Origin of the sequence: Neisseria perflava (assembly GCF_019334725.1) — a bacterium.
GTDB lineage: Bacteria > Pseudomonadota > Gammaproteobacteria > Burkholderiales > Neisseriaceae > Neisseria > Neisseria subflava_A.
On the sequence record NZ_CP079818.1, the window covers coordinates 287,623 to 401,205 of the forward strand.

Sequence of the window (113,583 nt, forward strand, 5' to 3'; positions counted from 1 at the left end):
AAAACAGCCGCAGTCAAAATCTTCAACATGGGATTCCTTCTTTCCACAAAAATTATTTCGGATCGCAACGGAAATGGTAAGCGCAAATTTCAAATCCGTTTTTAAAGTAGAGACGATGCGCACCTGCACGGTCATGGTTAACATGGACATTCAGATGGATTTTAGTCGCGCCGGTTTCCGCACCGATTTTGCGCACTTCTTCCAACAAGCGTGAAGCATAACCTTTTTGGCGGCATTGCGGCATGGTTACGAGATCATCAATATGGATATGGTAACCACTGGCCAAGTTATGTGCAGTATGGAAACCGCATACGGCCACGGCATTTTGTTTGCCTTCTTCAAAAATACCCAGCAGGCGGTAGCCGGTTTTGCGCTGATGCTCGTTGATTTGCTCGACGAAACGGTGAATATCGGTCAAAGAAGAACGCAAAATGCTCAATGCCGCAAAAGCGGTTGCGGTTTCTTCCGGCGGAATTTCACGCAATACGCCAACCACAGGCGCGGCAGCTTGAGGCTCAGGCTGAGCATTAGCCGCTTCCGCACCCTCGGCTGCATGTTTTTCTTCAATCGCCTGCGCCAACAAAACGCGCTCGACCGGCACTTCGCCCTGCTGCTTGCTTTCCTGCTCTTTGAGTAAGGCTTTGCAGTCAATCACGCGCAAATCGTTATCCGCTGCAAAATCCATCAAAAAACGGAACATTTGCGGATTGTCTTCTTCCAGTTTTTTATCGACTGCCACACAACGGACATTGTCCACCAAAATCGGGCGCACCCAATTCGAATAGGAAAGGCGGTTGTCTTTGGTGAAGGAAGACAAAATACCGCACAGGCGCTCCGCCCAGTCGCTTGGTCGGAAAATCTTGCCTTTGCTGGTCGTACCATGGATCACAACTTCATAAGGATTACACACTAACATAAGCAGCTTCCTGAAAGTAAATGGCTGAAGGAATATTTCGCCAGTGCCAACATCAGAAAAAGTTCCGATACATAGCAACAGATGATTGAAAAAATATCAGTAAGGTTTTGAAATACGACAATGATGAGACGGCTTGCCAATCCTGACAATCCGTTTCGAATTCTTTGATTATTATACCCGATACGCCTCTTTTTCTTCAAAAATCATTTGAAAAATAACAACAGGCCGTCTGAAACCAAGTATTTCGGTTTCAGACGGCCTGCATATTTTGTATATCAATACAACAATTTCTTGCGGGGCTTTTGTTCGCCACCGGATTTAATTTCCGACAAGTTGAAATTCAGTATGCTCAAATCCAAAATGCTTTCTGAAGTGCATTGATCGCCAAAAGCATTTTCATAAGTGGCCTTCAGTTTCAACACGCCGCCAAATGTCTGGTCCGGCAATTCGGCAGCCAGCGCCAACATGCTTGCAAACACGCCGCCATACAATTCGCCCGATGCCAGCATATCCACACCGCCGGAAAACATCTCCAAGCGCATAACTGCATCGGCAACCAACTTGCTCGGCAAGTGATCCGGCAAAGGCTCTGCCTCAAAGCGTACATTCTTCGCCAAGCCCTTACCGCTATTGCGGACAACCAAAACCAATAAATCCGTTTGACCGTCAGAACGCTGCAACGTCGCATGCAAAACCGGATGAATGCTCTCTTTTTGAATCAGCTGCTCACGGTGCAACATCTTGCTTTTAGCTTTGGATCGCGCAGATACGACGGCCCAAATCAACCAAACCAATGCAACGGCAGAAATGGCTGTGACCAAAAGAGGAAGATTGGCCAAATAGGCTTGCTGATTAAACCAAACTTGTGCGGCTAAAAATCCGGCAAAGAAAATCAAGACGTATAAAATTGGGGCAAACCGGCTTTGTATGGATGAGTGCATAAGTTTTCCTACATTTCGTATCGCGTTATAAAAATAATGCCTTTTGAGCAAATGATGTCATTAACTCAGAAGGCATTATTTTAACGTAATTTTAACGCAATTTGCTTAATATCTTGCTTTTTATGAAACTGATGTATCAAGCAGACAACTCAAACCGCACAGCCGTGTTTTCAGACGGCCTGAGATTTTATCAGGCTTCGGCAACCGAATCACGCGAGAAGGTTTTTTCGCAATAATGGCATTTCAAACGTGTCTGACCATTATGTGAACGGACATAAAAGCGGCTGATGACCGGCTCGCCATGACTGGCACAATTGGTATTCGGGCAGCGGAATACTTCTGAAATTTCGTCCGGCAATGACAAATGCTGTTTGTCGATCACTTTAAACTGATCGATTTTGTTTACTACTGCTTCAGGGGCAAATAAAGCCAAACGGTTGGCCGCATTGGCATCCAACCATACGCCGCTGACTTTGATAATGTCTTTGCTTCCCTGCGTTTTGCTGGGCAAATTAAAGCCGACTGTAACCGCGCTGCCATAATGCAGCAGCTTAAACTGTCTTAAAATGGCCAAGCCTTTACCGGCAGGAATATGATCAATTACCGTACCTTGTTCAATCGCTTCAACGCTGAGTTTTGAGTTTTCCATCTCTCGCTCCTTAAACTTCTTCGTTCAATACCAAAGACAAAATCGCCATCCGTGCATACACGCCATTGGTTGCCTGTTCAAAATAATAGGCATGAGGTGTTTTATCCACGTCCGGATGAATTTCATCTACCCTCGGTAAAGGATGCAAGACGCGCAAATTGGGTTTAGCATTCGCCAACATTTGCGCATCAAGATTGAATTTACCCTGAATTTTGGCAAATTCCTGCTCATCAAAACGTTCGCGCTGAACGCGGGTCATGTACAAAATATCCGCCCATTCGACCGCTTCTTCCAATCCGGGCAAAATTTGATAAGGGCACCCGGCTTCTTCCAGCTCTTCAGTGATATAGTCCGGCATTGCCAAGCTGGGAGGGGAAACAAACGCAAATTCACAACCCCAACGCTTCAGCGCCTGACACAATGAATGTACCGTACGGCCATATTTCAAATCGCCGGCCATCGCAATCTTCAAATTGCTCAAACTGCCCTGTGTTTCATAAATCGTGACCAAATCCAAAAGCGTCTGACTCGGATGTTGGTTGGTACCATCGCCGGCATTAATCACGGGCACGCTCGAAAATTCGGCCGCCACACGGGCCGCACCGTCTTTCGGGTGTCGCTGAATAATCGCATCCGTATAGCTGGAAATAATCCTCGCAGTATCTGCGAGCGTTTCACCCTTTTTCGCGCTGGTATTTGCACCATCGGAAAAACCGATAACTTTCCCACCCAAACGCTGTACCGCCGTTTCAAAAGACAAACGAGTACGGGTGGACGGTTCAAAAAAGCACGAACCAATCAATTTGCCTTCAAGCAAATCTTCACGAGGCTGCTTTTTCAACTTCAAGGCCGTCTGAAGCAGCAATTCGAGCTGCTCTGTCGTCAAATCTGAAATTGAAATAATATGTTGCCGATAAAGCGGATTAGGCATGACCATTCCTTCCCATAAAAAAGCCCGCAACAGGCGGGCGTTTCAAGCAAACCGATTCCATTGTTGCCCAACATCATCCCAGTGGACAATCACAACCATGTTTCTACCACACCCATGAAATCTTCCGCATTATCGCATATTTAACAGACGGCTGCTTCTTTCAAGTTTTCAGATTCTTTCAAGTTTTCAGACGGCCTGATACCTTTGCAAAATAACCCTCGGTACTCCACAGCTGAAACCCAAGCACAGGGATTCGGTATTTTCAGTTATTGCCCCCATTGGTCCAAGTCTTCATTGCCACTGCCCATACAAAGCCGCCCATCAACCCGAACCGGCAAACGGTTCAGCCTCTGGGCGGCATATACGGCACAAACGTCCGTCAGGCTTATTTTTTCACGGCAGGCTGTGCGGCCTTAGGCGCGGCAGAAGAAACCGTCGCCTCCGCCTTTAACTTGTTCAGCACCGCATCACCGATGCCCTTCACGTTTTTCAGCTCCTCCACCGATTTGAACGCACCGTTCTTCTGACGGTATTCCACAATCGATTTCGCCTTAGCCGGACCGATACCCGGCAAAGCCTCCAGTTCGGCAGAAGACGCGGTATTGATATTCACGGCGGCCAAAGAGAATGCTGCACAGACGGCGGCAAATGCACCAAATAAAAATTTCTTCATCAGATTTTTTCCCATAACATATTTGATTGAATCAGTCAGGAAGCCTACCGAATGGTTTTATTCCACTCTGTAAACACTGTCACATACGCGCAGATAGGGCAACAGCTCATACCCACACAAATGCTTACGACATATTAACGCAAATATCGTTTGATTTCAAATATTCTAAACAGTTAACCATAACTTTCAGTACTTTTGTTCAAGAATAACAACAGAGTTGTCATCCTTTAATTTAAACAACAAGCATGCACGAACACTCAATAGGTATCGGAATGGGTATCGGTTCATCAATATCCTTGCACCCATTACCCTACCTCCTATCGTCAAACCGACAGAAACGACAGGTATATAAAAAGCCCCCGACATCAGTCGGGGGCTTTGGAATGGGTGTTTGGCGGTGACCTACTTTCACATGGAAGAACCACACTATCATCGGCGCTGAGTCGTTTCACGGTCCTGTTCGGGATGGGAAGGCGTGGGACCAACTCGCTATGGCCGCCAAACTTAAACTGTTACAAATCGGTAAAGCCTTAATCAATTATTTGGTGATGACTGAATCAGTCAGTAAGCTTTTATCTTTGAAGTTCTTCAAATGATAGAGTCAAGCCTCACGAGCAATTAGTATGGGTTAGCTTCACGCGTTACCGCGCTTCCACACCCCACCTATCAACGTCCTGGTCTCGAACGACTCTTTAGTGTGGTTAAACCACAAGGGAAGTCTCATCTTCAGGCGAGTTTCGCGCTTAGATGCTTTCAGCGCTTATCTCTTCCGAACTTAGCTACCCGGCTATGCAACTGGCGTTACAACCGGTACACCAGAGGTTCGTCCACTCCGGTCCTCTCGTACTAGGAGCAGCCCCCGTCAAACTTCCAACGCCCACTGCAGATAGGGACCAAACTGTCTCACGACGTTTTAAACCCAGCTCACGTACCACTTTAAATGGCGAACAGCCATACCCTTGGGACCGACTACAGCCCCAGGATGTGATGAGCCGACATCGAGGTGCCAAACTCCGCCGTCGATATGAACTCTTGGGCGGAATCAGCCTGTTATCCCCGGAGTACCTTTTATCCGTTGAGCGATGGCCCTTCCATACAGAACCACCGGATCACTATGTCCTGCTTTCGCACCTGCTCGACTTGTCGGTCTCGCAGTTAAGCTACCTTTTGCCATTGCACTATCAGTCCGATTTCCGACCGGACCTAGGTAACCTTCGAACTCCTCCGTTACTCTTTGGGAGGAGACCGCCCCAGTCAAACTGCCTACCATGCACGGTCCCCGACCCGGATTACGGGTCTGGGTTAGAACCTCAAAGACACCAGGGTGGTATTTCAAGGACGGCTCCACAGAGACTGGCGTCTCTGCTTCAAAGCCTCCCACCTATCCTACACAAGTGACTTCAAAGTCCAATGCAAAGCTACAGTAAAGGTTCACGGGGTCTTTCCGTCTAGCAGCGGGTAGATTGCATCTTCACAACCACTTCAACTTCGCTGAGTCTCAGGAGGAGACAGTGTGGCCATCGTTACGCCATTCGTGCGGGTCGGAACTTACCCGACAAGGAATTTCGCTACCTTAGGACCGTTATAGTTACGGCCGCCGTTTACTGGGGCTTCGATCCGATGCTTGCACATCTTCAATTAACCTTCCAGCACCGGGCAGGCGTCACACCCTATACGTCCACTTTCGTGTTAGCAGAGTGCTGTGTTTTTAATAAACAGTCGCAGCCACCTATTCTCTGCGACCCTCCAGGGCTTACGGAGCAAGTCCTTAACCTTAGAGGGCATACCTTCTCCCGAAGTTACGGTATCAATTTGCCGAGTTCCTTCTCCTGAGTTCTCTCAAGCGCCTTAGAATTCTCATCCTGCCCACCTGTGTCGGTTTGCGGTACGGTTCAATTCAAACTGAAGCTTAGTGGCTTTTCCTGGAAGCGTGGTATTGGTTACTTCATGTCCGTAGACACTCGTCATCACTTCTCGGTGTTAAGAAGACCCGGATTTGCCTAAGTCTTCCACCTACCGGCTTAAACAAGCTATTCCAACAGCTTGCTAACCTAACCTTCTCCGTCCCCACATCGCATTTGAATCAAGTACAGGAATATTAACCTGTTTCCCATCGACTACGCATTTCTGCCTCGCCTTAGGGGCCGACTCACCCTACGCCGATGAACGTTGCGTAGGAAACCTTGGGCTTTCGGCGAGCGGGCTTTTCACCCGCTTTATCGCTACTCATGTCAACATTCGCACTTCTGATACCTCCAGTACACTTTACAATGCACCTTCATCGGCCTACAGAACGCTCCCCTACCATGCCAGTAAACTGGCATCCGCAGCTTCGGTTATAGATTTGAGCCCCGTTACATCTTCCGCGCAGGACGACTCGACCAGTGAGCTATTACGCTTTCTTTAAATGATGGCTGCTTCTAAGCCAACATCCTGGCTGTCTGGGCCTTCCCACTTCGTTTACCACTTAATCTATCATTTGGGACCTTAGCTGGCGGTCTGGGTTGTTTCCCTCTTGACAACGGACGTTAGCACCCGCTGTCTGTCTCCCGAGGAACCACTTGATGGTATTCTTAGTTTGCCATGGGTTGGTAAGTTGCAATAACCCCCTAGCCATAACAGTGCTTTACCCCCATCAGTGTCTTGCTCGAGGCACTACCTAAATAGTTTTCGGGGAGAACCAGCTATCTCCGAGTTTGTTTAGCCTTTCACCCCTATCCACAGCTCATCCCCGCATTTTGCAACATGCGTGGGTTCGGTCCTCCAGTACCTGTTACGGCACCTTCAACCTGGCCATGGATAGATCACTCGGTTTCGGGTCTACACCCAGCAACTGTTCGCCCTATTAAGACTCGGTTTCCCTACGCCTCCCCTATTCGGTTAAGCTCGCTACTGAATGTAAGTCGTTGACCCATTATACAAAAGGTACGCAGTCACACCACAAGGGTGCTCCCACTGTTTGTATGCATCAGGTTTCAGGTTCTATTTCACTCCCCTCCCGGGGTTCTTTTCGCCTTTCCCTCACGGTACTGGTTCACTATCGGTCGATGATGAGTATTTAGCCTTGGAGGATGGTCCCCCCATATTCAGACAGGATTTCACGTGTCCCGCCCTACTTTTCGTACGCTTAGTACCACTATTGAGATTTCGAATACGGGACTATCACCCACTATGGTCAAGCTTCCCAGCTTGTTCTTCTATCTCGACAGTTATTACGTACAGGCTCCTCCGCGTTCGCTCGCCACTACTTGCGGAATCTCGGTTGATTTCTTTTCCTCCGGGTACTTAGATGGTTCAGTTCTCCGGGTTCGCTTCGCTTATCCTATGTATTCAGATAAGGATACCTCCTAAGAGGTGGGTTTCCCCATTCGGACATCGCGGGATCATAGCTTTATTGCCAGCTCCCCCACGCTTTTCGCAGGCTTACACGTCCTTCGTCGCCTATCATCGCCAAGGCATCCACCTGATGCACTTATTCACTTGACTCTATCATTTCAAGAACCTCTTTGACTTCGTTTGCCTACCCGTTGACTAGGGAAATAAACTTGAAATTCCTACTTTGATAAAGCTTTCTGCTTTGTTGTGTCTTAATCCTGCCTTTTGTGTTTCAGGATTAAGTCGATACAATCATCACCCAAATACTGTGTTTGTTTCCTTTTCTCTTGCGAGAGATTTTTCATCCTTTGCAAAGAACAAAAAATCAAAACAAACTCATTGTCTTTGTTTGTTGATTTCGGCTTTCCAATTTGTTAAAGATCGATGCGTCGATATTTCACTTCGCAAATCAAAATAAGCTGCTAAGTATAGCAGGCTTCCTTTGATTTGTAAAGTTCTTGGTGGAGGCAAACGGGATCGAACCGATGACCCCCTGCTTGCAAAGCAGGTGCTCTACCAACTGAGCTATGCCCCCGTTCTTGGTGGGTCTGGGAGGACTTGAACCTCCGACCCCACGCTTATCAAGCGTGTGCTCTAACCAGCTGAGCTACAAACCCGGATTCTCTTCTTAAGCGAATCTTGTCTTCACTCAAGCTTTTCTCTTCCGCATCTTTTACAGTTTACCGATAAGTGTGAATGCATCAGACCTCTTCTTTCTCTAGAAAGGAGGTGATCCAGCCGCAGGTTCCCCTACGGCTACCTTGTTACGACTTCACCCCAGTCATGAAGCATACCGTGGTAAGCGGGCTCCTTGCGGTTACCCTACCTACTTCTGGTATCCCCCACTCCCATGGTGTGACGGGCGGTGTGTACAAGACCCGGGAACGTATTCACCGCAGTATGCTGACCTGCGATTACTAGCGATTCCGACTTCATGCACTCGAGTTGCAGAGTGCAATCCGGACTACGATCGGTTTTGTGAGATTGGCTCCACCTCGCGGCTTGGCTACCCTCTGTACCGACCATTGTATGACGTGTGAAGCCCTGGTCATAAGGGCCATGAGGACTTGACGTCATCCCCACCTTCCTCCGGCTTGTCACCGGCAGTCTCATTAGAGTGCCCAACTTAATGATGGCAACTAATGACAAGGGTTGCGCTCGTTGCGGGACTTAACCCAACATCTCACGACACGAGCTGACGACAGCCATGCAGCACCTGTGTTACGGCTCCCGAAGGCACTCCTCCGTCTCTGGAGGATTCCGTACATGTCAAGACCAGGTAAGGTTCTTCGCGTTGCATCGAATTAATCCACATCATCCACCGCTTGTGCGGGTCCCCGTCAATTCCTTTGAGTTTTAATCTTGCGACCGTACTCCCCAGGCGGTCAATTTCACGCGTTAGCTACGCTACTAAGCAATCAAGTTGCCCAACAGCTAATTGACATCGTTTAGGGCGTGGACTACCAGGGTATCTAATCCTGTTTGCTACCCACGCTTTCGAGCATGAACGTCAGTGTTATCCCAGGAGGCTGCCTTCGCCATCGGTATTCCTCCACATCTCTACGCATTTCACTGCTACACGTGGAATTCTACCTCCCTCTGACACACTCTAGTCACCCAGTTCAGAACGCAGTTCCCAGGTTGAGCCCGGGGATTTCACATCCTGCTTAAGTAACCGTCTGCGCTCGCTTTACGCCCAGTAATTCCGATTAACGCTCGCACCCTACGTATTACCGCGGCTGCTGGCACGTAGTTAGCCGGTGCTTATTCTTCAGGTACCGTCATCAGCTGTCGATATTAGCAACAGCCTTTTCTTCCCTGACAAAAGTCCTTTACAACCCGAAGGCCTTCTTCAGACACGCGGCATGGCTGGATCAGGCTTGCGCCCATTGTCCAAAATTCCCCACTGCTGCCTCCCGTAGGAGTCTGGGCCGTGTCTCAGTCCCAGTGTGGCGGATCATCCTCTCAGACCCGCTACTGATCGTCGCCTTGGTAGGCCTTTACCCCACCAACTAGCTAATCAGATATCGGCCGCTCGAATAACGCAAGGCCCGAAGGTCCCCTGCTTTCCTCCTCAGAGAATATGCGGTATTAGCTAATCTTTCGATTAGTTATCCCCCATTACTCGGTACGTTCCGATATATTACTCACCCGTTCGCCACTCGCCACCCAAGAAGCAAGCTTCTCTGTGCTGCCGTCCGACTTGCATGTGTAAAGCATGCCGCCAGCGTTCAATCTGAGCCAGGATCAAACTCTTATGTTCAATCTCTAACTTATAACTTCTGGTCTGCTTCAAAGAAACCGACAGGACAATGTCTAAAACATCATCTTGTCTGTCTTTCAAACAGTGTGAGGCCTAATGCACTCACACTTATCGGTAATCTGTTTTTTAAAGAGCGAATCGAATTATACAGTACATTTAGCAAATGTCAACTAAAATTATCGAAAATTCTAACTAACTGTGTTATACTGTCTGCTTCGTTTTCTTCACCGCGTCAGCAGCGAAGAACAGAACTATACGCCTCCAAACAAAACCAGTCAACACTTTTCGCAAAATTATTTCCAGAAATTTAACCACTGCCCTGTTTTAACAGGGTTTTTATTTTATAAAAAACTCCAACAACCTTTCTACACTCTCCAAATATACAAAAAACACAAACTAAAGGCCGTCTGAAATGCTCTTTCAGACGGCCTTTTTTATGGTTTCTATATCTATATTTTAGTCGGCGAACTGTTTTTTCATTCGTTCGCGTCGCTCTTGCGCTTCTACGGACAATGTCGCGGTCGGACGTGCCAGCAGGCGTTTGAGGCCAATGGGTTCGCCGGTATCGGCACAGAAACCGTAATCACCTTCGTCAATGCTGCGGATAGTCGCTTGCACTTTATTGAGAAGTTTACGCTCGCGATCGCGGGTGCGCAGCTCTAAAGCGTATTCTTCTTCTTGAGTAGCTCGGTCGGCTGGATCGGGAGCGGATTCGTGCTCTTGAAGATGGCCGGTAGTGGTGTTTGCATTTTCAATCAGCTCTTCTTGCATTTTAACCAGTAGTTCGCGGAAGAAGGCCAATTGGTCGCTGTTCATGTAGTCCTCTTCAGGACCATCCCAGTTTAAAATATCTTGTTCTGTCAGCTTTGCCATGGTGTCTGCTTTCGGTTTGTTGTTAATGATTTGGATGCTACGGGTTTGCTTTTATTGGGTTTTCTTGAATTTCCGTTTTGGAAATTGGGCGAATCATATCATGTTTTACCTATTCATTTGTTCCTTATATTTCGATTTGCACTTTTTTGCACTACCTTACACCTAAATGTATTAAAACGCTTTTTAGGACGTTGTATTTTTGGTCGTTAATACCTGCTGCGCTTTCAGACGGCCTATTGAAGCAACCATAGGTTGGTTTGCTGGATAAGCTGGGGAAACCATCGGGCCAGCCACAACCATAATAAAAGTGCCAACAAACTGCCTGAAAAATCGTATCGCCCTACGCGCAAGAAGGAAAACGGTTTGAGCAATGGCTGCAGGATTCGTTCGATGGCATAAGTCAACGGCGAATAGCGGCCCTGTATGCTGGACACCATTCTAATAATCAGACCGATAAGTAATGTATAGGCCGCGGCTTTCAGCATATGGAGTGCGGCAAACCAGAAGTTTGCCAAAATCAGCTTATTACTGATGGACAGCGCCGGCGAGATGAAAATAATGGCGGTACAGGCAAGGTAGTACACCAGAAAACCTGCGGGCAGGCAGTACCAATCGGTTTTCTCGCCGGATGGAAATGCTTTTTGCCAAGGTTTGGTCAGCCAGCCTGTTGCCTGTATGCTGAATTTGAGCAGGGGGTGTTCTGCTGCCAATCCTGCGTATCGGAGCAAAAAGCGCGTGATACACAGGATGGCAATAGCGTCTGCCAATAATAAGAGCAAGTCGCCGCGCATGTTCAGACGGCCTTATATTGTTGCGCCATTTCTTGCGAACGTTTGACGCAGGCTTCTACACCCTGTTCGATGGCTTCGGCAACGTGACGGGCTTTGAAGGTTTCGATGGCTTCGTGTGTCGTGCCGCCTTTGGAAGTTACGTTTTGCTGTAATTGTGCGAATGCTTCGCCGGTTTGTTCGGCCAAAGCCACTGCGCCTTTAAATGTGGCGAGGCTCAGTTCGCGTGCATCTTGTTCGTTGAAACCTTGTGCCAAAGCCGCATTTTGGAGCGCGCCCAACAGATAGAAAACATAGGCGGGGCCGCTGCCGCTGATGCCGGTAATATTGTGGAGTTGCTCTTCCTCGTTCAGCCAAATGGTCGTGCCGACAGAGCGCATGATGCCGTCGGCAGCTGTACGGTCGGCTTCTGAAACGCCTGCATCGGCAAACATACCGGATACGCCCAAGCCGATTTTGGCCGGCGTATTGGGCATGATGCGTACGATACGGCGTGTGCCGCCCAGATAATGGCTGAGGGTATCGATGGACAAACCTGCCGCTACAGACAACACCAGCGCGCCATTCAAACGGATGTTTTGACAGGCTACCTGCATGTCTTGCGGTTTGACGGCGAGAATGAGGACATCGTCCGCACTCAATTCGGGCAGGTTTTCAGAAGTGGCTACGCCCAATTCTTGCACCAGTTGTGCACGTCTTTCGGCGCCGCGTTCGACAATGTGGACACGATAGCCGTCTTGTTTGACCAAACTGCCTGCAATGGCAGTCGCCATATTGCCGCCGCCTAAAAAGTAGATGTTCATAAATTTCCTTAATTTTTTAAATGAGATACATTTGCTGAGGTCGTCTGAAATACCGTTTCCATCATACCGACAAAATTTCAGACGACCTTTTCACCAACGGACGCTTTCGGGCAGTGATGTTCGGTATAAACCCTGTTTTTCCAAACAATCCAATCCTTCTTTTTTAAAAGTTTCCGCTAAAGGGCGTTTATCGCGGGTTTGCCAAGCTAGCCCGCAAGCTTCAAACTTTTTGATTTTCCTACTGAAATAATCATTAGCTGCGGTACGATAAGCATTATCGTCAATAGAATAATTCCCGTCCGCCAAACGCTTCCCGCGGAAATCCTCAATAGAAGGCGGCGGTTCGCCTTTAATTTCCCAAAAATCTATTGCTGCCGGCTTTTTGGGTTTGCACCAGCCCGATAAGGATTCACATTGATACCAGCCCATCAACCGACAACCCGTTAAGGTCAAACCAAGCAAAACGACCGAGATAATCTGTTTCATTGGCTGCCTTCTCCTTTTTGTTTTTGTTCCCGTCTGCCGAAAATCGCGCTGCCGATGCGGACATGGGTTGCGCCGCATTCTACCGCGATTGGCATATCTCCGGACATACCCATAGACAAAACATCTGCTTCGACGCCTGCCGCATTCAACTCGGCCAACAACCGCTGCATGGTATGAAACTGACTGCGCAACTCATCGTCGCTGCTGTCGGCCTTGGCCACACACATCAATCCGCATACTTTAATATTCGGCAACTTGGCCACTTCAAGGGCCAGCGCAATCGCTTCTGCGGGCGCTACGCCGTGTTTCGCCTCTTCCGCGGCAATGTTCACTTCAATACACACCTGCAACGGCGGTATTTCAGACGGCCTTTGCTCACTCAAGCGCCGCGCCGTTTTCAGACGGCCTATCGTATGCACCCAATGTGCGCGTTCGGCCACAAATTTGGTTTTATTAGACTGCACATCGCCGATAACGTGCCAAACAATATCCGGCAAATCGGCCAGCGTTTCCGTTTTTTCAAACCATTCCTGAATATAGTTCTCGCCGAAATCGCGCTGACCGGCCGCATACACTTCGCGGATGTCGTCTGCCGGAAAGGTCTTGCTGACCGCTACCAGCTTTACCGCATCCGCAGGCCTCCCTGAAGCCTCAGCCGCCTGTTCAACCGCCCGGCATACGTCCTGATAGTTTTGTTGCAATACCGACATGGTTTTCTCCTTTAACCCGTTCATCACTCGGCATTTTGAAAATTTTACTTGGTCGAACGGATTTATCTATTTAAAATAAAGCGATTTTATTATTCTAAACCAAAACAAGGCCACATTATGCAGATTACCGACTTACTCGCGTTCGGCGTGAAAAACAAAGCCTCCGACCTCCATTTGAGTTCGGGCATTTCCCCTATGATACGCGTACACGGCGACATCCGCCGCATCAACCTGCCCGAGATGAGCTCGGAAGAAGTCGGTACCATGATTACCTCGGTCATGAACGACCACCAGCGCAAGCTCTATCAACAGGATTTTGAAGTCGATTTCTCATTTGAGCTGCCTAATGTTGCCCGTTTCCGCGTCAACGCCTTTATGACCGAACGCGGCCCGGCCGCCGTATTCCGTACCATTCCGAGCACCGTTCTGACGCTGGAAGAATTGCGTGCGCCGCGCATTTTCCAAAAAATTGCCGAAAATCCGCGCGGTTTGGTCTTGGTAACCGGCCCGACCGGTTCGGGTAAATCCACCACGCTGGCGGCGATGGTCAACTACATCAACGAAACCCAACCGGCCCACATTCTGACCATCGAAGACCCGATTGAGTTCGTCCACCAAAGCAAAAAGGCGCTCATCAACCAGCGCGAGCTGCATCAGCACACCCACAGCTTTACCAACGCCCTGCGTTCCGCACTGCGCGAAGACCCCGACGTGATTTTGATCGGTGAGATGCGCGACCCTGAAACCATCTCCCTCGCCCTGACCGCCGCCGAAACCGGCCACTTGGTTTTCGGCACGCTGCACACGACCGGCGCCGCCAAAACCATCGACCGTATTGTCGACGTATTCCCCGCAGGCGAAAAAGAAATCGTGCGCTCCATGTTGTCCGAATCCTTGCGCGCCATCATTTCCCAAACCCTGCTGAAAACCCGCGACGGCAACGGCCGCGTCGCCGCACACGAAATCCTGATTTCCACACCGGCCGTGCGAAACCTCATCCGCGAGAACAAAATCGCCCAAATCAACGCCGCCCTCCAAACCGGTCAGGCCCACGGTATGCAAACCCTCGATCAAGCCCTGCAAACCCTTGTCCGCCAAGGCACCATCAGCCCCGAGCTGGCACGCAGTAAGGCGCAAAACATCGAAAACCTCTCTGTTTTCTAAACCATACTCAGGCCGTCTGAACCCCATCATCCCGTTTTCAGACGGCCTTTCAGCCTGACCGAATACCCGTTTTAAAGAGAATCATCATGAGCGACCTCGCCCCTCTGCACGACCTGTTAAGCGAAATGGTGCAAGCCTACTCACAAAAAAACCAAGCACCGCACATCCCCACCCCGGCTGAAATCGGTACGCATCTTCATCCCCTGCTCGACCGCATGTGTGAAGAGGCCGAAAAACGCAACGCCTCCGACATTTTCATCAGCGCAGGCTTTCCCCCTGCCATCAAAGTCGGAGGCACCCTCACGCCCATGCCCCACAAAGCACTGAACGGCGCGGACACCGCCGCCATCGCCGAATCCACCATGAACCCCGACCAGCTCGAAGCCTTCAACCGCGACTGGGAAATCAACTATTCCGTCCAATCGCGCAGCAACACGCGCTACCGCGTCAACGCCTACCACGAGCAAGGCCGCGTCGGCATGGTATTGCGCCGCGTCAGCCAAGACATTCCCGAGATGAAGACCCTCGGCTTACCCGAAAAGCTCCAAGAACTTGCACTCGCGCCGCGCGGCCTGCTGATCCTTGCCGGCCCTACCGGTTCGGGCAAATCCACCACCATGGCCTCCATGCTCAACTACCGCAACCAAAAGCTGCCCGGCCATATCGTTACCATCGAAGACCCCATTGAGTTTATCTACAAACCTTGCCGCAGCATCTTCACCCAGCGTGAAATCGGCATCGATACCGACAACTGGAAAATCGCCGTTCAAAGCGCCATGCGTCAAGCACCCGATGTCGTCTGTATCGGCGAAGTCCGCAGTGAAGAAAGCATGGAATACGCCCTCCAACTGGCTCAAACCGGCCATCTGTGCGTTTTCACCATCCATGCCAGCACAGCTTCCCAAACCATCGAGCGCATCATCAACTTCTATCCGGAAGACCGCCGCCAACAGGTTTTGATGGATTTGGCGTTAAACCTCGTCGGCATCATCGGCCAACGCCTCACCATCAAGAAAAACCGCCAACGCACGGCCGTTACCGACCTCCTGCTCAACACTCCGGCCATGCAGGACTTGATTTTCAAAGGCGAATTGCTGGAAATCCGCGACCTGATGGCACGCTCCGGCAGCAACGGCATGCAGACGTTTGACCAAAACCTCTTCAACCTCTACGCACAAGGCCAAATCGAACTCAGCGAAGCCCTGCGCCAAGCGGTTTCCGCCAACGATTTGCGCCTGCGCATCCAAATGCACGATGAGGGCAACAATACCGAACGCCTCTACGACCGCATCAGCGACCTTAACCTGATGACCTAATGGCGTAAGCCAAAAAAAGGCCGTCTGAACGGATGTGGAAACAAAATCAAGTATTTCCCCGTATCCGTTCAGACGGCCTTATCCTATCTCAAGCATTCTGAAACCGACTGAAAATCCTGTTAAAATCCAATCATTCACCTCATAACGAATAATAAACAACATCATCATGAAAACTCCGCCGCTCAAACCTCTGATCATTGCCTCCCTGCCCGTCTTCGCCAGCGTGTTCATCGCCGCTACCCTCGTTTGGCACTTCAACACGCCTAAGCTCGTCATGCCCTTCGTACTCGGCATTATTGCCGGCGGTTTGGTCGACTTGGACAACCGCCTCACAGGCCGTCTGAAAAACATCGTCATCACCGTTGCCCTGTTCACCCTCTCTTCGCTGCTTGCCCAAAGCACCATCGGCACAGGCGTTCCCTTCATCTTGGCCATGACCCTGATGACTTTCGGCTTTACCATCCTCGGCACCGTCGGCCTCAAATACCGCACCTTCGCTTTCGGTGCGCTCGCCGTCGCCACCTACACCACGCTGACCTACACCCCCGAGACCTACTGGCTGACCAACCCCGTCATGATTCTGTTGGGCACTGTTCTATACAGCGTCAACACCCTGATCTTCCAAATCATCCTGCCCCACCGCCCTGTCCAAGAAACCGTCGCCAACGCCTATGATGCACTCAGCAACTACTTCGATGCCAAAGCCGACTTTTTCGATCCAGACGAAGCCGCATGGTTGGGCAACCGCCAAATCGACTTGGCCATGAGCAACACCGGCGTGATTACCGCCTTCAACCAATGCCGCGGCGCACTTTTCTACCGGTTGCGCGGCCAACACCGCCATCCGCGTACCGCCAAAATGCTGCGCTACTACCTCTGCGCGCAAGACATGCACGAACGCATCAGCTCCGCCCACGTCGATTACAGCGAAATGGCCGAGCAGCTCAAAAATACCGACCTCATCTTCCGCATCCGCCGCCTGCTCGAAATGCAAGGCCAGGCGTGCCGCAACGTTGCCGCCTCCCTGCGCAACAACAAACCCTACGCATACAGCAAACGCCTCGGCCGCGCCATGGAAGGCTGCCGCCAATCCCTCAGCCATTTTGCCGAGACCCATGCCGATAATGCCAACCTCCACAATATCCGCCGCCTGCTCGACAACCTCAGCAGCGTCGATTACCAACTGCGGCAACTGCAAAACGATGCGTCCCTTGCCGAAAACGACAACGCCGACACCCGCATCGCCGCCCTTGAAAACACCAAATTCCGCAATATCGGCGAGACCGTCCTCAGCCAGCTCAATTTCGACTCCGGCGTCTTCCGCCATGCCACCCGCCTCTCCATCGTCGTGGCCGCGGCCTGCATCATTGTCGAAATCCTTCATCTCAATCTCGGCTACTGGATTCTGCTGACCGCCCTTTTCGTCTGCCAGCCCAACTACACCGCCACCAAAAGCCGCGTGTACCAACGTATCGCCGGTACGATTCTCGGCGTAATTGTCGGTTCGCTCGTTCCCTACTTCACCCCGTCTGTTGAAACCAAGCTTTGGATTGTCATCGCCAGCACCACCCTGTTCTTCATGACCCGGAGCTACAAATACAGCTTCTCCACCTTCTTTATCACCATCCAAGCCCTGACCAGCCTCTCGCTTGCCGGTTTGGACGTGTACCACGCCATGCCCATCCGCATCATCGACACCATCGTCGGTTCCGTTATCGCATGGGCCGCCGCCACCTACCTCTGGCCCGATTGGCGTTACCTCACCCTCAGCCATACTGCCGCCCAAACCATTACTGCCAACGGCCGCTATCTCGACGCCATCCTCGACCAGCTGCAAAACGGCAGCCGCGACGATTTCGACTACCGCCTCACCCGCCGCCAAGCCCACGAAAGCACCGCTGCCCTCAGCAGCACCCTGTCCGACATGAGCAGCAACCCGAAAAAATACCAAGACCGCCTGCAAGACAGTTTTACCCTGCTCAAAACCAGCTATGCGCTGACCGGCCACATTTCCGCGCTCGGTGCATACCGCGACCAAGTCCGAATCGACGGCAACGACGGCTTTGCGCCCTATGCCAAGCTGACCCACCACATCGCCGAGTTGCTGACCCAAATGCCCCAAACCGACCCCGAAGCTTTTGAAACGGCCATGACCCAAATCCGTCAGGAATTTGCCGAGCTTGAACAAAACACACAAGCGCAGCAAGACCACATCCTCAAACACCAGCTCGACCTGATCATCCGCCAGCTTACCCCGTGCTATCAGGCATTGCACCGACAAGCCGACGTAGAGGCTGTCTGAAAAGAGCCGGACGCTTTCCAGCCTGTTTAGCAACAAGTCTGCCAACCATCGGCGTTGAATCCAGCTAAACACTTCCTCAAATAAAAACCAAAAAACAAAAGGCCGTCTGAAACCTGATTTCCAGATTTCAGACGGCCTTTATTTTTAACAATCGATATTAAAACCGATTATGCGCCGCGTTTTTCCAAAGCAGCAACGGCAGGCAACTCTTTGCCTTCCAAGAACTCAAGGAACGCGCCGCCGCCGGTGGAGATGTAGCTGATTTGATCGGTTACGCCGAATTTGGCAATCGCCGCCAAAGTGTCGCCGCCGCCGGCAATCGAGAACGCATCGCTTTGGGCAATCGCTTCGGCCAATACTTTGGTACCGCCAGCAAATTGGTCAAACTCAAATACGCCGACCGGGCCGTTCCATACGACCGTACCGGCAGCTTTGAGCAAATCGGCCAAAGCAGCGGCAGATTTAGGGCCGATGTCCAAAATCATGTCGTCTTCGGCAACGTCAGCAATGTCTTTCACCACAGCTTCCGCATCGGCGGCAAAGGCTTTAGCGACAACCACATCGGTCGGTAGCGGAACAGAGCCGCCTTTAGCCGCCATTTTCGCCATGATTTTTTTGGATTCTTCCACCAAATCGTGTTCGGCCAAAGATTTGCCGATGGCTTTGCCTTCTGCCAACAGGAAGGTGTTGGCGATGCCGCCGCCGACGATGAGTTGGTCGACTTTGTCGGCCAAAGATTCGAGGATGGTCAGTTTGGTAGATACTTTGCTGCCGGCAACGATGGCAACCATCGGATGAGCCGGTTGTTTCAAGGCTTTGCCCAAAGCGTCGAGTTCGCCCGCCATCAACACGCCGGCGCAGGCAACCGGTGCGGCTTGGGCAACGGCTTCAGTCGAAGCTTGGGCGCGGTGGGCAGTACCGAATGCGTCGTTGACGAACACGTCGCACAAAGAAGCGTAGGCTTTGCCCAGCTCCAAGTCGTTTTTCTTCTCACCTTTGTTGATGCGTACGTTTTGCAGCATCACGACATCACCGGCGTTCAAAGTCGGTTTGTTTTCACGCCAGTCGTTCAATACTTTCACGTCTTTACCCAACAGTTTGCCCAAATGCGCGGCAACAGGCGCCACATCGTCTTCAGGATGGAATTCGCCTTCGGTCGGACGGCCGAGGTGGGTCATCACGATCACAGACGCGCCGTTATCCAAGCAGTATTTGATGGATGCGAGCGAAGCGCGGATACGGGTGTCGTCGCTGATGTTGCCGTCTTTAAACGGTACGTTCATATCGGCACGGATCAGAACGGTTTTGCCTTGAACATTTTGTTCGGTCAGTTTCAAAAATGCCATGATGATTCCTTTGTGATGGTTGGAAACGGGAATGTTTGGGATTATCCGCGAATGAGGGGCGACGGTAAAGATTGGCAACGGCCGCGCTTGATGTGAATCAGCAGATAAGGCTGCAGGCCGTCTGAAACATTCGGCCAATCTTTCAGATTTTCCGCTATACTTTGGCAATTGATTTTCATTTTACGGATTGAACCATGTTACGCCGAATTACTTTAATGCTTGCCTTCGCGCTGCCTGCCGCCTCATGGGCGCAGACGCTTTCCGAAACCCTGCCCAACGGTCTGAAAATCATCGTCAAAGAAGACCACCGCGCGCCTGTGGCCGTTTCGCAGATTTGGTACAAAATCGGCAGCGTGGATGAAAAACCGGGCAAAAGCGGCCTGAGCCACGCTTTGGAACACATGATGTTTAAAGGCACGAAAGACGTTCCCTCCGGCGAATTCAACCGCCGCGTATCCGAGCTGGGAGGACAAAACAATGCCTACACCAACCGCAATGAAACGGTGTATTACGAAAACGTCGCCGCCGCCAACCTGCCCGAGATTCTGAAGCTCGAAGCCGACCGCATGCACAACCTCAACTTCAGCGACAAAGAATTCCTCAACGAGATGAACGTCATCCGTGAAGAACGCCGCCAGCGCACGGAAGACACGGCCGACGGCAAAATGTGGGAGCAAGCCTATCTTGCCGCCTTTACCCAACCGTCCATGCGCGCCTCCGTCATCGGCTACATGAAAGATTTGCACACCCTAAAAGCCGACGACTTGCGCGCGTGGTACAAACAATATTACGCGCCCAACAATGCCGTATTGGTCATTGTCGGCGATGTCGATGCCAAACAAACGCTTCAGACGGCCGCCAAACTCTTTGGCGATATTCCGGCCAAAGCCCAGCCGCCGCGCAACAAGCTCCATACCGAACCCTATTTGCGCAAGCCTGTTACGGTCAAAGCCACTTCTCCGGTTACACACCAGCCGCTGATTGCCATCAACTTCCGTGTGCCGAAACTCCAAAAACTCGATGACACGATGCCTTTCGCCCTCGACATCCTCTCCGATATTTTGGCAGGCAACGCGTCCAGCCGTTTTGATAAAAACCTCGTGCGCGGCAAGCAAACCGCATTGAACGCAGGAACGCATTACGACATCATCAGCCGTGAAATGCCGCTGTTCAGCGTAATGGCCATGCCTGCCGAAGGCGTGAAAACCGATACCCTGATTGCCCAGCTGCGCCAAGAAATCAAAGACATTGCCGACAACGGCGTTTCCGAAGAAGAATTGCAGCGCGTCAAAACCCAAGCAGCGGTCAGCGAAATCTACGCCAAAGACTCCATGTCTTCCCAAGCCTCCATGATGGGCCGCCTCGAAGCGCGCGGTTTCCAATATACCGACGAACAAGAAATCCACCGCCGCCTACAGGCAGTCAGCGCGCAAGAAGTACAGGCCGCCGCCCGGATGTTGACCGACGAGCGCATGAGTACCGTCATCATCGAGCCGCAAAAACCTGCCACCGTGCCAAGCAAAAAAGCTGCCAAACGCCAATAAACATCAGGCCGTCTGAAAGCCCATACCCTTTCAGACGGCCTTAACAGAAAGCCACAACATGAAACCCACCCTGCTCGCCCTTGCCCTCCTCCTGCCCTTAAGCGTCCAAGCCGCCACCGACATCCAACGCTGGCGCAACCGCGACGGCACCCAAATCCTCCTTGTCGAACGCCACGAAAACCCCATCATCGACCTTGAAGTCAGCTTCAAGGGCGCAGGCAGCGTCGCCAATCCGGACGGCAAAAGCCAAGTTGCCGAATTTACCGCCTCCCTCCTGACCGACGGCACCCAAGAGCTGGACGAAGAAGCCTTCAATGCCGAAGCCGACAACATCGGCGCACAAATCAGCAGCGACAGCAATGCCGAAAGCGCATCCGCAGGCTTCCGCAGCCTCAGCAAAGCCGACATCCGCGACAAAGCCGCCAACTTGCTCAACCACTCGCTGACCCGTCCGCGCTTTGACGAAACCGTTTTCCGCCGCCGTCAAATCCAATCCATTACCGGCTTGCAACAACAAGAAACCACCCCCGACTACACCGCCACGCGCGAACTGACCAAGCTCATCTACCCGAACCACCCCTACGGCAGCGGCGCAAACATAACCGTCGACAGCCTCAAACGAGTTAGTCTGGACGACATCCGCGCCTTCCACCGCACCCACTACGGCAAAGACAACGCCATCGTCGCCATCGTCGGCGACCTCAACCGCAAACAGGCAGAGCAACTGGTCGAACGCGTCCTCAAAGACCTGCCGGCCAAAGCCACCGCAACCCACGCCATCCCGCCCGTTCCCAAACAAACCGCCCAACGCCGCGACATCCCCTTTGCCGGCACGCAGGCACAAATCCTGCTCGGCACTTCCCTCTTCAAACGCCACGACCCCGACTATTACGCCCTCATTGCCGGCAACTACATCCTCGGCGGCGGCGGTTTTGACAGCCGCCTCATGAAAGTTTTGCGCGACCAACACGGCTACACCTACGGCGTATACAGCAGCCTCGCCCCGGCGACAGAAGAAGGCACGTTTGCCGTTTCCTACTCCACCCAAAAGAAAAACACCAAAGCCTCACTGGCCGACACCCAAGCCGTCATCGAGCAGTTTATCGCCGAAGGCCCGACCGAAGCCGAGCTGAAACAGGCCAAAGCCAACATCGTCGGCAGCTTCCCCCTGCGCTACGACTCCAACGACAAACTGCTCAACTACCTGAGCCTGATCGGCCTCTACGACCTGCCTAACGACTACTTAGAAGCCTACCCCAAAGCCATCAACAGCCTGACCGTCGAACAAGTCCGCGACGCATGGCAACGCCGCGTTAAATTCAAAGACCTCAACACCGTCGTTGTCGGTGCAGAATAAAACGCTTTAAAACAACAGACCGTCTGAAAGATTTTTCAGACGGCCTGTTTTCATTCTGTCGATTTGCTGATCTTGTCATCAGAGACCACTCTAATCAATAAAATATCGGTCACAATCAGCTGTTGTTGTACATTTATAATAAAAGCAAAGACATCATAAATAGCATTTCTATTACTGAAACCAACAAATAAAAAGGCCGTCTGAAACCTTGAAACAGGTTTCAGACGGCCTTTTTTAACCGGTTTATTGCTTATTCAACCGTTACCGATTTAGCCAAGTTGCGCGGTTTGTCCACGTCTGTGCCACGTGCGAGGGCGGCGTGGTAAGACAGGAGTTGCACAGGGATGGTGTGCACAATCGGCGAGAGTACGCCGACGTGGCGTGGGGCGCGGATGACGTGCACGCCTTCGGTGGCGCTGAAGTTGCTATCGAGGTCGGCGAAAACGAAGAGTTCGCCGCCGCGAGCGCCGACTTCCTGCATATTAGCTTTTACTTTGTCCAACAGGCTGTCGTTCGGGGCAATCACGACAACAGGCATGTTCTCATCCACCAAGGCCAACGGGCCGTGTTTCAACTCACCCGCAGGATACGCTTCGGCGTGGATATAGGTAATCTCTTTCAGCTTCAATGCGCCTTCAAGGGCGATTGGGAAGTGGATGCCGCGGCCGAGGAAGAGTGCGCTGGTTTTCTTGGCAAATTTTTGCGCCCAAGCGGCGATTTGCGGCTCCAGATTGAGAGCGTGCTGAATGCTGCCCGGCAGTTGGCGCAATTCTTCAACGTATTCACGCGCTTGTTCGTCAGAAACCAGGCCGCGCTGTTTGCCCAAGGTAACGGCCAAACCGAACAGGACAACCAGTTGGGTCGTGAACGCTTTGGTAGAGGCGACGCCGATTTCTGCGCCGGCGCGTGTGTACAGTACCAACTCGCTTTCACGCGGCAGGGCGGATTCCATCACGTTACAAATAGACAGGCTGTGTTTGTGTCCCAAGGATTGCGCGTATTTCAGGGCTTCCATGGTATCCAAGGTTTCGCCGGATTGGGAAATGGTGATGACCAGTTGTTTCGGATCGGCAATCACGTCGCGGTAGCGGTATTCGCTGGCGATTTCCACGTCGGTCGGCACTTTGGCGATGGATTCGAGCCAGTATTTGGCGGTCAGCGCGGCATAGTAGGACGTACCGCAGGCAAGGATTTTGATGCTGTGGATGTCGTCGAATACTTCGCGTGCATTCGCGCCGAAGTTTTCAGGTTCAAAACCGCCGTCCAAGAAGACTTCGGCAGTATCGGCGATGGCGCGGGGTTGTTCGTGGATTTCTTTTTGCATGAAGTGGCTGTATGGGCCCAATTCCAAAGAAGCCAAAGACAATTCGGACATTTTAATCGCGCGTTCGGTTTGCGCACCGGTTTTGTCGAGCAGTTTTTCGATGCCGTTTGCGTTCAGCAGGGCGATGTCGCCGTCTTCCAAGTAAGCGATGCGGCGGGTAAAGGCAATCACTGCGGATACGTCGGAAGCGATGAAGGTTTCCTGGTCGCCCAAGGCCACCAACAACGGGCAGCCCATGCGCGCAACAACCATTTCTTCAGGGTTGTCTTGTGCGATAACGGCAATGGCGTATGCGCCGTGGAAACGGGCAGTCGCAGCTTGGACGGCTTCAAACAGTTTGCCGCCGTTTTGCGTGTATTCGTGGTTGACGCTGTGGGCGATGACTTCGGTATCGGTTTGCGATTCGAAGGTATAACCCAAAGCTTGCAGGCGTTCGCGTTCGGCTTCGAAGTTTTCGATGATGCCGTTGTGGACAACCGCGATCATGCCGCCGGAAATATGGGGGTGGGCGTTAGGCTCGGTTACACCGCCGTGGGTTGCCCAACGGGTATGGCCGATGCCGATATGGCCGAACACGCCATTTTCACGTGCTGCATCTTCCATCAGCTGAACACGGCCGACACGGCGGACGCGTTTGATTTTGCCGTCCATGTTGACGGCAATACCCGACGAATCGTAGCCTCGGTATTCAAGGCGTTTGAGACCGTCGGTCAGAAAATCGACTACATTGTGATTGGCGCGAATAGCACCTACGATACCGCACATATAAGTTCCTTAGTATCAAAAGTTTGAAAAAATGACTGCTGCTCCGGCTCCCGAAAGCGGCAGTCGGAAAACGCCGTTTTATTTTCATTGAAACGGCAAATCTAGGTTTCAGACGGCCTGTTGTTTCTCAAGGCCGTCTGAAAACAAATAAAAGATCAACCTTACTTCTTATCGCCTTTTTCCGGACGCACCCAGCCTTCGATGACGGTTTGGCGCGAACGGGCGAGAACGAGTTTGCCGTCTTCGCAGTTACGGGTAATCGCGCTGCCCGCGCCTGTCGTCACTTTATTACCGAGGGTGACAGGGGCAACCAGTACGCAGTTTGAACCGATGCGTACTTCGTCGCCGATGACGGTTTTGTGTTTGTTCACGCCGTCGTAGTTGGCAATAATCGTGCCGGCGCCGAAGTTGGTTTTGCTGCCGATCTCGGCATCACCGATGTAGGTGAGGTGGTTGGCTTTGGTGCCGTTGCCGATGGTGGCGTTTTTGACTTCGACGAAGTTGCCGATGTGTACGTCGTCGGCCAGTTTGGCTTGCGGACGCAGGCGGGCGTATGGGCCGATTTGGTTGTTTTCGCCGACTTCGCAATCTTCAAAATGAGAGAACGGGGCGATTTTGGTGTTGGCACCGATTTTGGCGTTTTTGATCACGCAGTTGGCACCGATTTCGACGTTGTCGCCGAGTTCGACTTCGCCTTCGATGACGACGTTGACGTCAATCACGGCATCTTGTCCGTGTTTCAGACGGCCTCGTAAATCGAAACGTGCCGGATCGCGCAGGGTGACGCCTGCTTTGAGCAATTCTTGCGCCTGTTCGGTTTGGAAGATGCGTTCGAGTTCGGCAAGCTGGAGTTTGTTGTTCACGCCGGCGGCCAGATGGGAGGCGCGCACTTGGACGGGATGAACTTTGATGCCGTCGGCAACGGCTTTGGCGATGAGGTCGGTCAGGTAGTATTCGCCTTGGGCATTGTTGCTGGAAAGGCTGTTCAACCAAGCTTCAAGTTTGGCGTTAGGCAGAACCAAAATGCCGGTGTTGATTTCTTTTACGGCCTTTTGGGCGGCATCGGCGTCTTTTTCTTCGACAATGGCGGTTACGTTGCCGTTGCTGTCGCGGATGATGCGGCCCAAGCCTGTCGGGTCGTTGGGCACGTCGGTCAACAGGCCGACTTCGTTGCCTGCGGCTTCGAGCAGGGTTTCGAGGGTTGCTGCGTCAATCAGGGGGACGTCGCCGTACAACACCAGCGTGCGGCCTTCGGCGGACAGGTGCGGCAGGGCGGTTTTGACGGCGTGGCCGGTACCGAGCTGTTCGGTTTGTTCAACCCAAACGACATCGCGTTTGACGGTGTCCAAGACTTGCTCTTTGCCGTGGCCGATGACGACGCAGATGTTTTGGGGATTCAGGGAGGCGGCGGTGTCAATAACGCGCTCAACCATGGGAAGGCCGCCGATGCGGTGCAGCACTTTGGGCATTTTGGAGTACATGCGCGTGCCTTTGCCGGCGGCGAGGATGACGATATTTAAAGCTGTCTGAGCCATGATACGGTTTCCGTTGTCGTTGTTTGAGGCCGTCTGAAAAGTGTGGCAACAAGTGTTGATTGTTTTTCACTCCGTTTCAGACGGCCTTGGGGATATTGTTATTCGGTTGCTGGCTGTTGGTTGGCAAATTGCGGTTTTTGCCAATGTTGGCCGCGTTCGCCGTGTTCGGCATGATCCGCTTGATTGGATTGGACGGCGCGGCGCTCAGGGCGGAACTGGTTGTAATTCATGTTTTTAGAATAAGTACCGTCCTGATAAACGATAGGCGTGCCGGTAGCATATTTTTGTCGTACGGCGGTACGGCCGGATTCGTTGGTGTAGGTTTCCCAAGAGCAACCGGCCAAAACGGCGGCGGCGGTCAGAATTAAAGCGAGTTTACGCATGATGTTGTCCTTGTTTTTAAATGTCGGCAATACCGTGTATTGTACTTGTTTTTGCAAAACTTCACGGCAGTTTTGTGCAAACTTCAAGCAAACCCTGCATATCTTTCGCTATGCCGTCGGCAAATGGCAGCGGATGGGCTTTTTCGCCGTACCAAATGGTCTTCATGCCCAAGGCTTTGGCTTGGTGCAGATTGTCGGCACTGTCGTCCACCATAATGCACTGTTCGGGTTTGACGCCCAACAGGCGGCAGACGTTGAGATAGGCCTGCGGATTGGGTTTGTAGAGCAGGCCGAAGTCGTCCGTGCCGAACAAGCCGTCAAAATGCGCTTCCAAGCCCAACGCTTCAACCAATGCGCGGACATAAAACGAAGGCCCGTTGGAAAATACGGCTTTTCGCCCTTTCAGACGGCCTAAAACGTCATCAGTTCCATCCATACCCTCCACCTTTGCCAAAATTTGCTTAAGCGGGTGACTTTCACGCAAAAACTCATCGATATCGACTTCGGGATGGTGGATTTGCAAACCGGCAAGCGTCGCGCCGTATCGGTGCCAATAATCTTGGCGCAGGTGGGAGGCGGCTTCTTCGGAAAGTTTCAGACGGCCTGCCATGTATTCGGTCATGGCGCGGTTGATGATGTAGAAAATGCCGGCTTCGGCATTGTGCAAAGTATTGTCGAGGTCAAACAGCCAAACGGGAGAATGATTCATATCGTGCCTTGATATGCAGATTTTGTTATGATATTTCGTATTTTACCCGTACTAAAGGAAAGAGAATGAAACTGAAATTGTCCGCCGTGGCCCTGTTGCTGGCTTCGGCAAACCTGTACGCCCAAACCGAAGTGCGTTTGGCCGTGCACAAATCCTTCAGCCTGCCACAATCCGTCATCGCACAATTTGAAAAAGCCAACGATGCCAAAGTGTCCGTCATCAAGGCAGGCAGTGGCAACGAAATGCTCAACAAGCTGATTTTGAGCAAGGCCAACCCGATTGCCGATGCGGTTTACGGTTTAGACAACGCCAACATCGGCAAAGCCAAAGCCGCCGGCATCCTCGCCGCCAACCAACCCAAATCCGCACCCGTAACCGCTTCCCTGCCCGATGCGCTGGCTGTCGATTACGCCTATGTCGCCATCAACTACGACAAAAAATGGTTTGAACAGAAAAAATTGCCCCTGCCGCAAACCCTGCAAGATTTGACCAAACCGGAATATAAAAACCTTCTGGTAACCCCGTCTCCCGCCACATCCTCGCCCGGCCTCTCCTTCCTCTTGGCCAACATCGGCGGCATGGGTGAAGAAGGTGCGTTCAAATGGTGGGCGCAAATGCGCCAAAACGGCGTGAAAGTTGCCAAAGGCTGGAGCGAAGCCTACTACACCGACTTCACCCAAAACGGCGGCGCCTATCCCCTCGTGGTCAGCTATGCCACCAGCCCGGCGGCCGAAGTCCACTACTCCAAAGGCAAATACAGCACCCCACCCACCGGCAACCTCTTCCTCAAAGGCGGCACATTCCGCCAAGTTGAAGGCGCGGCCGTTTTGAAAGGCGCAAAACAACCCGAACTGGCAGCCAAACTGGTGAGCTGGCTGCAAAGCGGCGACGTGCAAAAAGCCCTGCCTGCCGAAATGTGGGTCTATCCGGCTGCCAAAAACACGCCGCTGCCCAAAATATTCGAGTTCGCCCAAACCCCGAAACACAGCGATTCCCCCAACCGCGCCGACATCAACACCAAACAAAAACAATGGGTGAGCCGTTGGAGCAAAACCGTTTTACGTTAAGCTGAAAAGAATTTAGGAAAGATTAAAGGCCGTCTGAAAAAACAAATCATTAGTTTTTCAGACGGCCTTGTTTTACAATGACCTTTTAAACAACTTCACACGCACACACAATTATGAATTTCGATCTTCAAGTCCTCTCTTCGTTCTCCGGCTGGGAACAACTCGCCCAAACCGGCATGTCTTTCGGTACCAACCTGCTGGCCGCCTTAGCCATCTTCTTTATCGGCCGCTGGGTCGCCACGCGCGTGGTGACACTGATGAAAGCCGCGCTGACACGCGCCAAAGTCGATAAAACACTGGTCAGCTTCCTCGGCAACGTTGCCAACATCGGCCTGCTGATCCTCATCATTATCGCGGCACTGGGCAAACTCGGTATCCCGACCACTTCCGTTACCGCCCTGATCGGTGGCGCAGGCTTGGCCGTGGCTTTGTCTTTGAAAGACCAACTGTCCAACTTCGCCGCCGGCGCGCTGATTATCCTGTTCCGTCCGTTTAAAGTCGGCGACTTTATCCGCGTCAACGGTTTTGAAGGCATCGTCCGCGAAATCAAAATGGTGCAGACCTCTTTGAGTACGCCGGACAACGAAGAAGTCGTCCTGCCTAACAGCGTGGTCATGACCAACAGCATCACCAACCGCTCCTCCCTGCCCCTGTGCCGCGCCCAAGTCGTTGTCGGCGTCGATTACGCCTGCGACTTGAAAGCCGCCAAAGCCGCCGTATTGAGAGCGGCAACCGAGCATCCATTATGTGTTCAAACCGAAGAACGACCTGCCGTCGTATACATTACCAACCTTGGTGACAGCGCCATCGAGATCACCCTTTGGGCGTGGACGCAAGAAGAAAATCTCGGCCCATTCCGATTCGCCCTGAACGAGCAGATCGTCGAAAATCTGCGCGAAGCCAACATCAACATCCCATTCCCACAATGTGATGTCCACCTCATTCAGCCGAAAGACTGATTTCAGCTTTCAGGCCGTCTGAAACTCGGCGGGTCAAACGCCCGCCCCATTCCACCATTTCCATAAGGAGCCGCCATGTCCCATCTGCAAACCATCGCCGAACACCTGACCAGCCGCCGTCAAACCGTTACCTGCGCCGAGTCCTGCACCGGCGGCCTGCTTGCAGGTGCGCTGACCTCCCTCTCCGGCAGCTCGCAATGGTTTCATCAGAGCTTCGTCACATACAGCAACCAAGCCAAACAAGACCGCCTCGGCGTCATGCCCGACACCTTGCTGAAACACGGCGCGGTCAGCCGCGAGACCGTCTATGAAATGGCACGCGGCGCAAAAGCCGTGGCGCAGGCAGATTACGCCTTGAGTATTTCCGGCATCGCCGGCCCTAGCGGCGGCAGCGCGGCCAAACCGGTCGGTACAGTCTGGTTCGGCCTGGCCACACCCGAAGGTTCGTTTGAGCAAACCGCGCTTTTCACAGGCGACCGCGAAGCAGTAAGGGCGCAAGCCGTTGAATACGCATTGGCTTTCTTGGCGGAACATTTGGTTTGATAGAAAAACACAGGCCGTCTGAAATCTGGAAATCAGGTTTCAGACGGCCTTTTTATTTATCTATTCAAACCATCGGCGGATTTATACGCCCAAAAGCTCTTTGCCGAGGAAGCTGCCTTTTTCGACACCAGGCAGGACGAAGAAATAGCCGCCGCCAAACGGGCTGATGTATTCCTCCAGCGGCTCGCCGTTGAGCAGGTTTTGCACGAAGATGAAGCCGTCGGCAAGGTTGGCCTGATAGCAGATGAATATCAAGCCGACATCGAGTTGGCCGTTGGCGGCGAGGCCGCGCGAGTAGTTGAAGGCGCGGCGGTAGAGCAGGTGTTTTTTCATGAACTCAGGATCGCGCGGATTGGCAAGGCGCATATGGCTGTCTTTGGGCGTGATTTTGCCGTCGGGGTCTTTGGCGAAATCGGCGGTGTCGCCCTCTTTTTTACCGTCCATGGGCGCGCCGCTGTATTTGCGCCGGCCGAAAATGTCGGTTTGTTCCTGCATCGGGGTGCGGTCCCAAAACTCGACAAAGTGGCGGATGAGGCGGACGGCCTGATAGCTGCCGTTTTTCGCCCATGCCGGTTCGTCCAAGCTGTTGGCGGCAACGCCTGTCCACAGGACTTGATCGGCGACTTTGGGATCTTCGACTTTGGGATTGCCGGAGCCGTCGCGGAAACCTAAAAGGTTGCGCGCGGCAATGGCGCCGGGTTCGGCTTTAGGGAGCCAACCGTCTATGCTCCAACGGATCACGGCAAACTGGGCGGTATTTTTGATGATGTCACGCAGGGCGGCTTGGCAGGTTTCGGGAGAGAATGCGCAAATTTGCAGGCTAAGGTCGCCGTCGCACCAAGATTTTTGGAGTTTGTCGTTGGGGAAGTCGCGCATTTCCTGCAGGTGTTTCGGCTTTTTGTCTTTGAGGCCGAAGCGGTCGTCAAAGAGGCTGCTGCCGACGCCGACGGTAACCGTCAGTCCGTCGGGACGGAATTGTTTGCCGAGGATGCCGCTGCCCGCAGGCGGGAGTTTGTCGTCGCCGTCTTGGTATTCGCCGCCTTGGGTAAGGAATTCGATGCGGGCGGTCAGGGCGCGGAACAGGTTTTCAAGTTGTTTGGCGTCTTTGGCGGTAACGTCAAAGGCACACATGATGCCGAAGAGCTGGTGTGGTGTGACGATGCCTGCCTGATGCTCGCCGTAACACGGATAGGCCAGCTCGGAATGTTGGTTGTTTTGGGTTTCGGCGGCGGCTTCGCCTTGTTTTTTGCCGGCAAAATAACCGGCAACGCCGATGGCGCCGGCGGCAAGGGCAGTTTTGAAAAGGGTTCGTTTTTCGGGTTGTGCCGGTTGTTTGTTTTGGCTCATGGTCTGCTCCTTGGCAGGGAACGGAAAGATTGCAATCGTGTGAAGTAAGGTCGGTTTTCAAGCATATTTGTGTGGGCGACAATAAGATTCAGACGACCTTTCAATATCCAAAGGCCGTCTGAAAACGCGTTATCTTATTTCAAACCCAAAATACCGCGCAGTTTGGCCAAGTCTTCTGCCAAGGCATTAATCGGCGCCTGCAGGGCTTTGCGGTCTTCTTCGCTCAGTTTGTCATACAGCTCGAAACCGTTCGGGGTTTTGTATTTCGCCAAAATGTCTTCAACCTGTTTGAAGTTGGCATCGGTTTTTTCCAACAACGCTTTGTCTTTGGCTTCGATCAGCGGACGGAACAAATCAACGATTTTTTTGGAGCCTTCCACATTGGCTTGGAAGTCGCTCAAGTCGGTATGGCTGTAACGGTCTTCTTCGCCGCTGATTTTGCTGCCGGCCACTTCTTCAATCAGTTCGGACGCGCCGCCGACCACCTTACCCGGAGGGAATGCCAATGCGTCGATTTCTTTTTGTAGTGCTTCGACATCGGTCATCAGTTTGGCTGCAATTTCCTTCACGCCGGATACGTCTTTTTCTACCCAAAGGGCGTGTTCGATACGGTGGAAGCCGGTAAATCCGGCATCTTTCGCACCGTCTTTGAAGTCGTCTTCACGCGCATCGATGACGGGGTCGAGTTCGCTGAAAAGCTCGGCAATCGGTTCGATACGTTCGTAATGGACGCGGGTGGCGGCAAACAGGGATTTGGCCTTTTCAATGTCGCCGGCTTTAACGGCTTCGGTAAAGGTTTTGGTTTTCGCCACCAGCTCTTTAACCTCGCCTTGAACGTAAGCTTTATAGTCGGCGAGCGGTTGGGACAGTTTTTCCAAATCCGCTTCGTTGGCAGTATCTTTGAAGCCGCTGTCGGTAACAATCAGCTTACCGCGCGGATTGGTCAACAGGCCGCAAGTCATTTCATATTCGCCCGGCAGCAGGGTAACGGTCATTTTGTCGGATAAACCCGGGGCGATGTTTTCACGCTCGTCCACCACCATCACGCCTTTCAGGATTTCCCATTCCAGCTTGCGGCCGCTGTCGTTTTTAATATTGAACACGACTTGGCCGCTGGGGACGGTCAATTCCATTGGTTCACAAGCAGTATCGTTCACGCCGATATTGACCGAACCGTCGGCATTGGCGGCAGCGGATGCGCCTGAAGCGGCAGGCGCGGCTTTTTCGGCTTCAGGCGGCTGACACGCAGTCAAACCCAGAGCCAGCATTACAGACAAAGCAGTCAGATTGAATTTTTTCATTTTACTTCCTTCTTATTTAGTTAATTTAGTTAACGTTTTTGCCGGAGCGCTGCCGCGCAAAAACCAAATCATGACGGGAACCAGATACAGCAGCCAAATCAGGACTTCGCCTTCGGTCGGATGGTCGGTATAGCCGAAGAAACCGCCGAGCAGCACGCCTAAAGGGCTGTCTTCATGCAAATATTTCGAGGTGTCGAAAGCGATGTCCTGCATCGCATTCCATACGCCAGCCTCATGCAGCGCACGAAACGAACCGGCCAACAGACCGGCCGCCACCACAATCAAAAACGCGCCCGTCCAACGGAAAAACTTCGCCAAGTTCAGGCGCATACCGCCCTGATAAATCAGCGTACCGATGACAACCGCCGCCAGCAGCCCCAATACCGCGCCTATCGGCATAGACCACGTCGGGCTTTGCTGGAACACGGCAAGCAGGAAAAACACGCTTTCCAAACCTTCGCGCGCCACGGCCAAAAACGCCATGCCGACCAAGGCCCAGCCCTGGCCGCTGCCGTGGTTCAAGGCCGTCTGAACAGAATCCTGAAGATGCTGTTTCATCGAACGCGCGGCCTTCTTCATCCACAAAATCATGTACGTCAGCATCGCCACGGCCACCAGGCCGATGACGCCGACCACCAATTCCTGTTCTTTTTGCGGAATCTCGCCCGTAACGGAATGAATGCCGTAACCGATACCCAAACACATGGCCGCAGCCAAAAACACGCCCAGCCAAACCTTCGGCATCAGCTCGCTGTGTCCCGACTGTTTTAAAAAACTGGCAACAATGCCGACGATCAGGGCGGCTTCGATGCCCTCGCGCAGCATAATCAAAAAAGCAATCAGCATAAAAAACTCTAAAGTGAAACGTTCATTTGTTAACGCATTTATAACGCTTTACGCTTAATAACGCAAATTATTTTCATTTTTTAATAATCCTATAATTATTAAGATTTTTTAAAATAAAATAACGAACGTAATCAATAAAAACTAAAAGGCCGTCTGAATTTTGTTTTTTCAGACGGCCTTAAAAACATTAACTAATTGTAAAAAAACAATAAAAAAGTTTCATAGTATAAAATTCTCTTTCGGTTATATTTTCAAAATTTATCAAAAATAAAAGGTTGATTTACAGCAAGAATCAAAAGCAACTTATCTCATATAGTTCAAATACTGCTGTCGCAACCAGCAAACCATTACATAACAAATGCATAATAAAGGAACCTCCTATGCCACGTTTGAAACTCCACTAAATCGTTCTGGCCTTGGCCGTTTCTGCCGCGTTGACCGCCTGCGGTGAGAAAACTGCACAAACTACTGAAACTCCTCAAGCTGCTTCTGCCGCGAGCACTGCCGATACTGCCGCAAGCACCGCCGCCGTTTCAGCCCCTCAAAATTCTGCCGATGTTTCTGACGAAGACAAAGCCCTGTTGGAACGCGCGCAAGCTACGTTCAAACCTTTGCCTGACCTAGCCGAAATGCAAAAAGTCCGTCCGTTTACCGAAGAACAAGTCAAACTCGGCCAACAACTTTGGTACGAAAACCGCCTGTCCAAAGGCAACACCGTCAGCTGTAACTCTTGCCACAACTTGGCAACTGCCGGCGTAGACAACATGCCGACCAGCGCGGGCCACAAAAGCCAATTCGGCGGCCGTAACTCCCCAACTGCTCTGAATGCTGCCTTGTTGGGCAGCCAATTCTGGGACGGCCGTGCAGCCGATGTGGAAGAACAAGCCGGCGGCCCATTGCTCAACCCTGTTGAAATGGCCAACGCTACCGAAGCCGATGCCGCCGCAAAAATTGCCGGTATCCCTGAATACCAAGAAAAATTCAAAGCCGCATTCCCTGAAGACGGCGCGGTTTCCTTCAAAAACATCACCACCGCATTGGGCGCGTTTGAACGTACCCTGCTGACCCCGACCCGTTGGGACGACTACCTGAAAGGCAACGTATCTGCCCTGAGCGAACAAGAACGCAAAGGCGTACGCGCATTTATGGACAACGGCTGTATTGCTTGTCACAGCGGCGTTAACTTGGGCGGTGCCATGTTCCAAAAATTCGGTTTGGTGGATGGTCCTTACTGGAAACACATCGACGATCCTAAACACGACAAAGGCCGTGCGGACGTAACCAAAAAAGCCGAAGACGAATTCTTCTTCCGCGTTCCCGGCTTGAGAAATGTTGAGCGCACCTATCCATACTTCCACAACGGCAGCGTTTGGGAATTGGATAAAGCCGTCAACATCATGGCGAAAGCTCAATTGGGTAAAACTCTGGCTCCGGAAGAAACTGAAAACATCGTTGCCTTCTTGAAAGCCCTCTCCGGCAATGTTCCTGAATCTGCCCGAACCATGCCTGAGCTGCCCGTCTCCCACGATGTCAAATCCCAACCTGACAACAAATAAGGGTTAGCATAAAACAAAGGCCGTCTGAAAATCCGTTTCAGACGGCCTTTTGCTGCCGGCCATATGGGCGGCTTTGTTTCACGATTGCGCACAATATGGTAATCTTGAGCCGATTTTCACCATACATCCGAAAGGAACATCATGAGCCCGATTATTGAAGACTTGCAAGAAGGCCACGGCAAAGAAGCCGTCAAAGGCAAAGAAATCACCGTACATTACACCGGCTGGTTGGAAGACGGTACCAAGTTCGACTCCAGCCTCGACCGCCGTCAACCGCTGACCATCACCCTGGGCGTCGGCCAAGTGATTAAAGGTTGGGACGAAGGCTTCGGCGGCATGAAAGAAGGCGGCAAACGCAAGCTGACCATTCCTTCCGAAATGGGCTACGGCGCACACGGTGCCGGCGGCGTGATTCCTCCGCACGCAACCTTGATTTTTGAAGTCGAGCTGCTGAAAGTGTACGAATAAGCATTTGACGCTTCAAAAGACCGAGGCCGTCTGAAACCCGAAGTTTGGTTTTTCAGACGGCCTGTTTTATCAAGATTCGGTATAATGCCCTCTTTTACAAGCAAACCATTTCCCAAGGAACCCTCATGCTTTTACCCGAACAAGTCAAAACCCTGATTGAAGGCGTTACCCCTTGCGAACACGTCGAAGTCGAAGGCGACGGCCATCACTTCTTCGCCGTCATCGTTTCCTCCTCATTTGAAGGCAAAGCCCGCCTCGCCCGCCACCGCCTGATTAAAGACGGCCTCAAGCCGCAACTCGAAAGCAACGAATTGCACGCGCTGTCGATTTCCGTTGCCGCCACGCCGGCCGAATGGGCGGCCAAACAGGCTTAATTCGGAATCAAACAAAAGGCCGTCTGAAAACTTTTCAGACGGCCTTTTTCATACATATTAAACAGCGCAGGCAATCGATACAAACGACAAACCGCATTCGACAACACGCAATCGCTGTGTAAACCTTACCGGCACAACCGCCAAACTAGCCCTGCCGTTTCGGGAAAAACTGCACCACGTTCTCCCCTTGCGGCAACACCAATTTCTTCACGGCATGGCCGTACACGGTTTCAAGCGTGATGTTCAGACGGCCTTCGTTTTCAAAAATCTTATCCACACATTCCTTGGCCGCTTGCGGATTACTGAACTTCAACGCATTCCACAATCCCAAGGTTTCCATGTCCTGCCAAAACGTCCCGGCTTTTTTATAGCTCAACTCAAGCTTGGCCGTGTCGGTTACCGGATCGTAAAAGCCGTTGTCGGCGAGCATATCGCCCAAGTCGTGCATATCAATCAGCGTGGGCGCTTCGCATTCGATGCCTTCATGGTTCAGACGGCCTGTCAGCTCGGTCAGGCTGTCGCGGCCAAAGTGCGTGAAAAACAATAATCCGTCGGTTTTCAAAGCAACGGCCCAGTTTTTCAATACCGGCAAAATATCGTCGGCGCGGCTGAGGCTGAGGTTGGCCCACAGCATATCGGCGGATGCTTCGGGCAGCGGCGCGGTCAGGGCTTGGCAATGTTGCGGAATGGTTTTGCCGGTCAGCTTCTGCCAGAAACCGCCTTTGCGCGCGGCGGCGGCGGTTTTCAAAAAGTCGGCATTCGGATCGTATTCTTCAAACACGGCGTCGGGATAACGCGCGGCCAGCAGGCTGCGGCTGATGTCGGCATCGGCACCAATCAGCATGATGCGTTTGGGTGCATTGCGGACCAGCTGCAGGCGCTCGTCGGTGTCTTGGGCGAGATGGCGGTGAATTTGCCAGCGTTTGTCTTGTTCGGTCATGGTGGGTTGTGTCAGCGGGCTTTGCCCGACAATATTCTGTTTTTATGGTTGATGTTTGTTTCAGACGGCCTTTTCGACAAAATTGCGGTAGGTTTCGGCAAATTCGTCGGCATGGCTTAAAAAGGGCGCGTGTGCGGCTTTGTCGATAAGGACCAGCTCGCTGTTGCTCAAATGGCGGTGTAAATATTCGCCCATGCGCGGCGGCGTAATGGCGTCTTTCTGTCCAAACACCAGCAATGACGGCGTTTGAATAAGCGGCAACAGCGGACGCGCGTCGGCATGGTTGACCGCTTCAAGCGCGGCCTGTAAGGCGGAAGGCGTGCCGCAGCGCGCCAAATCAGGTAACACCCGGTTTAAGATTTCGCCCGAATGCGGCGTGTGCAGCAGTTGCAGTTGTAGAAACTGTTTAATATGTTTGGCATAATCCAGCTGAAATGCGCCGACCATCTTGCCCAAGGCAGGTTGTGCCAAGCCTTCTGGATAATCCGTGTCGGCAGTCAATCGGGCAAAACTTGCCGTCAGGCATAGCGATTGGATTTTGTCGGGATAAAGCGCGGTCAAATACAGGGCAACCAATCCACCCAGCGACCAGCCAAGAATGTGTGCCGGCGTGTCGATTTGTCCGGCAAAGGTTTCGGCAACGGCGGCAATATCAAACGGTTCGGCAAAAGACGCATCGCCGTGTCCGGGCAAATCAAGCGCGCGGACGTCCCAACCGGCAGGCAGGCGCGGTATCAAATCGTCGAATACATGGCGGTTCGCCGCCCAACCGTGTATCAGATAAACTTTTTTGGCGGAGTGTGGCATGAATGTTCTTTCTTGGTGGCGCAATTTGAAACGGCTCAATGCGCGACGTTGCGTATTATGCCACGATTCCGTTTCAGACGGCCTTTGCCGAGGCTGCGCAAACGATTTGACGGAATATTTTATCGACGCGGCACAAAGCTGTCCTTTGTGTTTCCGCCATGTCGAGGGCGGGGCGGTGTGCGGCAGTTGCCAGAAAAAGCCGCCCGCATTTGATAGAATGTGGGCCTCGCTGTATTACGAACCGCCCGTCAGCAGCATGATACGCGAGCTGAAACACTTGGCCGATTTGGGCATGAGCCGTCCGTTGGCGGATTTGATGTGCCAAAACGCACCGGACTGGCTGGCGACGGAACACTTCGATTTCGTCCTGCCCATGCCTTTGAGCAAAGAGCGGCGGCTCAAGCGCGGATTCAACCAAAGCGAGGCGTTGACGGATATTTTGGCAAAACGCTACGGCTGGACGCTGCTGCCGCGCCACGCGGTTTTCAGACGGCATGGCGAGCCGCAAAGTACGCTGAAAAGCAACGAACGTCGGCGAAATATCAAGAATGCATTTAAAATCAAAGCCGAATTGCCGAAGGCGTGTAATATTCTGTTAATTGACGATGTCTTTACCACCGGTTCGACCTTGGACGAATTGGCGAAAACGCTGAAAAAATCAGGCGCAGGTAAGATTTTTTGCTGGAGTTTAGCGCGGCCGCCAATGAAAAAATAGCTTAAACTTTTTGACACCCATGGAACATTTCGGCATTATGCCACTCTATAAGTGATTGATTTATATGTTTACCATAGTTTTGTACCAACCCGAAATCCCGCCCAATACGGGCAATATCATCCGCCTGTGCGCCAATACCGGTGCTGATTTGCACTTGGTCAAGCCGCTTGGTTTCCCTCTGGATTCGTCCAAAATGAAACGCGCGGGCTTGGATTATCACGAGTTTGCCAAACTGACGGTACATGAAAATTTCGATGATTGCCTCAAGGCCCTTGAAGGCCGTCGCATTTTCGCGCTGACCACCAAAGGTTCTACCCGACCCGACGAAGTTTCCTTCCGCGAAGGCGACGTGTTGCTGTTTGGTCCCGAAACGCGCGGCCTGCCTGCCGAAGTTCTCGACAGCCTGCCTGCCGGACAAAAAATCCGCCTGCCGATGATGCCCGACAGCAGGAGCATGAATCTTTCCAATACCGTCGCCGTTATTCTGTTTGAAGCATGGCGACAAAACGGTTTCGCAGGCGGCGTATAACAGGCCGTCTGAAACCGCTGCGTTATCAACTCAAGAACGGAACCCGTTTTGACTTTTACCAAAAAAACCCTCCTTTCCTTAGCCGCCGCCACCATCGGCGTCCTTTCCATCAATGCCGCCGTCGCCGACAGCGTGGTCCGAGTCGAAAAACTGCATCCTTCTGCCAACCGCAGTTACAAAGTTGCCGGCAAACGCTACACGCCGCTGACCAAAGTTTCCTCTTTCAGCCAAACCGGCAAAGCCTCATGGTACGGCAGCCAATTCCACGGCCGTAAAACTTCCAGCGGCGAGCGTTACAATATGAACGCCCTCTCCGCCGCCCACAAAACCCTCCCTATTCCCAGCTACGCACGTGTGACCAATATGCAAACCGGCAAAAGCGTCATCGTCCGTGTCAACGACCGCGGCCCTTTCCACGGCAACCGCGTCATCGATGTTTCCAAAGCCGCCGCCCAACAATTGGGTTTCATCAACCAAGGCACAGCCAACGTCAAAGTTGAACAAATCATCCCCGGCCAAACCGCCGCTCAAACCATTATTACCCCAAACAACAAAGAATTTTTTGTTGATTTGAAATCCTTCGGTACCGAACGCGAAGCGCAAGCCTATTTGAACCAAACCGCACAAAGCCTGCCATCCGACAGCAAAATCACGCTTGAAAAACGCAACTACGAATACGTTGTCAAAATGGGTCCGTTCAGCAGCCAAGAACGTGCCGCCGAAGCAGGCGAACGCGCCCGTCATCTGAACCTGGCATCCGCCATCTGATTTCGTCCGCGTTACCGCTGAAGTTTGATACAATACAAGGCCGTCTGAAACCCGATTGCAAGGTTTCAGACGGCCTTTTTTAATCACAGGGGAACACCATGATCAGCAGGCTCACAGGAAAATTGATTGAGAAAAATCCGCCGCAGGTCGTTATCGACGTCAACGGCGTCGGTTATGAAGCCGACGTTTCCATGCAGACTTTCTACAACCTGCCTTCCGTTGGCGAAACCGTCCATCTTTACACTCAGCTTGTTGTCCGCGAAGACGCACATTTGCTGTTTGGTTTCGCCTCAGCCGAGGAACGCGCCACCTTCCGCCAACTGGTCAAAGTCAGCGGCATCGGTGCCAAAACCGCATTGGGCATTTTGTCGGCCATGAATGCCGACGAGCTAGCGCAAGCCATCGCCGAAGAAGACGTCAAACGTCTCTCCTCCGCGCCCGGCATCGGCAAGAAAACCGCCGAACGCATGGTATTGGAACTGCGTGGCAAACTCGTGTCCCATACCGTTTCAGACGGCCTGTTTGCCCCTGATGCCGTTGCCGACGAAAGCCAAGACATTATCAACACCCTGCTTGCCCTCGGCTACAACGAACGCGAAGCCAAAGCCGCCACCAAAGGCATTCCCAAGGGCACGGAAGTCGGCGAAGGCGTGCGCCTGGCCTTGAAAAACCTGCTCAAATAAGGCCGTCTGAAACATGAAGACATTGGCCCTGAGCATCACCCTCTTTCTAAGCGCATGCGTCTATACCGAGACCCCGTATGGGCGCACCGCCGTCTTGGACCTGCCCGTCCACTCGCAAACCACTGTCAACAAAACCGTGACCATCAACGCCCCGCCCGGGACGACCGTCATCTATCAAGACAGCGAACCCGTCCGCAATTACCCAGCCTATCCCGTTTATCCCCGCCGGGTTTATCGTTATCGATAAACAACGCTGACCGTTTGAAACCATAGGTTCAGACGGCCTGTTGAGAGACTAACCATGAAATACATCCTTCCCCTGCTTTTACTCCTGAGCGCCTGCACACCGGACACCAAGACCACGGATGCCGCATCCGACCCCAAAACACACGGCTTTGCACACCGCCTGACCGAAGGCGAAAAACTACTGACCCAAGCCCTCATCAAACAAGACCTCGCCGCCTACTTCAAACACGAAACCGGCGGCGCATTTGCCGAACAAGCCCCCTTATTCTCGGCCCAGCAACTTGCCGAACAGAAAAACATCCCCAAAAACGATGCCATCGGCGTTTACGGCAAAATCATCAAAACCCAAGGCCGCACCGCCTGGCTGCAAACCGACAAGCAAACCCTCAAACTCGATTTGGCCGAACCGCTGCAAGAAGCTCAAGGCGAAGTTACCCTTGTCTGCCAACACGAAAACACCGCATTCCAAGACTGCCAAACAGAAGAAAACTTCGCCCGACGCTTTACCGAACAAATTTTCTCGGCGGTCGAGTCCGGACGCGTATCCGCCCAAACAGACGCACCGGCCGAAGAAATCATGGCCGGCCGCCTTATCCCGTTTTTAAGTGCCGCCAGCGACTTTACCGGCAACTTCAAAGCCTGCGCCACCACCATGACCGAATACTGCACCAGCCGCCTAGCACGCGAAATGCCTGAATCCGCAGTCCGCAAAAAAGCACAGGAATTGGGTTTGACCGAAATAGCATTTAAAAAGAAAAAATAAATATTTAGGCCGTCTGAACCTTATGGCGGCTGTGTTATAATCCGCACCTCATACAGGTCGGACAGACAGTCGCCGCGTATCGCGTAAGGCATACGGGGAGGAAAGTCCGGGCTCCACAGAGCAGAATGCCGGCTAACGGCCGGGCGCGGTAACGCGACGGAAAGTGGAACAGAAAGCAATACCGCCGATGATTGCCTTCGGGCAAAACAGGTAAGGGTGAAAAGGTGCGGTAAGAGCGCACCGTGCATTTGGTAACAAAGCGCAGCAGGCTAAACCCCATTCGGAGCAAGACCAAACAGAACTCGATGACGCTGCTCGCCGAGCGTTCGGGTAGGTTGCTTGAGCACACCAGCAATGATGTGCCTAGAGGAATGACTGTCCGCGACAGAACCCGGCTTACCGTCCGAGCTGTATGTCCCCATACCGCGGCAGGTTTTAAAAACCTGCCGCATTTTTATAGAAATAAAAAGGCCGTCTGAAACCTCAATCTTGGTTTCAGACGGCCTTTTTAAACCGCTGTTTATGGGCGGTATTCCGGTTTCATGCCGTTGGGCAGGAGCTGCCATACATAGCCGGTGGTTTTCATTTTGCCGGCCACTTCGCCTGCTTCGTCACCATAGCCCCAGAAATAATCCACACGGACCGCGCCTTTAATCGCGCTGCCGGTGTCTTGCGCCATAATTAAGCGGTTGAGGGCTTTTTTGGTGATCGGATGGGCAGTGGCGACAAACAGCGGTGCGCCAAGCGTGATGTAGTGGCGGTCGATGGCACCGGCGTATTCGCCCATCAACGGCGTACCTAATGCGCCCACCGGGCCTGAATCACTGCTGCCGGTCAGCTCGCGGAAAAAGACGTAGCTTGGGTTTTGTCCCAAAACTTCGGCAAGGCGGCCGGGGTTTTGCTTCATATAGGCCTTGATGCCCTGCATGCTGGTCTGACCCAGCGGCAGATAGCCTTTATCCGCCATATAGCGGCCGATGGAAACATACGGATGTTCGTTTTTATCGGAAAATCCGACACGGATGTATTTTCCGGACGGTGTTTTCAGACGGCCTGAACCTTGAATGTGCATAAAGAAAAGTTCGACCGGATCATCTGCATAACCCAAAATCGGCGCTTTGCCGTTAAGCGCGCCGCCGTTGATTTGGCTGCGGGTGTAGTAAGGAACGAAACGGCTGCCTTCAAAACGGCCTTTCAGCGCGGTGCTGCGTGCTGTAATCGGGAATCTGGACAAGTCGGCCGTGTATGTGCCGCTGTTGTCGATGACGCCGCTGTTTGGGCCGGTTTGGCGGATGCGGACGGTGGCTTTGCTGCCCCTCAAGTTTGCAGCCAGCGGAACGGAAACGAAATCGTTCGGAATGCCGTAAATAGGGAAACGGGATTGGCTCGTGGATTTGTCGTCGCCGTGCAGGACCGGTTCGTAATAGCCGGTAATGGTGCCGGCAGGATTGCCGCCGTTATCGACGCGCCATGCAGTGAAATAGCGCTCGAAAAAGTGTTTGGCTTGGAAATGGTGCACCGGTGTTTGCATGGCTTGGATACAAACGTCCTGCCAGCCTTGGCGGTTTTTAAGTTTTTCACAGCCTAAACGGAAAGATTGCAGGCTTTTGGTAAAGTGTTGGAGGTCCCAGTGCGGCAATTCGTTGTAGGAAACTACGGTGTAGTTTGCTCCTCCCCCGCTCACAGTCGTACCGATGGGGTCAGGCGTACCGGTGGGGCGGTCGGGGCCTTTGATAACGCTGGTGTCGGTTTCGGGGAGGTTTTTAATGCTTTTGCTCGGACAGGCGGCAAGAATGGCCGCGGCAATGCTGACGAGCGTGATGCGGTACAAATGTTTTTTCATGGAATCAATAGCGTGTCGAAAGGCCGTCTGAAAGCGATTTTTCAGACGGCCTATGTTGGAAAGTGCTGATTTTACATAAACATAAAATACACTAAGTTATTTTATTGAACATATATCGTACTTTATCTATCCGACTATTTGGACGACGGGGCTGGCAAACAGGTTCACCGGTAGTAACATGGTACCCTTTTAACTCTGTTAAACAAACACTACGTCCATTTGTAAAGAAAGTTAAATCACTACGATATTCTTGAATACACCGAGCAGGGATTTCTCCACTAAGAATGACCTCATTATTTTTCAATTGAGTGTCTACGATGTTCGCACAATATTTAGGAGCATCGTTGTATGCTCGTGAAAGATATTCCTGTGGCGCATAAATTTTAAAACTAAGATATGGCTCTAACAATTCTGTTCCAGCTTTTTTTAAGACTTGTTCCAATACAATAGGAGCAAGCATCCGAAAATCTGCTGGGGTACTAACAGGGCTATAGTATAAGCCATACTTAAAACAGATTTTACAATCCGTCACATTCCAACCATATAATCCTTGTTCGCAACCATAGCGTATCCCTTCCATAACTGCATTTTGAAATGATTGATTTAAGTATCCAAGAGAAACCGAGCTCTCATACTGCATTCCACTTCCCAACGGAAGCGGTGATACAGATAAACCAATGGAAGCCCAGAAAGGATTTGGCGGCACTTCGATGTGAATGGTATATTCTGCATTTTTTAACGGTCTCTCCATATAAATGACTGTAGGCTCTTTTAGTTCTATCTCCACATGATACTTTTCTTGCAACAGTGCACTAATCACTTCCATTTGTACTTTCCCTAAGAAAGAAAGTATGATTTCATGTGTCGCAGAATCCACATAATATCGCAGAAGCGGGTCACTGTCGGAGATTTCTAAAAGTGCATCAAGTAACATTTCCCTTTGTTGAGGTTTGCTCGGTTCAACAGTCGTTTGCAGCAGAGGGAGGGGATTTTCAATTCTCTCTCTCTGTGGCAATAGCTTTGTATCTCCAAGAACACTATTTAACTTCAAAAACTCATTCTGCAAAATAACAATTTCCCCGGAATAAGCCTTATCGATTTTACATAATTCACCATTTATTGAAGTATACATTTCTGTAATTTTTATTTTTTCCTTTTCCGATATTCTAACCGAATCTCGCAAATGCAGTACGCCACTATAAAGACGTATATATGCAAGACGCTGTCTTTTTTCCGAATACTCAATTTTGAAAACTTTTCCGCAAAGTTCAGACTGACCTCGATGTGTTGATGAATAAAATTTATTCGTAATCACTTCTATAAGGTTATCAATCCCTATATTGTTTTTTGCACTTCCGTGATAAACAGGGAACAGGGAACAATTATGAAATCTTATGCTTTCCTCTTGTTCGAGTTCTAATGCTTCCAATAATTTCCCAGACGTATATTTCTCCAAAAGGTAATCATTTCCTTCTATTACCATATCCCATTGTTCAGATTCGGTAAAGTTCATTACACGCATATTAGGATGCAGTTCTACCTTCTGTTTGATTACAATTTCGGCAGAAAGTTTCTCTTTAATATCCTGATAAACCGTTGATAAATCAATTCCATTTTGGTCAATCTTATTGATAAAAAAGATTGTGGGAATCCCCATTTTCCTAAGTGCATGAAATAATATACGAGTTTGTGCTTGTACGCCATCTTTTGCAGAAATCAGTAGAATTGCCCCATCTAAAACTGATAATGAACGATATACTTCTGCTAAGAAATCCATATGTCCTGGCGTGTCTATGATGTTCACCTTCGTATTTTCCCACTGAAAAGAGGTTATTCCTGTCTGAATTGTAATTCCTCTCTGACGTTCTAAAAGCGTATTATCCGTCCTCGTTGTACCTTTGTCCACGCTTCCTAATTCTGTAATCGCTCCACTGTTATATAATAAGCTTTCTGTTAAGGTAGTTTTTCCTGCATCAACATGAGCTAAAACTCCAATATTAATAATTTTCATGTGATTTTCCTCCATTCAAAAACCCAAAAGGGCATAAAAATCCCAGTGATAAATACTTTTATCACTGGGATTTTTATGCATAACCATAGGTATACAAAGCATACAGATATTCTCTGGATACTTTAGAATCACATGATAAAGGTATTCTTAAACTGGGTACAAAAAACTAAGCCCTCCTAAAAAAGGACATCTAATTATTTGTTCCCGCTATCAAATTGACAGTTTATTTAAGAATACCTTGCCGCATATTTATTAACTCCTTTTAAATAGTCACTTAAATAATAGCACGTAAGAGCATATTTGTAAAGGAATCTCCAATTTTTTATCAAAAAAAGCGATTTATCGGCGCGGCGGCAATTTGACGACAACCGTATCGGCCAGCATATCGTAGAGCGTGCGGCGGTCGCGTTTGACGGAAAAGAGCATGATGAAGTTGATGAAAGCTATAAGCAGAGAAACCAAATCTCCACCCGTTTCATTTACTGCCAACATTACTGCAATGACTATAATACCGACAATAAATGACCAAGCCACTTCGCGTATCAAAACCGTACCACCAAAACCTGGATTATTCCCGTCACTTTTTAACACGCGGATGCCCATAATTTTTTTACCTAAAGACTGACCGTCCCGGCTCATGTAATACAGTTGGAAGATACCGAAAACCAAATAAACAGCCAAAGAAATAAAAAATGTTATGGCAAAATATTCAGGGGTATTAGAAAGAGAAGACTCCGAAACTAATTCTTTGCTTTCATCTAAAGTGAAAACTACCATCACAATGAATGGCAACCATATCAAAAAAGTAAACAGATTATTCAACAAATATGCCGCAACCCTCGCCCCCGGCGAAGCAATATGGACATCTACTATTTCTGTTTGGGGCAAATCCGACAAATTGATTTTGCTCATTTAATCTTCCTCTGTACCATTAATGAAATGCAATTTCATTGCCATCTTAACCTATTTTCCTATCATTCTAAAAATTTTCGATAAAAACCTTTACATTTTCCGCAGACGGCGTTAAAACGTTTGTTTTCCCCTTTTTTATAGTGGGTTAACAAAAATCTGAACAAAGCGGCAGGCGATGCCGTTCCGATTTTTGTTAATGCACTATAAACTTATCCGGATTTTCTTTGTAAGGAGTAACACATGAAAGTAGGTTTTGTCGGCTGGCGCGGTATGGTCGGCTCTGTTTTGATGCAGCGTATGAAAGAAGAAAACGACTTCGCCCATATTCCCGAAGCGTTTTTCTTTACCACTTCCAACGTCGGCGGTGCTGCCCCTGATTTCGGTCAGGCGGCCAAAACATTGTTGGATGCCAACGATGTTGCCAAATTGGCAAAAATGGACATCATCGTTACCTGTCAGGGCGGCGATTACACCAAATCCGTGTTCCAACCCCTGCGCGACAGCGGCTGGAACGGATACTGGGTTGACGCGGCTTCTTCCCTGCGCATGAAAGACGACGCGATTATCGTCCTCGACCCGGTCAACCGCAACGTCATCGACAACGGCCTCAAAAACGGCGTGAAAAACTACATCGGCGGCAACTGCACCGTTTCCCTGATGCTGATGGCTTTGGGCGGCCTGTTCCAAAACGATTTGGTCGAATGGGCAACCAGCATGACCTACCAAGCCGCTTCCGGCGCGGGTGCGAAAAACATGCGCGAACTCATCAGCGGCATGGGCGCGATTCACGCCCAAGTGGCAGACGAGCTTGCCGACCCTTCCAGCGCGATCCTCGACATCGACCGCAAAGTGTCCGATTTCCTGCGCAGCGAAGACTATCCGAAAGCCAACTTCGGCGTACCGCTCGCCGGCAGCCTGATTCCGTGGATTGATGTGGACTTGGGCAACGGCCAGTCCAAAGAAGAATGGAAGGGCGGCGTGGAAACCAACAAAATCCTCGGCCGCAGCGACAATCCGACCGTAATCGACGGCTTGTGCGTACGCATCGGCTCTATGCGCTGCCACAGCCAAGCCCTCACCCTGAAACTGAAAAAAGACCTGCCCGTTTCTGAAATCGAAGCCATCTTGGCAGGTGCAAACGATTGGGTGAAAGTTATCCCCAACGAAAAAGAAGCCAGCATCCACGAGCTGACGCCTGCCAAAGTTACCGGCACGCTGTCTGTTCCTGTCGGCCGTATCCGCAAACTGGAGATGGGCGGCGAATACATCAGCGCGTTCACTGTCGGCGACCAACTCTTGTGGGGTGCTGCCGAGCCGTTGCGCCGCGTATTGCGCATTATCTTGGGCAGCCTGTAATTTAGGTTGGCATGAAAAAAGCAACGGTTTGAGCCGTTGCTTTTTTGGATAATAACAAGGCCGTCTGAACCTTTCAGACGGCCTTTTTTCTATTCTTTCTTACCGGCCAAACCGATTTCTTTGGTGGAATCACCAACTTTGATTTGCGCCTTACCGGCAATTTCTTCAGCCTGCGGGCCGAAGAGTTTCAAATCATAACGGCCGTTTTCAATACCGTTCAAACTGGTTTTACCGCTGATGGCGGCTTTGCCATTGTTATTGGCAATGCCTGCGGCAAGCAGGTCGACATTATTGTGGGAAGCCATGCTGCTGATTTTGCCGTAACCTTGTTTTTTATCGAAATCCACGGTGTATTTCAGACGGCCACTGCGGTCGTCGCCATTAAACGCGATGCCCGAATACTGATAGCTGCCTTGTTTGGGCAAATTGCGATACGCTGTTTCATCGCCTTGGACTTCGCCGACGGTGAATGTGTATGTATCGAGGTTTTGCAGCTTGCCTGCGTCATCGGCTTTTTGTTTGGCGTAACGCGCGGCAACAGTGGAATAATTTTGTTTATACACTTGGAAGTCGCCGGTTTCCAAAGTGATGACTTGGCCGTTTACCTTGATTTTTTGGGCGTAGTCGTAAGAGGATACTTTATCGGTTTTCAAAAAGCCGGTATCAAGTTTGCCGCCTTTTTGCAGGGTTTGCGTTTTACCGTTGGCCGTCAGCTCCAACGTACCGTTTTCAGGGACGGATTCGTTCAATTCAACAGACAACACGCCTTTCGGATGCGGATTGAGCGGCTCGGTAACGGCATTCGACAAGCCGCTTGTTGCACCGCCGCAGGCAGCCAACATCAAAGACAGGGAAGCAGTCAAAGCAGAAATGCGGAGGGTTCTCATCATTTTTTCCTTTCCTTTTTTATTTGGTATGATATTTATCATATACCTAAAAAAATGAACAATAAATGATTTTTGTCAAAATTAAGTATTTTGAATATTAATTTTATAAATATTGAAACATTTTTAGAATATCGGATATTCAGTCCATCCCGCCTCCCTTCCGCTATAATCATTTTATTTTACAAACGGACTTCATCATGCCGAAAATCACCCTTATCGCCGCCTACGCCGCCCGCCGCTGTATCGGCATCAAAAACACCATGCCTTGGCATTTGCCCGAGGATTTTGCCTTCTTCAAATCCTACACCACCGGCAAACCCGTCATTATGGGCCGCAAAACATGGGAATCGCTGCCGCGCAAACCGCTGCCCGGCCGTCAAAATATCGTCATCACCCGCCAAGATTATCAGGCCGAAGGTGCGCAAACGGCGGCTTCTTTGGAAGATGCGCTGGCTTTGTGTCAGGGGGTTGAAGAAGTCATCATCATGGGCGGCGCGCAAATTTATGCACAAGCCCTGCCGATTGCCACCGATTTGCGTTTGACCGAAGTCGGTTTGGATGTGGACGGCGATGCGTTTTTTCCTGAGTTTTCCACAAAAACATGGCAAGAAGCCTCTCGGGAAAACCATGTTTCCGCCAAAGGCATCAAATACACGTTTGTGCATTATGTGAAGGCATAATCCGACAACGCAAAGGCCGTCTGAAACCCTGTTTTTCAGGTTTCAGACGGCCTTTTATTTCGTTTGTTTACGGCATTCCGTTTAAGCCGTTTTGTTTTTCAAAGGCAGTTTGATATGCGGTTTGGCCGGCTTAGGCGCTTCTTTCAGTCCAAGTTCGATTTGCTGCTCTTCGCTCAACAAATTGCTCCAGTCGCCTTTTTTATACCAGTCGCGGCCGTCCAACTCGATGGGATGTTGGATACGCTCGCAACCGTTGCCGCATTGCAAATCGTCTTCTTTGCAGTATTTGTCGCAACCCCAGCAGATACGCTCGGGATTTTTCGGGAAAATGGGAAATTTCTTGGCCATGATGTTCTTCTTTTGTTTGTGTGCGGTATGGGCAGAATTATAAGTGATTTGAATGGGACTGGCGGCGGGTTTATCGTGTTTTACGCTGATTTTTTAAGATGTGTTAACCTTTCAGACGGCCTATACTGTAAAAACTATCCCTACTCGGTACAACAAAAGGACTCAATATGAACATATGCCGTCTGAAGCCTGAATTTGTCGAGCCTTTATCCCTCGCGCTGTTTGAGGAATGGCACGATTTTGCGCCGTGGTCGTCTCTGGACAAAATCCGTGCGTATTACGCGCAGTGCCTTAATGAGGATGACTTGCCGCTGGCGTTTGCGGCTGTGGATAAGGAAGGGCGGCTGATGGGCTCGGCGGCATTGAAGCGGTTTGATATGGCCTGTTTTCCCGAATACGAATATTGGCTGGGTGATGTGTTCGTTTTGCCGCAATTTCGCGGTTTGGGCGTGGGCAGGCAGCTGGTTTCGTTTTGTCTGGATAAAGCACGCGAACTGGGTTTGCCGCATCTGTATCTCTATCCAGCCGCTGCTTTTGTTGTTGCTGCGTTCGCTGCTGCTTTGTTCGGCGGATTGGAGTGTGATGTCGTTATCGGCAATCAGGCCGGTTCCTGCTTTACCTGAAACATCCGATCCTGTGATGTTGATATTGGATTGTTCGCCTGCACCTCCGGCAATAAGGGTAGTTTTACCGCCTGCTTGAATTTGGCTGGCTTGGGCTTGATTTACTTGAACTTGGGTGGTTTGTCGGTTTTGCTGTTCGCCGTAGGTTATGGAAATGCTGACTTCTGCTGCTGCAACCGCTGCTTCTAAATACCGCTTGGGCAAGGATATACACGGTTTTTTGTCATGTGCTTAATTCTTCTTGCTTGTTTTTTTCGGTGAGTTGATTTTCTTTTTTTACACAGGCAATAGGCACTTGGCGGTGCATGGGATTAATACCACAACCAAGTGATAGCACCGGGTGCTTCGCTTTCGTTATATGGCTCACTGGGATAGAGCTTGGGTGAGAGAATGTTTAGGGGGGAGTGGGCATAGTTTAGAGTTACGATTAGTTAAAGTAAAAAGGAAAGGTAAGTGGTTTTAAGGCAGCCTGAAACGGAGTTCAGCGAAACCAAAACCGCGTGTGCATGAATGCACATCCTACCATTTCACTTTTTTGGTTGGTTACACAGGCTATGCTGGTTAGTAGTGCCAGTTAATCTACATCTTGATAAAGTTTATCTATAAAACTATCAAAATCAGGTGTGATGGGAACTGTAATCATCTTGGTATTACCTAGTTCATCTTCGTAAAATTCATCATGATACATAAGTACGATGGATGGATTACTTGAATTCTTACGGTAATCAAAACAAATATAATCGCCATTTGCACTTATTCCAAATGCAACAACTTGGTTTCCATAGCCATATTCATTATCAATGCATGAATAGGTATAGATATTTTCATGACAGGAGGCATCTTTTTTATATCCTAAAAATAAAATATTTCTGTCATCTGTATTCTTATTATTATCAATAAAAATAAAACAATCTTCTTCGGGATATAAATAATCATGTTCACTTATCAAATATATATACGATCTAGGGAATGTTACACCTAAATTTTCTGCAAATTTTTCAATGATTGAAGCAGAAACTTTTCCTTCATCTCTCCAGATATTTAATTTTTTCATTATTCATTTCCTTGATTAACGTCCTTTTTTTAATGCATTTTGACCAGTATGTCTAACTGCATCATGTATTTCCAATGGTACTAGCTGCATGTTATTTGGTGCACTTTGTGCATTATGATGCCAAATATATCCATTAATAGTCCGTTTTCCAGCCATAATATCTTCTAACTGTGTGCTAGTAAAATTTGATTTAGGAATTACCCCACGCCGGATGTGCAGGCCGTGTATGAAAAGTTCGGTTGGAAAGAAATCACACAGACTTGGCACAACGGGGAAGCTGTATCCGTCATGAAATTGGATTTATAGCTTGAAAAGAATAAAAGGCCGTCTGAACATTTGGTTTCAGACGGCCTTTGCCTTTGAATTATCCACAACTACCCTATCCGTTTAAACGGTGGCAGACAGGCCAATAATTGCTGGCCGTAGCGTTGCGTTTTGACGCGGTTGTCGAGGATGGTCACGCGACCGTAATCCTGTTCGGTACGGATAAGGCGGCCGACGGCTTGGATCAGTTTGATGCTGGCTTCGGGCACCGTGATTTCGATAAAGGGATTGCCGCCGCGTTGTTCAATCCAACGGTTTTGGGTTTTCTCGATGGGATTATCCGGCATGGCAAACGGCAGCTTGGCAATGATAACTTGCACACAGGCCGTGCCGGGCAGGTCGAGGCCTTCAGCAAAACTGTCGAGGCCGAAAATAATGCTGGCTTTGCCTTCGGCAATGGCTTGATGGTGCCTTTGTAAAAGAACGGCCTTGGGCAACTCACCCTGCACAAGCAGAAGCGGCAAATATTCGTCAGGCAGGCGCAAGGCGACGTCCTGCATTTGTTTGCGCGAGGAAAACAACACCAGCGTGCCGATGGCTTCAACCGGAGAAACCAGCTTCGGCAACCATTCGACAATGGCGGCAGTATGCGCATCAGGGTCTTTCGGGCTGGCGTGCACGGGCGGAATATACAGCTCGCCTTGCGTATCGAAATTAAACGGGCTTTCCAAAGCAAGCGTGGTGGTTTCGGGCAGCCATAATAGGCCGGTTTGCCGCAAAATCAGGTTGAAGCTGCCGAGCGATTGCAGGGTGGCCGAAGTCAATACCGCGCCTGCCGCGCGCCGCCACAGGCTATTGGCAAGGTGGGATGCGCTGCTGATGGGGCTGGCGTTGAAAATATAGTCGTTTTTGTCGTCGGCACGGCGGGTTATCCATTTCGCCAACGGCTCTTCGCCCTCAATGGGAACGGTGGAGAGCAAATCCCAAACCGCGCTGATTTGTTCGATACGGGCGATAAAAAGGCCGAACTCGCTGATCAGGCGGTCGAGGAGCGCGCCGTCCTGCTCTTTTTCGCGGCGCGCGGCAGAAAGCGCATCGTTCAAGCCGACAACGTGTTTGAGCAGGCTGCGCGCAGCAATGGCCGTATTGGAAACTGTGGTCTCCAGGCCTTCGGGGATTTTGCCGTCTTCCCACAGCCAAGTTGGTTCGTTGTGTTTCCGCCTGTCGTTTTCAGACGACCCCAGACTTAAAGACGGCTCTTCCGCCAAATGGAACTGCCATTCGTGCAAGCTGTCGAGCAAGGATGTGGCAGCTTCGTCGGCAAGGTTGGCAAGTTCGGCTTTATCGGTCAGCGCGGCAATTTTGCCGGTCAGCTGCGGCAGTTTTTCCAGCGCCCAAACGGCAATATTCCATGAATGTTCGGCGGCAAAACGGCTGAGGGCTTTTTTGGGCAGGTGGTGCGCTTCGTCTATGCAATAGAAACTGTTTTCGGGCGCAGGCAGAATCACGCCGCCGCCCATGCTGATGTCGGCAAGCAGAAGATCGTGGTTGGCAACGACGACATCGACGGTTTCCAAAACATCGCGTGCCAGGTAAAACGGGCATTCCAAACGGTTAGGACAGGCGGATTTCAGGCAGCCGTGGCGGTCGTTGGTAACTTTGAGCCAAATCGTGTCATCGATTTTTTCCGGCCAAGTGTCGCGGTCGCCATTAAAGCGGCGGGCGGAAAATTCATCGGCAATGTCGCGCAACAGGTTCAATTCTTCCGGCTTGGGTTTGCTGTCCCACAACACTTCCGGTGCTTCAAAACCAAGCAGGTTTTGCTGGGCATTGTTTTGCGTCAGTTGATAGAGTTTGTACGGACAAAGATAACGGCCGCGCCCTTTGGCAAGCGCAAAGGTCAGCTCCAAACCGCTTTTTTCGACAAGAAACGGCAAATCGCGGTCAACCAACTGCTCCTGCAAAGCCACCGTCGCACTGCTGACAATCAACCGTTTGCCGCGCGTCTGCGCCATGATACCGCCGGCCAAAAGGTAGGCCAACGATTTACCCACGCCGGTCGGCCCTTCGATCACGGCAATGCTCTCGCCCTCGCGTTTGGGCGCTTCTTCGCCTTCTTCACGCGTCAACGTCCGCGAAAAAGCGTTGGCAATCGCCGCAATCATTTCCCGCTGCGAAGCGCGCGGACGGAAACCGGGCAGGTTTTTGCCGATGTTTTGGTAATGGTCGCGGATGGCGTTTTTTTCTAAATCGGTGAGCATTGAGGCCGTCTGAATGGGTTTGCAAGAATAGCGTATTTTAGCATTTTTACCTTCATGAAGCCTTCGTAAAGCCTTACTCTATTTTAGGGTTTGGCATTTTTATGGCGATGGACGAACCGCAAAAACATAATCGGTTTTAATCAAGCAAAAGGCCGTCTGAAACTTTAGCCGCACTGATGCAGAAGCACCCACAATTTTTGCTTTTCGGATTTGTTTTTCTCGTAGCGGTTCCATGCTTTTTCGTGAAAATAAAAGACGACGGTATTGACGATGGGTTCGACCAAAGCGACCGCGCTGGAAACACCGATACTGCCGGTCAAAATATAGGCGACACTAAATGCGACGCTGAAATGCAAAATAGCAAATGTAATGGTTTTAATCATGCTGTTTTCCTGATACATTGATGTTTTAATCGCTACATAATAATTATTATCAACTAACGCGTAAATTTTAAATCCTTTATCCTGATTTAGATTTTATAAATTGATATTTTATTTTTGATAGGAATTTTATGAACCAGCTCCATATTGTCGTCCTCGACCGCGATACCCTCGTCAACCGCCCGTTTGATTTTGATTTTCCACATACATTGAGCAGCTACGGCACAACCGAAGCGCACGAAACCTTAGAGCGTATCCGCGGCGCGGACATTGTGATTACCAACAAAGTCGTGATTTCCGCCCAAGCATTTGCCGAAAATCCACAACTCAAGCTGGTTGCCGTTACCGCAACAGGCGTCAATAATGTGGACGTTGAGGCTGCCAAACAAAACGGCACGGCAGTGTGCAATATCCGCGCTTACGGCAATGAATCCGTGGCGGAACACGCGTTTATGATGATGATTACCCTGATGCGCAACCTGCCTGCCTATCAGCGCGATGTTGCGGCAGGCTTATGGGAAAACTCGCCGTTTTTCTGCCACCTCGGCGCACCGATGCGCGATTTGAACGGTAAAACGCTGGCTATTTTCGGTCGCGGCAATATCGGTAAAACACTGGCAACTTATGCTCAGGCTTTCAAAATGAATGTCGTGTTCGCCGAACATAAAAATGCCCAAAGCGTCCGCGACGGCTATGTTTCCTTTGACGAAGCCATCCGTTCTGCCGATGTCGTATCGCTTAATTGCCCGCTCACGCCACAAACGGCCAATATGATAGGCGAAGCCGAATTGCAGCAAATGAAACCCGGCGCCATCCTCATCAACTGCGGTCGCGGCGGCTTGGTCGATGAAGCCGCTTTGGTTGCGGCGTTGAAATACGGCCAAATCGGCGGAGCAGGTTTTGACGTATTGACACAAGAGCCGCCGCGCGACGGCAACCCTCTGCTGAAAGCCCGACTGCCCAACCTCATCGTTACGCCACACATTGCATGGGCAAGCCAAGAAGCCGCCAACCGTCTGTTTGACATCCTTTTGGACAACATCAACCGCTTCGTGGCCGGAAATCCGCAAAATCTGGTTTAATCTATGGAAAACCTGTTGATAAGGTTGTGAACAATTTTAAAGACCGTCTGAAATATTCAGACAGCCTTTATTAATCTTTATTTATTTCATAAAGTTGTCTATAAAATGTTTTAAATCGTTTCATTCTTCATTGTGGATAACCCTATAAAAAGGCCGTCTGAAATACTCAGACGGCCTTTTGTTTGCTCAGGCAAATTAAATATCGTATGTGGTTGAAGCGGTATCGCCGCCCTTGCCTGTCCAGTTGGTATGGAAGAACTCGCCGCGCGGTTTATCGGTACGCTCGTAGGTGTGCGCGCCAAAGTAGTCGCGTTGCGCTTGCAGCAGGTTGGCCGGCAGACGCTCGGAAGTGTAGCCGTCAAGGAAGGTAATGGCGGAAGCCATGCAAGGCATCGGAATGCCACATTCGATCGCTTTGGCCACCACTTTACGCCATGCAGGCAGACAGGTTTCCAATACGCCTTTGAAATAAGGATCGGAACCCAAGAACACCAAATCGGGATTGGCTTCGTATGCGTCGCGGATGTTGCCCAAGAAGGCGCTGCGGATGATGCAGCCTTCGCGCCACAAGAGGGCGGTGTTGCCGTAATTCAATGCCCAATCGTTGTTTTCGCTGGCTTCGCGGATGAGCATGAAGCCTTGTGCATAGGAAATAATTTTGGATGCCAACAGGGCTTGGCGCAACGCATCCACCCATGCGGCTTTGTCGCCTTCAATCGGGGTAATGGTTTTGCCAAACAGGCTGTTTGCTTGGACGCGTTGGTCTTTGAACGCAGAAACGCAACGTGCAAACACGGCTTCGGAAATCAGTGTCAGCGGAATACCCAAATCGAGGGCGTTGATGCCGGTCCATTTGCCCGTGCCTTTTTGACCGGCGGTATCGAGGATTTTTTCAACCAAAGGTTCGCCGTTTTCATCTTTGTAGCCCAAAATCGCGGCGGTGATTTCAATCAGGTAGGAATCCAGCTCGGTTTTATTCCACTCGTTGAAGATTTGGTGCATTTCGTCATAAGACAGACCCAAACCGTCTTTCATGAATTGGTAGGCTTCGCAAATCAACTGCATATCGCCGTATTCGATGCCGTTGTGCACCATTTTGACGAAATGGCCCGCGCCGTCGCGGCCGACCCAGTCGCAGCAGGGTTCGCCTTGCGGGGTTTTGGCGGAGATGGCTTGGAAAATGGGTTTGACGGCAGGCCATGCGGCTTCGTCGCCGCCAGGCATGATGGACGGGCCGTGACGCGCGCCTTCTTCGCCACCGGAAACGCCCGCGCCGATAAAGCGGATGCCTTTTGCCGCCAGCTCGTGTGTGCGGCGGGTGGAATCGGGATAGTTGGCGTTGCCGCCGTCAATAATAATGTCGCCTTCGTCCAAAAGCGGAACAAGTTGTTCGATAAAATCGTCAACAACAGAACCAGCGCGCACCATCATCATGATTTTGCGAGGTTTTTCTAATTTATTAACCAGATCTTGCAGTGAATATGCGCCGATAATATTGGTATTTTTGGCTGCGCCGTTTAAAAAATCATCTACTTTGCTGGTCGTACGGTTGTATGCGACAACTTTAAAGCCGTTGTCGTTCATGTTGAGAATCAGGTTTTGCCCCATTACGGCAAGGCCGATTACGCCAATGTCGCCTTTCATTTCGTGAAACTCCGTTATTGATTAATTTTATCAAGCGTAACTCTAGCTGATTTACACGTTTTTAACAATCCTTAACTTTTTAATTTTTTGAAAAGATGCCTTTACGTTTCAGACGGCCTTTGCCTTTGGGAAAACAAACTATAAATAAGATTTTAAATAATAAATAGAAGATGATATTGAGTGTTGCCACAGCTTGTTGATAACTTTGATTAAAACAATTTTTCAAATACTTAGCTGATATTTCTTGATGGGGATAAAGTATGGTCGGCCTTGTTTGCATATGTGGATAAAATTTTTCTGCCGCTTTATTCTGTGGATAATTTTTCGTCTGTGCACAATCTTAGCTTGTTTTATACTTCTCCAATCGGAACTGATTGAGTAGGGAAATAGTCAAATGGTTTTTTATTTCTGAATATTTTCATATTTCCTCTTGTTCAAGTTGGGAAAAGGCCGTCTGAAAATATTTAAATTTATGGATTGAATATGAAATTTTCCTTTAGTATTAAGTTGTTATCTATTTTGGTCTTGGCTGCTTGTGCGCAACAGCCGGTTCAAAAGCCTCAAGTTGCCCTGCCCTCCGTATCTGTGGATAACCATGCGCCGGAACAAGGAACGGGGCTGACCGAGCAGAAATTGATCCGCGCCAAGCATTATATGGCAGCGTCTGCCAATCCGTTGGCAACCGAGGCGGGATACGAGGTTTTGAAACGCGGCGGCAGCGCGATAGATGCGATGATCGCCATGCAGACGACCTTGGGCCTGACCGAGCCGCAGTCTTCCGGTTTGGGCGGCGGTGCGTTTCTGGTGTATTGGGACAATAAGGCGAAAAAGCTGACGACGTTTGATGCCCGCGAAACGGCGCCGAAAGCGGCAACGCCGGAACTTTTTTTGGATGAAAACGGTAAGCCGATGGGTTTTATGAATGCAGTGGTCGGCGGCCGTTCGGTCGGCGTGCCGGGGATTCCGAAGCTGCTGGAAGATGTCCACAAGCGTTACGGCAAATTGCCGTGGGCAAGCCTGTTTGACAAACCGATTGCTTTGGCGGAACAAGGCTTTACCGTTTCACCGCGAATGGCGAAATCCATTGAGCAGAATCTGGAGCCTTTGAAACGTTATCCGCAAACTGCTGCGTATTTCCTGCCCGACGGCAAGCCTTTGGTAGCGGGAACGGTGTTGAAAAACCCTGAATTTGCCCGCTCCGTGCGCCTGTTGGCGGAAAAAGGCAGCGCGCCGTTTTATCAGGGAATGCAGGCGCAGAATATTGTCCGTGCCGTTACCGGCGCTGTGGATAACCCCGGCAAAATCAGTATGGCGGATTTGAAAAACTACCGCGTTATCGAGCGCGAACCGGTTTGCGCGCCGTATCGTGAATACGAAGTCTGCGGCATGGGCGCGCCAAGTTCGGGCGCGATTGCTTTGGGCGAGATTTTGGGCGTCTTGCAAAATCAGGATATGAAGGCGTTGGGCGCGGAAAATATCCACAGTTGGCGCTGGATAGGCGATGCGTCGCGGATTGCTTTTGCCGACCGTGATTATTACGTCGGCGATCCCAAGTTCGTGAACGTCCCAACCCGCGCCCTGATTTCTCAGGCTTATTTGAAACCGCGCGCCGAAGAAATCCGCAAAGCTGACAAGGCATTGGAAAATATTCAGGCAGGCAAGTTCGGCAAGGCATACGCACAGGGGATGGCGGTCGAGCTGCCGTCCACCAGTCATTTGGTGGTTGTGGATAAAGACGGAAACGTCGTGTCGATGACGACTTCAATCGAAAACGCATTCGGTTCGGGACTAATGGCAAACGGCTATCTGCTCAACAATGAATTGACCGATTTTGCTTTCAACCCTGTCGGCGCGGACGATAAAACGGTGGCCAACAGCGTGGCAGGCGGCAAACGGCCGCGTTCTTCGATGGCGCCGACCATTGTGATGAAAGGCGGCAAGCCTTATCTGGCGGTCGGTTCGCCCGGCGGCAGCCGCATTATCGGTTTCGTCGCCAAAACGCTGGTGGCGCATATCGACTGGGGTATGGACATTCAGACGGCAATTTTACTGCCGAATATGCTCAATCGCGGCAGCCAGTATGAAATTGAGGATAAAACAGCGGCTGCGGATAAAGCGGCTGCGTTGGAAAAATTGGGCTACAAAGTCCAAATCCGCGATTTGAATTCCGGCGTACAAGGCATTGTGATCGGCAAAGACGGTTTGCTCGGTGGCGCCGACCCACGCCGTGAAGGCAAGGTCATGGGCGATTGATTTTGTCGGTTTGACATGTAAAGGCCGTCTGAAACCTAGTTGTTCAGACGGCCTTTTTAGTTTGGGAAAATATATGGATAAGATGTGTATAAGAATAATGTTAAATTTTAATATCTTTATTTTTCAATAAGATAAAATGGATGAATATGTGGATAATTACTTGTGGAAAAAGACATGATTGAGGCCGTCTGAAAGGTTCAGACGGCCTTTTCATTGGACTGCTTTATCTATTTTCTATCAGGCTGCCGGCAGCTCGTGAAAAGCGGTGGGCAAGTCTTCGTCATTGGCAAACTCAACCCATTCGTAAGCGCTTTCATCTGCCAAAACGGCACGCAACAGTGCATTATTGATGGCATGACCTGATTTGTAACCTTCAAACGCGCCGATAATCGGATGGCCAACAATGTACAAATCGCCAATCGCATCAAGGATTTTGTGGCGGACAAATTCATCGGGATAGCGCAAACCTTCCGGATTCAAAACATCCATATCGTCAATCACGATGGCATTGTTCAAATTGCCGCCCAGTCCGAGATTGTGGGCGCGCATCATTTCCACTTCGTGCATAAAGCCGAAGGTACGGGCGCGGGCAATCTCATTGATATAGGATTTTCCTGCAAAATCAATCTCGAAAGTAGGTGCGCTGCGGTTGAACACGGGGTGGTCAAATTCGATGGTTAAAGTAACTTTAAAGCCGTCATAAGGCGTAAAGCGCACCCATTTTCCGGTTTCTTTGATTTCAACAGGTTTAAGGATTTTTAAAAAACGTTTTTGGGCTTTTTGATCGACAACGCCTGCATCTTGTAAAAGGTAAATAAACGGCAGGCTGGAGCCGTCCATAATCGGAATTTCAGGCGCGTTCAATTCAATCAAGGCATTGTCGATGCCGTAGGCAGACAAAGCTGACATAATGTGTTCAATCGTACCGATGCGTACGCCTTTATCGGTAACGATGGTTGAAGAGAGGCGGGTATCGTTGATCAAATAAGGGTTCAATTTAATTATTTCGCCCATTTCCCCACTTAAATCGGTACGGCGGAACGAAATACCGCTGTTTTCTTCAGCAGGATGCAAAGTCAGAGCGACTCTTTCGCCCGAATGCAGGCCGACGCCGGTAACGCTTACTGATTTGGCTAAAGTTCGTTGCAGCATAATTGCTTCCTTTAAAAAAGTCTGATAGGCAAATGATACGTTAAAAAGGAAAAAACAAGCCATCATTTTTAATAGTATTTGCCAATATGGATGTTTTGCGAGAGAAACTTCTAGATTTAAATTATCCACAATAGCATGTGAAATTGAAGTGGGTAATTTGGTTTTTATCCACAGATAAATAGGGAAACTAAGATTTTATCCTCTTTTATTCCGGCATTCAGTTGGGGTTGGCCTCAAAGATAAAAAGTAACTATCAAATTGGTTTTAAAGAAAGTTATTCCGTTATCCACAGATGGTTTGGTTCTTCATCAAAATCATCATTTTAAAAATTAAAATATTATGATTTGAAAAAAACACTGAATTATCAACACAAAAATGGCAAAATACGGAGGAAATAGAACTAAGTTTATGATTTCCATAAACTTATGAAACTTTTAAGATTGGAAAATGGTTTTTATGAAATAAAATATCAAAATTCAGGACTGATTCGATTTACCTGATATTTTCCTAATATTTTCCTACAAATAAGAATTTCATGTTTTCTTTATTTAAATCAAATAACTTAAAAGTAATTATCTGTAATTCTAGAAAGTAATTTTATTTCAGGATACAATGGCCTTACTGAAAAATTTTTCCCATTCCATCTAATAGGAGTAGCAAAATGAGTATTAAAGTAGCGATTAATGGTTTTGGCCGCATCGGTCGTCTGGCATTGCGTCAAATTGAAAAAGCCCAAGGTATCGAAGTCGTTGCTGTTAACGACCTGACTCCTGCCGACATGCTGTTGCACCTCTTAAAATACGACAGTACCCAAGGCCGCTTTGAAGGCTCTGCCGAATTGAAAGACGACGCTATTGTTGTGAACGGTAAAGAAATCAAAGTATTTGCCAATCCTAATCCTGAAGAATTGCCTTGGGGCGAGCTGGGTGTGGACGTTGTCCTCGAATGTACCGGTTTCTTTACCAGCAAAACCAAAGCTGAAGCCCATATCCGTGCCGGTGCGCGCAAAGTTGTAATTTCTGCACCTGGCGGCAATGATGTGAAAACCGTTGTATACGGCGTAAACCAAGATATTTTGGACGGCAGCGAAACTGTTATTTCAGCCGCTTCTTGTACGACTAACTGTCTGGCCCCTATGGCTGCGGTATTGCAAAAAGAATTCGGTATTGTTGAAGGCCTGATGACCACCATCCACGCTTATACCGGCGACCAAAACACCCTTGACGCGCCACACCGTAAAGGCGACTTCCGCCGCGCCCGTGCCGCTGCATTGAATATCGTACCGAACAGCACCGGTGCCGCTAAAGCCATCGGCTTGGTTATCCCTGAATTGAATGGCAAACTTGATGGTTCTGCCCAACGTGTTCCTGTTGCTACCGGCTCTTTGACCGAATTGGTTTCTGTTCTCGAACGCCCTGTTACCAAAGAAGAAATCAATGCAGCTATGAAAGCTGCTGCCAACGATGCTTTAGGCTATACTGAAGATCAAATCGTTTCTTCCGACGTTATCGGTATTGAATACGGCTCGCTTTTCGATGCGACTCAAACCCGCGTGATGACAGTTGGTGATAAACAATTGGTGAAAACCGTTGCTTGGTACGACAATGAAATGTCTTACACTTGCCAATTGGTTCGCACCTTGGAATTTTTTGCCAGCAAAATCTAAAAAATAACGGGCTGAATCAATCAGTCTGTAGATAATTAAAAGGCCGTCTGAACATTTCAGACGGTCTTTTGTTTGTAGATAAATTCAATTTGCAATCAGACTGTGGATAGTTTAATCACTGTGGCACATTTGTTTTCTATCCTAAATTGTACTTCATAATCCGCAATATTCATCACATAAACCCGTTCGGGAATATCTTGATAGGCAGGGCGAGGATCTTGGGCGATGCTTTGCTCAATGAGCTGTTTTTCTTCTGTGGATAAATGTTCCGCAAGCGTACTTTCTGCCCAGACTACGTTCAATTCTTCAGGTTTGCCGCTGACAAAGCCTGATGATGCGTCAGGTTTGGATTCGACAAACGGGATGTAGGGTTTGATATCCACTACCGGAGTACCGTCCAACAGGTCTGCACCACTGCAATAGATGCGGATAGGTTTGCCTGTTTCGATGCGTTCGAGTTTCAGCAGGGATAAACCGAGATGATTGGGGCGATGCGGGCTGCGCGTGGCAAATACGCCCATTTTTTGTTTGCCTCCAAGCCGTGGCGGACGCACCATTTGCGCCCAACCTTCATCCAATACGCCGTGGAAAATAAAACTTATCCACACATAGTCGAAATCTTCCAAGCCCTGAACGCTGTCTGCGGTAAATTCAGGAGTGAGTTCAATGCAAATTTCTGCCGCAGGAACCAAACCGGGTTGGCGGGCAATGCCGAATTTTTGTTTGTAGGGGGAATGAACGGTTGCAATAGGCGTAATAGAATAGGACATAATTTATGGATAAATATTCTGTGCAAACTGTCATCATATCACAGATGTTTTCCCACATTTTGCGGTAGTAATTTGTTATAATACAAAGCATTTATTCCAAATGTCCGTACATGGGCAATAAATGCTCAATTTTAATAATATAAAATAAAATCAATAGGTTAAATTAATCCATGATTGTTTCTATCGATGTAGATGCACAAAAAACGTTTACGCCTTTGTGTCCGAAAGAATTGCCTGTTGCCGAAGGTCATCTGATTGCGGATGAACTCAATGCCCAAGCCGCATTGGCGGATTTACGCGTGATGACGAAAGATGCGCATCATGTCGCGGCAAAATGGCTTGTGGATAATCCTGTTGATATGTTAAAACCGACGGGTTTACCCGATGCGGATTTGACTTGGGTGTCACATGCGATGGTTGGAACATATGGCTATGAGTTGTTGGATGGCCTGCCTTCAGCCAAGGAATACGATTATTGCGTTTGGAAAGGCGTCGATCCTGAGTTACATCCTTACGGCGCATGTTTTCACGATATTGAAGAAAAGCTCAGTACAGGTTTGATCGAATGGTTGCGCTGTCAAAATGCAGATACAGTCATTGTCGGCGGTTTGGCAACGGATTATTGTGTGAAAACGACGGTTTTACAATTGCTTAAAGGCGGGGCTTGGAAAGTCATCGTCAATCAGGCGGCTTGCCGTGGCATTGCTCCGGAAACCATCGAAACGGCATGGCAGGAAATGCATTCTGCCGGGGCTATTATTTTAGAAAACGCCGAAGAAATAAGAAAATACATTAATAATCAATAAATTATATTTTTAAATTCTGTTGTTTCACGTGAAACATTTTCCAAAATATGAAGATTTTACTTGTCCGCTTGTCCAGTATGGGCGATTTAATTCATACGTTGCCCGCAGTTGAAGATTTGGCGCGACAATGTCCTGAGGTAGAGCTCCATTGGCTGTGTGAGGCAGGGTTTGCAGATATTGCCCGCTTACATCCTTTTGTCAAAAAGGTTCATGTAATGAAATGGCGGCAGTGGCGCAAACACCTTTTTCAGGCTGAAACGTGGCGTGAAATAGGCCGTCTGAAAACGGATTTACAGGCTGAATCTTTTGATTTTGTTTTAGATAGTCAAGGACTGATTAAAAGCGCATGCTTTGCCAAAATGGCGAAATCCCCTATTTACGGTTTAGATAAACACAGCACGCGTGAAAGTTTGGCTGCCTTTGCATACAGTAAAACATTTGCCGTGCCGAAAGGCAAAAATGCGGTCTGGCGAAACCGTGAATTATTCGCCCAAGTATTTGGTTATACAATGCCTGAAACGCAGGTATTTGGTTTGTCGGTTCCTGAATCAGGCCGTCTGAAAAATTTGCAATCCCCTTATTACGTTGCTTTGCATGCAACCAGTCGAGACAGTAAATTATGGCCGGTAGAACACTGGCGTGCATTATTGAAAAAGTTGAATGAAGAACAACAATGCAATGTATATTTGCCGTGGGGAAATGAAACCGAAAAAATGCGTGCCGAACAGATTGCAAGCGATTTACCGTCTGCTTCGGTTTGCGACAAAATGAATTTATTACAGGCTGCATTTTTATTGAAAAACGCAGAGGGTATTATTGGCGTAGATACCGGACTACTGCATCTTGCCAATGCACTGGAAAAGCCTGTTGTAGGAATTTATACAGATACAGATCCGGCCAAGACCGGCGTTCAAGTTTCGGCTTATGCAAAAAATTTAGGCGGTATTGCTCAAATTCCCAATGTTGACGAGGTTTATCAAACCTTGATGGATTGTGTTGCAGCATATGGTAAATAATTGCAGGGGAGTTGGATTTATTTTCTGAGTAAATGCTTTAGAAATGATATAATTCCGCTCTATTTACCAAGATTTATACAAATTTGGTTTTATCATGTTGGTGAAAACCGAATTGGATTTTATATAAAGAATGTATCAAAAGCAGTATGCTAGATTTGATGGACATTCTTTTTAGGAGAATTGAATGAAAGCACTGGTCGCAGTAAAGCGCGTAGTGGACTATAACGTCAAAGTTCGTGTGAAAGCCGATGGTTCCGATGTGGATATCGGTAATGTCAAAATGTCGATGAACCCGTTTGATGAAATCGCGGTAGAAGAAGCTGTCCGTTTGAAAGAAGCCGGAAAAGTAAGCGAGATTGTTGCTGTTTCTCTTGGCGAGAAAAAATGCGAAGAGACGTTGCGTACTGCTTTGGCGATGGGTGCCGACCGTGCGGTTCATGTTGAGACTGATGCGAAGTTGGAGCCTTTGGCCGTTGCAAAATTGCTGAAAGCTGTTGCGGATAAAGAAAATCCGCAAATTTTATTGCTGGGCAAACAGGCAATTGACGATGACGCCAACCAAGTTGCCCAAATGCTGGCTGCGTTGTTGAATGCGGCTCAAGGTACTTTTGCATCAAAAGTGCAAATTGAAGGCGAAGAAGCATTGGTAACCCGTGAAATTGACGGCGGCGAAGAGACTGTTGCATTGAAGCTGCCTGCGGTCATTAGTGCAGATTTGCGTTTGAACGAACCACGCTTTGTCAAACTTCCTAATATCATGGCGGCAAAGAAAAAACCTTTGGAAAAATTAAGTCCTGCCGATTTGGCTGTGGATATTTCTCCGCGTTTGAATACCGTGAAATTTGCCGAACCTAAAGCACGTCAAGCTGGTGTGAAAGTGGCTGATGTTGCCGAGTTGGTTGAAAAGCTGAAAAACGAAGCCAAAGTGATCTAAGGAGTATGAAATGAGCGTATTGATTATTGCAGAACATAATAACCAACATTTGAATCCTGCCACTTTGCATGCGGTAACGGCTGCCGCCAAATTGGGTAATGTAGATTTATTGGTTGCCGGCAGCAATGCTGCTGCGGTGGTTGAAGAGGCAAAACAGGTTGCAGGCGTGGCGAAAGTTTTGGTAGCCGATGCGCCCTATTACGCTGAAGGCTTGGCAGAAGAATTATCGCCTTTGGTTGTTAAATTGGCTGCGGATTACCGCTATGTGGCTGCGACTGCAACTGCGTTTGGTAAAAATCTTCTGCCCCGGGTCGCTGCCCTGTTGGATGTGCCACAAGTTTCGGACTTAACTGAAGTTGTGGATAACTCGACATTTGTCCGTCCGATTTATGCCGGTAATGCATTTGAAACCGTTCAATCCAATTCTGAAAAACTGGTGCTGACTTTCCGTGCAACCGCATTTGATGCTGCCGGACAAGGCGGTAATGCAGAAGTGGTCAATGTTGAGGCAACGCCTGCTCAAAACCTGAGCCGTTTCGTAAACCGTCAACTTTCCCAGTCTGACCGCCCTGAATTGACTCAGGCAAAAGTGATTGTTTCCGGTGGCCGTGCGTTGGGCAGCGCTGAAAAATTCAATGAAGTATTGACTCCTTTGGCTGATGTTTTGGGTGCGGCGATTGGTGCATCCCGTGCAGCAGTGGATGCCGAGTATGCGCCAAACGATGCCCAAGTCGGACAAACCGGTAAAGTGGTTGCGCCGCAACTGTACTTTGCTATCGGTATTTCCGGTGCTATCCAACACGTTGCCGGTATGCAGGACAGTAAAGTAATTGTTGCCATCAACAAAGATGCTGACGCTCCGATTTTCAATGTGGCAGATTACGGCTTGGTTGGTGATTTGTTTGAAGTTGTGCCTCAACTAACTGAAGCACTGAAAAACTAATGTTTCACGTGAAACGTTCAGACGGCCTTTTACAACAAAGGCCGTCTGAAAATATTTTGGCATGATTACGACCTATAAAACCATTACCACACCGACACAGGCTGAATTTAAAGATAAAGGCAGCCGCTTCATTGCATACGCCTATCCGATTCGCACTTTGGCCGATGTGAAGAAGTATTTAGACCCATTAAAGGAAGAACATCACAAGGCACGACATTGGTGCTATGCCTATCGATTGGGTGTGGATGGAATGCAGTTTCGCGCAAACGATGATGGAGAACCGTCCGGAAGCGCAGGCCGCCCTATTCTGGGACAGATTGATTCTGTCGGCGTAACGGATGTGTTGGTTGTGGTTGTGCGTTATTTTGGCGGTACGCTATTGGGCGTTCCCGGTTTGATTCATGCTTATAAGGAATCAACGACTCAGGCATTGGCGATAGCTGAAGTTGTTGAAAAGAATGTCGAAAAGACAGTTTGGTTGAAATGTGAATATCCTGTTTTGAATGAGGCTATACGGATTGCCAAACAATATCAGGTCGATATTGTGGAACAGGATTTGCAGCTGGATTGTAAGTTGACAGTGAAAATAGCGTTGGCCGATTATGAAGCTTGTATTGCTGCTTGGAAAAATACGCGCCAAATTGAAATAGATACTGAAAAGCCGTTTGAATAAAAGGTCGTCTGAACATATTTGAGAAATCAAAAGTTTCAGACGGCCTTTGAAGTTTTAGCCTTGGTATCTGTCTAAAGCATTTACACTTGAGCGCAGGTGTTCCCAAGCCAGTTGATGAAATTCCCCTAGTGCGTTCCATAGGGCATCTTCGCTCATAATGCTGTATTCGCCCTGTGTTCGCAAATCAACATCTGCCCCTTCTTCAATGGCTTGATGGCATGCTTGGTATTCGTTGGTATAGAAGTCATCCATGTCTTGCATGAGGCTTGCAGCATGTTTCCAACGGGCGATATCTGCTTCCAGTTGCGGCAGTAATTCGCACCATTCGCGGTATTTGCTTTGAATTTCGTCAATACGTTTTTGCATGATTTTCCTTTCGTTGTTTGAAATTAGAGTATGGTTGTCTTGGTGCAATATTATTCTTAATTTGAAACAGCTATGCAAGATGGAACAATATTCCATCGATTGAATTTTATTTACAACATCTATTCTTCAAGGAGATGGTATGAAATTGCTCGTTATTGGTAATGGTGGACGTGAACACGCACTGGCTTGGAAATTGGCGCAGTCGGCTAAAGTAGAAATTGTCTTTGTTGCACCTGGTAATGCCGGAACGGCAATTGAGCCTAAACTGCAGAATGTGGCGTTGACGGCACATCAAGATTTGATTGATTTTTGCCGTAATGAAAATATTGCCTTTACCGTAGTCGGCCCTGAAGCGCCTTTGGCTGCGGGTGTGGTGAATGACTTCCGTGCTGCCGGATTGAAGATTTTTGGCCCGACTCAATACGCGGCCCAGCTGGAGAGCTCAAAGGATTTTGCTAAAGCGTTTATGGCAAAATATAACATTCCAACCGCGCAATACCAAACCTTTGAAAATGCCGATGCGGCACATGATTACGTCAATCAAAAAGGTGCGCCAATTGTTATTAAGGCGGATGGTTTGGCTGCCGGTAAAGGCGTGATTGTCGCCATGACTTTGGATGAAGCCCATGCCGCTATTGACGATATGTTGTTGGGCAACAAAATGGGCAATGCAGGCGCGCGTGTCGTGATTGAAGATTTCCTGCAAGGCGAGGAAGCAAGCTTTATCGTTATGGTGGACGGCAATCATGTTTTGCCGATGGCAACCAGTCAAGACCATAAACGCCTGTTGGATGACGACAAAGGCCCTAATACCGGCGGTATGGGCGCATACAGCCCTGCTCCGGTGGTAACGCCTGATGTGTACGAGCGCGCGATGAATGAAATTATTTTGCCGACCGTGGCAGGTATGAAAGCAGAAGGTCATGAGTTTACCGGCTTTTTATACGCGGGCTTGATGATTGATAAAACCGGTGCGCCTTATACCATTGAATTCAACTGCCGTTTCGGCGACCCTGAAACCCAGCCGATTATGAGCCGTTTGGATAGCGATTTGGTGGACTTGGTTGAAGCGGCAATCGACGGCAAACTGGATAGTGTTGCTGCCAAATGGAATCCGCAAACTGCAGTAGGCGTGGTGTTGGCCGCACAAAATTATCCTGACTCCCCGAAAAAAGGCGATGTGATCTTCGGCTTGGATAAGGCCAATCAAATCGGTAAAGTTTTCCATGCCGGTACTGCAACGAATGAAAAAGGAGAAGTTGTAACCAACGGCGGCCGTGTATTGTGTGTAGTCGGTTTGGGCGATGATGTTGCCCAAGCTAAAAGCAAGGCTTATGAGGCATTGGAAACAATCCGTTTTGACGGTATGCAATACCGTAAAGACATTGCCGATAAAGCCATCAACCGTTAATAATGAATAGAAATAGGCCGTCTGAACACAGATTGTCCGACAATCTCAGTTTCAGACGGCCTTGGTATGATGATGATGTTTCCCAGAATTTTATCGGCTGCAGCCCAATGCAGGCTGCAGGCGCATCTTAAAAAAGGCGGTTTGGTCGCCTATCCTACCGAGTCTTGCTATGGCTTGGGCTGTGTCCCTACTTTGCCTAAAGCACTCAATCAACTGATTCATCTGAAAAAACGACCGCAACACAAAGGCATGATTGTCATTGGCCATAGCTTGGAACAGTTGCAACCTTTGCTGCAAAGGCCGTCTGAAAATATCCAAACTATGCTGCATGAAGCATGGCCTGCTCCGAAAACTTTTTTATTGCCGGTCGGCAAAAAAGTATTGCCATCATTGCGTGGAAAAGGACGCAGTAAATTGGCTGTCAGAGTTCCTGCGCATGTAGGTGCAAGGCGTTTGTGTCAGGTTTTGGAAATGCCTTTAGTCTCTACTTCATGCAATCGTGCAGGAAAACGGGCATGCAAAACGGAAAGGGAAGTCAGAAGACAGTTTGGCAGGAAAGTCTGGGTTGTAGGCGGATTGATAGGTAAGCAGAAAACGCCTAGCCAGATTATTGACGGAGAAACAGGAGCAAGGCTGCGTTAAAGAAGGGCTGTATCATCAAAGGAAAGGTATTTATTTGGAGAAGCAAATTTTTTCCAAAAGATTGGAATACCTTTGTGAAAAGGATTTAGCGCAGATCCAGTTTGATGCATAGCAGTCTGTAAATACAGATCGATTGAGCAGATAGTAAGTCAGTAAATAGAGTAGAAAGCAGTATTTTGTGAAATGCTCTTACAAAGAATGAAGCAAATTTTGAGCGTAGATGAATCGCTGTAATAAATTATTTTTGAATAAACAAATTTTGTGGATAAATTTGAAGATAAATTTCCATCAAAACATAAAAAGGCCGTCTGAAACTTGATATTCAAAGCATTCAGACGGCCTTTTAAATATTTAAACTGTGGATAACTTTGTGAATAAGTGTGGATTAAAGCTTATGTCCGCACACAGTTTCGTATTGTTTTTCAGTAATCGTGCCACTCATGACACTCATTGGACGGATGCTGGTCGGCGTATAGCTTTGGTTGGAAATGACCTGGCCGTATTCGTCCATCAATTGCAGTGCTGCCAGACGATAGGTTTTGTTTGAGCAATGAATTTCCCAGCTGCCGATGGCCGTTTTATAGGCCGGCGTATTGACGAAACGTTCCTCTTTCAGTTTGGAAACGGTTTTTTTATCGCGGAAAGTAACCAGTGCGCCATTTCTTTTAATGCTACTTCTATCAATGGCCACTTTGATATTGCCTTCAGAGATGGTGCCGATATTGGTCCAGCTGCCGCCGCCGCTCGATGTGGTTGTTGTTTCACAGGCACTCAACATCAAAGCCGCAAATACGGTTGCAGCTAGGGAAAAACGGTTGATATTCATAAAACCTCATTATTTACAGAAAGTCAGCCGATATTATCCGTGAAGATGGCATATATCGTAAATCGATTTTGCAAAGTTGAACCTCTGAAAAGAATTTTATGAAAAATACGCCTAAAAGGCCGTCTGAAATCTGTCTTTCAGACGGCCTTGAAGTGTAAAATCATGTATAATTGCAAACAATTTGGTTTTCATCCCATAGGAAGATCCGACATGATTAACCCTATCGCTGCACTTTCCCCATTAGATGGCCGCTACGCCAAATCCGTTGAAGCATTGCGTCCGATTTTCTCCGAATACGGCCTGATGCGTGCGCGTGTCAAAGTTGAATTAAACTGGCTCAAAGCCCTTGCCGCCGAGCCTAAGATTGTAGAAGTTCCTGCTTTCAGCGATTTTACGCTTGCTGAAATCGACAAAGTGATCGAAAACTTCTCGCTTGAAGATGCCGCCGCCGTCAAAGCCATTGAGGCGACCACCAATCACGACGTCAAAGCCATTGAATATTGGCTTAAAGAACGCTTCTCCGGCGTGCCTGAAGTGGCTGCTGCCAGCGAATTCATCCACTTTGCCTGCACCAGCGAAGACATCAACAACCTGTCCCACGCTTTAATGCTTCAAGAAGCGCGCGAGGCTGTTTTTCTGCCGAAACTGGCCGAAATCATCGAAAAACTGACTAGCATGGCGCATGAGTTGGCTGCTGTCCCTATGATGAGCCGCACGCATGGCCAGCCTGCTACACCAAGCACACTGGGTAAAGAAATCGCCAATGTTGTGTACCGCCTGCAACGTCAGTTTAAAAACCTGCAAGCGCAAGAGTTCCTCGGCAAGATCAATGGTGCAGTCGGCAACTACAATGCCCATATGGTCGCTTATCCCGATGTGGATTGGGAAACCCATTGCCGCAACTTCGTTGAAATCAGCCTCGGCCTGACCTTCAACCCCTACACCATTCAAATCGAGCCGCACGACTATATGGCGGAATTCTTCCAAGCCATCAGTCGTGTCAACACGATTCTGATCGACTTCAACCGCGATGTTTGGGGCTACATTTCTTTGGGTTACTTCAAACAAAAAGTCAAAGCAGGCGAAGTCGGTTCTTCCACTATGCCGCATAAAGTTAATCCGATCGACTTTGAAAATTCCGAAGGCAACCTCGGTATGGGCAATGCCGTATTGGGCTTTTTGTCCGAAAAACTGCCGATTTCCCGTTGGCAGCGCGACCTGACCGACAGCACCGTATTGCGCAATATGGGCGTAGGCGTGGGCTATACCGTATTGGGCTTTGCCGCCCATCTGCGCGGTCTGAACAAGCTTGAACCGAATCCTGCTGCCCTTGCTGCCGATTTGGACGCTACTTGGGAGCTGCTGGCCGAGCCGATTCAAACTGTAATGCGTCGTTACGGCGTGGCCAATCCTTACGAGAAGCTGAAAGACCTGACGCGCGGTAAAGACGGCATTACGCCTGAAGTGTTGAAACTCTTTATCGAATCGTTGGAAATTCCGGTAGAAGCCAAAGCCAAATTGCTTGAGCTGACCCCTGCGTTGTATGTGGGCAAAGCCGAAGAGTTGGCAAAACGAATTTAAAAGGTTTTTGCAGGGCGCACTTTCTTAGTTATTGAGATTTCTTGATAGATAAGAAACCACCCTCTACATCCGACAAATTAAAGAGGCCGTCTGAAATCTTTTTCAGACGGCCTTTTTCGATTCAATCCGTTATTTCACTTTGTCTTTCAATGCGCCGTAGCCGGCTGCGTCCATTTGTTCCAGCGGGATGAATTTCAAACTTGCGCCGTTGATGCAATAGCGCAGGCCGCCTTTGTCTTTTGGCCCGTCGGCGAAGACGTGTCCCAAGTGCGAGTCGGCGGCATGGCTGCGCACTTCGGTGCGGCGCATGTTGTAGCTGAAATCGTCGTGTTCGGTAATGGCGGCGGCGTTAATCGGGTGGGTGAAGCTCGGCCAGCCGCAGCCGGAATCGAATTTGTCGGCAGAGCTGAACAGGGGTTCGCCGCTGACGATGTCCACATAAATACCGGGTTTGAACAAGTGGTCGTATTCGTGGCTGAAGGCGTATTCGGTCGCGCTGTTTTGGGTAACTTGATATTGCTCTTCAGTCAGGAGGCGTTTGAGTTCGGCAGCGCTGGGTTTTTTATACGTTGCCGCGTCAAAGCCTTTGCCTTGCGGGGCAGCTTTGGTTTTGTTCGGCAGCGGTTCGTCGGCTTTGCGGATGTCGATGTGGCAGTAGCCGTTGGGGTTTTTAATCAGGTAGTCCTGATGGTATTCCTCGGCGTTGTAGAAGTTTTGCAGCGGCTCGTTTTCGACGACGAGGGGCTGTTGGTATTTTTGCTGCTCACGTTTGAGGGCGGCGGCAATGACGGCTTTTTCGGCAGGGTCGGTGTAGTACACGCCGCTGCGGTATTGCGTGCCGGTGTCGTTGCCTTGTTTGTTGAGGCTGGTCGGGTCAACAACGCGGAAGAAATATTGCAGGATGTCGTCTAGGCTGAGTTTGTCGGCATCGTAGGTAACTTTGACGGTTTCGGCATGGCCTGTATCGCGGTAGGAAACGTCTTCGTAGCTTGGGTTTTCCGTTTTGCCGTTGGCGTAGCCGGATACTGCGTCAACCACGCCGTCTATGCGTTGGAAATAGGCTTCCAAGCCCCAGAAGCAGCCGCCGGCGAGGTAGATGGTGCGCGTATTCATGATTGCTGAATCCTTTTTCTGTGTGTCGGGTTTGTAGAACGAGTTTTTCAGACGGCCTATATCGGCATTGGGATCGCGGATTAAAGCCAATGCCTGCGCTTCATTAATGCTGCCTTTGACGATGCGCTGCACGTCGCCGTCTTTGCCGATTAATGCCCACGAAGGGTAAACGCCGATATTCAGGCTTTGGGCGATGGTGCCGCCGTTGTCGGTAACGACGGGCAGCTTAGGATAGTTCAGACCGGCATACCATTTTTGAAAGTCGCCGTCTTTTTTCTCGTGCAAAAAGCCCGGAGAGGCGACGGTAATCAGGTTGGCAGAACCGAATTTTGCATCTTGCGCCCATTTTTCGGTTTGTCCCAATTCGGACAAACACAAAGGGCACCAACTTGCCCAAAATTTAATCAGGGTGGGTTTGTCTTTTTTCAGAAAAACACTGGCAGGGCGGTTGTCAGGGGTTTTCAACGAGGACAATGCCTGCGGTATGGTTGCGGCTTCGGTATCCATCATTTTGGATGAGCAGGCGCCAAGCGCAAGCAGGCAGCCGAACTTGGTGCAAAGTGAAAATAATGTGCGGGGATTCATTGCTATGTTTCCTGTATGGATGGTTTGTCTGATTAGACGTTGGAAATGCCAAAACCTGACAACCTTGATTTTCAGACGACCTTGCCACGTAAAATACGCTACAATACTCCCTATTTCAAGTTTCTAAAATTAAAAGGAAAATTTAATGTTCAGCTTCTTCCGTCGCAAGAAAAAACAGGAAACTCCGGCTCCTGAGGAGGCTCAAGTTCAGGAAACTGCAGCAAAAGTAGAATCTGAAGTTGCTCAAGTAGTTGAAAATATTAAAGAAGATGCCGAATCTTTAGCAGAAAGCGTCAAAGGGCATGTTGAATCAGTTGTCGAATTGGCTGTTGAAACCGTTAGCGAAACCGTCGAGCAGGTTCGAGAAGCTTTAACCGAAACGCCGTCTGAAACAGTTGAGAAAGTAGAAGAACACGTTGAAGCGGCAAAAGAAGCGGCCGTTGAAACCGTCAGCGAGGCTGTTGATCAGGTAAAGGAAACTGTTGCCGAGATGCCGTCTGAAGTGGCCGAGGTTGCTGAAGAAGTAGCGGAACAGGCTGAAGCGGTAAAAGAAGCGGCCGTTGAAACCGTCAACGAGGCTGTTGAGCAGGTAAAGGAAACTGTTGCCGAAATGCCGTCTGAAGTGGCCGAGGCTGCTGAGGAAGCAGTAGAACAGGCCGAAGCGGTAAAAGAAGAAGCTGTTGAGGCAGTTAGCGAAGCTGTTGAGCAAGTTCAAGAAGCCGTTGCGGAAACACCGGTTGAAGCTCCTGCTCCGGCAGAAGAACACAAGCTCAGTTGGGCTGCGCGTTTGAAACAAGGCTTGACCAAATCACGCGACAAAATGGCAAAATCGTTGGCCGGCGTGTTCGGCGGCGGACAGATCGACGAGGATCTGTACGAAGAGCTGGAAACCGTGCTGATTACCAGCGATATGGGCATGGAAGCCACCGAATACTTGATGAAAGACGTGCGCGACCGTGTCAGCCTCAAAGGCCTCAAAGACGGCAACGAATTGCGCGGCGCGCTGAAGGATGCGTTGTACGACTTGATTAAGCCTCTGGAGAAACCTTTGGTCTTGCCGGAAACCAAGGAGCCTTTCGTGATTATGCTTGCCGGTATCAACGGCGCAGGCAAAACCACTTCTATCGGCAAACTGGCTAAATATTTCCAAGCCCAGGGAAAATCTGTATTGCTGGCGGCAGGCGATACTTTCCGTGCCGCCGCGCGTGAGCAGCTTCAGGCTTGGGGTGAGCGCAATAATGTGACCGTGATTTCGCAAACTACGGGCGATTCCGCTGCCGTTTGCTTCGATGCCGTCCAAGCCGCGAAAGCGCGTGGGATCGATATCGTGCTGGCCGATACTGCCGGCCGCCTGCCGACGCAGCTTCATTTGATGGAAGAAATCAAAAAAGTGAAACGCGTGTTGCAAAAAGCCATGCCTGATGCGCCACATGAAATCATCGTCGTGCTTGATGCCAACATCGGTCAAAACGCTGTCAACCAAGTGAAAGCCTTTGATGAAGCACTGGGTCTGACCGGCCTGATCGTGACCAAGCTAGACGGTACGGCCAAAGGCGGTATCCTTGCCGCGCTTGCCTCTGACCGCCCTGTTCCTGTCCGCTACATCGGCGTAGGCGAAGGCATCGACGATTTGCGTCCGTTTAATGCCAAAGCGTTCGTAGATGCCCTATTGGATTAACAAGGCAGGCTGAGGCTTTGTGAACGCTGTTTGCAGGGTGTTTCATGCACTTTGAAGGCTCTGTATTAGGTATGGGATACCTAAGCCAAACAGGCTGTTAAAAAGGCCGTCTGAAACCTAAAATCAGGTTTCAGACGGCCTTTATTTATTTGCAGGTTTAGTTTTTCCGTGCGGTAACAAACTCTGCCAGTTGGCGCAGGCGCAGGGCTTTGTCGCTGAATGGCTCGATCAGGGCAACGGCTTCTGCAATCAGCGTTTCTGCGTAAGTACGCGCGGCCTGCAGGCCCATCAGTTTGACGTAGGTCGGTTTGTCGTTGTCCGAGTCTTTGCCGGCGGTTTTGCCCAAGGTGGCGGTATCGGCTTCGCAGTCCAATACATCGTCGATCACTTGGAAAGCCAGGCCCAATTTGGCGGCGTAGTGGTCTAAGGTTTGGATTTGCGCCGGTGTTAAGTCTGGGCAGGAAAGTGCGCCTAAGGCCACGGCCGCGCGGATGAGTGCGCCGGTTTTGAGGCTGTGCATCTGTTCCAATTCGGCCTGATTCATGGCCTTGCCGACATTGGCAAGGTCGATGGCTTGTCCGCCCGCCATGCCGAGGCTGCCGGATGCCTGGGCCAGTGTGGACAACATGGCAAGCTGGCGTTCGGCAGGCAGGCCTGTCGGACGGCTCAACACATCAAAGGCTTGGGTTTGCAGCGCATCGCCGACCAAAAGGGCGGTTGCTTCATCGTATTGCACATGGCAGGTCGGTTTGCCGCGGCGCAGGCTGTCGTTGTCCATCGCCGGCATATCGTCGTGAACCAGCGAATAGACGTGCACCATTTCGATGGCCGCCATCGCCTGCTCGACGGCGTTTTGGTTTGCTTCGCCCAATTCGGACGCGGCAAGCACCAAGAGCGGGCGCAGCCGTTTGCCGCCGCCGAGGGTAACGTAACGCATGGCTTCATGCAGCGTGTGCGGCACTTGGCTTTCAGACGGCAAGAAATGTGCCAGCAGCAATTCGGTTTGCGCTTGGGCTTTTTGCTGCCATGTTTTGAGTTCATTCGCCGGGTTCAAGGTTCAACTCCTTCAGTTCGCCGGCATCCAAAACTTGCAGTTTCTGCTCGACTTCCGCTAATTTGGTTTGGCAGTATCTGACCAATTCGTTGCCTTCCTGATAGGCGGCCAAAGCGTCTTCCAGCGGCATTTCGCTGCTTTGCATGGCCTGAGTCAGGGTTTCGAGGCGGGATAAGGCTTCTTCAAAGGATTGGGGGGCGTTTTTTTTCATGGTTTGAAATGATGGGCAGAAAAGGGGAATTGTAGCATTTTTAGATGATGAAGGCCGTCTGAACAGGGATGAAAACGAAATCAAAGATTTCTGTTTCTTTGTTCAGACGGCCTTTTTTTCAAACGAAATAACGTTATCAGCCGGGTAAAACGGCTTTTTGATAGTTGAGCGCGATAAACTGCTTCTCGGCATCCAGTTCGGTGATTTTGAACAATGCCTGCGATTTTGGCAGTGCGTCAAACGGAATACCGGTCGCGCGCGTTACCAGCGGCAGGCCTTCAATGCGGACGAGGTCTTCTTTGAGGATGGTGGCCGTCAGCTCGCTCGTGCCTTGCTGTTGCAGGTATACGAGGCTCCAGTAGGCTTCCATTTGGCGTTGGAAGTCGGCGTAGGCTGTATAGGCGGCATCAAAGTCGCGCAGTGCGGCGAAAAGCTCGGCATCGCTGTTTTGATACAGTGGCTCGGCAGTATCGTCGATCAGGCTGATCAGCTGCTTTTGGTTGATGTAGTCGGCGGCGCGGCGCAGCGGCGAGGTAAACCAGCCGTAATGTTGCACGCCCATGCCGATGTGCGGCTCGGATTTGGTGCTCATGCGTACTTTGCCTGCCGGTTGGACACGGAAAAGGCCGGGCAGCTCGTTTTCGTCCAGCATTTGCGCCCAAGTGCTGTTGGCAAGAATCATCATCTCGCTGACCAGCGTATCGATGGGCGAACCGCGTTCGCGGCGGACGACGGATACGTTGCCTTCCTCATCCAATTCGATGCTGTAATCGTATTGCGGCGCACGGTCGGGCTCGTATTTGCCACGCGCTTTTTGCAGGGCGATGGCGAATTGATAGAACCAAATCAGGTCTTGATGGTGGGCGAACATCATTTCGCCCGTTTCGTCCAAGCCAGTTTTGGCGTTGAAATGCGGCTCGATGGTTTGAATGCGCAGGTTTTCAGCGATGTTGACCGCTTCGATTTTGCAGGTTGGCGCGCCGACGTTGAACTCGCTGTCCACATCGAAATAAATGCTGATGGAAGGGCGGTATGCGCCTGCATCAAGGCTGAACGCGGCAATCCAGTTTTCGGGCAACATAGTGATTTTGCCGCCGGGGAAATAGACCGTGCTCAAGCGTTCCATGATGTTTTTTTCCATTTTGTCGCCTTGTTTAATGGCAAGCGACGGCGCGGCGATGTGGATACCGACGCGTTTCATGCCATTGCCCAAGTCGGTCAGGCTCAAGGCATCGTCCACTTCGGTAGTCGATTCGTCGTCAATGGAAAAGGCGGTAACGTCAGCCTTGGGCAAGTCGGGCATTTCAGGAAGCGGAAGGTCGGGGAAGCCTGTTCCTTTGGGGAAATATTTGATTTCAAACCCATCTTGCAGGTATTGGGGAATGGACGTAATGCCGCCCGTTTTTTTCGCCAGTTCGTAGGCGGAGATTTTCAGCTCGTCGGCGGCTTTGGTAAAGGCTTTGTAGGTCAGCGATTGCTTGTCGGGCGCATGTAAGATGGTTTTCAAATCCGCCGCGATTTCAGACGGCATCTCGCCGCGTTTCAAGGCTTCCGCCCAAGCGTCGATTTGCGCGTCTTGCTGTTTTTTACGTTCGATGGCGGCAAGCGCTTGTTTTAAGGTTTCTTCCGGTGCGGCTTTGAACACGCCTTTGGCTTTTTTGTAGAAATACATCGGCGCGGCGTAAAGCGCAATCAAAGTCGCCGCCAGCTCGGTTTTGGTCGGCGCATGGCCGTAATATTCTTCGGCGATGGCTTCGGCGGTAAATTCCTCTTCACCGCATACTTCCCACAATAAATCGGTGTCGATGTCCGCCGCCTGTGCCTGCGCGTTCTCCAAAAATGCCGCCATATCGCCGTCAAACTCGGCAAAGACATTGTTTGCCTTCACTTTGGTGCGTTTGCCGTGTTGGGTATCGACTTGGTAGGTGGCGTCGTTTTTTTGGACGATGGAGGCAACTTTGAATTGGCCGGACTCTTCGTAAAAGATATTCATTTTTTTAGGATTTTATGATTTGTAGGAAACGCGTGATTTTAGCAGATTTGCACGAGAAAGGCCGTCTGAAAAACATACTTTCAGACGGCCTGTTCAAACGGCGGATGATTAATACTGGTATGCTGCCAGTTTGCGTTTGATTTCAGGCAGCGCGGCGCGAGCGGCCTGTTCGCCCAATTGGATGGCGCGTTGTTTTTGGTCGAAGCCACCAACCGAACCCAGCTCCAAAACCTGCGGTTTGATGACCACATTGGCTTGTCCCAATTCTTGGTGCAACGCAGTTTGACTCATTACGTTGAAGGTTTGGTCAAGATAGGAGAACATGCCTTGGCTGACGTTTTTGGCCGGACGGGCGGAAATATCGACGGCAATGATGAAGTTTGCGCCCATTTTTTTCGCCGCGCTGACCGGTACGGGCTGCGACAGGCCGCCGTCTACATATTTGCGGTTGCCGATAACGACTGGTTGGAACACGTTCGGAATCGACGCAGAAGCGCGGACGGCCTGTCCGGCATTGCCGACGTTGAACACCACCGGTTTGCCGCTTTCAAAATCGGTCGCAACGGCGGCAAATTTGATGGGGAACTGCTGCATCGGACGGTTGCCGACTTTGCGGTTGATGTAGTTTTGCAGTTTTTCGCCTTTGATGAAGCCGCTGGTGGACAAGGTCAAATCCACCAAATCGGTTTTACCCAAAATTTCTGCTTCCAATTCGAGGCGGTCGGGCGACATTCCCGAAGCGTACATACTGCCGACAATCGAGCCTGCGGATGTACCAGTAACGATTTTTACCGGAATATTGTTTTCTTTCAAAACCTTAATAATCCCGATATGGGCAAAGCCTTTGGACGCGCCGCCGCCCAAAGCCAGCGCAACCGTGGCTTTCGGTTTGGGTGCAGTATGCGAAACCGTATTTTGACCCTGCGTAGAAGGTTTGGATTGCGGCGAGTTGCCGCTCGGACAGGCGGCCAATACCAAGACGGACGAAGCGGCTAAAAACGTTTTGAATGTGGAAAAAAGTTTATTCATGTTCAGACAGCCTTTAATATGTCGAAAGGGTTATTTTACTCTGAAATTAAGTCGAAAGGCCGTCTGAAATCAGGATTCAGACGGCCTTTTAAATCCGGCTTAAGCCAATTCGAGCTGTTTTTCCAAGCTTTCGACCAGCTGGTCGTCCAAATTCAAAGCTTGGGACAAACGGCTCAGGAACACGATTTCCTTGCGCGACAAGTCCGCGCAGACCAATCGGGCCGCCAGATAAATTTCGGCTGCCAAAGCCTCGTCATTGCCGACCGAAGCGGCAATTTGCTCGATGGAGGCCGGTTGCGCATATTCCGCCTGCAGCCATGCCGCCGTTTCCGCATCGCTGCCGCTTTCACGCTCAATCGCCGCGCGTTCCGCATCGTCAATCAGGCCGTCTGAAGCCGCCGCCGCAATCATTGTTTGTAAAATTACACGGCTGTGGTTTTCACCAATCAGGCCGGCAGGTTGGAACGCACTTTGCGGCAATTCGTCCTGCTGCTGGTTTTGTTTCCAGTTTTGATAGCCTTTATAAGCCAGAAAACCCAAAGCGGCGACCGAGCCGGCCTTGACCAGCTTTTTTGCGTTTTTCTTTTTCAACAGCATCGATGCCAAAGCACCCGTCAACGCGCCGCCGCCGAAAGAATTGAGCGGGCTGTCCGCCACCGCTTTGCCGCCTTTTTGAGTCGCACCCAAAACCTGATTGAGCAACTGACTGAAATCCATAAAAAAATCTCCTGAAAACCAATACATTGCAAATATAGGGCAGAAACACCCAAAAACCAAGCCAAAGAAAGTTAAAAGGTGCAAACAAGTTTTCAGACGGCCATAGCTGACTTTCGGTACAATCACACCATTCCAAACAATAAACCCCATCATGACCGATACCGCCCAAATCATTACCAGCTATGGCCGCCGCTATATTGTCCGCACCCCTGACGGCCAAACATATGACGCCACCACCCGCAAAAAACGCGTCGATTTCGCCTGCGGCGACCAAGTCCGTATCAGCCCCATCAACGGCGAACAAGTCGTGATTGAAGACTACCTCCCGCGCGAAAGCCTGCTCTACCGCCAAGACGCGTGGAAAACCAAACTGATTGCCGCCAACGTTACCCAACTGCTCATCGTAACCGCCGCCAGCCCCTCACCCAGCGAAGCCCTGTTGCAACGTGCCCTCCTCGCAGCCGAAGCGGCCGGCATTAACACCGTCATCGTCCTCAACAAAGCCGACCTCCCCGAAACCGCCCAATGGCGCGAGAAACTCAAATTCTACGAAACCCTCGGCTACTCCGTGGTCGAAACCAACGCATTGGAAAACGCCGACATCCTACGTCCCATTTTAGAAGGGCAAACCAACATCCTGCTCGGACAAAGCGGCATGGGCAAGTCCACCCTGACCAACGCCCTACTCGGCAACCAAGCCGCCCGAACCGGCGACATTTCCACCGCGCTCGACTCCGGTAAACACACCACCACCCACGCCCAACTATACGATTTAAACGCAGAAACCCGACTCATCGATTCCCCCGGCCTGCAAGAATTCGGCCTGCACCATCTCCAAGCCGCCGATTTATTACAATACTTCCCCGACCTGCGCCACCTTATCGGCCAATGCCGTTTCCACAACTGTACCCACCGCGCCGAACCAGGCTGCGCCGTCAAAGCCGCTGCCGAATCAGGCGAAGCCAAACCCGAGCGCATCGAATTTCTGCAACGCGTTACCGATGAATTGTTGAGATAAAGATTGAATGGAAATAAGCGTTTGGATAAATAAAAAGGCCGTCTGAAAATTTCAGACGGCCTTTTGTTGAAGCATAACCAAATTTACCTTTCAACCGGTATCGCTACCTTAGCGGGAAAGAGAAGGTGCTTTTCGCGGCGGATTGATCATGAGAAGAATGGCTTCTTCAATTTTTTTGTCCTCCCGATCATGGAGCTCTACCGGAAACTTCAGACGCAACACTGCAACAATAGCGCCAACCGATAAGCCTGCATCATTAAGCAACTCAATTTCTTTAAGTACAGGTGCGGAAAGGTTTAACATGGTTTCTCCTTAAGATTTGATACTAGCCCACTTTATCCCCGGGCTGTGCGCCTGCGTCAACGTCGAGGAGCTTCAGTTTGCCCTCTGCGGTGGCGGCGGAGAGGATCATGCCTTCGGATACGCCGAATTTTGCCATTTTGCGCGGGGCGAAATTGGCGACGGCGATGACCATGCGGCCGTTCAATTCGGCAGGATTTGGGTAAGACGCGGCGATGCCGGAGAAGATGATGCGTTTTTCAAAACCGAAATCGAGGTCGAATTTTAAGAGTTTGGTGCTGCCTTCGACGGCTTCGCAGTTCAATACTTTGGCGACGCGCATGTCGATTTTCATAAAGTCGTCGAAGCTGGCCTGTTCGGCGACTTTTTCGTATTTGCTCTCTTCGGCGGCAGGCGCGGGGGTCGTCTGAATGCTTTGTTTGTTGGCTTCGATTAAATCGTCCACTTGTTTTTGCTCCACTCGTTGCATTAAATGTTCGTATTTGTTGATGGCGTGTTCGCCTAGGGTTTCGCGCGTGTTCGCCCAGGTAATCACGTCCAGATTGAGGAAACGCGCGGCGTTGGCGGCGGTTTGCGGCAACACGGGAGCGAGGTAGGCGGTCAGCATGGTGAAGGCGTTGATGAGTTCGCTGCATACTTCGTGCAGGCGTTCGTCTTGACCTTCCTGTTTGGCGAGTTCCCACGGCTTGTTGGCATCGACGTATTCGTTCACGGCGTCTGCCAATGCCATGATGTCGCGCAGGGCGCGGGCGTATTCGCGGTTTTCGTATTGCTCGGCGATGGTGTCGCTTTCGGCGGCGAGTTTTGCCAGCAATGCGCTGCCTGAAACGTCTTTCAGACGACCTTCAAAGCGTTTGGCGATGAAACCTGATGCGCGGGCGGCGATGTTGACGTATTTGCCGACGAGGTCGCTGTTTACGCGGCTGATAAAGTCTTGCAGGTTCAAATCGATGTCTTCGATTTTGCTGTTGAGTTTGGCGGCGATGTAGTAGCGCATCCACTCGGGGTTCAGGCCTTGTTCCAGATAGGATTTGGCGGTGATGAAGGTGCCGCGCGATTTGGACATTTTTTGTCCGTCTACGGTCAAAAAGCCGTGTGCGTACACGCCGGTCGGGGCGCGGTGGCCGGAGAAATGCAACATGGCAGGCCAGAACAGGGCATGGAAATAGAGGATGTCTTTGCCGATGAAGTGGTACATCTCGGTTTGGCTGTCGGCTTTAAAGTATTCGTCAAAATCGATGCCGATGCGGTCGCACAGGTTTTTAAACGACGCCATGTAACCGACGGGCGCGTCCAGCCAGACATAGAAGTATTTGCCCGGCGCGTCGGGGATTTCAAAACCGAAATACGGTGCATCGCGGGAAATATCCCAATCGGACAGGGTGGTTTCTTCGCCTTCGCCCAGCCATTCTTTCATTTTGTTGAGGGCTTCGGGTTGCAGATGGGGCTTGCCGTCGTGCGGGTTGTTGCCGGAAGTCCATGCTTTGAGGAAGTCGGCGCATTCGCCCAATTTGAAGAAGAAGTGTTCGGATTCGCGCAATTCGGGTTTGGCACCGGAAACGGCGGAATATGGGTTGATCAGTTCGGTCGGGGAATAGGTCGTGCCGCAGACTTCGCAGTTGTCGCCGTATTGGTCTTGGGCGTGGCATTTGGGGCATTCGCCTTTGACAAAGCGGTCGGGCAGGAACATTTGTTTTTCAGGGTCGAAAAGCTGCTCGATGACGCGGCTTTCGATTTTGCCGTTGGCTTTCAGCGCGCGGTAAATGTCTTGGGAAAACTGTTTGTTTTCAGGGGAATGGGTGCTGTAATAATTGTCGTAGCCGATATTGAAACCGGTAAAGTCGGCGAGGTGCTCTTCGCGCACTTTGGCAATCATGTCTTCGGGCGCGATGCCTTGTTTTTGAGCGGCAAGCATCACGGGCGTGCCATGGGTGTCGTCGGCGCAGCAGTAGTAGCATTCGTGGCCGCGCAGTTTTTGGAAGCGCACCCAAACGTCGGTTTGGATGTGTTCGACCATGTGGCCGAGGTGGATGCTGCCGTTGGCATACGGTAGCGCGGAAGTGACAAGGATTTTTCGTGTCATGGTTTGTGCTTTTAAAAACAATGGATAAAGATGTCGGGAATTATACCGCAAAACAATACGCAAAGGCCGTCTGAAACCCGATTGCCGGTGTTTCAGACGGCCTTTTATTTATCGGCTGTGTATGGGATTAACCGCGTACGCGTTCGATTTTTGCGCCTACGCCGCCGAGTTTTTTCTCGATGTATTCATAGCCACGGTCAAGGTGGTAGATGCGTTCGACAATGGTTTCGCCATCTGCGACCAAACCTGCCATGACGAGGCTGGCAGAGGCGCGCAGGTCGGTTGCCATCACGACGGCGCCGGAGAGTTTTTCTACGCCTTTGATGTAGGCGGTGTTGCCTTCGGTGGTGATGTCTGCGCCCATGCGGTTGAGTTCGGGAACGTGCATGAAGCGGTTTTCAAAAATGGTTTCCACCACGCGGCTGCTGCCTTCGGCAATGGCGTTCATGGCCATAAACTGCGCCTGCATGTCGGTTGGGAAGCCAGGGTGGACGACGGTACGGATGTCCACGGCTTTGGGGCGTTGTTGCATGTCGATGGAAATCCAGTTGTCGCCGGCTTCGATGATGGCGCCAGCTTCGGTCAGTTTGTTTAACACAACTTCCATGGTTTTGGGGGCGGCATTGCGCAGGACGACTTTGCCGCCGGTCATGGCGACGGCGCAGAGGAAGGTACCGGCTTCGATACGGTCGGGAACGACGCTGTGTTCGCAGCCGTGCAACTCTTTTACGCCTTCGATGGTCATGGTTGCTGTACCGATGCCACTGATTTTTGCGCCCATTTTGACGAGGCATTCGGCCAAATCAATAACTTCGGGCTCGATGGCGCAGTTTTCGAGGATGGTGGTGCCTTCAGCAAGTGTGGCCGCCATCAGCAGGTTTTCGGTACCGCCTACGGTCACGACATCCATGGTAACGCGCGTGCCTTTCAGACGGCCTTTGGCTTTGACGTAACCGTGTTCGATGGTGATTTCCGCACCCATGGTTTCGAGGCCTTTGAGGTGTTGGTCAACCGGACGCGAACCGATGGCACAACCGCCGGGCAGGCTGACTTGGGCTTCACCGAAGCGGGCAAGGGTCGGGCCCAAAACCAAGATGGATGCGCGCATGGTTTTTACCAGCTCGTAAGGTGCGCAGGTGTTGTTGACGGTGCCGCCGTTGATTTCAAATTCGGAGATGTTGTCGGTCAAAACGCGTGCGCCCATGCCTTGCAGCAGTTTTTGGGTGGTTTTGACGTCGGCGAGCATGGGTACGTTTTTCAAGCGTAAAGTGCCGGAAGTCAGCAGACCGGCACACATCAGCGGCAGGGCGGCGTTTTTTGCGCCGGATACGATGATTTCGCCGTTGAGGGGGCCGTTGGCAGAGATTTTGAGTTTGTCCACAGGATGTCTTTCGTTATTTGTCTGCACGGCTTATGCCGCACAAATGAAATGGATAATAAACCATCAATTATAAGGGATTATGCCCTTGCTGTTAGATTTGGCAGTATTAAATTTTCACAAGGTTTGTTTAAGTTGCGAAAGGATAAGATTTCAGGCCGTCTGAATGGTTCAGACGGCCTGTTTGCCAAGGCTTATTTTTTTGCTTTGAAGCCTAAGAGGTGTTGCGTGGTGGCCAGCCATGCGCCGAATACGCCCAGCGCGATGACGAAGCCGAATACCAGCGACACTTCGCTAAATGTGAAGAAACGCCAGCCGATGTTCAGACCGTAGGGTTTGAAAATCGCGTCCACCAGAGGCCGTACCTCGGCCAGCAGCCAGGCCGACAAGCCCAAGCTGACGGCGGCGGAGAAAATACTCTGCCACATTGCCTGATAAAGGAAAGGACGGCGGATAAAGGAAGCGGGCGCCCCCAACAGCTTGGTGATTTCCAACTCTTCTTTGCGGCTGAGGATTTGCAGGCGGATGGTGTTGTGTGCCACCAAGACAAAGGCCATGCCCAATGTCAGCGAGAGGAACCATAAAATCTTGCGGATAAATTCATTAATACGATAAAGGGTTTGTACCCATTCGGTATCCATGGTTGCCGATTCGACGCGCGGCAGTTTGGTAATGTCTTTATAGATGGCCTGCATCTGATCCGGAGAAGTGGCAGGGTCGGGCGTAACGATAAAGACATCGGGCAACGGGTTGCCATCGAGCATGGAAACGAGGTTTTGGTCGAGATTGGTCTGCAATTCTTCCAAACCTTCCTGCTTGCTGATAAAGCGGACTTTATCGATACGGCTGTCGCGTTGGAGCAGGTTTTTCACCGTATCGGCATCAGAACTTGCCGCATCGGTGTCCATATAAACCGTAATTTGCGGCGATTCGTTGAGTTTGCCCAATACGCTTTGTCCGCTTTGGATGCCCAAATACATAAACAGCGGCAAGGTCATGGCAACGGCAAGCATGAGCAGGGTCAGCAGCGTGCCGATGGGTTGGCGTAGAAGCTCTTTGAGCGCGGCGCGCGCTGATTCGACGTGTAGCGAGATGTAATGAATCATGCTCATGCGAGGCGTCCTTTCTGCAGGCGCAAGACGCGGTGGCCGTAATCTGCCATCAGCGTTTCATCGTGCGCCGCAACAATCACGGTCGTGCCTGCTTCATGGAAGGTTTTGAACAATTCCATAATATCCAGCGCATAGGCGCGGTCGAGGCTGGCGGACGGCTCGTCGGCAATCAGCAGGCTGGGTTGGTGAACCACTGCGCGCGCGATGCACAAGCGCTGTTGTTCGCCACCGGACAAAGTGATGGGCATATCGTTTTCGCGGCCTTTCAAGCCGACTTTCTCAATCGCAATACGCGCGCGCTCTTCCGCTTTGCGCGGCTGGTAGCCGCTAATCCGCAAAGGCAGGATAACGTTTTGCAAGACATTGCGGTCGTAGAGGATTTTGTGGTCTTGGAAGACAATGCCGATATGTTGGCGCATAAAGCCGATCTGATTGTCGCTCAAGGTGCCGAGGTCTTGATTATTGAACCAAACCTTGCCTTTGGTAGGCTTGGTAATGCCTGAAATCAGCTTCAAAATGGTGGATTTGCCCGAGCCCGAATGGCCGGCGATAAAAATCATCTCACCTTTGTTAATCTGGAAACTGACATTTTTCAGGGCTTCGAAACCGCCGGGATAGGTTTTGGAAACTTGTTCGAAACGGATCATGGGTTTTCCTGAAAATAGGGATTCAGACGGCCGGCGTCATCGATAGGGCAACATGCCGTCTGAAAAAATGGGGATATTCACAGATTATAAATATTTCGGCTGCTTTTTGATAGTGAAACCCCGGTTCTGCCGGCGGAGACACTGCCGGTTTGCAACACAAAGCAATATGGTTTGAAATAAAGGCCGTCTGAACGATTGGGTTTCAGACGGCCTCGGTATCAGCGTAGGTGAAGCACCTATCCGCTGTTTTATTTACATTTGGTTTTGGCCAAATTCACGGCGGCGGTCAGGCTTTTTTCGTTGACTTCGCCGGTGATGGTTTGTTTGTAGCCGCATTTCGGCGCTTCGACGACTGTGAAGGGCAGTACGCCGACGTTGTTGCCGTGGGCTTTCATGAAGTTGCGGCTGTTGGCGCCGGTGTAACGCCAAATCGGGTAGCTGACCGGCGTTTGTTTCAGGAACTTGCCGATGTTGTCGGTTGTATCCAGCGCGATGCCGACCATATCGACGCTGCCTTTTTTCTGCGCTTTGTACCATGCGGACATGGCGGGCATTTCTTTACGGCAGGGGCCGCACCAGGTTGCCCAAAGGTTGACCACGCGCACGGGGGCTTTGAGCGACTCCAGGCTTTGCGGTTTGTTGTCCTGCCAACCTGCCGTTTCGTCGGCGGCAAAGGCCGGCGCAGCGGTAAAAACGGTGGCGGACAAGAGAAGGGCGGTTAAGGCTTTCATGGTTGTATCCTTGAGGTTGCCAATCGAAATTGTGTTTATTGTAAAACGGTTTGGTGGGCATGCCTACCGATTCACATCAAGATATCAGGTAAAAAGTTTGAGTAAAAATCAGTTGCAGACGATAATAACCGCAATCATTGAATGATTTTGCAATAATACGGAGACTTTCATGCCGTCTGAATTCACACTTTATCACAACCCGCGTTGCAGCAAATCGCGTGCCGCGCTGGCTTTGCTCGAAGAAAAAGGCGTTGCCGCCGACGTAGTCAAATATCTGGATACCGCGCCCGATTTGGCGACTTTGCAGGATATGTTTGCCAAACTCGGCATCGAGTCGGTGCGCGGCATGATGCGCACGAAAGACGATTTGTACAAAGAATTGGGTTTGGACAATCCCGATTTGGACAATGCCGCCCTGCTTCAGGCAATCGCCGAACACCCTGCCCTGCTTGAGCGTCCCGTTTTGGTAACGCCTACGCGCGCAGCCATCGGCCGTCCGTTGGAAAACATTGCCGCCCTACTCGGCTGACGGGGTTGGATAAGGCCGTCTGAAGATGATTTCCCTGCTTAAAAGCCGCAATGGCTTGCGATACTACCTATTTCGCGGCCTTGCTTTGAGCGTTTTGTTGGTGTGCGGTATTTTTTTGAGTGGCACATGGCAGATTTACCGGACAGGTTTGCAAACCTTGCCGAAGGACGCTCATGCCGATGCGGCGGTGGTGTTGGGTGCGGCGGCGTGGGACAAACGCCCGTCGCCGGTATTCCGTGAGCGCATCAACCATGCCATCACGCTCTACCAAAGCCATCGGGTCGGCAAAATCATTTTCACCGGCGGTACGCCCAAAAAAGGATTTATGACCGAAGCCGAAGTGGGGCGCCGATACGCACTCAAGCAGGGCATACCGGCGCACAATATCCTGTTTGAAAACACGTCGCGCAACACTTACGAAAACCTGCGCAATGTCGTCCCCATCATGCACGCCAACGGAGTCGGCAGCATTATCGTTGTCAGCGACCCGTATCATTTGGCTCGCGCCGAAGAAATGGCCGCCGATTTGGGCTTGTCAGACGCGCAGTTCTCTGCCACACCGACCACGCGCTTTGACGAGCGCAGCAAGAAAGCCAAGTTTCTGATGCAGGAGAGCTATTCTTTGTTTCTCTACCGTATCGGCAAATGGAGCGATGCGGTTTGGAATTGGATAGGTGGTTGAGCCTTCGGTAATCCATGTAAAAGGCCATCTGAATCCTTTTAGGTTTCAGACGGCCTAAATGTATGCTTACTTATTGATATTGATTTGCAGCTGCACTGCCAAAAATGACTACAGCTACAGCCAGTACCAGATAGATGACAAACAGAATCAAGGCAGCCTTGAAATAATTGGCTTTATTCGGATTGGTGTTTGAGCCGAATGCCCATACAAGCGTCATAACTATATTGACTAGCGGAATCATCAAAATCAAGTTTGTTAGCAACCATTCTTTGATGCTGACGACCGGAGCCTGAGGCTGGTCGATTTGGTTTTGTCCGTTCATACGTACCCAGTAATTTTGTTGAAAGAACAGTAATTATACTCATTAAATCTTTATCGGCATAGCATGTTCAGGCCGTCTGAATCTTCAGGCGGCCTGAGCCTATGATTTTTGCAGCCACTATTTCAATCGGATGTAAAACGTACCGTCCGGCACGACGGGCAGGTATTTGCGGTAGAAGTCCAGATAGGTCTTGTTTGGGTCTATGTCGGCAAACTGCTGCGGATACAGGGTTTTGGCGATAAATTGCGCGCTGGCCAAATCGGTGAGCGAGCGGGAGGCGGTGTGGTAGATGCCGTAAACGCGTTTGTTTTTGACGGCAGGAATGTCTGCCCAGCCTTTGCGTTTGACAAATCCGGCCAGGCGGCGTTGCGCATCGGCCTGGCTGATGCCTATGCCCATCGCCATAATGCCAGGCTTGTCTTTATGGCCGTTTTCCGTCCCCGAAATGACGATGACGTCGGGTTTGGACGTCAGGAATTTTTCAGGGTTTATTGGTCCCCAGTTTTTAACGTAAGGCGCGGCGATATTGTTGCCGCCTGCTGTGTCGGCAATCGCGCCCCACATATCTTTGCCGAAGGTGTAGCTGTATTCGGACGGGCCTTTGTCGCCGAACTCGATATAGATTTTCGGTTTGGACTGCTTGGCGCGCGCGACGCGTTTTTGGATGTCGGCAATGCCTCGGGCGTATTCGGCGGCAATTTTTTGGGCGCGCGCCTGCGTACCGTTGAGTTCGCCGAAAATTTCCGCACTGCGCGTGTGCCGCGCGACGGTTTCGGCGTTGAAATCGACCACGACGACGGGTATGCCTGCCGCTTTAATGCGCGGCAGGTGGGTGGCGACGGCCTTATACTGCCAGTCGGCCAGAATCAATACGTCCGGCTTGAGCGCGAGCGTTTTCTCCAGTGAAAACGTGCCAGTGCTGATGTTGCCGATGTCCGCAATGTTTTGCAGCGTAGGCAGCTTCTGTTTGAACATCGCCCAGCTGCCGGGATTGAATTTCTCCCAAAACTCACGCGAAATGCCGATGACGTTTTTAAATTTGTCCGCACCCGTTACCGCGATATAGTCGGGATAGTAAAACGCCAAAACCGCGCGTTTGACAGGGACATCGACTTTGACTTCGCGTCCCAATACGTCTTTGATAGTTTTGATTTCAGCTTGGGCAAAAAGGGGCAGGAGGGCGAGGGCGGTAAATAAAGCGCGTTTGTTCATGAGCGGATACTTTCAAAGAAATAATTATCATTTGTCTTGTTTTCAGGAGAAAAGTTCCCAGACGGTCCTTCTGCGCCGACATTATTTTCAGACGGCCTTACATTGTTTAAACCACGCCGAAAAAGTAAAATAACTGTTTTAAAAGATTTTGGAGCCATCATGACCGTCAAAACCCGTTTCGCCCCCAGCCCAACCGGCTACCTGCACATCGGCGGCGTACGCACCGCCCTGTTCTCATGGGCGTTTGCCCGCCATCATAAAGGCGAGTTCCTATTGCGTATCGAAGACACCGACTTGGCGCGCTCTACTGCCGAATCCGTCAACATCATCCTCGACGGCATGAAATGGGTCGGCCTGAACTACGACAACGCCGACAACGTCGTGTACCAAACCCGCCGTTTCGACCGCTATAAAGAAGTCATCGCCGAACTTTTAGAAAAAGGCCATGCCTACTACTGCTATTGCAGCAAAGAAGAGCTGGAAGCCATGCGCGAGAAAGCAGAAAAAGAAGGCACGGCGACGTACGATCGCCGTTGGCGTCCGGAAGAAGGCAAAACTCTGTCCGAAATCCCTGCCGACGTGCAACCTGTTGTCCGTTTCAAAACGCCTTTGGACGGCGTGACCAAATGGACAGACTTGGTCAAAGGCGAAATCTCCATCCCCAACGAAGCGCTCGACGACCTGATTATCGCCCGCGCCGACGGCACACCGACCTACAACTTCTGCGTCGTGGTGGACGACTACGACATGGGCATTACCCACGTTATCCGCGGCGACGATCATGTGAACAACACCCCGAAACAAATCAACATCTTAAAAGCCATCGGCGCAAACCTGCCCGAATACGGCCACCTGCCGATGATTCTCAACGAACAAGGCAAAAAAATCTCCAAACGCAGCGGCGATACCGTTGCCATTACCGATTTCGGCGCAATGGGCATCCTGCCCGAAGCCATGCTCAACTATCTAGCACGCTTGGGCTGGGCGCACGGCGATGATGAATTCTTCACGATGGAACAATTCATCGAATGGTTTGATTTGAAAGACGTTTCCCCATCCCCAAGCCGTATGGACTTGAAGAAACTCTACTGGATTAACGGCGAACACATCAAAATCACCGCCAACGAAAAACTGGCCGAAATGGTGAAACCGCGCCTCGCCCTGCGCGATATCCATGAAACAAGCAAGCCTGCTTTGGAAGACGTGTTGGCATTGGTCAAAGACCGCGCCCAAGACCTGAACACACTTGCCGACGAGTGCCTCTACTTCTACGTCAAACAAACGCCGGCCGAAGCAGACGTGCAGAAGCACTGGGACGACGAAGCCGCCGCCCGTATGCTGCGCTTTGCCGAACGCCTCGAAGGGCTGGAAGACTGGAACGCCGAAGCCATCCACGATCTCTTCAAACCTTTCTGCGACGAAGAAGGCATCAAAATGGGCAAACTCGGTATGCCCCTGCGCCTCGCTGTCTGCGGTACGGCAAAAACCCCAAGCGTCGATGCCGTATTGGCATTAATCGGCAAAGAAGAAGTGTTGAAACGGATCCGTTCGTAAGGCATGAATGATAAAAGGCCGTCTGAAATGTTTCAGACGGCCTTTTTATTTTGAACAGGATTTATTTATTCTTCTTCGTTCAGTTTATTTTTATCTTTTTTGCGCCACAGGCCTTTAAACAATGCGCCTGCTGCAACAGCACCGAAAATAATCAGTTTGCCGAATTTAGCCAGTAATGCGCCGACCAAAGCTAATAATCCCAGTTTTTTTGCAGCGATACCGCCAACCAAGGCAGCCAGTCCGTATTCAGCCACTTTGTCGGTTGCGGCATTGAAATCACTGTAGCGCTTGCCTTCATTGAATTCGATATTACCCAACAATTCTTGCACAATAGGTTTGTATTGATCTATGCTTTTCAAATCGGTGATCATAGTCAATTCAATATAGCCTTCGCGTCCCAGCTGGAAAGTATTGTAGTTGATGGCAGGATTGGGATCGGGTTCGTTTTTATTCAGAACGTCAATCGACCAAATCAGACGATGGGTCTTTGCATCATATTGCGGTTTTTCTACCCAGCCGCGTGTTTCCAATTCCGGCAGGTTGCGGGAGGCACGCTCTTTATTTTGTTCCTCGGTGCCTTCTTTCAGTTGCTCGAGCATGGCCTCAACATCCCATTCTTTGGCATCATCGTCTTTGATATAGCCGGAATCGGTAAAGGTTAGGTCTACCATCCAATTAGTATCACCGTCCTCGTTTTCCGACTCGGGGAGAATCAGGCCGTAGCGGTTGGGGTCTGTGGCGTTGCCTGCTTCCCTCATCATGGCATTGGCGCGATTTTTTTTCACAAAGACCATTTTTGCAGGCAGTTTCAGTTTGGCCTGATTGCCCAAATCAACGGTTGCTGGGCCTTGGACGATCTGGTCGTCAACGTAGTTTGCGATAGAGTCTGAGGCTTGTTGCGCTTCTTGCCCGGATGCCTCAACGGCAGAAGCGGTATCAGCGTTGGCTGCAGAAGCCGGTAGGGTTTGGATAGATAGTAGGGCTGCCAAAACGGCATAGGCGAGACGGTTGCTTTTCATCATAGGGTTCTCATGAAAGAAGAATTAAAAAGATGCAGACAGCCGCAACACCATATGCTCCGGCATGACTAAAGGGTAAATTTTACAATAAATAAATCATATTTACATATTTAAATATGACTGTAATTTAAAAAATACAGGAAAGCTTTTTGACGAGAGGCAGAGCCATCATTGTGAAACTCAAAAAGGCCGTCTGAAAATTTTTCAGACGGCCTTTTATAATAAAACCAGAAAATAATGGAATAAGGCGGAGAATATGAGAAAATAATAGCCGCCTGCCTGCCACAACAGTTGATTGAATTAACTTTTATCGGCAGCCTGAATGTCCGGATTGGATAAAATAAGCCGTCAAGAACAAAGACCAACAAGCATATTATGTAAACTTGGCGGCTGAAAAATCGGCTCTGCACTTTACTTTACAAATCAACAACTTTAAAGGAAAACCCATGAAAAAAACCTTACTTGCCCTGATGATGCTATCTGCCGCCGCCGCGTATGCCGGTGAGGCGGAAGACCGTTTGCTGTCCGTCCAATCGGTTTACCGTGCCGCTTTGCATGAGCAAAACAGCAACGACAGCAAAATCATTTCCCTGCAAAGCGATTTGGAAAGCGCGCAGCGCCGTTTACAGGCCGCACAATCCGATATTGACCGTTTGAAAGGCGAAATTCAGACGGCCTTGGCTCAGAAAGAGCAGCAAAATGCCAAGCTGCAACAAGCCGGCCAGATGTTGGACGCGGCTTGGAATGCCGTTTACGGCGTAGGCGGCAGCAAGGCGAATCAATAATTTAGACATTGTATTATTTGCGTTTTACGCTTCTTTTATCATATTTATAAGGAAACCTCATGTCCCTACCCCCCTGCCCGAAATGCCACTCGGAATACACTTACGAAGACGGCACTCAATACGTTTGCCCTGAGTGCGCCCATGAGTGGAACGAGGCCGATGCTGCGGCTGCAAGCGATGATGCCTTGGAAGTCAAAGATGCCAACGGCGCAGTCTTGCAAGATGGCGATACGGTTGTCTTGATTAAAGATTTGAAAGTCAAAGGCAGCTCTATGGTTATCAAGCAAGGCACCAAAGTCAAAGGCATCCGCTTACAAGAGGGCGACCACAATATCGGTTGCAAAATCGATGGCAGCGCGATGAACTTGAAATCTGAGTTCGTCAAAAAAGCCTAAAGATTTTATTTTTGAAAGGCCGTCTGAAATCCGAAGATTAGGATTTCAGACGGCCTTTGTATATTTCATTCAAAATAAAATAAATCTTTATTTAAACTTAAATAAATTGAATAGATTTGAATTTCAGGCCGTCTGAAAAAGCGGTGGCAAAATGTTCCGCACATACGCGGGTGCAAAACCGTTAAAATAACGCTTTCCCCTATTCTACGGAACCATTATGCCTCAGCCGACCGCCAAACAGATTTTGCACGAAGTATTCGGTTATCCCGAATTTCGTGGCAAGCAGGAGGCTATCGTCAATGCTTTGGCCGGTGGCGAGAGTTTGATGGTGCTGATGCCGACGGGCGGGGGCAAGTCTTTGTGTTACCAGATTCCGGCGCTGATGTGCGAAGGCGTGGCGGTTGTCGTATCGCCGCTGATTGCGCTGATGAACGACCAAGTAGCCAGCCTGCATGTGGCCGGGATTGAAGCGGCGGCAGTCAACAGCAGCACATCGGCAGATGAGGCGCGCGATATTGCCGACAAGCTTGCCCAAGGCCGTCTGAAACTGCTTTATGTCGCACCGGAACGCTTGGTTACCGACCGCTTTTTGCGTTTTCTCGACCAACAAACCGTCAGCCTGTTTGCTATTGATGAGGCGCATTGCGTCAGCCAATGGGGACACGATTTCCGCCCCGAATATCAACAGCTCGGCATGCTTGCCGAACGCTATCCGAACGTCCCGCGCATCGCCCTGACCGCTACCGCCGATGCGGCCACGCGCGCCGACATCAAGCATTATCTGCACTTGGACAATGCGCCCGAATTTATCTCCAGCTTTGACCGTCCGAATATTTATTATCAGGTTATCGAAAAAAATAATGGCAAAAAACAATTGTTGGATTTCATCCGCAAGCAGATGCATGGGCAAAGCGGCATTGTGTATTGTTTGAGCCGCAAAAAAGTCGAGGATGTGGCGCAGTTTTTGTGTGAAAACGGCTTGGAGGCGATTCCGTATCATGCCGGTTTGAGCATGGACGTGCGCGAGGAAAACCAACGCCGCTTTACGCATGAAGACAATATTATCGTGGTGGCGACCGTGGCGTTCGGCATGGGCATAGACAAACCCGACGTGCGCTTTGTCGCCCATCTCGATATGCCCCAGAGTGTCGAACATTTCTATCAGGAATCGGGACGCGCCGGCCGGGACGGGCTGCCTGCCGTGAGCTGGCTGTGTTACGGCTTGAACGATTGGGTGTTGCTGCGAGAACGGATTGCCGAAGGCAACAGCGACGAAGTGCAAAAGCAAATCGAAATGCAAAAACTCGATGCCATGCTTTCCGTCTGCGAAACCGCCGCCTGCCGCCGCGTACTGCTGCTCAAACATTTCGGCGAAGAATCCGAACCCTGCGGCCATTGCGACAACTGCCTGCATCCGCCCGTGCGGTTTGACGGTACGGTGTTGGTGCAAAAATTACTCAGCTGCGTGTACCGCGCCGGACAACGTTTTGCCGCTGGTTACATCACCAACCTTTTGCGCGGCAAAAGCGACGATTGGATACAGCGCAACGGCCATGACAAGTTATCCACATTCGGCATTGGCAGCGAACAGACTGACAAAGAATGGCGCAGCGTTATCCGCCAGTGCATCAGCTTGGGCTATCTCACCGTCAATGTCGAGCAACATCAAGCCCTGCAGCTGACCGAAGCGGCAAAAAAAGTCCTCAAGGGCGAAACCGAAGTTATGTTGCGTCCACTGCGCCGCGAAAAAACGGCTACCCAAAAACCGAAAGACGATTGGTTGCGTACCGAGCGCGAAGAGCGTTTGTGGCAGGCATTGCGTCAATGGCGGCAACAACGCGCCCGGGCAGAGGAAGTGCCGGCCTATGTGGTTTGCGGCGACAAAACCCTGCGCGATATTGTCGAAAAAATGCCCCGAAGGTTGGAAGATTTACATCAAATCTACGGCTTGGGTGAGGCGAAAATCAATAAATTCGGTTTGGAGATACTCGACGTTTGCGAAACGGCTGAAGCCGGTACGGTTTCCACAGACAGCGCACAAGTTATCCACAGCTTGAGCGAGCGCGAACAGGCCTTAAAACGGGCTTTGGAAACTTGGCGCGAGCAGCAGGCAAGTGCCGATCAAGTAACGCTGGGTACGGTATTCTCCAACGAAAGCATGGATGATTTGTTGACCAATACGCCTGCCGAACCCATCGACCTTTTAGGTGTGTATAAGCTCGGCGAAAAACGTATAGAGCAATACGGCGAGGGCATTTTAAACATCTGCCGCCCGTTTTCAGACGGCCTGAGTGAAGAGGACAAACGCAAACGCCGATTGATGCGCTGCCTGCTTCAGTGGAACATCGATACTGCCCGCCATGAAGGCCTCGAAGCCTATCAGATATGCAGCAAAGTTACCCTGCGCGCGATTGCCGCCCGACGGCCGCAAGATTTGGCGGAGTTGGCGGAAATCCACGGCATGAATGAGGAGAAAATCGACAAATACGGCGCAGAAATTGTCGAATTGTGTAAACAAGCGGATTGATTGACCGCGTTCATCATTAAAGGCCGTCTGAAACCCAATCAAGCATGGTGTTTCAGACGGCCTTTTGAATTTTTAATCTTTATAAAACAATGAATAAGAAAATAACTTTATTTATTTCGTCAGTTTTTTAAAGCTGCCGCGTCTAAACAGGCATGAAATATGGGATGGTGCCGATTGATTTTTCGTCCCATCCCATTCAACACACATTGATTAGGAAAATAAATGAACACCTCATCCAACCCCTCTTGGCAGGCTGCTTTCGGTTTGTTGACGCTCAGGCTTTTTGCCGCGTATGAATTTCTTGAGTCCGGTTTGGAAAAATGGAACGGGGAAAACTGGTTTGCAGAAATAAACAGTCAATTTCCCTTTCCGTTCAATTTGTTGTCGGATACGGTCAACTGGAATTTGGCCATGTGGGCGGAACTGGTTTTGCCTGCGCTGCTCATCGTCGGCTTGGCAACGCGGCTGTCCGCGCTGGGATTGATGGTCGTAACGGCTGTCGCATGGTCTGCGGTACATGCCGGCTTGGGTTACAATGTGTGCGACAACGGTTATAAAATAGCACTGATTTATTTGGTGGTTTTATTTCCTGTCCTATTGCAGGGCGCAGGCCGTCTGTCTTTGGATGCCCTGCTGAAGAAACGCTGTTGCCGTATCAAGCATTTTCTTTAAGGATTATCTTTAAGGATTAATGGTCGCGGGCCGACTTTAAATGCCCGATATTATCCCTTGATTTATTTAAACTCGTATTTTAAAAAGGAAGTTAAAATGAAAAAAAATGTAGCTGCTGCTTTGGCCGGTGCACTGTCCCTGTCTCTGGCTGCCGGCGTTGTTGCCGCTGATAAACCGTTCAGCAGCAAAGCAGGTGTTCAAAAATCTGCTCAAGGCTCTTGCGGTGCGGTTAAAGCCGGTGAAGGTTCATGCGGTGCAAGCGCTGTTTCTAAAGCAAGCGAAGGCAAATGTGGCGAAGGCAAATGCGGTTCAACCGTGGAAAAAGCCCACGCTAAAAAAGGCAAAGCATCTAAAGCTAAAGCTGCCAAAGTAGTAGAAGGTAAATGCGGCGAAGGTAAATGCGGTTCTAAATAATCCTGCAACATACCTTTAACAAAGTCGCATTTTATAAACAAAAATGCGACTTTGTCGTTCATACGGCATCATAACAGGACATCACCATGATTCAACACGCAGGCTTGGGCTACCGCCGCGACTTGGCGGAAGACTTCCTCTCGCTTTCAGACGACAGCCCGATACGCTTTATCGAAGCCGCCCCCGAAAACTGGCTGAAAATGGGCGGCAGGGCGCGCAAACAGTTTGACCGCGTGGCGGAACGGCTGCCGCTGGCGTTGCACGGATTATCCATGTCGTTGGGCGGACAAGCACCGCTGGATACTGCCTTGATAGACGGAATCAAAGAAATGATGCGCCGTTATGACTGCACGTTTTTCTCCGACCATTTGAGCTATTGCCACGACGGCGGTCATCTTTACGATTTGTTGCCGCTGCCTTTCACTGATGAGATGGTGAAACATACCGCGCGCCGTATCCGCGAAGTGCAAGACCGTTTGGGCTGCCGCATCGCCGTGGAAAACACCTCCTACTACCTGCATTCTCCGCTTGCCGAGATGAACGAAGTCGAGTTCCTCAACGCGGTTGCCCGTGAAGCCGACTGCGGCATTCATTTGGATGTGAACAATATTTACGTCAACGCCGTCAATCACGGCCTGTTGTCGCCCGAAGCCTTTTTAGAAAATGTGGACGCAGAGCGCGTGTGCTATATCCACATTGCCGGACATGACGTCGAAACGCCGGAATTGTTGATTGATACGCATGGCGCGGCGGTTTTGCCGACCGTTTGGGATTTACTCGAACTGGCCTATGCCAAACTGCCGACGATTCCGCCCACCCTGTTGGAACGCGATTTCAATTTCCCGCCTTTTGCCGAACTCGAAGCCGAAGTCGCTAAAATCGCCGACTATCAAATGCGTGCCGGAAAGGAATACCGCCGTGCAGCCTGAAACCTCCGCCCAATATCAACACCGCTTTGCCCAAGCCATACGCGAAGGCAAAGCCGAAGACGGATTGCCGCAAGAGCGTCTGAACGTCTATATCCGCCTGATACGCAACAATATTCACAGCTTTATCGACCGCTGTTATACCGAAACGCTGCAATACTTTGACAGCGAAGAATGGGGCCGTCTGAAAGAAGGTTTCGTCCGTGACGCGCGCGCCCAAACGCCCTATTTTCAAGAAATCCCCGGCGAGTTCCTCCAATATTGCCAAAGTCTGCCGCTTTCAGACGACCTCTTGGCATTGATGGACTTTGAACACACCCAGCTGCTCGCCGAAACCGCGCAAACCGACAGCCAAGCAGTCCATACCGATTCAGACGATTTGGCTTACACCCTTTCTCCCGCCGCCTTTGTGCGCCGTTATCAGTATGACGTGACGGACGAATTGCATGAGGCGGAAACCGCCGTTTTGGTGTGGCGCGATAAGGAAGACGACGTGATGTACCAAACCCTCGACGGTTTCGACGCCTTATTGCTGGAAACGCTGGCAGAGACGCCCACTTCCCTAAACGGCCTGCAAACCATGCTGGCAGAGTTCATGCCGTCTGAAAACGCTTGGCAGGACGCATTAAGGCAGAAATGGACGGATTGGTGGGAACAGGGCATTTTGGTTGCGGCATAAATCAAGGCCGTCTGAAACGGGCGCAGTCGGTTTCGGTAAAACAAAAATACTACTGAAATCGTTTATAGATTCAATCGCATGCTCTTGCCGTATCAGCGTAAAATCAAAAGTATATTGATCATTCATTTCATACTGATACATTATGGCCCTACCCGAACTGACCGATGCCGAGCTTGCCGAATCCCGTAAACTGCTGCTGCGCTTTGCCCATATCCAGCTGCCCGACCGCCCCGATTTGGCGGAAGACCTCGTACAGGAAACCATGCTTTCCGCCTACCGCGCGGCCGAAGGTTTCAAAGGAGATGCACAAGTGAGTAGCTGGTTGTTTGCAATCTTAAAAAACAAAATTACCGACTGCCTGCGCCAAATCGGGCGGCAACGCCAAGTTTTCGTCACGCGCGACGAGGAAGCCTTGGATGAAGCTTTTGAAGGACATTTTGCCGCAGACGGGCATTGGACAGACGAAGGACAGCCTCAGGGTTGGGACTCGCCCGAAGCCAGTTTGAACAATAAAGAGTTCTACCAGGTTTTGCAGACCTGCCTCTACCATCTGCCGGAAAACACCGCTCGCGTGTTTACCATGAAAGAGATTCTCGGATTTTCAAGCGATGAAATCCGCGAGCAATGCGGCATCAGCCATGCCAACTACCACACCATCATGCACCGCGCGCGCGAAACCTTGCGCCAGTGCCTGCAAATCAAATGGTTCTCCCATGTCTGACAGGAAAACGCCATGAAAAAATGCCGCAAAATAACCGATCTGATTTCCAAACAGCAAGACCAAGTGCATCTCAGTCTTTTTAACCGCATTGCCCTTGCCGTCCACCTGTCGCTCTGCCCCCGTTGCCGCGAATATAAGAAACAGCTCGCATTAATTAGCAACGCCATGCATAAGATGTTTCGATGATTCAAAAAAGGCCGTCTGAAACCTACCCCTGTCCGTTTCAGACGGCCTTTTTGTGTCCGCTTGATTTATCGCTAACCTTGAATAAGCCGTGGCTGGCCGCCCACTTTTTTAGTTGCCTTTATTTTCAAACTTACGCTGTCGGCCTTTGTCTTTTGAGGCATGGGAGAAAGATTCTAATACGGTAGAACAAGATAAAGGCCGTCTGAAAGATGAATTTCAGACGGCCTTTTTCACGGCTTTTAGTGTTGTTCTTCCGGCTCGGGTTCGTCTTTGCCGAACCAGTTGTCAAAGCGGATGGTGTATTTCAATTCGCCGCCGGAGGAGCGCGTGCCGATGCGGGCAACGGCTTGGATAGCGCGGGTCAGTTGGTACACGAGTTTGACGGATTGTTCGGCGCTGGAGATGCCGTATTCGTAACCTGCGTAGAGGTTGTTGGTGAGCTGTTTGCCGACGGTCAGGACTTGTTCGGCAGGGTTGAGCTCGCCGGTTTGGGCGTTGCGGCTGCGTTTGCTGGTAAAGCCCAAATCATCGACAAGGCCGATGCGGTCGTTGACTTGACCGGCAAGCAGCGCGCTGGCGGCAGCGGAGAGTGTGGCGTTGTCGCCGTCGCTGCCGCTGCTGGCACGGTTGAGGATGAGCCAGGAGAGTTTGTCTTTTTCACTCATGGCTTCTTTGGCAACCAAGGTCACGCGCGGATTGCTGAGGCTGCCGAGGACTTCGACACCTGCGCCGACCGGGGAGAGACGACGTTCGGCACGGATGTTGAGGTTCGGATCGGTCAGCGGGCCGACAAAGGAAACCGAGCCTTTGGTGATGTCGAGGTCTTGGCCGTAGGCTTTGTAGCGGCCTTTGACAACGCGCACGGTACCGACGCCTTGGACGGCTTCGCCCGGATGTGATGTGATGGCCAGTTTGCCGCCGATGGTAACGTCTGCGCCGTAGCCGACAAAACGGACATTGTCGTTGATGTTCAAGACAAGGTTCATATTAATCGGCGTGGTGGCCGTTGCTTCTTTTTTGGTTTCGCCCAGTACAACCACATCATCGTCGAGGGTCGGCATGGAGGATTTTTGCGAACCAAATCTGCCGTAGTCGGTGTTGAGCGTGCCGTTGAGCGATACGCCTTTTTCCGGATTGTAGAGGACTTTGGCCGCGCCGGAGAGCTGCAGTTGGCGGTTTGGACGCGAGAGGGTGCGGTATTTGTCGAAGACGATGTCCACGTCGACATCGGGGTTGGCGTTGGCAAGGTTGACCGCACCTTTGAGCTCAATCGTGCCGCCACGGTGGAATTTGAGGCTGTCGATCACCCATTTTTGACCCTGCAGGCGCGAACGCAATACGCCGTTGTCGAGAATCAGGCCTTGGGTTTGATGGCGGTAGTAGAGGTTGTCGCCGTTAATCAGGCCGCTTAGTTGCGGATCGTTCAGACGGCCTGCCAAGTTGACGGCGGCGTTCAGACGGCCTTTGAGGGTTTGGCCGACGGGCAGGAAGTTGCGGAAGACTTCGAGGTTGGCGACGTTCAGGTTGAGTTTGCCGCTCAGAGGGGCAGTGTCGAAGCTGGTGCCTTGGCCGATGTTGACGGTACCGTCGGCACGGCCGTAATTGGTTTGGAGGTCGAGGTTGCTGTTGACGGTGGGCGAACCGAGTCGGCCGCCGATGGTGGCGGTCGCGTTCAGACGGCCTGCAATGCCTTGGGCTGTCGCCGGCATAAAGGATTTGAGCGAGCCTAAATCGGGAACGCTGATATTGACTTTGCCGCTGACGGGGGCGTTGTTGATGTTGTTGCCGAACTGTTGGGCGATGCCGAGCGTGCCGTCAACTTTGCCGAAGCGGGTGTTGCCTTCCAGCGTGCTGTCGATGCGGCCGTTTTGGAAACGGGTGCGCAGGGCGAGCGCGGAAAGTCCCAAAGGCTGTTTGTTTTTCGGGTCTTTGCCCGGCAGGATGATGTCGCCGCTTTGACGGTTGATGTTGAGGAAGCCACGCGCGTTTTGACTGTACGCCAAATCCCAGTCGCCGCCCAAAACGAGGTTGTGTTCGATAGGCGGGGTGTAGAAGTTGTGCAATTCGGTAATGTGCAGATTTTGTGCACTGCCTTTACTGGTAATGCCGGCTTTCTTGTCCCAAACGAAATTTTGCAGGTTGAGGCTGCCGCCCATAGCCGCCCAGCGTGCGCTGCTGAGGGAAACGCGTTCGCTGCCGGCTTCGAGGTTGAGGCGGTTTTGCAGTTTGAGGTTGAACGCGCCGTTGATATCGAGCGTGTCAACCGTGCCTTTCCATTGGGTTTGGTCTTTGTTGAGGCCGCCGGTGGCGTCGAGGTCGAGCTTGTAGCGTTTGTTGTCCACCGCCATGCTGCTGTTGCCGCGGATGTGGTGGTGCGAGCCTGTGCCACTGATGAGCAGGTTGACGTTGTCAATCATGGCCGCGCCGCCGGAGACGGCGATGTGTTCGCCTTTAATATCGGCACTCAACGGACGGTTGGTATCTGGCGAACCTTTAAGTTTGAAGTCGAGGGTGCGGATGTTGACGGTATCGGCGACTTTGAAGTTGCGCGCTTCGCCGTTCAAATCGGCTTCAAGGGTTTTGAGACCGTCTGAAAAACTGCCGGAGATGTAGCCGCGCGCGTTGAGCAGGCCGCCCAAGCCGAAGCCGAAACGCGACAAATCGGGGGCGGTAATGTTGAGGTTGAGGCGGTCGCCTTTTTTGCCAAAGCTGCCGTTAGTTTTGACGATGTTGCTGCCGAGGGTCAGGTCGGTCAGGGCGCGCGAGAGGTGTTTGTTTTCATAGGCGACGTCGGCTTTGCCGCTGAGCGGAACGCCGTTGAGCGTACTCGGTGCGAACTGCATTTTACCGGCGAATTTCTCTTGCGCCAGTATGCCGGTCAAGTTGATGTTGCCGTTGACGCTGCCTTGCGGAAGCTGCGGATCGATGCGCGCAGGGTTGAAGGCTTTGCTGACGATGTCCAGCTGCAGTTTGCGGTCTTTGAAGAGTTCGAGCGAGCCTTTGGCGTTGAGTTCGCCGCCGTTTTGCGGAACCAGGCGGACTTTGTCGAGCTTGAGTGTGCGCTGGCCGAGCTGTTTGTCGGTTTGGAAAAACAGCATGCCGTCTGTACGCGCGAATCCGCTGTCGAGATTCCAGTTGACGACGGGGGAGGAGGTTTCGCCTTTGACGTCGATACTGCCGTTCAGACGGCCTGCGATGTTTTGACGGACAAAGTCGTCTGCGCCGGTATTGTTGATGCCCAGTGCGAGTTTGAGTTGGTCTTGGGCGGTATCGATAGAGCCGGATACATCGATGCTGCCGTCTTTGAGCAGGCCGACGCCGATGTCTTCGATTTTGACCGTGCCTTTATCGTCGACGATGAATTCGCCGAGGATGCGTTTGACGGGGATATGGTTTTCATCGGCAAAACCGGCTTGGTCGTTTTCCAAGTCAATCGAGCCTTCCAACGCAACGCCGTCGGTAAAGGACGGAATGGTGGTGGCGTCGAAATTCAGGCGCGCTTTGGGCAGGGTGGGCAGGAAGGCCTGCGGATTGATGTTGGAACCTTTAACCAGGATTTCGCCGACGGTTTCGTTGAGGCTGTCGGCGAATGGGTGGATGGTGGATTTGGCAGACAAATGAACATTGTCGCCGTCGAGCAGTAGGTCGGTGTACACGTCTTGCAGGCTGCCCCACAGGCGCACCGTGCCGTGTATGGTTTCGCCCTCAAGCTGGCCTTTGGTGTAGATGGCGGTATTGAGGACGTAGGGTTTGTTCAAACCGAGCACCACCGCGCCTGTCGAGCTGCTCCAGGGCGTGTCGGCGGTTTTGATGTGGAGGCGGTGTTCTTTTTTGTCGTAATGATAGGCTGCGTGCAGATGGTCGAGATAGACGCTCTGCTTGTCAAAACGCTTGCCTACGCTGATTTTGCCGGTTTCCAAACGGTCGAGATAGGCGGTAACGGGCAGGTCTATGCTGTCAGGCAGGCCTTTTGAAGGCTCTTCTTCTTTGGGCGGCGTGCGCTTGGTCACAATGGCGATGTCGCCGGCCACGACTTCGGTAATGTGCAAAGACGGACGGAACAGCTCGGACGGTTTCCAATCAAAGCGGAAGCTGCTGATTTTGACATCCGCACCTTCTGTTTCAATCAACCATTTGTCGCCTTCAAAACCTTCAATCAGCGTGCCTTTCAGTGTGTCCGAAGAGATTTTGACGCCGAACCATGACGGGATCTTGTACAAACCGAAACGCAAACCCGATTCCGTACCGACCAGCCAGCCGATTGCGCCGGCAGAAACGGTCAATACGCTCAAGGCGGACAGGACAAAGCCGCGCAACAGGCGTTTTTTGCGTTTTGGCGGGGCAGGCTGTTGTTCAGACGGCGTGGAAGTGTTTGCAGTATCGGTCATGATATTTTTCTGTTTGTCTGTTGTTCAGACGGCCTGAAATGGCTGAGGCCGTCTGAAAGAATGGATGGTGAGTATGTTTGTTAAAACCTTGTGCCCAAGCTGATGTGCCAACGGATTTTTTTGTCGTGGTGGCCGTAGGCAATGTCGAAGGAGAACGGCGCAACCGGGCTGAACCAGCGCACACCCAAGCCGGTACCGTGTTTTAAGGTCATGTGTTTGAAGTTGCTTGCCGTATCGCCGACATCGTGGAAGATGGCGCCGGAGAAGCTTTTGGTGACCGGGAATTGATATTCGAGGCTGCCGACCACCAAGGCGCGTTGCGGCAGGACGGAGCCGTTGGGGCCGGCCAAGCCGATGCTGTCGAGTTCGTAACCGCGTACGGAAGTTGCGCCGCCGGTGCGGAACATCAGGCTGGACGGCACTTCTTCGCCCTCGCGGGCATAAACGTAGCCTGCCTGTCCGCGTACGATGAATGTACCGATTTTTTTGTTTTCAGGCGTGAAGAAATAGCCTGTGCGTGCTATGGCGCGTGCCATTTGGGTGGAGGAGAGGAATTTGCCCAAGGTCGTGCCGATTTTGCCGTCGAGGTAGTAGCCGTTTTGTGGGTGCAGCTCGGTTTCGATGCTTTGCCGTTTCCATGAGGCGGTCAGCATGGTGGCATGGCTTCGGCCCAAATCGTAGCTGGTGTAGGGGACTTTGCGGTCTTCGGTAATGAATTCGAGGCCGAAACGGGCATCGATATTGTTGCGGTCGCGGACATACCAAATACCGCTGGTCAGGGCGCGTTTTTCAAGGTTTTGCGTGGTCGAGCGGTTGTAGGAAACGTTGCTGGTCCAGTAGTTACCGCGGTTGTTGCGCGGTTGGCTGATACCGGCGGCCAGCGTGGTTTCGTATTTGTCCATGTCCCAAACGATGGAACCGATATAACCTTTGTTAAAGAGGTTGTAATAGTCGTAGGCGATGCGGCCGCCGATTCCGTATTCGGAGTCGTAGCGGATACCGGTTTCCAGTTTGTGGCGCTTGACTTCGGTCACGTTGATTTTGACGGGAACGCGGTCGCCTTGCAGTTGGTCGAAGTCGGCTTGTACGGACGCGCCGGAATAGTGGCCGTTTTGCTCGAGCGCCTGTTGCAGGTCGAGGATTTTGTCTAAGTCGTAAGGCGAACCGGGTTGGAAACGCGCCATGCCGGAAACCACGCTCTCAGGGTAGCGGCGTGTGCCGGTGATTTGGAAATCGCCGAAGTAAATGGGGCGGTTGCTCTCCACGATGACGTTCAAGTCGGCTTTTTGGGTATTGGGATTGATGGTGGCTTGGGTGGTGGTGAGTTTCGCCAAAGGATATTTTTTGCGTGTTACCGCGCTGAGTACGGAGGTTTTACTCGCACTCCAGCCGTCTTGGTCGAAGTTTTCGCCAACGGGCTGTTGCCAGTTTTCCATTGCATTTTGGTAGTATTCGGCCAAGTTGTCGTCATTCAATACGTCGCCGAGGATGGCCACGCTGACGTTGTCGACTTTGGTGCGCGGGCCGGGGGTGACGTTGACGGTATAGCTCTCGCCATGGTCTTGAATATTGACGTTGCTGTTGAAGTAGCCTTTGGTCCGGAGCATGGTTTTGACGTTGTCGGGCGCTTCTTCGGCGAGAAAGCCGACCTGCTCTTTGTCCAGTTCTTCGTCCTGCTGCTGGGTAATCAGCGGCAGGTATTCTTCAAGCATTTCTTTGATTTCGCTGTCTTGGGTGTCGATTTTGACGGGGAATTTGGGCTTGAGTTTGCCTGTTTGGTCGTCTTTGGGCTGCTTGGGCATTTCGGATTCGGGAACAGCCTCGTAGTCTTCCGCTTTGGGAACGGAAGTATCTACTGCCAACGCGTGTCCGTAGGCGAGCGCCAATGATGCAAATAAAACAGGGTAGGTCAGTTTGGTCATGATGTGTGTTCGACAGCGACAATTCTTCAGTTTGGGGATTTTAACATTATTTCTGCAAGGTTTCAGGCTATGGTTATAAACGGAAATTTAGCGCGATAATGTTGCAAAATGTGACGTAAGGGCGGATTTTGGTTTGTTTCTATCTGATTGTAATATTTATGTTTTTGTGTTTTAACTGATGAGGCTGCCTTTGTATTCGGCCTTATGGCGCAGATTTCAGGCCGTCTGAAAGCAAGATATAGAGAAGTAAAGCAACGGTATGGGCATACTTTAAAGTAGGGTTTGAGCAGTTTTGACCGTATTTTTGGCATAAAGTGCCAACCGTGTCATAAATGTTAAATTTTAATGCTGTTTTTGTGAGGTGTGCATGAAAACCTCGCCGACAAATGATTTTTTATTTTAGAATGTAAGACTTTTTTAACATATCTTTAAATTGTGAAGGAACGGATATGGCAAGTGGCAATCCGATTTTGAACGCGCTTAATCGCGTCAGCCTGGTGGCGCAAATCGCCATCGGCTTGGTTTTAGGTATTCTTGTGGGTGCAGTTTCGCCGCAAGTCGGTATCAGCGCAGGACTGCTGGGCAGCCTGTTTGTCGGTGCGCTTAAGGCTATCGCGCCGATTTTGGTATTTGTTTTGGTGACTGCCGCCATTGCGCAACACCAAAAAGGCAATCAGGCCCACATCAAACCGATTTTGATTTTGTATATTTTCGGTACGTTTGCTGCGGCTGTGGTGGCAGTCATTGCCAGTATGGCATTCCCGACCACGCTGATTCTGCGTACGGCCGGCGATGTATCCGTTGCGCCGCCTTCCGGCATTGTCGAAGTGCTGAAAACGCTGCTGATGAATTTGGTGGCCAACCCGATTAACGCGTTGGCCAATGCCAACTATATCGGCATTCTGGCTTGGGCTTTGGTATTGGGCGCGGCTTTGCGCCATCACGGTTCGGATACGACCCGTCAAGTGGCGGCCGACTTGGCCGATACCGTTTCGACCGTCGTGAAATGGATTATCCGTTTTGCGCCGCTGGGTATTTTCGGCTTGGTGTCTTCTACTATTGCGGAAACCGGTTTTGAAGCGCTTGCCGGCTATATGCAGCTGTTGGCCGTATTGCTCGGCTGTATGCTGTTTATCGCGTTGGTGGTCAACCCGATTATTGTGTGGACGCAAATCCGCAGCAATCCTTTCCCGCTGGTGTTTACCTGCCTGCGCGAAAGCGGCGTGTATGCCTTCTTCACCCGCTCTTCCGCCGCCAACATCCCTGTGAACATGGCATTGGCGAAAAAACTGGGTCTGCACGAAGACACTTACTCTATCTCCATTCCATTGGGTGCAACCATCAATATGGCTGGTGCGGCAATCACCATTACCGTTTTGGCGATGGCTGCGGCGCACACGCAAGGCATTACGGTTGACTTCGCCACTGCCCTGCTGCTGAGTCTGGTGGCTACCGTCAGCGCGTGCGGTGCATCCGGTGTGGCCGGTGGCTCATTGTTGCTGATTCCGTTGGCGTGCAGCCTGTTCGGTATCGATAATGATGTGGCCATGCAGGTGGTTGCCGTCGGCTTCATTATCGGCGTGATTCAAGACTCTGCAGAAACTGCATTGAACTCTTCTACCGACGTTTTGTTTACTGCCGCTGCCGATTTGGGTCGTCAACGTAAAGAGTGATTTTTAAGGGCAACCTAAATCCAGCAAAGGCCGTCTGAAAAGTTTCAGATGGCCTTTGTTTTATGCCAAGCAAAGGGATTTTTAGATGGTCAAGCCGATAGATTGGTTTGATCGGACTGACGGTATCCGCTGTCATCAGTTGGATTTTTCCCGTAAAATACAGTCTTGAATGTATTTGAACACCTCTTTTCAGACGGCCTGACCGTCTTATCAAATTTGCAAAAACAATGATTAAAAAAATATTCTCATGGTTCGAGTCCCGCATCGACCCTTATCCAGAAGCTGCTCCGAAAACGCCAGAAAAAGGGTTGTGGCGGTTTATTTGGAGCAACATTGAAGGCGTGCGCAAATGGATTGCCGTGTTGGCCGTGTTTACGGTCGGCGTCGGCATCATGGAAGCTTTGATGTTCCAATTTATGGGCAAGGTGGTCGACTGGCTCGGCACTTATACGCCGCAAACGCTGTTTGTTGAAAAAGGCCATGCATTAATCGGCATGATGGCCATGGTGGCATTTTTTGCCGTTTGGACCTTTTTTGCTTCCAATGTGCGCCTGCAAACCCTGCAAGGCGTGTTCCCCATGCGCCTGCGTTGGAATTTCCACCGCCTGATGCTGGGTCAAAGCCTGGGCTTTTATCAGGACGAATTTGCAGGACGCGTGTCCGCCAAAGTCATGCAGACCGCGCTGGCGCTGCGCGATGTCGTGATGACCGTTGCCGATATGGTTGTGTATGTGCTGGTGTACTTCATCACTTCCGGCGTGATTCTGTCCTCATTCGATGTTTGGCTTATTTTGCCGTTTATCTGCTGGATGATTGGATTCGCCATGATTATGCGCTTCCTGATTCCCAAACTCGGCAAAACCGCCGCGCGTCAGGCCGATGCGCGCTCGTTGATGACCGGCCGCATTACCGACGCCTATTCCAATATCGCCACCGTCAAACTCTTCTCCCACGGTGCTCGCGAGGCCGCCTATGCCAGGCAGTCGATGGAAGAGTTTATGGTGACCGTTCATGCCCAAATGCGGTTGGCTACGCTGCTGCACACCTGCAGCTTTATCGTCAACAGCTCGCTGACCGTCGGTACGACCGCCTTGGGCATTTGGCTTTGGTATCACGGCCAAGTCGGCGTAGGTGCTGTAGCTACGGCCACGGCCATGGCATTGCGTGTGAACGGTTTGTCGCAATACATCATGTGGGAGTCTGCCCGACTGTTTGAAAACATCGGTACCGTCAACGACGGCATGGCGACCCTGTCCAAACCCCACACCATCCTCGACAAACCGCACGCCCTGCCGCTGAAAGTCACCCGAGGCGAAATCAAGTTTGATCACGTCGATTTTTCCTACGAAGCAGGCAAACCGCTCCTCAACGGCTTTAATCTGAACATCAAACCCGGCGAAAAAGTCGGCTTGATCGGCCGCAGCGGTGCAGGCAAATCCACCATCGTCAACCTGCTCCTGCGCTTTTACGAACCGCAAAGCGGCACGATTTCGATCGACGGCCAAACCGTGGACAGCGTTACCCAAGAAAGCCTGCGCGCCCAAATCGGTTTGGTAACGCAAGATACTTCCCTGCTGCACCGCTCCGTCCGCGACAATATTATTTACGGCCGTCCCGATGCAACCGAAGCCGAGATGATTTCCGCTGCGGAACGCGCCGAGGCCTCCGGTTTTATTCCTAACTTAAGCGATGCCAAAGGCCGACGCGGCTATGATGCGCACGTTGGCGAACGCGGCGTGAAACTTTCCGGCGGCCAGCGCCAACGCATCGCCATCGCCCGCGTTATGCTCAAAGACGCGCCGATTCTGTTGCTTGACGAAGCCACCAGCGCGCTCGACTCCGAAGTCGAAGCCGCCATCCAAGAAAGCCTCGACAAAATGATGGAAGGCAAAACCGTGATTGCCATCGCCCACCGCCTCTCCACCATCGCCGCGATGGACCGCCTCATCGTCTTGGACAAAGGCCGCATCATCGAAGAAGGCAGCCACACCGAGTTGCTCGAGAAACAAGGCCTGTACGCCAAACTTTGGGCGCACCAAAGCGGCGGCTTCTTGAGTGAGCATGTCGAGTGGGAAAACAATTAACGCTTTGAAAGAAGATAAAAGGCCGTCTGAAAACATTTTCAGACGGCCTTTATTAATGAAGCAAAGGGTAGGTGGGATAACCGCCCTTTGTCAGTTGAAACCTTAGTTTTTTACAGCCCCAGTGACCAAGCATTTTGGTGTTCGGACAAGTCTTCCAGGCGGTTTTCGTAATGGGCGAAGATTTCTTCGATGATTTCGTCTTCGTCGTCGATGACTCGAATCAAGTTCAAATCCTCTTCCAAAATCAGGTTTCTGCCCAGCAACTGCTCGCGTATCCAGTCCAACAGTCCCGCCCAAAATGCTTTGCCCACTAAGATAATCGGGCGGTCGGGCGTTTTGCCGGTTTGCACCAAAGTCAGGCTTTCAAACAATTCGTCCAGCGTGCCGAAACCGCCGGGCATGACGACATACGCCACAGCGTGTTTGACGAACATGACTTTGCGCGGGAAAAAGTGTTGGAATTTAATCGACAAATCCTGATAGGGATTGGCTTTTTGCTCGTGCGGCAACACGATATTCAGCCCCACCGCCGGACTTGCGCCTGCAAACGCGCCTTTGTTGGCCGCTTCCATAATGCCCGGCCCGCCGCCGGAAATGACGGAAAATCCGGCATCCGACAGTTTGCGGGCCAAGCGCAATGTGAACTCGTAGTCGGGATGGTTTTCAGGCGTGCGCGCGCTGCCGTAAATGCTGACGGCTGGTTGAATGGCGCGCAATTCTTCGCCGGCTTCGACAAATTCGGAAATAATCTTCAATACATGATACGACTCACGCGCCTGAATATCGCGGCGGGTTTCGTCGGGCAGCATGGGTTTGGGCAGTTTTTTGAGCAGGCTCACGGCTTTTCCTTCGTGTTTTTATGTGCGGTATTGTAACCCGAAAGGGGCGAGCCGTCTGAAAGTTGGGTTTCGGCGGCAAGTGTGCCTGCTACATTTTCAAAAGCCCGTTACAATATCTGCTTTTATTTTCACTGCTCCGCCATGCTAGATATTATCCACCGCGACAGCCGCACCATCGCCGTCAACAAACCTGCCGGAATGCTGGTGCACCGAAGCTGGTTAGACAAACACGAAACCCGTTTTGCCGTGCAGACCCTGCGCGACCAAATCGGACAGCACGTCTATCCCGTCCACCGCCTCGACCGTCCGACTTCCGGCGTCTTGCTGTTTGCCCTCGATACGGAAGCCGCACGGTTATTGACGCAGCAGTTTGAAAACAAAGCCATCGAAAAAACTTATTGGGCCATCGTTCGCGGTCATCTGCCTTCAGACGGCCTGATTGATTATGCCCTCAAATATATGCCCGACAAAATCGCCGAAGCGCAGACCGAAGCCACATTGCAGGAAGCGCAAACCGCCTACCGCTGTCTGGCACAAACCGAGCTGCCGTTCCAGTCTGCCCTGCGTTATCCGACCTCGCGTTATTCGTGGGCCGAACTTAAGCCGCACACCGGCCGCAAACACCAACTCCGCCGCCATATGAAACACATTTTCCACCCCATCGTCGGCGACACCAACTACGGCGATTTGCGCCAAAACCATGCCGTTGCCGAACATATCGGCACGCAACGTCTGATGTTGCACGCGCGAAGCCTCAGTTTTCAAAGCATAGAAGACGGCAGCCGGATGACCGTGCAAGCGCCTATAGACAACGACTGGCGGCTTTGGATGGAAAAATTCAAAACCGAGGCCGTCTGAAAACCCGAACCGCACATTTTCAGACGGCCCGGTCATGGAAAAAAACAGGCAAATCCCTTACAATACGCCCCTAAAATTTTGAAAGAACACAAGAATCATGGAAGCCGAAGTAATCAACCAGCTTAACAACACCCTAAACGACCTGGAGAAGCGCAGCGAAGACATCCGCGTCTATATGGACTACCAAGGCAAAAAAGACCGCCTTGAAGAAGTCGTCGGCCTCTCCGAAGACCCGGAACTGTGGAACGACCCCAAACGCGCCCAAGAAATCGGCAAAGAGCGCAAAATCCTCGAAGGCATCGTGGTAACCCTCGACAACATCGCCACAGGCATCGAAGACAACCGTATGTTGATCGAAATGGCTGTTGAAGAAAACGACGAAGAAGGTTTCGCCGCCGTGCAGGAAGATGTGGCCGGTTTGGAAAAACAAATGGCCGACCTCGAATTCAAACGAATGTTCAACCAGCCTGCCGATCCGAACAACTGCTTTATCGACATTACCGCAGGCGCAGGCGGTACGGAAGCCGAAGACTGGGCAGGCATGCTGTTCCGCATGTACAGCCGTTACGCCGAGCGCAAAGGCTTCAAAATCGAAATCCTTGAGGAAGACGACGGCGAAATCGCAGGTATCAACCGCGCCACCATCCGCGTGGAAGGCGAATACGCCTACGGCTTGCTGCGTACCGAAACCGGCGTTCACCGCTTGGTGCGATACTCGCCGTTTGACTCCAACAACAAACGCCATACGTCTTTTTCATCCGTGTTCGTGTACCCCGAAATCGACGACTCCATCGAAATCGAAATCAACCCGGCCGATTTGCGTATCGACACCTATCGCGCATCCGGTGCCGGTGGTCAGCACATTAACAAAACCGACTCTGCCGTGCGTATTACCCACGAGCCGACAGGGATTGTAGTGCAATGTCAAAACGACCGCTCGCAACACGCCAACAAAGCTGCCGCGATGGAAATGTTGAAATCCAAACTGTACGAATTGGAAATGCGCAAACGCAACGAAGAGAAACAGGCGTTGGAAGAAGGCAAATCCGATGTGGGTTGGGGCAGCCAAATCCGCTCATACGTTTTGGACTCCTCACGCATCAAAGACTTGCGTACAGGCTACGAAGTCGGCAACACCAAAGCCGTATTGGACGGCGACTTGGACGGCTTCATCGAAGCCAGCCTGAAACAAGGTGTGTAAACCGTAAGAGATAAACAGGCCGTCTGAAAGGTTTCAGACGGCCTGTTTGTTGTTGAATATGGCAGTAACTATATCCACTCCGATGATTTATATTTCCAGCGGGTAAAAGGTTTTATCTATTTGAATAAGCTAAAGTCTTATCAGTCTAAATGGAATGCCGAACGCCGTAAATATATCCGTTTTCGGCCGCATGAAAAATACAATATAGCAAATCTAAAAATTAATAGGTTTTTGAATATGTAGGGCATGACGGAGATGGCCGCGATATGCTTGTTATGTAGCTATTGAGTTCTTTTTTAAATGCGAATATTAATCTTTCTGTAAGAATATGCTTTTTAATGTTTTGCAAATGCAAAGATTGACGGTAATATATGGCTTCCATAAAAATGATTGGTAGGTATAACAGGCCGTCTGAAGCCTGAGCCTGTCTAATATATAGGAGAACTCATAATGTCCGGTCAAAAGCCATCTTCTGCCGAGAAAACTTTCTTCGGCCATCCTTTGCAATTATCCACCCTATTCCACATTGAGCTGTGGGAACGCTTTTCCTTCTACGGTATGCAGGGCATCCTGCTGATTTATCTATATTACGCCGCGAATCAAGGCGGTTTGGGTATGGATAAGGCTTTGGCCGGCGGTATCGTTGGCGCATACGGCGGCAGCGTTTACCTGTCCACCATTCTCGGCGCATGGTTGGCCGACCGCATTTGGGGCGCGGAACGTACCCTGTTTATCGCCGGTATCGTCGTGATGACCGGCCATATTTTATTGGCGATTGTGCCGGGCTTAATGGGATTGCTGTTGGGCTTGGTGTTTATCGCGCTGGGCAGCGGCGGCGTGAAATCGTCTGCCGGTTCGATGGTCGGCTCTTTGTATGAACGGGACGACCTGCGCGAA

At 50.7% G+C, this 113,583-nt stretch carries 104 protein-coding genes, 2 tRNA genes, 3 rRNA genes, 1 other RNA gene and 2 pseudogenes (2 of these 112 cut by a window edge); 52 read left to right on the top strand and 60 right to left on the bottom strand.

Annotation, left to right across the window (positions count from 1 at the left end; all coding sequences use genetic code 11):
* The 16 genes from LPB400_RS10965 to LPB400_RS01575 all read right to left on the bottom strand — a co-directional run.
* Positions 1 to 29 carry the 5' end (the start) of a hypothetical protein gene (locus LPB400_RS10965; RefSeq protein WP_264081748.1) on the bottom strand. It extends 100 nt beyond the left edge of the window, so only the first 29 of its 129 coding nucleotides appear in the window; its start codon is at positions 27 to 29; its stop codon lies beyond the left edge, outside the window.
* Positions 30 to 52: 23 nt separating this feature from the next.
* Complete coding sequence (locus tag LPB400_RS01505) at positions 53 to 916, bottom strand: GNAT family N-acetyltransferase (protein ID WP_070461177.1); 864 nt, start codon at positions 914 to 916, stop codon at positions 53 to 55.
* 275 nt (positions 917 to 1,191) lie between these two features.
* Positions 1,192 to 1,857, bottom strand: coding sequence for a hypothetical protein (locus tag LPB400_RS01510; protein ID WP_070461175.1), 666 nt, complete (start codon positions 1,855 to 1,857; stop codon positions 1,192 to 1,194).
* 190 nt (positions 1,858 to 2,047) lie between these two features.
* Complete coding sequence (gene pyrI, locus LPB400_RS01515) at positions 2,048 to 2,506, bottom strand: aspartate carbamoyltransferase regulatory subunit (protein WP_003684689.1); 459 nt, start codon at positions 2,504 to 2,506, stop codon at positions 2,048 to 2,050.
* A gap of 10 nt (positions 2,507 to 2,516) precedes the next feature.
* Entirely contained in the window at positions 2,517 to 3,437 is a 921-nt protein-coding gene (pyrB, locus tag LPB400_RS01520) for an aspartate carbamoyltransferase (protein WP_070461172.1), read from the bottom strand.
* A gap of 385 nt (positions 3,438 to 3,822) precedes the next feature.
* Entirely contained in the window at positions 3,823 to 4,110 is a 288-nt protein-coding gene (locus LPB400_RS01525) for a ComEA family DNA-binding protein (protein ID WP_036472233.1), read from the bottom strand.
* A 389-nt stretch (positions 4,111 to 4,499) separates the two neighbouring features.
* Positions 4,500 to 4,613: ribosomal RNA gene (rrf, locus tag LPB400_RS01530) — 5S ribosomal RNA — on the bottom strand.
* Between the two features lie 94 nt (positions 4,614 to 4,707).
* Positions 4,708 to 7,596: ribosomal RNA gene (locus LPB400_RS01535) — 23S ribosomal RNA — on the bottom strand.
* 348 nt (positions 7,597 to 7,944) lie between these two features.
* Positions 7,945 to 8,020 (bottom strand) — tRNA-Ala (locus tag LPB400_RS01540).
* Positions 8,021 to 8,025: 5 nt separating this feature from the next.
* Positions 8,026 to 8,102, bottom strand: a tRNA-Ile gene (locus LPB400_RS01545).
* A gap of 105 nt (positions 8,103 to 8,207) precedes the next feature.
* A 16S ribosomal RNA gene (locus tag LPB400_RS01550) occupies positions 8,208 to 9,748 on the bottom strand.
* Together the 16S, 23S and 5S rRNA genes with 2 tRNA genes alongside form the textbook arrangement of a ribosomal RNA operon.
* Positions 9,749 to 10,204: 456 nt before the next feature.
* On the bottom strand, positions 10,205 to 10,621 hold the full coding sequence (gene dksA, locus LPB400_RS01555) for an RNA polymerase-binding protein DksA (protein WP_049344904.1): 417 nt from the start codon (positions 10,619 to 10,621) through the stop codon (positions 10,205 to 10,207).
* A gap of 233 nt (positions 10,622 to 10,854) precedes the next feature.
* Positions 10,855 to 11,412 (bottom strand): YggT family protein, encoded by a 558-nt coding sequence (locus tag LPB400_RS01560; protein ID WP_070461561.1) that lies wholly within the window; start codon positions 11,410 to 11,412, stop codon positions 10,855 to 10,857.
* 2 nt (positions 11,413 to 11,414) lie between these two features.
* Complete coding sequence (gene proC, locus LPB400_RS01565) at positions 11,415 to 12,212, bottom strand: pyrroline-5-carboxylate reductase (protein ID WP_070461560.1); 798 nt, start codon at positions 12,210 to 12,212, stop codon at positions 11,415 to 11,417.
* 90 nt (positions 12,213 to 12,302) lie between these two features.
* Positions 12,303 to 12,698 carry an RNA-binding protein gene (locus LPB400_RS01570; RefSeq protein ID WP_070461559.1) on the bottom strand — a complete coding sequence of 132 codons (396 nt, stop codon included), beginning with the start codon at positions 12,696 to 12,698 and terminating at the stop codon, positions 12,303 to 12,305.
* Complete coding sequence (locus tag LPB400_RS01575) at positions 12,695 to 13,408, bottom strand: YggS family pyridoxal phosphate-dependent enzyme (RefSeq protein ID WP_070461558.1); 714 nt, start codon at positions 13,406 to 13,408, stop codon at positions 12,695 to 12,697. Before LPB400_RS01575 ends, LPB400_RS01570 begins: the two co-directional genes overlap by 4 nt.
* Positions 13,409 to 13,525: 117 nt before the next feature.
* Here LPB400_RS01575 and LPB400_RS01580 point away from each other — a divergent pair, with 117 nt between their 5' ends.
* From LPB400_RS01580 to yccS, 3 genes are all read left to right on the top strand, one after another.
* On the top strand, positions 13,526 to 14,572 hold the full coding sequence (locus LPB400_RS01580) for a type IV pilus twitching motility protein PilT (RefSeq protein WP_004519239.1): 1,047 nt from the start codon (positions 13,526 to 13,528) through the stop codon (positions 14,570 to 14,572).
* A gap of 86 nt (positions 14,573 to 14,658) precedes the next feature.
* On the top strand, positions 14,659 to 15,888 hold the full coding sequence (locus LPB400_RS01585) for a PilT/PilU family type 4a pilus ATPase (RefSeq protein ID WP_219089168.1): 1,230 nt from the start codon (positions 14,659 to 14,661) through the stop codon (positions 15,886 to 15,888).
* A gap of 166 nt (positions 15,889 to 16,054) precedes the next feature.
* A complete protein-coding gene (gene yccS, locus LPB400_RS01590; RefSeq protein WP_070504069.1) occupies positions 16,055 to 18,190 on the top strand; it encodes a YccS family putative transporter in 2,136 nt (711 codons plus the stop codon).
* Positions 18,191 to 18,357: 167 nt separating this feature from the next.
* Here the strand turns inward: yccS and LPB400_RS01595 are convergent, their stop codons facing one another.
* The gene (locus LPB400_RS01595) at positions 18,358 to 19,536 is read right to left on the bottom strand and encodes a phosphoglycerate kinase (protein WP_004519232.1); all 1,179 of its coding nucleotides are present in this window, start codon (positions 19,534 to 19,536) and stop codon (positions 18,358 to 18,360) included.
* 194 nt (positions 19,537 to 19,730) lie between these two features.
* Between LPB400_RS01595 and LPB400_RS01600 the strand changes: the two genes are divergently transcribed.
* Positions 19,731 to 21,080: a M16 family metallopeptidase gene (locus tag LPB400_RS01600; RefSeq protein WP_070504072.1), complete on the top strand. Its 1,350-nt coding sequence runs from the start codon at positions 19,731 to 19,733 to the stop codon at positions 21,078 to 21,080.
* A gap of 58 nt (positions 21,081 to 21,138) precedes the next feature.
* Positions 21,139 to 22,437: a M16 family metallopeptidase gene (locus tag LPB400_RS01605; RefSeq protein WP_107768576.1), complete on the top strand. Its 1,299-nt coding sequence runs from the start codon at positions 21,139 to 21,141 to the stop codon at positions 22,435 to 22,437.
* A gap of 250 nt (positions 22,438 to 22,687) precedes the next feature.
* Here LPB400_RS01605 and glmS read toward each other — a convergent pair whose 3' ends face one another.
* From glmS to LPB400_RS01625, 4 genes are all read right to left on the bottom strand, one after another.
* Positions 22,688 to 24,526, bottom strand: coding sequence for a glutamine--fructose-6-phosphate transaminase (isomerizing) (glmS, locus tag LPB400_RS01610; protein ID WP_219089170.1), 1,839 nt, complete (start codon positions 24,524 to 24,526; stop codon positions 22,688 to 22,690).
* Between the two features lie 161 nt (positions 24,527 to 24,687).
* Positions 24,688 to 26,061 (bottom strand): bifunctional UDP-N-acetylglucosamine diphosphorylase/glucosamine-1-phosphate N-acetyltransferase GlmU, encoded by a 1,374-nt coding sequence (gene glmU, locus LPB400_RS01615; RefSeq protein WP_070813660.1) that lies wholly within the window; start codon positions 26,059 to 26,061, stop codon positions 24,688 to 24,690.
* 98 nt (positions 26,062 to 26,159) lie between these two features.
* On the bottom strand, positions 26,160 to 26,444 hold the full coding sequence (locus tag LPB400_RS01620) for a membrane lipoprotein lipid attachment site-containing protein (RefSeq protein ID WP_003686634.1): 285 nt from the start codon (positions 26,442 to 26,444) through the stop codon (positions 26,160 to 26,162).
* Positions 26,445 to 26,505: 61 nt separating this feature from the next.
* Positions 26,506 to 27,153 carry a pyrimidine 5'-nucleotidase gene (locus LPB400_RS01625; RefSeq protein WP_070813661.1) on the bottom strand — a complete coding sequence of 216 codons (648 nt, stop codon included), beginning with the start codon at positions 27,151 to 27,153 and terminating at the stop codon, positions 26,506 to 26,508.
* 65 nt (positions 27,154 to 27,218) lie between these two features.
* On the opposite strand from LPB400_RS01625, the gene LPB400_RS01630 reads away from it, so the two are divergent.
* The 3 genes from LPB400_RS01630 to LPB400_RS01640 all read left to right on the top strand — a co-directional run bounded on the left by LPB400_RS01630 (position 27,219) and on the right by LPB400_RS01640 (position 29,722).
* Positions 27,219 to 28,220 carry a thiamine ABC transporter substrate-binding protein gene (locus LPB400_RS01630; RefSeq protein WP_070824068.1) on the top strand — a complete coding sequence of 334 codons (1,002 nt, stop codon included), beginning with the start codon at positions 27,219 to 27,221 and terminating at the stop codon, positions 28,218 to 28,220.
* A gap of 113 nt (positions 28,221 to 28,333) precedes the next feature.
* A complete protein-coding gene (locus tag LPB400_RS01635) occupies positions 28,334 to 29,179 on the top strand; it encodes a mechanosensitive ion channel family protein (RefSeq protein ID WP_219089172.1) in 846 nt (281 codons plus the stop codon).
* 75 nt (positions 29,180 to 29,254) lie between these two features.
* On the top strand, positions 29,255 to 29,722 hold the full coding sequence (locus LPB400_RS01640; RefSeq protein WP_070822553.1) for a CinA family protein: 468 nt from the start codon (positions 29,255 to 29,257) through the stop codon (positions 29,720 to 29,722).
* Between the two features lie 81 nt (positions 29,723 to 29,803).
* On the opposite strand, the gene efeB is transcribed toward LPB400_RS01640, so the two are convergent.
* From efeB to efeU, 3 genes are all read right to left on the bottom strand, one after another.
* Positions 29,804 to 31,069 carry an iron uptake transporter deferrochelatase/peroxidase subunit gene (gene efeB / locus LPB400_RS01645; protein WP_070631554.1) on the bottom strand — a complete coding sequence of 422 codons (1,266 nt, stop codon included), beginning with the start codon at positions 31,067 to 31,069 and terminating at the stop codon, positions 29,804 to 29,806.
* A 134-nt stretch (positions 31,070 to 31,203) separates the two neighbouring features.
* Positions 31,204 to 32,370: an iron uptake system protein EfeO gene (gene efeO, locus LPB400_RS01650; protein ID WP_049335642.1), complete on the bottom strand. Its 1,167-nt coding sequence runs from the start codon at positions 32,368 to 32,370 to the stop codon at positions 31,204 to 31,206.
* A 12-nt stretch (positions 32,371 to 32,382) separates the two neighbouring features.
* Positions 32,383 to 33,216, bottom strand: coding sequence for an iron uptake transporter permease EfeU (gene efeU, locus LPB400_RS01655; protein WP_004519216.1), 834 nt, complete (start codon positions 33,214 to 33,216; stop codon positions 32,383 to 32,385).
* A 404-nt stretch (positions 33,217 to 33,620) separates the two neighbouring features.
* Between efeU and LPB400_RS01660 the strand changes: the two genes are divergently transcribed.
* The 3 genes from LPB400_RS01660 (at position 33,621) to LPB400_RS01670 (ending at position 35,614) form a co-directional block, all read left to right on the top strand.
* Positions 33,621 to 34,772 (top strand): cytochrome-c peroxidase, encoded by a 1,152-nt coding sequence (locus LPB400_RS01660; protein WP_219089660.1) that lies wholly within the window; start codon positions 33,621 to 33,623, stop codon positions 34,770 to 34,772.
* Positions 34,773 to 34,910: 138 nt separating this feature from the next.
* Positions 34,911 to 35,240 (top strand): FKBP-type peptidyl-prolyl cis-trans isomerase, encoded by a 330-nt coding sequence (locus LPB400_RS01665; protein ID WP_219089662.1) that lies wholly within the window; start codon positions 34,911 to 34,913, stop codon positions 35,238 to 35,240.
* A gap of 125 nt (positions 35,241 to 35,365) precedes the next feature.
* Complete coding sequence (locus LPB400_RS01670) at positions 35,366 to 35,614, top strand: BolA family protein (RefSeq protein WP_003686612.1); 249 nt, start codon at positions 35,366 to 35,368, stop codon at positions 35,612 to 35,614.
* A gap of 145 nt (positions 35,615 to 35,759) precedes the next feature.
* On the opposite strand, the gene LPB400_RS01675 is transcribed toward LPB400_RS01670, so the two are convergent.
* Together LPB400_RS01675 and bioH are read right to left on the bottom strand one after the other, a co-directional pair.
* Positions 35,760 to 36,554, bottom strand: a complete 795-nt coding sequence (locus LPB400_RS01675) for a methyltransferase (protein ID WP_049329347.1) — start codon at positions 36,552 to 36,554, stop codon at positions 35,760 to 35,762.
* Between the two features lie 60 nt (positions 36,555 to 36,614).
* Entirely contained in the window at positions 36,615 to 37,361 is a 747-nt protein-coding gene (gene bioH / locus LPB400_RS01680) for a pimeloyl-ACP methyl ester esterase BioH (protein ID WP_219089174.1), read from the bottom strand.
* Here bioH and LPB400_RS01685 point away from each other — a divergent pair.
* From LPB400_RS01685 to rnpB, 7 genes are all read left to right on the top strand, one after another.
* On the top strand, positions 37,360 to 38,076 hold the full coding sequence (locus tag LPB400_RS01685) for a ComF family protein (protein WP_219089177.1): 717 nt from the start codon (positions 37,360 to 37,362) through the stop codon (positions 38,074 to 38,076). The two genes, bioH and LPB400_RS01685, sit on opposite strands and share 2 nt — an antisense overlap.
* Before the next feature lie 64 nt (positions 38,077 to 38,140).
* Complete coding sequence (gene trmL / locus LPB400_RS01690) at positions 38,141 to 38,605, top strand: tRNA (uridine(34)/cytosine(34)/5-carboxymethylaminomethyluridine(34)-2'-O)-methyltransferase TrmL (RefSeq protein WP_070461542.1); 465 nt, start codon at positions 38,141 to 38,143, stop codon at positions 38,603 to 38,605.
* A 48-nt stretch (positions 38,606 to 38,653) separates the two neighbouring features.
* A complete protein-coding gene (locus LPB400_RS01695) occupies positions 38,654 to 39,373 on the top strand; it encodes a septal ring lytic transglycosylase RlpA family protein (protein ID WP_070461541.1) in 720 nt (239 codons plus the stop codon).
* Positions 39,374 to 39,471: 98 nt separating this feature from the next.
* The gene (gene ruvA, locus LPB400_RS01700) at positions 39,472 to 40,056 is read left to right on the top strand and encodes a Holliday junction branch migration protein RuvA (RefSeq protein WP_063068624.1); all 585 of its coding nucleotides are present in this window, start codon (positions 39,472 to 39,474) and stop codon (positions 40,054 to 40,056) included.
* Positions 40,057 to 40,069: 13 nt separating this feature from the next.
* Positions 40,070 to 40,303, top strand: coding sequence for a methionine-binding protein (locus LPB400_RS01705; protein ID WP_070461539.1), 234 nt, complete (start codon positions 40,070 to 40,072; stop codon positions 40,301 to 40,303).
* Positions 40,304 to 40,357: 54 nt separating this feature from the next.
* Entirely contained in the window at positions 40,358 to 41,065 is a 708-nt protein-coding gene (locus LPB400_RS01710) for a hypothetical protein (RefSeq protein WP_049335661.1), read from the top strand.
* 53 nt (positions 41,066 to 41,118) lie between these two features.
* Positions 41,119 to 41,480, top strand: an RNA gene (rnpB, locus tag LPB400_RS01715) — RNase P RNA component class A.
* Positions 41,481 to 41,585: 105 nt separating this feature from the next.
* On the opposite strand, the gene mltA is transcribed toward rnpB, so the two are convergent.
* The 4 genes from mltA to LPB400_RS01735 form a co-directional block, all read right to left on the bottom strand.
* A complete protein-coding gene (gene mltA, locus LPB400_RS01720; protein ID WP_219089180.1) occupies positions 41,586 to 42,908 on the bottom strand; it encodes a murein transglycosylase A in 1,323 nt (440 codons plus the stop codon).
* A gap of 91 nt (positions 42,909 to 42,999) precedes the next feature.
* Positions 43,000 to 44,919 carry a tetracycline resistance ribosomal protection protein Tet(M) gene (gene tet(M) / locus LPB400_RS01725; RefSeq protein WP_063856397.1) on the bottom strand — a complete coding sequence of 640 codons (1,920 nt, stop codon included), beginning with the start codon at positions 44,917 to 44,919 and terminating at the stop codon, positions 43,000 to 43,002.
* 15 nt (positions 44,920 to 44,934) lie between these two features.
* Positions 44,935 to 45,021, bottom strand: a complete 87-nt coding sequence (locus LPB400_RS01730) for a tetracycline resistance determinant leader peptide (RefSeq protein ID WP_011058339.1) — start codon at positions 45,019 to 45,021, stop codon at positions 44,935 to 44,937.
* A 237-nt stretch (positions 45,022 to 45,258) separates the two neighbouring features.
* Entirely contained in the window at positions 45,259 to 45,831 is a 573-nt protein-coding gene (locus LPB400_RS01735) for an RDD family protein (RefSeq protein ID WP_219089182.1), read from the bottom strand.
* A gap of 240 nt (positions 45,832 to 46,071) precedes the next feature.
* Here LPB400_RS01735 and asd point away from each other — a divergent pair, with 240 nt between their 5' ends.
* Entirely contained in the window at positions 46,072 to 47,187 is a 1,116-nt protein-coding gene (gene asd / locus LPB400_RS01740; RefSeq protein ID WP_070606570.1) for an aspartate-semialdehyde dehydrogenase, read from the top strand.
* A gap of 89 nt (positions 47,188 to 47,276) precedes the next feature.
* On the opposite strand, the gene LPB400_RS01745 is transcribed toward asd, so the two are convergent.
* The gene (locus tag LPB400_RS01745; protein WP_070606566.1) at positions 47,277 to 48,074 is read right to left on the bottom strand and encodes a factor H-binding protein; all 798 of its coding nucleotides are present in this window, start codon (positions 48,072 to 48,074) and stop codon (positions 47,277 to 47,279) included.
* Between the two features lie 197 nt (positions 48,075 to 48,271).
* On the opposite strand from LPB400_RS01745, the gene LPB400_RS01750 reads away from it, so the two are divergent.
* A complete protein-coding gene (locus LPB400_RS01750) occupies positions 48,272 to 48,754 on the top strand; it encodes a dihydrofolate reductase (RefSeq protein WP_219089184.1) in 483 nt (160 codons plus the stop codon).
* 81 nt (positions 48,755 to 48,835) lie between these two features.
* On the opposite strand, the gene LPB400_RS01755 is transcribed toward LPB400_RS01750, so the two are convergent.
* The gene (locus LPB400_RS01755) at positions 48,836 to 49,102 is read right to left on the bottom strand and encodes a DUF3079 domain-containing protein (protein ID WP_003686685.1); all 267 of its coding nucleotides are present in this window, start codon (positions 49,100 to 49,102) and stop codon (positions 48,836 to 48,838) included.
* 167 nt (positions 49,103 to 49,269) lie between these two features.
* Between LPB400_RS01755 and LPB400_RS01760 the strand changes: the two genes are divergently transcribed.
* A complete protein-coding gene (locus LPB400_RS01760) occupies positions 49,270 to 49,725 on the top strand; it encodes a GNAT family N-acetyltransferase (protein WP_225905453.1) in 456 nt (151 codons plus the stop codon).
* Here the strand turns inward: LPB400_RS01760 and LPB400_RS11135 are convergent.
* The 3 genes and pseudogenes from LPB400_RS11135 to LPB400_RS01775 form a co-directional block, all read right to left on the bottom strand.
* Positions 49,624 to 49,896, bottom strand: a pseudogene (locus LPB400_RS11135) (hemagglutinin repeat-containing protein); the annotation flags it as partial. The gene LPB400_RS01760 and the pseudogene LPB400_RS11135 sit on opposite strands and share 102 nt — an antisense overlap.
* A gap of 403 nt (positions 49,897 to 50,299) precedes the next feature.
* Positions 50,300 to 50,779, bottom strand: a complete 480-nt coding sequence (locus LPB400_RS01770; protein WP_070461533.1) for an SMI1/KNR4 family protein — start codon at positions 50,777 to 50,779, stop codon at positions 50,300 to 50,302.
* 15 nt (positions 50,780 to 50,794) lie between these two features.
* On the bottom strand, positions 50,795 to 51,007 hold the full coding sequence (locus LPB400_RS01775; RefSeq protein WP_432760841.1) for an HNH endonuclease: 213 nt from the start codon (positions 51,005 to 51,007) through the stop codon (positions 50,795 to 50,797).
* Between LPB400_RS01775 and LPB400_RS10970 the strand changes: the two are divergent.
* Positions 50,984 to 51,085: pseudogene (locus tag LPB400_RS10970) on the top strand (GNAT family N-acetyltransferase); the annotation flags it as partial. The gene LPB400_RS01775 and the pseudogene LPB400_RS10970 sit on opposite strands and share 24 nt — an antisense overlap.
* 68 nt (positions 51,086 to 51,153) lie before the next feature.
* On the opposite strand, the gene dinG reads toward LPB400_RS10970, so the two are convergent.
* A complete protein-coding gene (gene dinG / locus LPB400_RS01780; RefSeq protein ID WP_219089187.1) occupies positions 51,154 to 53,304 on the bottom strand; it encodes an ATP-dependent DNA helicase DinG in 2,151 nt (716 codons plus the stop codon).
* Between the two features lie 164 nt (positions 53,305 to 53,468).
* Positions 53,469 to 53,687 (bottom strand): DUF2061 domain-containing protein, encoded by a 219-nt coding sequence (locus LPB400_RS01785; protein WP_219089188.1) that lies wholly within the window; start codon positions 53,685 to 53,687, stop codon positions 53,469 to 53,471.
* A 128-nt stretch (positions 53,688 to 53,815) separates the two neighbouring features.
* Between LPB400_RS01785 and LPB400_RS01790 the strand changes: the two genes are divergently transcribed.
* Positions 53,816 to 54,766, top strand: a complete 951-nt coding sequence (locus LPB400_RS01790) for a D-2-hydroxyacid dehydrogenase (protein ID WP_070712444.1) — start codon at positions 53,816 to 53,818, stop codon at positions 54,764 to 54,766.
* Positions 54,767 to 54,961: 195 nt separating this feature from the next.
* Here the strand turns inward: LPB400_RS01790 and gnd are convergent, their stop codons facing one another.
* Positions 54,962 to 56,410: a decarboxylating NADP(+)-dependent phosphogluconate dehydrogenase gene (gene gnd / locus LPB400_RS01795; RefSeq protein ID WP_219089191.1), complete on the bottom strand. Its 1,449-nt coding sequence runs from the start codon at positions 56,408 to 56,410 to the stop codon at positions 54,962 to 54,964.
* Between the two features lie 483 nt (positions 56,411 to 56,893).
* Between gnd and ggt the strand changes: the two genes are divergently transcribed.
* Entirely contained in the window at positions 56,894 to 58,663 is a 1,770-nt protein-coding gene (gene ggt, locus LPB400_RS01800) for a gamma-glutamyltransferase (RefSeq protein ID WP_219089193.1), read from the top strand.
* 237 nt (positions 58,664 to 58,900) lie between these two features.
* On the opposite strand, the gene lpxC is transcribed toward ggt, so the two are convergent.
* Positions 58,901 to 59,815, bottom strand: a complete 915-nt coding sequence (lpxC, locus tag LPB400_RS01805; protein ID WP_107792294.1) for a UDP-3-O-acyl-N-acetylglucosamine deacetylase — start codon at positions 59,813 to 59,815, stop codon at positions 58,901 to 58,903.
* Between the two features lie 661 nt (positions 59,816 to 60,476).
* Between lpxC and gap the strand changes: the two genes are divergently transcribed.
* Positions 60,477 to 61,481: a type I glyceraldehyde-3-phosphate dehydrogenase gene (gene gap, locus LPB400_RS01810; RefSeq protein ID WP_107792293.1), complete on the top strand. Its 1,005-nt coding sequence runs from the start codon at positions 60,477 to 60,479 to the stop codon at positions 61,479 to 61,481.
* 95 nt (positions 61,482 to 61,576) lie between these two features.
* On the opposite strand, the gene tsaA is transcribed toward gap, so the two are convergent.
* Positions 61,577 to 62,251 (bottom strand): tRNA (N6-threonylcarbamoyladenosine(37)-N6)-methyltransferase TrmO, encoded by a 675-nt coding sequence (gene tsaA / locus LPB400_RS01815; RefSeq protein ID WP_107768594.1) that lies wholly within the window; start codon positions 62,249 to 62,251, stop codon positions 61,577 to 61,579.
* Between the two features lie 170 nt (positions 62,252 to 62,421).
* Here tsaA and LPB400_RS01820 point away from each other — a divergent pair, with 170 nt between their 5' ends.
* From LPB400_RS01820 to LPB400_RS01840, 5 genes are all read left to right on the top strand, one after another.
* The gene (locus LPB400_RS01820) at positions 62,422 to 63,057 is read left to right on the top strand and encodes a nicotinamidase (protein WP_107810643.1); all 636 of its coding nucleotides are present in this window, start codon (positions 62,422 to 62,424) and stop codon (positions 63,055 to 63,057) included.
* 47 nt (positions 63,058 to 63,104) lie between these two features.
* The gene (waaC, locus tag LPB400_RS01825; protein ID WP_107810644.1) at positions 63,105 to 64,073 is read left to right on the top strand and encodes a lipopolysaccharide heptosyltransferase I; all 969 of its coding nucleotides are present in this window, start codon (positions 63,105 to 63,107) and stop codon (positions 64,071 to 64,073) included.
* A gap of 184 nt (positions 64,074 to 64,257) precedes the next feature.
* On the top strand, positions 64,258 to 65,007 hold the full coding sequence (locus LPB400_RS01830) for an electron transfer flavoprotein subunit beta/FixA family protein (RefSeq protein WP_003686610.1): 750 nt from the start codon (positions 64,258 to 64,260) through the stop codon (positions 65,005 to 65,007).
* A 10-nt stretch (positions 65,008 to 65,017) separates the two neighbouring features.
* On the top strand, positions 65,018 to 65,950 hold the full coding sequence (locus LPB400_RS01835; RefSeq protein WP_070461525.1) for an electron transfer flavoprotein subunit alpha/FixB family protein: 933 nt from the start codon (positions 65,018 to 65,020) through the stop codon (positions 65,948 to 65,950).
* A gap of 61 nt (positions 65,951 to 66,011) precedes the next feature.
* Positions 66,012 to 66,623 (top strand): IMPACT family protein, encoded by a 612-nt coding sequence (locus tag LPB400_RS01840; protein WP_070461524.1) that lies wholly within the window; start codon positions 66,012 to 66,014, stop codon positions 66,621 to 66,623.
* A 54-nt stretch (positions 66,624 to 66,677) separates the two neighbouring features.
* On the opposite strand, the gene LPB400_RS01845 is transcribed toward LPB400_RS01840, so the two are convergent.
* Positions 66,678 to 66,989, bottom strand: coding sequence for a DUF4298 domain-containing protein (locus LPB400_RS01845; protein WP_003747758.1), 312 nt, complete (start codon positions 66,987 to 66,989; stop codon positions 66,678 to 66,680).
* A gap of 139 nt (positions 66,990 to 67,128) precedes the next feature.
* Here LPB400_RS01845 and purD point away from each other — a divergent pair, with 139 nt between their 5' ends.
* Together purD and LPB400_RS01855 are read left to right on the top strand one after the other, a co-directional pair.
* Positions 67,129 to 68,400 (top strand): phosphoribosylamine--glycine ligase, encoded by a 1,272-nt coding sequence (gene purD, locus LPB400_RS01850; protein WP_070461523.1) that lies wholly within the window; start codon positions 67,129 to 67,131, stop codon positions 68,398 to 68,400.
* A 72-nt stretch (positions 68,401 to 68,472) separates the two neighbouring features.
* Entirely contained in the window at positions 68,473 to 69,042 is a 570-nt protein-coding gene (locus tag LPB400_RS01855; protein WP_070461562.1) for an L-threonylcarbamoyladenylate synthase, read from the top strand.
* Between the two features lie 385 nt (positions 69,043 to 69,427).
* Here LPB400_RS01855 and LPB400_RS01860 read toward each other — a convergent pair whose 3' ends face one another.
* Positions 69,428 to 69,868 (bottom strand): surface-adhesin E family protein, encoded by a 441-nt coding sequence (locus LPB400_RS01860; protein WP_107792289.1) that lies wholly within the window; start codon positions 69,866 to 69,868, stop codon positions 69,428 to 69,430.
* A 210-nt stretch (positions 69,869 to 70,078) separates the two neighbouring features.
* On the opposite strand from LPB400_RS01860, the gene purB reads away from it, so the two are divergent.
* Positions 70,079 to 71,449 carry an adenylosuccinate lyase gene (purB, locus tag LPB400_RS01865; RefSeq protein WP_219089196.1) on the top strand — a complete coding sequence of 457 codons (1,371 nt, stop codon included), beginning with the start codon at positions 70,079 to 70,081 and terminating at the stop codon, positions 71,447 to 71,449.
* 129 nt (positions 71,450 to 71,578) lie between these two features.
* Here the strand turns inward: purB and msrAB are convergent, their stop codons facing one another.
* The gene (gene msrAB / locus LPB400_RS01870) at positions 71,579 to 73,147 is read right to left on the bottom strand and encodes a bifunctional peptide-methionine (S)-S-oxide reductase MsrA/peptide-methionine (R)-S-oxide reductase MsrB (RefSeq protein WP_219089198.1); all 1,569 of its coding nucleotides are present in this window, start codon (positions 73,145 to 73,147) and stop codon (positions 71,579 to 71,581) included.
* Positions 73,148 to 73,292: 145 nt separating this feature from the next.
* Between msrAB and ftsY the strand changes: the two genes are divergently transcribed.
* Positions 73,293 to 74,825 carry a signal recognition particle-docking protein FtsY gene (gene ftsY / locus LPB400_RS01875; RefSeq protein WP_219089201.1) on the top strand — a complete coding sequence of 511 codons (1,533 nt, stop codon included), beginning with the start codon at positions 73,293 to 73,295 and terminating at the stop codon, positions 74,823 to 74,825.
* 157 nt (positions 74,826 to 74,982) lie between these two features.
* Here the strand turns inward: ftsY and LPB400_RS01880 are convergent, their stop codons facing one another.
* The 5 genes from LPB400_RS01880 to LPB400_RS01900 form a co-directional block, all read right to left on the bottom strand.
* Positions 74,983 to 75,879, bottom strand: a complete 897-nt coding sequence (locus LPB400_RS01880; RefSeq protein ID WP_219089203.1) for a polyprenyl synthetase family protein — start codon at positions 75,877 to 75,879, stop codon at positions 74,983 to 74,985.
* Complete coding sequence (locus tag LPB400_RS01885) at positions 75,863 to 76,090, bottom strand: exodeoxyribonuclease VII small subunit (RefSeq protein WP_003681131.1); 228 nt, start codon at positions 76,088 to 76,090, stop codon at positions 75,863 to 75,865. Before LPB400_RS01885 ends, LPB400_RS01880 begins: the two co-directional genes overlap by 17 nt.
* A 136-nt stretch (positions 76,091 to 76,226) precedes the next feature.
* The gene (locus LPB400_RS01890) at positions 76,227 to 78,083 is read right to left on the bottom strand and encodes a ribonuclease catalytic domain-containing protein (RefSeq protein ID WP_219089205.1); all 1,857 of its coding nucleotides are present in this window, start codon (positions 78,081 to 78,083) and stop codon (positions 76,227 to 76,229) included.
* A gap of 108 nt (positions 78,084 to 78,191) precedes the next feature.
* Positions 78,192 to 79,112, bottom strand: a complete 921-nt coding sequence (locus tag LPB400_RS01895; protein ID WP_219089206.1) for a patatin-like phospholipase family protein — start codon at positions 79,110 to 79,112, stop codon at positions 78,192 to 78,194.
* A gap of 99 nt (positions 79,113 to 79,211) precedes the next feature.
* Positions 79,212 to 79,829, bottom strand: a complete 618-nt coding sequence (locus LPB400_RS01900) for a tellurite resistance TerB family protein (RefSeq protein WP_107792284.1) — start codon at positions 79,827 to 79,829, stop codon at positions 79,212 to 79,214.
* A gap of 151 nt (positions 79,830 to 79,980) precedes the next feature.
* Between LPB400_RS01900 and rsgA the strand changes: the two genes are divergently transcribed.
* Positions 79,981 to 80,847: a ribosome small subunit-dependent GTPase A gene (rsgA, locus tag LPB400_RS01905; protein WP_070584458.1), complete on the top strand. Its 867-nt coding sequence runs from the start codon at positions 79,981 to 79,983 to the stop codon at positions 80,845 to 80,847.
* A gap of 108 nt (positions 80,848 to 80,955) precedes the next feature.
* Here the strand turns inward: rsgA and LPB400_RS01910 are convergent, their stop codons facing one another.
* The 6 genes from LPB400_RS01910 to LPB400_RS01935 form a co-directional block, all read right to left on the bottom strand.
* The gene (locus LPB400_RS01910; protein WP_107810647.1) at positions 80,956 to 81,150 is read right to left on the bottom strand and encodes a virulence regulator; all 195 of its coding nucleotides are present in this window, start codon (positions 81,148 to 81,150) and stop codon (positions 80,956 to 80,958) included.
* 22 nt (positions 81,151 to 81,172) lie between these two features.
* Complete coding sequence (gene metG / locus LPB400_RS01915) at positions 81,173 to 83,230, bottom strand: methionine--tRNA ligase (RefSeq protein ID WP_107792283.1); 2,058 nt, start codon at positions 83,228 to 83,230, stop codon at positions 81,173 to 81,175.
* A gap of 127 nt (positions 83,231 to 83,357) precedes the next feature.
* Positions 83,358 to 84,611, bottom strand: coding sequence for a UDP-N-acetylglucosamine 1-carboxyvinyltransferase (murA, locus tag LPB400_RS01920; protein WP_107792282.1), 1,254 nt, complete (start codon positions 84,609 to 84,611; stop codon positions 83,358 to 83,360).
* Between the two features lie 191 nt (positions 84,612 to 84,802).
* Positions 84,803 to 85,720 carry a permease-like cell division protein FtsX gene (gene ftsX / locus LPB400_RS01925; protein WP_003747810.1) on the bottom strand — a complete coding sequence of 306 codons (918 nt, stop codon included), beginning with the start codon at positions 85,718 to 85,720 and terminating at the stop codon, positions 84,803 to 84,805.
* A complete protein-coding gene (ftsE, locus tag LPB400_RS01930; RefSeq protein ID WP_003681151.1) occupies positions 85,717 to 86,367 on the bottom strand; it encodes a cell division ATP-binding protein FtsE in 651 nt (216 codons plus the stop codon). Before ftsE ends, ftsX begins: the two co-directional genes overlap by 4 nt.
* A 248-nt stretch (positions 86,368 to 86,615) precedes the next feature.
* Positions 86,616 to 87,098 carry a TlpA disulfide reductase family protein gene (locus LPB400_RS01935; RefSeq protein WP_049349226.1) on the bottom strand — a complete coding sequence of 161 codons (483 nt, stop codon included), beginning with the start codon at positions 87,096 to 87,098 and terminating at the stop codon, positions 86,616 to 86,618.
* A 169-nt stretch (positions 87,099 to 87,267) separates the two neighbouring features.
* Between LPB400_RS01935 and arsC the strand changes: the two genes are divergently transcribed.
* Together arsC and LPB400_RS01945 are read left to right on the top strand one after the other, a co-directional pair.
* Positions 87,268 to 87,627 carry an arsenate reductase (glutaredoxin) gene (gene arsC / locus LPB400_RS01940; protein ID WP_004519164.1) on the top strand — a complete coding sequence of 120 codons (360 nt, stop codon included), beginning with the start codon at positions 87,268 to 87,270 and terminating at the stop codon, positions 87,625 to 87,627.
* A 25-nt stretch (positions 87,628 to 87,652) separates the two neighbouring features.
* On the top strand, positions 87,653 to 88,309 hold the full coding sequence (locus LPB400_RS01945) for a YdcF family protein (protein WP_107792281.1): 657 nt from the start codon (positions 87,653 to 87,655) through the stop codon (positions 88,307 to 88,309).
* A 70-nt stretch (positions 88,310 to 88,379) separates the two neighbouring features.
* Here LPB400_RS01945 and LPB400_RS01950 read toward each other — a convergent pair whose 3' ends face one another.
* Positions 88,380 to 88,631 carry a hypothetical protein gene (locus LPB400_RS01950; RefSeq protein WP_070826712.1) on the bottom strand — a complete coding sequence of 84 codons (252 nt, stop codon included), beginning with the start codon at positions 88,629 to 88,631 and terminating at the stop codon, positions 88,380 to 88,382.
* 117 nt (positions 88,632 to 88,748) lie between these two features.
* The gene (locus tag LPB400_RS01955) at positions 88,749 to 89,843 is read right to left on the bottom strand and encodes an ABC transporter substrate-binding protein (RefSeq protein WP_107792280.1); all 1,095 of its coding nucleotides are present in this window, start codon (positions 89,841 to 89,843) and stop codon (positions 88,749 to 88,751) included.
* 159 nt (positions 89,844 to 90,002) lie between these two features.
* Here LPB400_RS01955 and gltX point away from each other — a divergent pair, with 159 nt between their 5' ends.
* Positions 90,003 to 91,397, top strand: coding sequence for a glutamate--tRNA ligase (gltX, locus tag LPB400_RS01960; protein WP_107768607.1), 1,395 nt, complete (start codon positions 90,003 to 90,005; stop codon positions 91,395 to 91,397).
* A gap of 65 nt (positions 91,398 to 91,462) precedes the next feature.
* On the opposite strand, the gene LPB400_RS01965 is transcribed toward gltX, so the two are convergent.
* A complete protein-coding gene (locus LPB400_RS01965; RefSeq protein ID WP_107792279.1) occupies positions 91,463 to 92,419 on the bottom strand; it encodes a DUF2167 domain-containing protein in 957 nt (318 codons plus the stop codon).
* Positions 92,420 to 92,862: 443 nt separating this feature from the next.
* Here LPB400_RS01965 and LPB400_RS01970 point away from each other — a divergent pair, with 443 nt between their 5' ends.
* The 9 genes from LPB400_RS01970 to LPB400_RS02010 all read left to right on the top strand — a co-directional run bounded on the left by LPB400_RS01970 (position 92,863) and on the right by LPB400_RS02010 (position 99,721).
* Positions 92,863 to 93,201 (top strand): hypothetical protein, encoded by a 339-nt coding sequence (locus LPB400_RS01970; RefSeq protein WP_004519158.1) that lies wholly within the window; start codon positions 92,863 to 92,865, stop codon positions 93,199 to 93,201.
* Between the two features lie 59 nt (positions 93,202 to 93,260).
* Positions 93,261 to 93,596: a zinc ribbon domain-containing protein YjdM gene (locus LPB400_RS01975; RefSeq protein ID WP_070461010.1), complete on the top strand. Its 336-nt coding sequence runs from the start codon at positions 93,261 to 93,263 to the stop codon at positions 93,594 to 93,596.
* 217 nt (positions 93,597 to 93,813) lie between these two features.
* Complete coding sequence (recQ, locus tag LPB400_RS01980; protein WP_070461013.1) at positions 93,814 to 96,123, top strand: DNA helicase RecQ; 2,310 nt, start codon at positions 93,814 to 93,816, stop codon at positions 96,121 to 96,123.
* A gap of 222 nt (positions 96,124 to 96,345) precedes the next feature.
* A complete protein-coding gene (locus LPB400_RS01985) occupies positions 96,346 to 96,795 on the top strand; it encodes an HvfX family Cu-binding RiPP maturation protein (protein ID WP_004519155.1) in 450 nt (149 codons plus the stop codon).
* Positions 96,796 to 96,891: 96 nt separating this feature from the next.
* Positions 96,892 to 97,209, top strand: a complete 318-nt coding sequence (locus LPB400_RS01990; protein WP_070461015.1) for an HvfA family oxazolone/thioamide-modified RiPP metallophore — start codon at positions 96,892 to 96,894, stop codon at positions 97,207 to 97,209.
* Between the two features lie 86 nt (positions 97,210 to 97,295).
* Entirely contained in the window at positions 97,296 to 98,138 is an 843-nt protein-coding gene (locus LPB400_RS01995; protein WP_070461018.1) for an HvfB family MNIO-type RiPP peptide maturase, read from the top strand.
* Complete coding sequence (locus tag LPB400_RS02000; protein WP_219089208.1) at positions 98,128 to 98,814, top strand: HvfC family RiPP maturation protein; 687 nt, start codon at positions 98,128 to 98,130, stop codon at positions 98,812 to 98,814. Before LPB400_RS01995 ends, LPB400_RS02000 begins: the two co-directional genes overlap by 11 nt.
* Positions 98,815 to 98,956: 142 nt before the next feature.
* The gene (locus LPB400_RS02005; protein ID WP_049349246.1) at positions 98,957 to 99,535 is read left to right on the top strand and encodes a sigma-70 family RNA polymerase sigma factor; all 579 of its coding nucleotides are present in this window, start codon (positions 98,957 to 98,959) and stop codon (positions 99,533 to 99,535) included.
* Positions 99,536 to 99,547: 12 nt separating this feature from the next.
* A complete protein-coding gene (locus LPB400_RS02010; RefSeq protein ID WP_219089210.1) occupies positions 99,548 to 99,721 on the top strand; it encodes a zf-HC2 domain-containing protein in 174 nt (57 codons plus the stop codon).
* A 239-nt stretch (positions 99,722 to 99,960) separates the two neighbouring features.
* On the opposite strand, the gene LPB400_RS02015 is transcribed toward LPB400_RS02010, so the two are convergent.
* Positions 99,961 to 104,109 (bottom strand): translocation/assembly module TamB domain-containing protein, encoded by a 4,149-nt coding sequence (locus LPB400_RS02015; protein ID WP_219089212.1) that lies wholly within the window; start codon positions 104,107 to 104,109, stop codon positions 99,961 to 99,963.
* An 80-nt stretch (positions 104,110 to 104,189) separates the two neighbouring features.
* Positions 104,190 to 106,031 (bottom strand): autotransporter assembly complex protein TamA, encoded by a 1,842-nt coding sequence (locus LPB400_RS02020; RefSeq protein ID WP_219089214.1) that lies wholly within the window; start codon positions 106,029 to 106,031, stop codon positions 104,190 to 104,192.
* A 449-nt stretch (positions 106,032 to 106,480) separates the two neighbouring features.
* On the opposite strand from LPB400_RS02020, the gene sstT reads away from it, so the two are divergent.
* Positions 106,481 to 107,704, top strand: coding sequence for a serine/threonine transporter SstT (sstT, locus tag LPB400_RS02025; RefSeq protein WP_219089216.1), 1,224 nt, complete (start codon positions 106,481 to 106,483; stop codon positions 107,702 to 107,704).
* Positions 107,705 to 107,931: 227 nt separating this feature from the next.
* The gene (locus LPB400_RS02030; protein WP_219089219.1) at positions 107,932 to 109,788 is read left to right on the top strand and encodes an ABC transporter ATP-binding protein; all 1,857 of its coding nucleotides are present in this window, start codon (positions 107,932 to 107,934) and stop codon (positions 109,786 to 109,788) included.
* A gap of 110 nt (positions 109,789 to 109,898) precedes the next feature.
* Here the strand turns inward: LPB400_RS02030 and LPB400_RS02035 are convergent, their stop codons facing one another.
* The gene (locus LPB400_RS02035; RefSeq protein WP_003686578.1) at positions 109,899 to 110,627 is read right to left on the bottom strand and encodes a TIGR00730 family Rossman fold protein; all 729 of its coding nucleotides are present in this window, start codon (positions 110,625 to 110,627) and stop codon (positions 109,899 to 109,901) included.
* A 141-nt stretch (positions 110,628 to 110,768) separates the two neighbouring features.
* Here LPB400_RS02035 and truC point away from each other — a divergent pair, with 141 nt between their 5' ends.
* From truC to LPB400_RS02050, 3 genes are all read left to right on the top strand, one after another.
* The gene (truC, locus tag LPB400_RS02040) at positions 110,769 to 111,485 is read left to right on the top strand and encodes a tRNA pseudouridine(65) synthase TruC (RefSeq protein ID WP_219089222.1); all 717 of its coding nucleotides are present in this window, start codon (positions 110,769 to 110,771) and stop codon (positions 111,483 to 111,485) included.
* A gap of 97 nt (positions 111,486 to 111,582) precedes the next feature.
* Positions 111,583 to 112,686 carry a peptide chain release factor 2 gene (gene prfB, locus LPB400_RS02045; RefSeq protein WP_003681666.1) on the top strand — a complete coding sequence of 368 codons (1,104 nt, stop codon included), beginning with the start codon at positions 111,583 to 111,585 and terminating at the stop codon, positions 112,684 to 112,686.
* Positions 112,687 to 113,136: 450 nt separating this feature from the next.
* Positions 113,137 to 113,583, top strand: partial view of an oligopeptide:H+ symporter gene (locus LPB400_RS02050; RefSeq protein WP_107792272.1) — the 5' end (the start) only. Its footprint extends 1,011 nt past the window's final position; the window shows 447 of its 1,458 coding nt (coding positions 1-447); its start codon is at positions 113,137 to 113,139; the stop codon falls past the right edge of the window.

What these genes read in the sequence shown, in the direction of transcription:
- LPB400_RS01585 (WP_219089168.1), top strand. Translation starts at nt 14,659, where the DNA reads ATGAGCGACCTCGCCCCTCTGCACGACCTGTTAAGCGAAATGGTGCAA.
- LPB400_RS01600 (WP_070504072.1), top strand. Translation starts at nt 19,731, where the DNA reads ATGTTACGCCGAATTACTTTAATGCTTGCCTTCGCGCTGCCTGCCGCC.
- LPB400_RS01855 (WP_070461562.1), top strand. Translation starts at nt 68,473, where the DNA reads ATGATGTTTCCCAGAATTTTATCGGCTGCAGCCCAATGCAGGCTGCAG.
- LPB400_RS01975 (WP_070461010.1), top strand. Translation starts at nt 93,261, where the DNA reads ATGTCCCTACCCCCCTGCCCGAAATGCCACTCGGAATACACTTACGAA.
- glmU (WP_070813660.1), bottom strand. Translation starts at nt 26,061, where the DNA reads ATGGCTCAGACAGCTTTAAATATCGTCATCCTCGCCGCCGGCAAAGGC.
- LPB400_RS01745 (WP_070606566.1), bottom strand. Translation starts at nt 48,074, where the DNA reads ATGAGAACCCTCCGCATTTCTGCTTTGACTGCTTCCCTGTCTTTGATG.
- LPB400_RS02030 (WP_219089219.1), top strand. Translation starts at nt 107,932, where the DNA reads ATGATTAAAAAAATATTCTCATGGTTCGAGTCCCGCATCGACCCTTAT.
- waaC (WP_107810644.1), top strand. Translation starts at nt 63,105, where the DNA reads ATGAAGATTTTACTTGTCCGCTTGTCCAGTATGGGCGATTTAATTCAT.
- pyrI (WP_003684689.1), bottom strand. Translation starts at nt 2,506, where the DNA reads ATGGAAAACTCAAAACTCAGCGTTGAAGCGATTGAACAAGGTACGGTA.
- LPB400_RS01625 (WP_070813661.1), bottom strand. Translation starts at nt 27,153, where the DNA reads ATGAATCATTCTCCCGTTTGGCTGTTTGACCTCGACAATACTTTGCAC.
- LPB400_RS01840 (WP_070461524.1), top strand. Translation starts at nt 66,012, where the DNA reads ATGATTACGACCTATAAAACCATTACCACACCGACACAGGCTGAATTT.
- LPB400_RS01770 (WP_070461533.1), bottom strand. Translation starts at nt 50,779, where the DNA reads ATGAAAAAATTAAATATCTGGAGAGATGAAGGAAAAGTTTCTGCTTCA.
- LPB400_RS01510 (WP_070461175.1), bottom strand. Translation starts at nt 1,857, where the DNA reads ATGCACTCATCCATACAAAGCCGGTTTGCCCCAATTTTATACGTCTTG.
- LPB400_RS01845 (WP_003747758.1), bottom strand. Translation starts at nt 66,989, where the DNA reads ATGCAAAAACGTATTGACGAAATTCAAAGCAAATACCGCGAATGGTGC.
- dksA (WP_049344904.1), bottom strand. Translation starts at nt 10,621, where the DNA reads ATGGCAAAGCTGACAGAACAAGATATTTTAAACTGGGATGGTCCTGAA.
- trmL (WP_070461542.1), top strand. Translation starts at nt 38,141, where the DNA reads ATGTTTACCATAGTTTTGTACCAACCCGAAATCCCGCCCAATACGGGC.
- purB (WP_219089196.1), top strand. Translation starts at nt 70,079, where the DNA reads ATGATTAACCCTATCGCTGCACTTTCCCCATTAGATGGCCGCTACGCC.
- LPB400_RS01970 (WP_004519158.1), top strand. Translation starts at nt 92,863, where the DNA reads ATGAAAAAAACCTTACTTGCCCTGATGATGCTATCTGCCGCCGCCGCG.
- LPB400_RS01990 (WP_070461015.1), top strand. Translation starts at nt 96,892, where the DNA reads ATGAAAAAAAATGTAGCTGCTGCTTTGGCCGGTGCACTGTCCCTGTCT.
- efeO (WP_049335642.1), bottom strand. Translation starts at nt 32,370, where the DNA reads ATGAAAAAATTCAATCTGACTGCTTTGTCTGTAATGCTGGCTCTGGGT.
- LPB400_RS01900 (WP_107792284.1), bottom strand. Translation starts at nt 79,829, where the DNA reads ATGGATTTCAGTCAGTTGCTCAATCAGGTTTTGGGTGCGACTCAAAAA.
- LPB400_RS01605 (WP_107768576.1), top strand. Translation starts at nt 21,139, where the DNA reads ATGAAACCCACCCTGCTCGCCCTTGCCCTCCTCCTGCCCTTAAGCGTC.
- asd (WP_070606570.1), top strand. Translation starts at nt 46,072, where the DNA reads ATGAAAGTAGGTTTTGTCGGCTGGCGCGGTATGGTCGGCTCTGTTTTG.
- LPB400_RS02015 (WP_219089212.1), bottom strand. Translation starts at nt 104,109, where the DNA reads ATGACCGATACTGCAAACACTTCCACGCCGTCTGAACAACAGCCTGCC.
- efeB (WP_070631554.1), bottom strand. Translation starts at nt 31,069, where the DNA reads ATGAGCCAAAACAAACAACCGGCACAACCCGAAAAACGAACCCTTTTC.
- LPB400_RS01945 (WP_107792281.1), top strand. Translation starts at nt 87,653, where the DNA reads ATGATTTCCCTGCTTAAAAGCCGCAATGGCTTGCGATACTACCTATTT.
- arsC (WP_004519164.1), top strand. Translation starts at nt 87,268, where the DNA reads ATGCCGTCTGAATTCACACTTTATCACAACCCGCGTTGCAGCAAATCG.
- sstT (WP_219089216.1), top strand. Translation starts at nt 106,481, where the DNA reads ATGGCAAGTGGCAATCCGATTTTGAACGCGCTTAATCGCGTCAGCCTG.
- efeU (WP_004519216.1), bottom strand. Translation starts at nt 33,216, where the DNA reads ATGCTGATTGCTTTTTTGATTATGCTGCGCGAGGGCATCGAAGCCGCC.
- LPB400_RS01710 (WP_049335661.1), top strand. Translation starts at nt 40,358, where the DNA reads ATGAAATACATCCTTCCCCTGCTTTTACTCCTGAGCGCCTGCACACCG.
- ftsY (WP_219089201.1), top strand. Translation starts at nt 73,293, where the DNA reads ATGTTCAGCTTCTTCCGTCGCAAGAAAAAACAGGAAACTCCGGCTCCT.
- purD (WP_070461523.1), top strand. Translation starts at nt 67,129, where the DNA reads ATGAAATTGCTCGTTATTGGTAATGGTGGACGTGAACACGCACTGGCT.
- LPB400_RS02005 (WP_049349246.1), top strand. Translation starts at nt 98,957, where the DNA reads ATGGCCCTACCCGAACTGACCGATGCCGAGCTTGCCGAATCCCGTAAA.
- LPB400_RS02010 (WP_219089210.1), top strand. Translation starts at nt 99,548, where the DNA reads ATGAAAAAATGCCGCAAAATAACCGATCTGATTTCCAAACAGCAAGAC.
- LPB400_RS01730 (WP_011058339.1), bottom strand. Translation starts at nt 45,021, where the DNA reads ATGCTTTGTATACCTATGGTTATGCATAAAAATCCCAGTGATAAAAGT.
- LPB400_RS01885 (WP_003681131.1), bottom strand. Translation starts at nt 76,090, where the DNA reads ATGAAAAAAAACGCCCCCCAATCCTTTGAAGAAGCCTTATCCCGCCTC.
- LPB400_RS01570 (WP_070461559.1), bottom strand. Translation starts at nt 12,698, where the DNA reads ATGAAACAGATTATCTCGGTCGTTTTGCTTGGTTTGACCTTAACGGGT.
- pyrB (WP_070461172.1), bottom strand. Translation starts at nt 3,437, where the DNA reads ATGCCTAATCCGCTTTATCGGCAACATATTATTTCAATTTCAGATTTG.
- lpxC (WP_107792294.1), bottom strand. Translation starts at nt 59,815, where the DNA reads ATGCTGCAACGAACTTTAGCCAAATCAGTAAGCGTTACCGGCGTCGGC.
- LPB400_RS01895 (WP_219089206.1), bottom strand. Translation starts at nt 79,112, where the DNA reads ATGAATAAACTTTTTTCCACATTCAAAACGTTTTTAGCCGCTTCGTCC.
- LPB400_RS01560 (WP_070461561.1), bottom strand. Translation starts at nt 11,412, where the DNA reads ATGCGCGGCGACTTGCTCTTATTATTGGCAGACGCTATTGCCATCCTG.
- LPB400_RS01685 (WP_219089177.1), top strand. Translation starts at nt 37,360, where the DNA reads ATGAATGTTCTTTCTTGGTGGCGCAATTTGAAACGGCTCAATGCGCGA.
- LPB400_RS01955 (WP_107792280.1), bottom strand. Translation starts at nt 89,843, where the DNA reads ATGAACAAACGCGCTTTATTTACCGCCCTCGCCCTCCTGCCCCTTTTT.
- LPB400_RS01755 (WP_003686685.1), bottom strand. Translation starts at nt 49,102, where the DNA reads ATGGCCAAGAAATTTCCCATTTTCCCGAAAAATCCCGAGCGTATCTGC.
- recQ (WP_070461013.1), top strand. Translation starts at nt 93,814, where the DNA reads ATGCCTCAGCCGACCGCCAAACAGATTTTGCACGAAGTATTCGGTTAT.
- LPB400_RS01965 (WP_107792279.1), bottom strand. Translation starts at nt 92,419, where the DNA reads ATGATGAAAAGCAACCGTCTCGCCTATGCCGTTTTGGCAGCCCTACTA.
- LPB400_RS01890 (WP_219089205.1), bottom strand. Translation starts at nt 78,083, where the DNA reads ATGAATATCTTTTACGAAGAGTCCGGCCAATTCAAAGTTGCCTCCATC.
- msrAB (WP_219089198.1), bottom strand. Translation starts at nt 73,147, where the DNA reads ATGAATCCCCGCACATTATTTTCACTTTGCACCAAGTTCGGCTGCCTG.
- LPB400_RS01640 (WP_070822553.1), top strand. Translation starts at nt 29,255, where the DNA reads ATGTCCCATCTGCAAACCATCGCCGAACACCTGACCAGCCGCCGTCAA.
- LPB400_RS01525 (WP_036472233.1), bottom strand. Translation starts at nt 4,110, where the DNA reads ATGAAGAAATTTTTATTTGGTGCATTTGCCGCCGTCTGTGCAGCATTC.
- rsgA (WP_070584458.1), top strand. Translation starts at nt 79,981, where the DNA reads ATGACCGATACCGCCCAAATCATTACCAGCTATGGCCGCCGCTATATT.
- LPB400_RS01995 (WP_070461018.1), top strand. Translation starts at nt 97,296, where the DNA reads ATGATTCAACACGCAGGCTTGGGCTACCGCCGCGACTTGGCGGAAGAC.
- ftsX (WP_003747810.1), bottom strand. Translation starts at nt 85,720, where the DNA reads ATGAGCATGATTCATTACATCTCGCTACACGTCGAATCAGCGCGCGCC.
- LPB400_RS01950 (WP_070826712.1), bottom strand. Translation starts at nt 88,631, where the DNA reads ATGAACGGACAAAACCAAATCGACCAGCCTCAGGCTCCGGTCGTCAGC.
- glmS (WP_219089170.1), bottom strand. Translation starts at nt 24,526, where the DNA reads ATGTGCGGTATCGTAGGTGCTATTCGCGCCAATCACAATGTAGTCGAT.
- LPB400_RS02020 (WP_219089214.1), bottom strand. Translation starts at nt 106,031, where the DNA reads ATGACCAAACTGACCTACCCTGTTTTATTTGCATCATTGGCGCTCGCC.
- LPB400_RS01785 (WP_219089188.1), bottom strand. Translation starts at nt 53,687, where the DNA reads ATGATTAAAACCATTACATTTGCTATTTTGCATTTCAGCGTCGCATTT.
- LPB400_RS01760 (WP_225905453.1), top strand. Translation starts at nt 49,270, where the DNA reads ATGAACATATGCCGTCTGAAGCCTGAATTTGTCGAGCCTTTATCCCTC.
- prfB (WP_003681666.1), top strand. Translation starts at nt 111,583, where the DNA reads ATGGAAGCCGAAGTAATCAACCAGCTTAACAACACCCTAAACGACCTG.
- LPB400_RS01735 (WP_219089182.1), bottom strand. Translation starts at nt 45,831, where the DNA reads ATGAGCAAAATCAATTTGTCGGATTTGCCCCAAACAGAAATAGTAGAT.
- ggt (WP_219089193.1), top strand. Translation starts at nt 56,894, where the DNA reads ATGAAATTTTCCTTTAGTATTAAGTTGTTATCTATTTTGGTCTTGGCT.
- LPB400_RS01670 (WP_003686612.1), top strand. Translation starts at nt 35,366, where the DNA reads ATGCTTTTACCCGAACAAGTCAAAACCCTGATTGAAGGCGTTACCCCT.
- proC (WP_070461560.1), bottom strand. Translation starts at nt 12,212, where the DNA reads ATGAACATCTACTTTTTAGGCGGCGGCAATATGGCGACTGCCATTGCA.
- dinG (WP_219089187.1), bottom strand. Translation starts at nt 53,304, where the DNA reads ATGCTCACCGATTTAGAAAAAAACGCCATCCGCGACCATTACCAAAAC.
- yccS (WP_070504069.1), top strand. Translation starts at nt 16,055, where the DNA reads ATGAAAACTCCGCCGCTCAAACCTCTGATCATTGCCTCCCTGCCCGTC.
- LPB400_RS01620 (WP_003686634.1), bottom strand. Translation starts at nt 26,444, where the DNA reads ATGCGTAAACTCGCTTTAATTCTGACCGCCGCCGCCGTTTTGGCCGGT.
- LPB400_RS01910 (WP_107810647.1), bottom strand. Translation starts at nt 81,150, where the DNA reads ATGTTAAACCTTTCCGCACCTGTACTTAAAGAAATTGAGTTGCTTAAT.
- LPB400_RS01580 (WP_004519239.1), top strand. Translation starts at nt 13,526, where the DNA reads ATGCAGATTACCGACTTACTCGCGTTCGGCGTGAAAAACAAAGCCTCC.
- LPB400_RS01575 (WP_070461558.1), bottom strand. Translation starts at nt 13,408, where the DNA reads ATGTCGGTATTGCAACAAAACTATCAGGACGTATGCCGGGCGGTTGAA.
- LPB400_RS01830 (WP_003686610.1), top strand. Translation starts at nt 64,258, where the DNA reads ATGAAAGCACTGGTCGCAGTAAAGCGCGTAGTGGACTATAACGTCAAA.
- LPB400_RS01675 (WP_049329347.1), bottom strand. Translation starts at nt 36,554, where the DNA reads ATGACCGAACAAGACAAACGCTGGCAAATTCACCGCCATCTCGCCCAA.
- mltA (WP_219089180.1), bottom strand. Translation starts at nt 42,908, where the DNA reads ATGAAAAAACATTTGTACCGCATCACGCTCGTCAGCATTGCCGCGGCC.
- LPB400_RS01860 (WP_107792289.1), bottom strand. Translation starts at nt 69,868, where the DNA reads ATGAATATCAACCGTTTTTCCCTAGCTGCAACCGTATTTGCGGCTTTG.
- metG (WP_107792283.1), bottom strand. Translation starts at nt 83,230, where the DNA reads ATGACACGAAAAATCCTTGTCACTTCCGCGCTACCGTATGCCAACGGC.
- LPB400_RS01505 (WP_070461177.1), bottom strand. Translation starts at nt 916, where the DNA reads ATGTTAGTGTGTAATCCTTATGAAGTTGTGATCCATGGTACGACCAGC.
- bioH (WP_219089174.1), bottom strand. Translation starts at nt 37,361, where the DNA reads ATGCCACACTCCGCCAAAAAAGTTTATCTGATACACGGTTGGGCGGCG.
- LPB400_RS01820 (WP_107810643.1), top strand. Translation starts at nt 62,422, where the DNA reads ATGATTGTTTCTATCGATGTAGATGCACAAAAAACGTTTACGCCTTTG.
- LPB400_RS01985 (WP_004519155.1), top strand. Translation starts at nt 96,346, where the DNA reads ATGAACACCTCATCCAACCCCTCTTGGCAGGCTGCTTTCGGTTTGTTG.
- LPB400_RS01635 (WP_219089172.1), top strand. Translation starts at nt 28,334, where the DNA reads ATGAATTTCGATCTTCAAGTCCTCTCTTCGTTCTCCGGCTGGGAACAA.
- LPB400_RS01750 (WP_219089184.1), top strand. Translation starts at nt 48,272, where the DNA reads ATGCCGAAAATCACCCTTATCGCCGCCTACGCCGCCCGCCGCTGTATC.
- truC (WP_219089222.1), top strand. Translation starts at nt 110,769, where the DNA reads ATGCTAGATATTATCCACCGCGACAGCCGCACCATCGCCGTCAACAAA.
- gnd (WP_219089191.1), bottom strand. Translation starts at nt 56,410, where the DNA reads ATGAAAGGCGACATTGGCGTAATCGGCCTTGCCGTAATGGGGCAAAAC.
- LPB400_RS01705 (WP_070461539.1), top strand. Translation starts at nt 40,070, where the DNA reads ATGAAGACATTGGCCCTGAGCATCACCCTCTTTCTAAGCGCATGCGTC.
- LPB400_RS01630 (WP_070824068.1), top strand. Translation starts at nt 27,219, where the DNA reads ATGAAACTGAAATTGTCCGCCGTGGCCCTGTTGCTGGCTTCGGCAAAC.
- gltX (WP_107768607.1), top strand. Translation starts at nt 90,003, where the DNA reads ATGACCGTCAAAACCCGTTTCGCCCCCAGCCCAACCGGCTACCTGCAC.
- tsaA (WP_107768594.1), bottom strand. Translation starts at nt 62,251, where the DNA reads ATGTCCTATTCTATTACGCCTATTGCAACCGTTCATTCCCCCTACAAA.
- LPB400_RS01935 (WP_049349226.1), bottom strand. Translation starts at nt 87,098, where the DNA reads ATGAAAGCCTTAACCGCCCTTCTCTTGTCCGCCACCGTTTTTACCGCT.
- LPB400_RS01835 (WP_070461525.1), top strand. Translation starts at nt 65,018, where the DNA reads ATGAGCGTATTGATTATTGCAGAACATAATAACCAACATTTGAATCCT.
- ftsE (WP_003681151.1), bottom strand. Translation starts at nt 86,367, where the DNA reads ATGATCCGTTTCGAACAAGTTTCCAAAACCTATCCCGGCGGTTTCGAA.
- gap (WP_107792293.1), top strand. Translation starts at nt 60,477, where the DNA reads ATGAGTATTAAAGTAGCGATTAATGGTTTTGGCCGCATCGGTCGTCTG.
- LPB400_RS01790 (WP_070712444.1), top strand. Translation starts at nt 53,816, where the DNA reads ATGAACCAGCTCCATATTGTCGTCCTCGACCGCGATACCCTCGTCAAC.
- LPB400_RS01595 (WP_004519232.1), bottom strand. Translation starts at nt 19,536, where the DNA reads ATGGCATTTTTGAAACTGACCGAACAAAATGTTCAAGGCAAAACCGTT.
- ruvA (WP_063068624.1), top strand. Translation starts at nt 39,472, where the DNA reads ATGATCAGCAGGCTCACAGGAAAATTGATTGAGAAAAATCCGCCGCAG.